Origin of the sequence: Cytobacillus sp. IB215316 (assembly GCF_033963865.1) — a bacterium.
Lineage (GTDB): Bacteria > Bacillota > Bacilli > Bacillales > SM2101 > Nanhaiella > Nanhaiella sioensis.
The window spans coordinates 346,029-461,371 of sequence record NZ_JAXBMC010000002.1; the positions used below are offsets into that span (position 1 = coordinate 346,029).

Consider the following 115,343-nt stretch of genomic DNA (forward strand, 5'->3'; position numbering starts at 1 on the left):
TTTTTATTTTTTTTCTAGGGTTTTATTTAGAATATGGAAAAGGTAAACAGCTTACAACGACCTCTTATATTGAATTTTCTGAACAAGAACATATTCAAAACATTATGATTAACGAGAAAAAACATGGCTTTGAACAAACTGTTACAAAAGAACAGGTTTATTTGAACAGTAAAGATACAATTTATACTTATAAGATACTTACTAATCCAAATTCTTTTCTTAAAATTACAAAAAGAACTTTGGATAATGGAGATTTTTTTATCTTTACCTCACTCGAAAATAATAGTACAAATCCAATAGATGTGACTGTCACATTTCCCATACCAGAAGTATCACACTATACTTTACAGCCATTTGACCAATTTTTGGCAGGACGTAGATACAATGAAGATATTGGTTTTGATCTAACCACTAACCCACTAGGTTTACTAACCACATACAATGGGAGTGAATATTACTCAAATGTTATGATTAGTAAAATATATCATTCAAAAGAATTATCTCAAACCTACGAAGATGAAAGAGAAAGTATCGTCAGAGAACTTATATCTGAGAATCGGGATGTTGATGTGATTGTAAAAAAAGACCAACTACAAATAAAATTAGATATGGAGTCTTTAGGAGAAGACATTGTAGATCATTGGTCTCTTTTTTCTGAAAAAGAATTATTTACTTCTGATAATTCTTTTGACGAATGGATAAAAAAATCAAATTACCATAAATGGAAAACTAATAGCTGGTATACTGCTAAAGGACCATATAAAAAACTAGTAACTACTGTTGAGCCTCTACCAGAGTCTAAGCTGAATTACGGAAGGAATTTGTTGCTCGTAAAGGATTTTTCTGCATTAGAGGAATATAAAGAAACAAAAGAAAGGTACTTTTACGATTTGGTTCTAAATTCAATAGCAAACTTAACAGTTTTTAAAGGAAATAAGGAGTTTTGGGAGACTGAAATTACAAGCACTTGGCTTAAAAGGGAATACGGTATAGAAGCTCCTTATATTGATACACGTCATAATGAAGGGATAGCTCTTTTCCTAGAAGAAACAGGAGATTTACTAGAAATTCCAGAATTAAAAATTGTCTTACTAAATTATGCTGACCTCTTAGTGGACCAAATTGAATCTAGAAAAGTTCTTAAAATTGCATCAGATGCATTTTTAATTAGCGATTATTTTTCATTTTATCAAGATACACTACCTACACACAGTTCACTTAATCATGTGTTAGGGGGGTTAAACCTGTTATTAAAAAGTTATATTGAAACAAAAAATGAAGAATATTTAAAATCTGCATACTATATTCAAAATGCAATAGACATTATTGGAGAGAAATGGTTAACTGACGAAGGTGATACATGGTATCAAATTGGACCCGATATGACTTTTCAAGGTGAAGATTATACTTTACTTACACTTAAGGACCTTTTACACACTTACGAACTTTGGAAGGAAATTGACTCTAAAAAGATAAATACTATAGAAGTTCTTGTGACTTCAAAAGCTTCTTATTTGATTAATAAAGAGATAGGGTTATCACAAGAAATAGTAAAATTATTAATAAACAATGGATTCGATGAAGTTATTAAGAACTATAATAATATCCTTCCATACTAAGTAAAATATTTTTTAGTAATATAACATTTGCGAAGAGTTGTTGACACTTCCACCTCTATATAAAAGAGCCGATAGCCTTACAACGATATTTGGATTTTTGAGCTCATAATCCAAAGTGCATGCTATTGAGATGTGAGCTTAAGTTTACGTTATGTCATTCTTATTAAGTCAGTGCACATAGTAATATTACAAAACCCTGGCAAAACTAATGACATATTTCATTGAGAACAGCTCTACAAGAGTTACCTTAACCAAAAATTTGAGCCGCAATGCCGAATAATGTATTGTTCCTAGGTGGCAAATTTTCAGAGTTAATGACCATTATTGGTGGTTCACTAACTTTGTTAAAATCACTTTGCTCTAGAAACAACATAAATTGATCATTACTCTTTGGAACATCAATTCTTAATGTCCCTTGATGTCCAAATGCTAGCTTGTCTAGTATTAAAGCAGCTGTTTCATGATCCGGAGCTAGTATAAAAGCCCACTTTTGTGGTACTAATTTGATAAAAAACAGCACCTTCATTATTAAACTATCCTATTCTTTCACTTACGCTATTTTGTAAATGTTGTTGCTATATGTGATTAAGGAACTTCTAACTCCTCGAAGTTCCCTTTCTTACAAGTTTTATATTTCTATTGTTCCCAAGATTGTTTTAATACGTTCTTGCTCTTCATTCTTATCTAAATATTCAAAAAATCCAATTCGGTTTCCCCACGGGTCAGTGAATGTTCCCCATTTAACTGGAACTTCTGGTCTTGAATGTATTTCAAAGCTATCAATTTTAAGCTCTTCTACAAGTCTATCTCTTTCAGCTACAATATTAGTAACTCCTAAACGTAATGGTCCGTTACCCTCAGTAAGATTTCCTTCTGCGACCTGCAACCAACAACCAGGAATTAGTTCCCATTCTGCAAATCCCTCGTGTGGAGTAAAATCAGGCTTCTTATTTAGCAATGTTTCATACCACTTTTGCCCTTCTTTAATGCTAGAAACTCGAACCTGAGTAGTTATTTCTAGGATCATTTGTAAACCTCCTATATATGTATAATCGAAAATTATTATACCTTAATTTAGCAATTAATACTGTATAAATTTTCAAGTAGCTCTCAACATCTGAACTATTGTATCATTTGATTGTTGGTAGGCAGAAATAATTGTTAAATAATATGACGCAATGTGGTGATTAATTGAAAAGATATATATGGTTATTATTCTATATGGTAATAAGTTTGACATTATTGTCAGGATGCGGAAGTACTAATTCTGATTGGGAACCTACATTATATGAAACTGTCAACAACTTCGATGGTGTAACTATGATTGCACTAGAAGAAACAGTCTCCTCTACTGGCTTGATTGTGGCATTTGAGAATACCTCCGACGAGGAATACACCTATGGTGAATATTTTTTGTTGGAAAAGAATATAAACGGAAGCTGGTATCAAGTCCCTGTTGGCTTTGATGGTAACTATGGATTCAATGATATTGGCTATGGCTTGCCTTCTTCCGATGTTAAGGAATGGACTGTTGATTGGAGTTGGCTGTACGGAAATTTGAATACTGGTAAATACCGTATAGTGAAAGATATACTGGATGCTAGAAAAGCAGGAGATTATGATAAGTACCATTTGACAGCAGAATTTACAGTGGATTAACCATCAAATTAGAATAAATATTAGATTGTGAAAGGTTGTCATAGAGCAAAGGTGAGCTTTATGAAATTACAAACAAAGAAAAAGCCTATCATCATGATAAGCTTTTTCTTTTGGCATCTATTTACTTTACAGCTTCCTTTAATTCTTTTCCTGGTTTAAATGCCGGTGCTTTACTTGCAGCGATTTCAATTTCTTCACCAGTTTGTGGATTACGTCCTTTACGCGCTGCTCTTTCACGTACTTCAAACGTTCCAAAACCAAGTAGAGAAACTTTATTACCATCCTTTAATGAGTCACTAATTGCACTGAATACAGACTCTAGTGCTTTACCGGCGTCTTTTTTACTAAGCTCTGCTTTTTCAGCTATTGAATTAATGAATTCTGTCTTATTCATTTCACTACCACCTTTCTATGTAACAATCTATATTTTACCAAATACAATATATAAAGGTAAATAGCTACAACTAATCTTTTTATACATTTAGTTAAATCGATATAAATTTAATACTTATATAAATAAATCTATTTGTGTACAAAGCTTCTAATTCATGGTATTACTGTGTTTAACCCTTTTTCAAACTTTGAGGCACTTTTTTAATGATGACAAGGGACGGTTAGATACCAATGAATAAAGTTGCTAGTCAGTTCATTATCTATGGCACAAATTAAGATTTTCACTAAAATAGATATTTTGAGATTTTCGTTTTTTAATGTTAGCAACGATGCCACAATATCAAGTTATGCAATAGCAGCCTCATCTAATTACAAAACTCTTTTATTACCTCATTCTTAATTTTTTCTAAAGGATAAAGGTTAGGGTATGTCGAATACATGAGCATGATTCCTTGAAGGGTAGATGAAAAATGTAAAGATTTCATCTTGGCATTTGATACGCCAAGCTTTTCAAAGATCTCAGTTTGTACCTCAAATTGCTTCTCATACTCCTTTTGTAATTTCATAGTATATTTTGAAAGTACTTTATCTCCTTTAGCTTGAGTAAGTAAATTTATATAAAACCGAAAAATCATCGGCTGTTCACGAACATTTTCCAAAGAACCTTCAATGATAAATAACAATTGTTCCACAGGCGTCTCCTGTAACACTGCAGTCTCCATAACCTTGATAAGTTCTCCCACTCGCATTACAACCATTGCATCAATTAGATTCTCTTTCCCCTTATAATAATGATAAAGAAGACCTTTAGAAATATCTGCTTGCTTTGCTATTTCGTCAATTGAAGCAGAATGAAAGCCTTTTGATATAAAAAGCTCCATTGCTGCTTGTAAAATTTTTTCACTTGTCATCCGACGGATTTCTTCATTTGTTTCTCTTGTACGTGGCATCCTTACTTAATCCTTTCTGTAAAAACAACATAATTTCATAAGCTATTTCTTTTGGATGAGTTAAGGTTAACATATGATCAGCACCTTTAATCATAAAAAAATGAACTAACTTCACTTTTTTGAAGTGATCAGCGATTCGAGATAGGTCACTCCATTCTTTATCTCCTTGAATAAAGAGCAAAGGTACCTTTATCTCATGTAATCTATCAATAGCATGTGGAACAGGCCAAATAATTTCAAAGTTCTCCCATTCTGAAAATACTTTGGTCATATAGTGGATAGTCATTTCATAGAGAAAATCCTTTTGCTTACTTGACATCGTTACACTGTAATTAGGACCACTTAGGGACAAATTAGCAAGCTTTTTAATATTTGGGGCAGCTGCGTTTACCTGCTCCATCCACTCAGTAAATTCACGTGAATATTGAAATCCTGTTAATGAAGGAGCAATTAACACGAGTTGTTTAACTCTTGATGGAAAGGTAAGCGTAAAATCGGTTGCAATTTGTCCTCCCATTGAATGACCAACAAGAGTAGCTGTATTTATGCCTAGGTGATCCAGTAATTTCCTTAAATCATCTACAAAATTAGATGGTGAAATTGGTGCGGGTGAATTCCCAGCACCCCGCACGTCGAAAATAACGACCTGATTAGTCTGAGATAAATATGGAACAATATACGTCCATTCACGCATGTCTACACCAGGGCTATGAATCATCACAATGGGATCTCCGACACCATGAACTTCATAATTCAAATCCATCTGTCACCCTCCTTGTAAATAAGCCTCAATCAAAATATTTAATACGGAGCTTTTCATTCTAAAGACACTGTTGTTATTAACATTATATTTTTGACTGAATATACAGTCAATAAAAAAGATAAGCTATTTTTCGACAAACTAATACTTTATACGTGCTCAGTTAGGACAACAAGCCGTTTACGAAATGAATTCCTATTGCAAGCAATATTTACTACACATTAATAATTCACATATTATTCAATTTATTACCATTTTTCTTAAGCTATCTCATTTTATAATTACTATATAGACTATTTTTCATTCCATTCATAGTTTTTTTTCAAAAAATGAATAAACACATATTTAATAATGCTCGTTACACCTTGTCTTCAATTACGACAGGAGCTTAAATATTCACACGAAAGAGAGGTGAGTACTTTGGAGCAAGTAGACTACAGTATCCCGCAGTTTTTCTCGGATTACTTGTACAGCTATAATAAAACTACGCGTGATTTTGATCTACGGACAGTCGACTCTAGTGAACTGTATAGTACAAAATTCATTAATAAATATACAAAATTTTCATGCCATGATGAATTTTTTAATAGCTCTCCTTTTGCTAAAAAACCAAGTGTTAACATCAATAATCTAACTGAAGCATTTATAAAAAAGCTTGATAAATTCACACAAGAAAACACGTCCTTTAACTCATTTGAAGACATGCACGATACTGCCGTAAAATATTGGGAAGAACGAATTTATTTGGGTGACTAATTTAAGGTCACCTTTTTATTATTGCACTTCGACTGGAGTGAGAGAAGTATACTTTTCGATAAAAGGTAATTGAAATCCTACTGTTAGAGGTTAAATATCTAGACCACTCACAATGCTAACTGGATTAAGAAATGCTGTTAAGATAACTAGCAGTATGAAAAACAACACTAAGAATGTATATATGATTCTCTTTCTCAAAAAAATATCCTCCACAATAATTATGTTGTTCTATCTATGGTAGCATGAACTTAGCATTGTTAATTCGGATTTTCTGTCGGTACCCCTAACTTAAACACTACTATGCTATGAGTTAAGAGAACTGGGTTATAAAGTTTTACTAAACACAAAGATTATTGAGATCACTAAGGACTAAAATGGAGTCCTTTTTTGTTGCTGTTTAAAAAAGAAAAGGTGTCACGAAAGTTAGTCGTATATTTTCAGCAAGCTCCATACATAGGGCATCTATGGCATAATTGGAATACAATAGCGCGAATATCTAAGGGTGGTCATCTTCATTCTCCATGAGAGGGGGTGAGGCGTATGGCAGTATTTGAATCATTAATGTTTGCTTTAGCATTAGCTAGGCTAATCAAACCGATACTGTCCTTCAACAAAAACGACAAAAAAAGCATAATTAGTAGCTTACTTATTGTACTTTTATTCGTTATACTATTTGCAACATATATAATTTATCAGAATCAATTAAACGGACTTAAATGAGAACAGTCGTATAGGAACGAAAGCACTTGAACAAATTTTAGTATATCAGTGGTCGGCCAATTAGCTATAAAGATTTGAGCCTTTGCCAAGTGTTTATCTATACCTTACTGGCTCTTTTATATATGAAAACTTAGTTACATAAATTGAGATTTTATTATTGACTTCTAGGATAAAACACCTAATAATGTTTAAGTTGGAAAATTTACCTAAACTAAAGGGGATGCATAGTTTGGAAAATCAAAACTCATTTTGGAAAATGATTGTTATTTCTATGTTTGTCGGTTTAGTACTGCAAACCAATCCTACTATCGGTCATTCAGCAAATGACGACTTAAAGGCTAAAGGTTCATTCACTGATGTAACACACGATTATTGGGCAGTCGAAGAAATTGCATATCTAACTTTAGAAGGTATAATTAAAGGCTACAATAATGGGGAATTTGGTCCAAAAGATAATGTTACCAGAGGACAGGCTGCAGTAATGGTTACACGTGCCTTGGAAATAAATACAGAAAATATTACAAATCCGAAATTGCCTGACGTAAAAGAGGACCATAGCGCTTATAGAGAAATTGCTGCTGTAATTGACCAAGGTATTTTTGATATAGTAGACAGTTTTCACCCAAACGAGCCACTTACAAGAGGAGAAATGGCAAAAATTCTAGTTCGAAGCTATGACTTAAAAGGTGACTATGGAGAATACTTTACAGATGTTTCACTAGATAATGAATATTACCCATACATAAACAAATTATTTGCAAATGGAATAACTACTGGATTTCCAAACAAAACATTCAAACCGAATCAACCAATTACAAGAGATCAATTTGCTGTATTTTTTGCTAGAGTATTAGATAGTAAGTTTAAACCATCTTTAATTAACAATAATTTTTTAGAATTAGCGAAGAGTGGGATATTAAACGGATGTAATTATTCGTTAAATGGTTATGTAACGTCAAAAGACATTCTTGGTGACAATGGTAAACCTGAAGAGGAAGGTTATATGTTTGGTCTCAAAAGAAAACTCTTTGGTAATTGTTATTACTATACAGTGGATTATAAAGATGATTCAGACGAATTAATTACTGCAATTGATTATTATACAGATGAAAGCAATTTAACAATACAAGATATTAAGAAGTTTCTTGGTGAACCCCATGATGGTGGTTACGATGAACATAATGGTTTAAGTACCATGATATATAGAGATGAAGCATATTTTCTCACCTTTATGATTAGTGATGAAAGTTCAAAGCCATCAGTTATTTTCTTTACATATAAAATGTCTGAAGAAAAAGCACGCTATCACCTCTTGAATGAGCTAGGGTTGTTAAACAACCCTAACGTATTTGTAAGGCATGAGGCTACACAAGATGAAAGTTCAGATGAATATTATTTTGAAGTCTGCCAAGATGAGCAACAGACTGAAGAAGAGGCTCAATGTGTACCGATAGGGTTTTATTATGTAGATAAATTTATTGGGGATATACGACAGGAACTTACTATCATTCCATAGTATTAGCAGTGCTTACAATTATAAACTATATCTGTGTGATACAGCATGAAGGTGTAGCTACCCTACACCTTTTTCTCACTTCGTTCAATAATTTCTGCCACATTATTCTTAATCTTTCCAGACTCAATTTTTTTACGAATATGTTTAAGAAGTACTCTCTGTTTCTTATTTTCTACAAACTTATCACCTAATTACGTTACTTCATATTATAAATTCCATTATATGTAATTTATTATATTCAATGACTATTCCTTCTGAAACACGTCAATGAAAATCCAAAGTTTTCATGTTTTAGATTAATAAAATGATCCGAAATAAACGTATAAAGTGTTAAGCAAGTAGCCTAATTCATAATTTCATACAAATAAATAATCTAGGAAGTCGAAAATAGCTTTGACTCCCTGTAATAATATGAAGAGCTATACTCTATACTGGCAATAGTAAGATGGTAAGCCTCTCCTAATACAATTTACGCAATGTTTCTAAAATTTCACAGATGACTAGAAATAATATGATCCATTAATAAGTGTATTTTTTCATTAACAGTTAAACTATTCCATACTTTTGGACAAATTTTCATGTTGTCAGCCCCCTTTTATCATGATTTTTACTTTGTGACCAAGCAAATGTACCATTAGTGAGCCTCTTAGTTGTTTTTCAATCAATATATATCCCCATTTTCAAAAATTATGCAAACTAAACCAAACTTTTTTAAGTTTAAGCACCTTAACATTATGGACAACCTAATATTAACCGTTAATTACCTTTTACAGATGATTAGTGAATGACAAAGTAGACAAACAAAGGAGCTCGAAGTATGAAGATTTTAATGATAACCATTGCTGTTGTAGGGATACTTTATTATGCTGGTTTATTAAATGATAAAGGTGAAAAGCTATTTGAGGATTCACGAGAAAAAGTGTTTGAAGTTGCAAAAAACGTTAAGATTGATGATCAACGCATCATTGATATGTCTTTAATGGATATTTATCATTCACTAAGTACAAAATTTAAAGATGGCAACATAGAAAGACATAATGATGGGTCCGTACAAATACAGCTTAACGGAAACGAAGTCATTTATAACAGCACTACAGGAATAGTTGAAATCTTACAAACGGGAGATGAAGAATCTTTACAAGAAATTCTTCATATTTTCGAAAACAATTGAGTTTAAAAAAAGTGAAAAAAGCCTATCGTGTTAGATAGGCTTTTTTTATGCTCGAAAATTTCTTTAGTTTTTGACAGCGTCTTTTAATTCTTTTCCTGGTTTAAATGCCGGTACTTTACTTGCGGCAATTTCAATTTCTTCACCAGTTTGTGGGTTACGCCCCTTACGCGCTGCTCTTTCACGTACTTCAAATGTTCCAAAGCCGAGAAGAGAAACTTTGTCACCATCTTTTAGTGTTTCACTAATCGAGTTGGTTACTGCTTCTAATACTTTGCTTGCGTCCTTTTTGCTAAGTTCTGCTTTTTCAGCTACTGCGTTAATAAATTCTGTTTTATTCATTTTTTTTACCACCTTTCTATGTAACGAACTATATCTTATCAGATTTCCTATCAAAAGGTAAATACTATCCTGCAATAAAAAGAAAATAAAGGCTCTTTTCGTAAATTTTGTTGCTAATGTTACTAAGATCGAACCGCAAGAAATAATTTCAAATGGTAGCCTTCCGTACATATTCAACGCCCTCTCGTTATGTACGATGGAAATACTAAGTGTGAGAAACTACAAACCATATGAAAGGATCTAAAAAAATCAATATTTAACTATACCTCTCCAAAAAACTTCCCACGTATTATTGAGTCTTTTTTCATACTCTTCATAAGAAAAATTTGCTAAGTAAAAGAGCATCCCATCCAACATACAAAGAAAAGAGTTAACAATCTTCTCATCATCAATAAATTGACTGTTGTCTGAATGATTTTTTAGTATAGTATATAGTAATTTCCTTATTTCCTTTTCGCATTCATTATATTTTCGGTTTAGTAGGTCTTTAAACTTATCTGGCGGAACAATACCATACCTTTTAATAAAAAGACCTAAGCTATTATTATTAAAATATTCATTTAGTTCATGTAACAAAAAATACAGCCGTTCTTTCGTAGGAAATTTTGCTGTAACTACCTCTTGCTCTTTAATAAAATCGATATACTCTGACATAACATATTCAATTACACTTATAAATAATTCTTCTTTACCAGAAAAATATGCATAAATTGAGGGTGCTTTAATGTGAATACTAGTCGCTATATCTTTTAAAGATGTCTCTTCATAGCCCTTTGCGGAAAACAAAATTAAAGCTTGATTTAATATTTTTAATTTTGTCTCTTCTCCCTTACTCAATTGACCACCCCGCGATTAAGATACTAGTTTTAGCCCTATAATACTTATGATGATACCACTAACCAGTGCCAGCTTTCTGTAATCTTTAGGATCATTAAACGCAAACATACCAATTAATACACTTCCAGCTGCACCTATTCCTGTCCATATACCATAGCCAATACTAATAGGAATTTCTTTTAATGACATTGAAAGGAATATAAAACTTAAACTCATGAAAAGTACAAAGAACAATGAGGGTTTTAGCCTTGTAAACCCTTCAGATAATTTAAGAAAAGTTACTCCTCCTATTTCCATGAATCCAGCGAGTACTAGTAGAATCCAACTCATATTATGCACTTTCTCCTTTTGCTTGTTCTGGTATTAATTTCAACCCAATAATACAGCTAATTAAGGTTATTAATAAAATGATTTTTAGTACACTAACTGCGTCATTAAAATACAGGATCCCAACGATGGATGTACCAAACGCACCAATTCCAGTAAACACTGCGTATGCTGTTGAAACAGGTAAATATTTAAGTGATTTTGAGAAAGCCCAAAAGCTAAAAATCATAAGTAAAACCGTCGGTATAACGAAAGGGATATTTGTAAAGCCTTCCGAAAATTTCAGACCAAACGCCCACCCTACCTCTGATATACCACCGAGAATAAGATATAACCATGCCATGATTTATATCCTCCTTATTAACATCTTTAAGCATCTCTAGGATAATTAGTGTTTCCTACCTAACAATACTTATATCAATTCCAAAACGTAAGTCTATAAAAATAAAAACATAATCTAACTAACGTTAGTTAGATTTTAGGACAAATCAATTAAATATGCAACTATTTCGTAGTTTTATTAATATGATTAATGTGTGTATCCTCTCTTACTTATAAATAATAAATTTCAACAGATTTTTCTTAAGAAGATCCAAAAAAAACATATTTCAACTCCGTTCTACACTATAACCAATTAACAATTAATAAAATGAAAACTATACAAAGTAAATCATATGCTATGTAACAGATAGCCTTATTGGGGCTATCTTTCGTTAATCGTTCACAACGTGAACGTTGCAGTAACAGGAAAATGGTCAGAAAATCCATCAGAGTTATCTACTGTAGCTGCTGTAACTGATGTCCCAGAAAGAGTAAGAACCCAATCAATCGCTGCTCCACGTTCAGTTGTTGATGGTTTTGGATCACCTTGATTTGCTATATCCCATGTGTCTACTATATTCATTGGATTTGGTGTACCGTCTATCGGAATTTGATCTAACAAATATTCCATAATAGCATTATTTCTTGTTGCATTAAAATCTCCTACAACAATAGCATGACGGTTGTTATTTCCTACTTGATGTTGATTAATTAGGGACACTAATTCAATTGCATGATCCTCTTTACTCGAAGTAGGGCTTACACAATAATGATTATTATAAAAATAAAACTCTTCACCCGAATCAACTTCTCTTAGCAAAAACCAAGTTATATATCGGGTGTTGCCACATTGCGCAGCTTCAACAAAACCAGAGTCTAAAATAGTAAATCGATTACTCCTTATTAATATAGGATTGCCGTAATTAACTGGAATATTAAATCGTATTAAATCATACATGCCAGATAACCCTGCTTCTAAATCTCTTCTTTGTGTTGACATAGCTTCTTGAAGCCCTACTATATCAGGATTAATGTCTAATATTTTATTAATTATACCATCCCTGCGATTTCTCCAAGTTCTCCTATCAGCTAGTATATTGAAGCTCATTGTTAACATATTTTCCCCCCTCTCCTACATAATTGCTATATTATATGTAATAACAGAGAAGATGCTTGTACAGGTAACATGTATTTGATCTTTTTTAAAGGCTGATTTTGTCTAAATAGTTGCTGTTCGTAATAGGTTGTTCTTAAATTAATTGGTGCTATTCGTAATAATAGCAAAACTCGTATGTATCTAACTTTCGGGGCATCTTTTTTTCAATAAAACTATAATCACAGTACATATCAGTTACTCAAATGCAAGTGAAAAAAGCAACAAAGTTTCAGAAAGAGACTTTTCGAATGCACTGACACACTTTTTCTATGCTCTAAATGTAATAACCTATTCATGTTTACTTTTATTACTAATTCAATATCATTCACTATTTCTCAGTTTTTCTATAAATTTACCATTAATGATAAATTATATTCTCATCTTCATTTTTATTTTTGGTAGTCCCGTAGATATATTTTACTTTCTTATTCGTACCCATTTATGATTCAATACCTCAAACTCTCCTTTTTCTTTATGCGCACAATGTTGACAAGAATATGTGTATCACTCTTTAAAATGCCCAATTTTAATAATATTAATGCTTTATTAGGCATTTGCCGTTGAGCAAAGACATATGCCTCATATAGTGTTCTTGAAAGTATTAAATTAGAGGAGTGTTTAAATGTATAATTTTGACCCTCACAGACTTTATTATAGAGATCACCATAACCCACATAATGGTTACAATAACAATTTAAAGCACATGGTATTAGGTACCGTTGAGCCGATCGTTCAATATGGTTTAAAAGAGGCACAACATACTTCATACATTCACGCAATGCGCGAAATCGCAGCCATTGCCTACCTTATGGGAAAGGGCTACGATCAAAAGACTGCATGGCAAACTGTTGAATCTTGGGAAACAAATGAATCATTTTATCCTAGATATCCATGCAAGCACTGTTAAAACAGTGCTTTTTTCCCTATATATTAACTTCGCATCTCCTCTACGACCCAGAAATGCTAGAAGTACATTTATGAAAATAGCTTCCATGAAATTCCTTTGTTGATTATCTCTTTTCCATATATTTTGTAAAATGTTACTGAACTCAGAGCATTGGGTGGATATTTATGTAACTATAATTTCAGCAAACAATTTTAAGATTACTATACTTGTTTCTCTCAAAATTACATAAAGCAAAACTATTCTAAAACTAGTTTTATAGGTAACAGCCTATAGTATCGTTCCTTCAACTAAATAATGAATTTTAAGATTATCTATTTAAACACTACTTCTACAATTTTTCTACAAACAAATAAAAGTAATCACAATACAAAAAAATGTAACCGTTTCCAAAATAACATACCTACCTAGTTGAAATTAGTATTATTAAAATAAATAATGTAAAAAACTAATTTAGGAGGTTTCAAATGAAAAAATTACTAACTTTTTTATTATGCTTACTAATTAGTATCCCAACTCTAACTTCTGCAAGTAGAGCAGAAAGTCAAATTAATGTACAAGCAGCAAACAGCTCTGAATGGAATCTTGTGTGGAGCGACGAATTTAATGGAAATGAGATTGACAGGACAAAATGGACTTATGATTTCGGAAACTATCTTGTTGATGAAAATGGTAATGTAAATACTGACGCACCAGGCTGGGGAAATAATGAAGAGCAATATTATACAGATGCTCCCGGGAATTCATATATTAATAATGGCAATCTAGTTATTGAAGCAAAGCAAGAGCAAATATCTGATGAATATGGTACATATGACTATACATCTGCCAAGCTTAAAACAAAGGGATTATTTGGGCAAAAATATGGAAAATTTGAAGCGAGAATAAAATCCCCAAGAGGTAATGGATTGTGGCCAGCATTTTGGCTTCTTCCAACTGATAATGTCTATGGACCATGGCCTGCTTCTGGTGAAATTGATATAATGGAAGCTTCTGGAGGTAAACCCAATGAAGCTTCAGGTACGATACATTATGGTGGTTTATGGCCAATAAGAGAATACACAGGTAAAGCATATCATTTCCCTGAAGGTGGAGCGATTACAGACTTCCATACTTATTCAGTAGAATGGGAACCTGGAGAAATTCGTTGGTATGTTGACGGAAATTTATATCAAACTTTAAACAACTGGTTTAGCCTTAATTCGGCTGAAGAACTGAATCCATTTCCAGCACCGTTTGACCAAGAATTCTATATCATTCTAAATCTAGCAGTAGGAGGCCAATTTACAGAAAATCCTGATGATCCAACTGCGTTTCCAGGAAAAATGGAAATTGACTATGTGCGCGTATATGAAGCAAATGACGAAAATGGTTGCATTCCAACAGTAGATAGGAACTTTGACTTTTCTTGTGGCTTAAGCGATTGGTCACCATATGTGCATCATGATACAGTAGCTCAAATATTAGCAGAAAATGAAGAAGCTAAAGTTATTATTTCTGAACAAGGTAACGAAGAATGGAGCGTTATATTAGAGAAAAAAGGGTTAAATTTACAACAAGACCAGGATTATCTCGTATCCTTCGATGCAAGATCAACAATTGATAGGGATATGGTCGTTTCTATAGAGAACTCACAATATAATAGATACTTGAGTGAAACAATTAATTTATCAAGCAATATGAATAATTACAGCTTTCAAATGACAATGCCACAGTCTGATGCAGTCAGTCTAAAATTATTAATGGGCAAATATGGCGCAGGTGCACATAATATTGTCATAGATAATGTAGTCATCGAACCCGTAGGAGAAAACCTTTTAAAAAATGGCGACTTTGCTACAAATGATCATTTTTGGACAGCATGGTGGGGAGATCAATGGACGGGTGTTGCAGAAGGAACTAAATCAGTTGTAAATGGTGAATTAGCAATTGAAATGCAAACAGTTGGTAATGTAGCTTATTCTCCACAAGTGTACCAAAACGGTATTGAATTTAACAACGGTAAATTGTATACGGTTACATTTGATGCTAGAAGTGATACACCACGAAAGATGAATGTTAATATCGGTAAAGAACTTACAACAGATCCATGGTTTATACCGTATGCCAATACAGAAATTATTGATTTAACAACCGACATGCAGACATTTACCTACTCTTTCCAAATGACAGAGCAAACATATACTAACGGAAAGATAGTATTTGAACTAGGAAATATCGAGGGGGGAAATGCTGCTACAACAGTTTATATCGATAACGTATCTATCGTACAGCATTAACAACGGTTATGAAATGATTAACAATGTAGAGAAAGGATAACTCGACAGTTATCCTTTCTTTAGCTTAATTTGGCGTTTTCACATAAAATTGCTGCTTTTTAACTACTAGAAATCAAGAATACAATTATTGTTCGTGGTTCTTTTTTTCGGCAAAAACTTCAACAAAATATACTTTCTTTAACGGTTCAAATTTCTTGTATTAACTGTTTACAAAAGGAGCTTTCAACTTATCTAGTAAGATATAGCATATTATGTTGAACAAAATTAGACAATCGCTTCTCCCTTTGCATATATTATTATGACGTCTTTCGAGATTTTTATCTTGGCTATCATTTGTACTTTAAGTTAGCTTAAAACAAAAGAGCATTCATCGATCTAGTATTTACAAAAGCGCCTTCTACACCCCCTTGGGTTTCAACAACAGAAGCCATAAGCACAAGATCTCCTGCTAGGCAAGGTATTGAAATTGTAAAGTTTGGGTTTGTGTTATGCTCTACATCAAACTGGGCTGGCTGCTGTACTCCACTTACTGTGTCTAATAATAACGGAGAAGCCATTGTTAAATTAGCTTCTGCTGATTCAACCATTACTTGATAAGCTAACTCATATTTATATGGAAAACTAGTAAGTTCAACATCATTCTCAAAGCCCGCTACAGCAAAATTCGACTGAAGAAATCCATCAAGCTTCACCTGTCTTCCATATAAATGTTTTGGTATTCTTAACCTTAGCAGCTCTACTCTTGTTCCATCTAATGGTAGTATAGTAGGCTTATCTTCTTGTGTAGAAAGAAATGCGATATCATGGTTTTTAGTCAATTATTCTCCCCCCTATCTATTCTAGAATGTCATAAGTTCTGTGAGAATCTGAGTCCTATTCATTAGACTACAGAATATATTATTCAACTTAAAGCAGCAGTGCTTGGATAAATTTCTTATGCAAGACAGAAATGCTATAAAAAACCAAAAAACCTTCATACTGTTTCAGAGCATTACTAAATGAATTTTAGATTTATACCGTACAATACTACTTAGATTCTTAATTAATTTGTATGATAGTTTCATTAGAGAGAGTAAAAAAGTATTTAGCCTTCTATAAAAGAGACTTGGTTTTTGTGTAACAATCATGTATATAAGTAGTTTAGGAATAATAGCTTAATCTCCATCATTTTCCTATTCTTTTTATGAGCCACTAAAGGACGTTTTCTCCACTCATCTAATTCAAACACCTTATTTGGCAATTCAGCTTGACTTAGATATACACTCTTCTATTAAGCCTATTTAACTTTTTTATCTGAGGTACACTGTTTTACTAATTTCATAATTGATTATGTCCCTGTGATCAGGAATTTCATCTACATAACGATAATGTATCTATTGTAATTCTTCTTCCCTTCTCAATTACGTCGCACAACTATAAGTGAAAAAGAAATAAAACGTTACAAATAGTAACGTTTTATCTACAAAATTAATGCTATATAAGTGCATTAGGGGGAAATTGATTTCTATAATTATTGTATCAAATTTCGCAAAAGTATGATTTTGATCTGAGGAGGGATTTATTGATATTTGATTATATATCCTTTTAAAATGCTACGAATTTTAACATTTTATATAAATATATTTATTTTTATAAAAATCATTGTATTTAACACGTTACCTAGAATATCCATAAAATGGGTATTGATTTCAATACACATTTTATTCGTAAATTACCGCTTTCCAAGTAGGAAATTTAATATTTAAGACATCTTCTTTGTTATTTTAATAGATCAAAGCTTAATCACACAAAATCACATAAACATCCCATAGAATCCACACACAATTTTAGTTTAATATTAATACAGTGTTAATGAACTTTTTCATAACCCACCTCTTTTCTTTTAGGCACACTTACTCTCTAGTGTGTCTTTTTTTTTCGGTTTTGAATTGAACAATCTTCAAGGAATAGTAAAGGCAGATTATGATTTAAATCTCATAGTGCAGAAGTTTTTTCAAAACTAGGTGATTATTTATATGTTGGTTTATCAACAGGTTGTCCTGTTATTTAGTAACCTAAAAAATGATTTCCTATCCCTACTATATAGTTTTATTGTTTTACACTTATTCTGATACGAACAAGCAAAGAGGAGTAATTCAGTTTTTCTAATCCTAATCCTTTAAAAGTTTCTCACTCTCAAATGATATTTACCTCCTATATTACCATTAGGAGTATACACCTTTATTTTATACTCACCTGACCCATATTCATTCAAATCTACAGAATATAATCTTTCCTGTGAGCCAGCAGTTATTGATTCCCCAATTAAACTTCCATCGGGAGCATATACTTTGTACTTATAATTGTAACTATTATGTAAATTATTTAGCCAAAAATTACATTCTGATCCTTCATTTATGTCTAAATTCACGTAATATTCTACAGAGTCATCATTAAGTAATTCTTCAACACTTAGTACAGCATCAGCTATTTTTTCGACAGGTGCTGAAGCATTTCCCGCTTCATTAATATCGTTTTCCAACACATATGGAATTAACAGAATACCCATCATGCACATTGCAGTAACAACACCGATTATTGGGAGTAACCTTATTTTGAATACTTTTCTGTTATTTTTTTTATTAATGTTATACTCTAACTTTTGTCTTAACTCAAATTGTTTTTCTGGATTCCATTGTATGCTTTCATCCAACGTTTTTATATGGTTAAATGAATTTTCTTTAGGAAAATTGCTCATATACATATCCACCTGCTTCTAGTTTCTGTTGAAGTTCCTTTAGCGCTCTAGATAATGTAGTTGTCACTTTACTTTCTTTCCATCCTAAAATTTCACTAGTTTCTTTAATCGATAATTCTTCTATCTTTCTAAGAATAATAACTTCTCGGTATGAAGGTTTCAGCTTTATAAGAGCTTGGTACAATTCTTTAAAATGTTCATTCATAATGATTGTATTCTCTATTGAGGGTGCAACTTCCTTCTCTTTTGAAGATGACCTCATACGCTCAACTACATTTAATTTCTTCCTTGTAAAATAATCAATAGAAATATTATGAGCAATTTGAAATAACCAGGTTTCTACTTTTTCTTGTTTTTTTAACTGATAATATAAATTATCAACTTGCATAAAAGTATCATGAGTTAAGTCTTGTGCAATATGGTAGTCATTAGTAAGTACAAAAATAAATTTAAAGATCCGACCACTATATAGATCATAAAGATGAAGTATATCTTTTGCGATTTTATCTCTCTTCATATTCCCTCCTCCTATATTTATTTCACAAAATATTAACATAAATATTTCAAATATTCATTTGCCTTCTATCAGCATTACAAGACTTTAATATAGATAAACCTTTAAAATACTAATGAAATCAATCAAAACCATTAATATTTTGATATTCACATATAGATCCCTGCTTTATCAATTATTTGTGAAAAAGTGACAACCATCCAACACATATACATTTATGACTAATAATTTATGTATAACAAAGATCAACTGTGATTTGCGAATAAGCTTGAAATGAATTTTTTTGGAGAGGTTTACAGCTAGGTAAAATGTAGAACACCATTATCATAATGTCTCATAAAAAATAGTTGTTATCTTTTTTGAGTAGTTATTAGTTCTGAAATCCATTAACTCACATTCTGAATTTAACTCTTTCAGTATAGTTACAGTTTCAAATTATTAAAGAGATATACAGCAGTTTTTAACCTTCTGTTTACCACTAACCTCCTTAAACATTTCATTTCTCGTTGAAGAAACAATGCGTAAAAATCTATCTTAATGTTAGTACGGAAAATAATTTTCGACGAAGCAAAGTTATAAAACTAGTATTTACAGTTGTTTAAGTTCTAGCAGGTTTGTATAACTATAAATACTATTTGAGAATATAGTTATTATATGAAGAGTAGGGAAATCTAAGCTGTATATTCTTCAAACAGTTTGTTTTGATATGTACATAATAATATTAATGAAAAATTGTTATTTACAACAAACGTGTTAGTTAGCTAACTTCAGCAAAGCTCTGTTAACAATTATAGTGATCATAAGATCCACAAATACCCAATATGGTTGCATAGCGTTATCATTGATTCTTAATATAATATAAAAAAGCCCCTGCTCCAAAAGTAGGGGCTAATGTGAAGTGAAGCAATCCCATCCATTTTAAATTATGTTCCCCTATCCTTTTTGGTGTGGGCCAGACAAAAAAATAAAAATAGCTATGATCAAATCAGCAATAATTTCCTAATAATATTGTTCTTGTTGCTAAGCGTGTTTTTAATAAGGTTCTTTTCGTAAACTTAATTGCAATTGAGACTAAGTTAGAACAGCAATAGATAATTTTATGAAATTGACCTACGAGATAAGGTACCACGAATCCTTGGCTTATACGTAGTTATTTCTTTGTTTAAAAGCAACACATAAACAACCTTTAGTAGACATCACAAGGGTTTTCTGTTTTCCCACCGCAATTACCTGATGCTTCGACATTACCTGCACTGAAAGGTGCTAATAATCCGAATATCATAACAAGCGTAATTAGTTTTTTCAACAGTCACACCTCCTAATTAAAATATCCTGACAATGCGAATTATAGTCATCTTCATATTAATCAGTCTCATTATATAGGGCATTTTAAAGCATCACAATAGAAATTCTCCAAAATAAGGAAATTATACTAACAAGAAGTATTATGGCAATTTATCTTACTGTGACAAATGATCTATTAAATAAAATCGTATGTAAAATGATTTGAAAAATTAAACAATCTAAACTTTAGATAGTTATCAAATTACTCAACTTGTGATCCCCACAGTACCATCAATGTTAACCGGTCTCCTAATTTATCCTTTACATAATCCATGAGTAGTAAGCTCTTTTATGTCTATATCCACTTATTGAAACAAAAGAGGTTATATGTTCTCTCATGTAGAATGAGCTACTTGTAAGAAGATACATCCAAGTTAGTACTTATACTTAAAGAATTCAAAATCGATGCATATGTTTAATAACAGAATTCACAAAATAAGAATTTCAGCTGATATTTACAATCATCTCTTTTGAATTCACCTCCTTTATTTAGAGGCTGGGACATAAGTGGAAAACTAACTGATTTTTATACATTAAGCAAAAATAAAACCGCACGAAATCAAGGTTTATAAATATGATTTCGTGCGGTTTCTTCATTTTAATTGGGTTTTGTCCCAGCCTCTTTGTTAAATCGACAATGAAAAATTACTAAGGCTATTATGAAACAGAGCCATATCATACTGTGCCCTTCATGCTGTTTGAGGAATTTAGTCAATATTAATTAATCAATAAGGCATTCATTGATCTAGTATTAACAAATGCTCCAGCCACCCCCCCTTGAGTTTCAACGACAGATGCCATCAGCAAAAGGTCTCCTGAAACACAAGGTAAGGAAACCGTAAAGTTTGGATTTGTGTTATGCTCTACATCGAATCGAACAGGCTGCTGTACTCCACTCACAGTATCTAATAATATGGAAGAGGCAGGAGAGTAGTTAGCTTCAGCTGATTCAAGCATTATTTGATAAGCGATTTCATATTTGTAGGATAATTGTACGGGCTCGATATTATCTTCCATACCAACCACAAAAAAATTTGACTGAAAGAACCCATCAAGTTTCGTCTGTCTTCCATATAAATGTTCTGGTATTCTTAATCTTAGTAACTCTACCCTACTTCCGTCTAATGGGAGTTCTACAGGTCTTTCTTCTTGGGTAGAGAGAAAAACTGGAGAATTGTTTTTAGTCATTTATTCACCCCCTACATCATGTCAATTGACACACCCTATTAGAAAATAATAGTTCTCATATAAAAGAATGTCTCAAAATAGTTTATTCAATAAAAAATACAATGTTTGGATACATCACATAGGTTGTATATGGAAATAGAGATCTATGACAGAAGAAAACGTACTGAAAAGGAGATGTTTTTAATAAATGTTCTAGTTAAGTTGAATACGAATTAGTCCTTCGTCACTGCCATTGATATTTGGTAATCATTCAAAAGCTTATCTAACTCTTGACTACATCGAATAACCTTATCACTTGTAAGTCCCTCTCTTTCAGCTATTTCTTTCATTTCTTCTCTTTTGTTTTCAATCATTTGTAGTAAGTTAGTCATCAAACTGACTCCTTCATACCCAAAATCTACTTAATACTATAGGAGTAGTGTAAAGTATAAAAAGATTCAGAATAGTGATATGAGTCACTTAGGTAACTTAACCTACTAGAGGAATATTGACATCCATATAAATTCTTTGGTCCTTGAAATAAGGTTTGATCTAAACGTTTAATCTATTAGTAAAAAAATTTTCAAAGAGCACTTTTCAACTTACCTTATTATCCGCTAAACTACTTTTCGTTCATAAATGTTAAAACAAACATTTCACATAGTATTAATATACAACCAATTATCTTTTAGAGTGAATAAACTGTAAGTATCCTTTAATCTAGGAGGTGTACAGAATATGTCTATAAGCTTTTATACAACCTTAGATAACACAATTATTGTTGATGAGCAACAAGGCTTTTTTTCGTGCTTTCAAGCAACTGTTGATCAAGTCCCTAGTGAAGTGACAGTGTTTTCTACATTAGCAGACCCTAACCAAGGAAAGGATATAGAGACCTTTTCTTATGATTCTGAAAGTGGACAATTTTTCCCTCTTAACTTTGATGAAAATGGAACAATAATCTTTAACTCTACCATTAATGAAGAATTATCATGTGGATTTCTTCTTATAACTTTTAAAAAAGTAGGTATTTATACGATTGAAACACAAATTGCTGAAAACAATACATTCATACCGTTATTTTCTTCCACAGACGTTTATACAGTATTAGATGCTTAAGAGTTCCCTCTTTTACGTAACCTACATTGTTCATGACGGTGCTTTCTATAATAATTTTTTGTTGTGAGAATAACGAGTTTAATTATATATGGTTTCATTAACAATTGATTTATACAAGGCTGTTTTCATAATAATTGTTGTTTTTCTATGTAGGAAATAAGCATATCATTTACACAACTAGAGTTTTTTGCATTTGCTCTTCTTCTGAAACAAAATGCCTAACACATAAATCCATTTCTAAAATACAAATTTGATGAAAATAGCAACAAAATATATAAAAAGAGCCTTATGCAAAGATATAAATTTGAAGCTTAGCTAATAGCGATAACTTTTTTATTATCTTAAAATTGGAAAATAAAAATTTGACTTCTTAACTTCTTTAGTAGGTCTGGTTAATATGATAAGCTAGGCCTCTTTTTTTATTTTGGCTGTCATCTTATTCATCTAGACATCCTGATTTATCATATGTATTCAAACATCTTTGTAAATAAAAAGGTATTTATTGTAAAGAATAGAATAAATAATACAAGGAGGTGTATACATGTCTGATATAAATTCACTTGAAATCCATTGCCAAGAATGTTCATTTTGGTTTCCTTCACCAGTAAAAATTTATGATAGAAGAACATATGATTTTGCTATCATAATAGGTACTACAGTCACATGCCCCAAATGCAAAGGGTTAATAACTTGCAATAAAGAAAATCTTCGTTTTGATAATGGTGAGACTCTCAATATAAATATCCATTGACCAGCGTGCCTTGGTTTTTAACCACGATACTCCCATTGTGAATACTGATTTTCGAGACAACCTGTTCAAAAAGGGCTGATATAATTGGATTTTGGTTATTCAATTGATTTTATATTTATTACTTTTTTTCTTATGTTTTGGGTTGTCAATCTACTTGCAATGTATTGGGTTATTACAAGGGCTGTTAAAAATGGCGTTGATAAATCTATGACAAAGAAAATGATTGAAAAATTACTAGCAGAACGAGATAAGATTTAACTATTTTTAACACCTATGCTTAAACAGTGAAGGAACTTTTTGTTAGTAAGTTTTTAACCTAGTAAATAATTACTATTTGTTAGGAGTGAATCCGTTGGAGTTTTTATTTTTGATTTTATTTGCTATCCCTATCCTCTTAATCGCCTTATATGAAATAATAAAACGTGCTGTAAAAAATGGAATCGATGAATCCATGACGAGTAAACTGGTTAGACATGATATTAAAAAAAGGCACAAGTCAAATTAACCCTTAACGTAAATGTGAAACTTCTTCATGTACCCTATCCTATATCAAACACATATGTGACTATCAAAGCTGTGAATTTCATTAGTGAACATTAGAAACTATGACTCCTCTCCTACTCCTAAACGTAAATAATTAATATAAGGTTATTAATTAAGAAGGAGATGTTATAAAAAGACTAAGTAACATACTGATCTATTTAGTGATGATTTTTATGCTTGCGCTACATTTGGTAAGCTTTTGAACATTCTTTCGGAAGGCTTTAATTGGTTCTACCTCGCAAGTGTAGGCGTTGTTCTTATTTGTTCAGGAGCAATTTATAACGGAATGTATGCTACTTTAACCTTAAATTCGAGGATGATCATTCAGAAAGAGTAATGGGAATTTATCACTTATTCTTTATAATCAGAGTAAATGTACATAATTAGCCCGACTAAAGCCAAACCAATAGAGAATTGAATTAATAAATCTACCTGTTCATCCGATAGATAAAAGAATATCAAATATGCATTATTAACTGGTTGATGATTCGATAATGATAGAGCATTTAGAGTAAATATGGTTATTAGAGATATGCCACTCAACCTAAGATAATCTTTATTTTCACTCTTTACAATACCAACAATAATGAAAATTAATACAAATAACAGAAAGAAAGCTTTCATTTTATTTCACCCTCCTATATACAAAAACACAATAGAAAACTCCTTGGCATTTTTTATTTGTATAACAATCATTAGTCTGTGTAATTCTTAACAACATCCTCTTCAAATCCAATATAGTCAGTCCAAAAACCTTAGGCCTTATTGTCCTTAAACTCTTCACATTTATTAAGGCTGTTTTTTCGCATTGATGGTTGCTTTTCGTATTAACAAGTAAACCTAGCATCTTCTCTCCTGTACAACGATGACTAACAATTAAAACTACCTTTTATAGTACTAAATTGATAACAATAGGAACAATGTTTACGAAAAGAGCCTTTATTAAAGACTTTCTTTTATTTAAAGTCGTATTTCGATTTATCATGATTACAGAAAAGCCAGCATATTTGCTGGCGCTCATTGTGGTGTAATTGCTATTGCTTGAGGATTAGTACCAACGCTAACAGTTGAGATTACAGAATGCGTTTTTACATCAATTACTGTTACTGTAGCACCGAGGTTATTCGCAACATATGCTCGTTTTCCGTCGGGTGTGAAGGTGACATCAGCTGGAAAACGACCTACTTGAACTGTCGCAATGATTGATTGCATTTTTGTATCAATAACTGTTACTTCGTCTCCGAATAAAGTAGTTACGTACACTAATTTCCCATCTGATGTTATTGCAATATCATTTGGTAGGTCTTCGGTGTTCCCTACTGGAATTGTAGTGATTACAGAATGAGTTTTAACATCGATTACAGATACTGAACCTATGGCATTTTGGTTTCCATTTAATAAATATGCCATTTTCCCATTTGGTGTAAATACGATATCGCTTGGCATATTCTCAACTGTCACAGTAGCAATGATCGAGTGAGTATTCGTATCTATGACGGAAATATTTCCTGAAGAATTATTTGAAACATAGAGTAGTTTCCCACCCGGTACAATAGCTATAATCCTCGGAAAATCTCCAACAGGAACAGTAGCAATCACATTGTGAGTCTTTGTATCAATAACTGACACACTCCGAGATTTAGAAACAAAGACCAACTTACCATCTGGTGAAATAGCAATACTTCTTGGCCCTATTTCAACATCAACAGTAGCAATGACCGAGTGCGTCTTAGTGTCAATAACTGATACGTTACTAGAGCCAAGGTTCGTGACATACGCTAATTTACCACTGGGAGTAAAGGCGATATTATTTTGGGAGTTAGCATTATTATTTATCGGTATTGTAGCAATGATTGAATGTGTTTTGATATCTATTACAGATACAGTGCCCATAAAATTTCTATCGGTTTTCAGAACATAAGCAAATTTGCCGTCAGGAGTGATTGCTATATTATTTGGTTGATTTCCAACAAATATTGTAGCGATCACGGAATTCTTCTTAGTATCGATAGCCGACACGGTGCCATCTCCATTTGCAACATAAGCCAGTACCATTGTACCGACCTCCTTTAGTTGTTATAGTTCAGTGTATGCTCGACAGGTTTATAAATGAATTTACGATAAAGGAAAATTTGCGAATAAGGTCACCCCTTTTGTACTAATTTTTTTCATTTAACTATTTGATTCAATGATCAACAAAATAGCGACAACTTTCTATAATAATAAACATGTCAACAACTGCAAATAAAAAAAGGCTTATAAATATAGAAAAGTGTATAAGAAATTCAAGAGATTAATTAAGCCACGGGGGCTATTAATGTATTGACTATTACTTAATTTTGAACGAGGAATATTTTTAGCATATAAGGGTAATAGAAGTGTAGGTAAGTACGGATTTGAATCATTAGATACTCATTGATAATCTACGAGATTGAATATGCATTTTCTCAAAAGAAGTTAAATCCCTGTACGCTGTAGTATTTACCAATCCTATTTTTCTAGTATGCACCCTATATAAGGTTTATAATGATGTAGGATCGAGGTGTGTTTATGATGTTACATAATCCAGCAGGATTTTTTCAGCGTTTAGGTGCTTTAATACTAGATATTATATGTGTATACTTGCCACTTGCTCTTTTCAGTCATTATCTTATTGGGATAGATCTATTACATATTGATTTTATTTTCGTCCTATATATATTTTTAGCTCCAGTACTTTGGTACGGTTACAATGTTGGAAAAAGACTATCAGGTATTAGAATTATAAAAAAGAATGGTGCTGATGTTACTTTACTCACCATGTTCATTAGAACATTCCTTGCACAATATGTATATATTTTAACGATAGGAATTGGTTTGCTAATTAGCATATTAATGGTGTTAATTCGTAAAGATTGTCGTTCTCTTCATGACTTTATCGCGGGTACATATGTAACTAATGATAAACCAGAAAAAGTATAAAAATACCCGGGTACATGAACTTGTGCCCTCACCAAAAAAAACCATCCTATTATTGTAATTCTGTTTCTTTCTTGTCACCACGATCCCTTAGGCAGAATTTATTACTAATCAAGGTAACAATCACATAGTAATTTTGCTTACATTACTATGTGATTGTTTCCACACCACACTCTTTGTTAGTGATGTAAAACTCACCGAACTTTGATGATTTGATAGCTACCTCTCTGTTATTAATACGATGAAACAATATCAATGAGGGAACTGCAACAAATTTCCAGGTACACATCGGAAAATGAGTTTAAACTAAGTAATATTTTTTCGTCCACGGTATGATTTTCATAGGTTCTAAAGACATGATAGTTAGAGCAAATATTCGTTAATATTGCTCTATTAGGTCTATTGGAGATTTCTAAGTGTCATTAAGTGATCTGGATAATGATTAACAGGTGTAATTCCCTCTACATCTGCATTCTCCCCGATAATAAATACTTGATCGTTACTTAACCCAATATTTAAATATGCTTCTATATCTGTTAACGCATTTCCGTAAGCAAAGTCTACCGAGCCTTCTCTATTCAATACACTTAGTAAATAGTCTTCTTTATAGCCTGCTGCGTCATTAGCAAAAGACCCTTCCGGATACGTATGTAGCAACCCAAACGGAAAGTCATTATCAATCAGCCATTTTTGTGAAACACTTGATAACCAATATGGTCTAGCAGTTAAGTAAATAATATTGTAACCTTGTTCAACATAAAATTTTACAACCTCATTAGCACCTTCATACATTTCTGCCCGATATGTCTCTGAAAAATATTCATCAGCATACTCTTTTACCGACTCAAGGTCATCAGTTGTCAACGTACCATCAATATCAAAAACAACATATTTGTCATTTTGGTCAATGACTTTAATAAACATATTTGTAAAGGTTGCATCACCTTCAACATGTAATCTAACTAGGTGCAACCCCCTATCTAACTTTTGATCTTCAGGGATATTATATAATATTCGACCATCTGAATTAGTTTTTTCCCTACCTATCTTTCTCCAAATAGCATCGTCCTCAGCAAATGACCATAAATAAATTGAAACCCATTCGCCTTCAAGGTCTTTTCTTATATCACCATATTGGAATTTTCCTTCTATTACTTGTGGTTCAGTTGTGTTATAGATTTTGTCATAGCCATTATGATGTGGAGTATGAGTTGTTATGAAATATTGATTAAAAAAACCGGTAAACCCCTCCGGTTCAATGCTAGGAAAAGCATCTGTAGATAAGTCAAAATATAGCTCACTAGAATTCTCTGAAGCGTATACTTGACCTTTTAGTGTAATAATGAATGGTACTAGGACGATTAATGAAAAAATGATTTTTTTCACTCTACCATATCCTTTCTATATGTTTTTTATTTACTATTAAACTACTCAATCGTATCATAGAATACACTACACAAACTACAGATTATTGTTAATTTTTTGTATTTTCAAAATTTAAGTAATGTGCTAATACTTGTTTACAGTTTTTTTCCTTACTCTACGAATAAGTGAGAAGAGTTTACCTATTATTCATGAATCCCTAAAGAAATAAACTTGCATACTTACAAAAAAAGACTACTTTAAGGCTTTAGTATACAAGTGAATCATTTAGTTTACTAAGTTAAACTAGGGCTGTTTCCAACCCTAGTCTCGTTTTGATTATTTTCATTTATCCTTCTAAAACTCCGGTAATAATTGAATACGAAAATGGTAATTTCTTTTCTATTATGACAACTCGATCACCTATTATAATTACTTTCTCAATGTCAATAAACCCCGTAATTGCTGTTTCAGTTAGTCCTACTCCGACATCTGATTGTGTTACATCTGTTACAATTTCAATAGTTGGTTGTCCTAATTCAACAGACATAAACTCACCTCCTTTTGTTTGATAATTTCATAGTATTCATTTATAAAAAAATAGCTTGGATCCTAGTTTACGAAAACAAAAAAACCCTGCATTCAAATATACAAATGCAAAGTTTTACTATACTTTTTAGTTTTAAAGCTCATTCTAAGGTACATTTTTCAAATGTAAAACGTTAACACACGTATTAAACAGATTCGTATGAATGTAATTTAATAGCAACAGCAACAAACTTTTCAAAAAAATTCTAAATAAAAAACGTTATGTTTTATGATAGTGCTTTTTATTGGTGACTTTTGTTATATTTATTAAAAATTATATATAAACATAGACAAGAAAATAAGAGCCCCACGAAAAACATTACTCCACCTAGTGTAATATAAGAATATAAGTATCCCTCTTTAATGATTAAGAATTCTTCAGAATTCATACTTCCTCCCATTTTCTCTCTCAAGTATTTATTTGCAGTAACTGAACCATAATTAACACTATTCATTAAAAGAAGCAAACCCAACAATGTAAGGGATAAAGTAAAAAGCAAAAAACCGTACAAGTTCATAAACCTCTTCATATCCTCTCTCCTTATCATCGTGTTAACAAATCAAAAAGAAACATCATAAAAGGCTGCTCTCGCATTACTTGTTGCTTTTAGTAATACGAGCTAAACACCGGTATTTTTTCTTCTCTAAAGGCTATAAATATTAATACACATCAGTTACTAAAATGTGACTAAAAAAAACAAAGTATACGAAAGGAGCCACATAAAAGAAATTTACAACCTGTCATTAGAGTTTGTTTTTCAATTATTCCTACCAGCTTAAGTAAGAGTTGTTGTTTCAGTTAATCATTCAAACTAATCTTGTCATATCTTTATAGTAATAATTATATAACAGAGAAGTTCGAATATGACGACAACAGTGATTGATGTGAAAACTGTGACCACTACTTTACCTGTTGTAGATCATGTTTATCTGCGCAACCTATCTTTCAATGGAAAACTCCCTAACTAAGCTAGCAATGACGAAAGAACTGTGTCGGTCATTGATGTAAAAATTACCACTATTCTGATGAGGATATTTCAATTATTTGCCACCTTTACTCCAGATGCCAAACTGCTTATGTAGTTGAGGGTTCCTCTTGGCTGGACAGTCATGATTATTGGATAATTATCATTGTTATTGTCTATCAAAAACGCCCAACTCTACTCATAGAGTTGGGCTGTTTTCATATCATCCAGTCAGTATAATACATTGTATGTTTTTTTAGGTTAACAGTATATTTCAACGGCTTATTTTTTGTCCACCTTTTGTCCATCTTAACCGGTTTAAACTCCAAGATTCTCCTTCAAAGTCATCTTCAGCTTTAAGAGGCGATAGATATTGTGTAAAATTAATAGAATTTTAAGATATTGTTCGTCCTCTTCTTGAGTTTCCATTTTCCAGTTAATCACTTTTATACCCTCATGGAGTGGGATACTCGGAACATTTCTGTAAATCCCGTTTCATTACTAAATGAGTTCTCTTTGATACAACTTCAAGCTCATCAACTGCTATGGAATAAGTTAATGAGAAAAAGCAGATACAGACGTGAAGGAGATTAAGAAAATTCCGTTTAAGTGCAAATATCTTATCAGTAAGTTATTTATAACGTCTAATAGAAATACAAACGATCTCCCTTGAAGAATAATAATTCGTTTGAGGGTGATTTATTAAGTCACAACTGCAGATTAGGGTGGAGGAGGACTAGGTAACGAAGGGCTAATACATCTATCGATCAGTTTATAAGAATAATTACCAATACAATCTCCTCCCCCGTCACTCATGCAGGCAACAGTGATATTAGATACATTTGTATATGCAATACTTAAATTATTGCTATTTTCCGGATCATTTGGAAGAGGGATATCTAGTACAACATCTACACCGTTTGCCGTGATAGTAACACGAAGGCCACAGGCAGAATCCTCTCCTACAGAAATTGACCCGGACAATAGTCCTCTAAAGTTCCCACCAAATATCGGCATAGATTGACCACAAGTAAGGTTGATATTTCCGCTTCGCGAATCAATTTCAATCGGACAATCGCAGCAAGCTATCTTTTCCGTACTGAGCGTCTTGGTACTTCCGCAACAGGAGGATTTTGAAACATAGGCACCCATAAAAGAACCTCTTTTCATCATTTGTTTGGAGTATTGTATGCAAAGTTATATATTTTTGTTTAGACGTGTAAGTAAAAATTCTTCGGTGAACTGACGTCAACAAGTAAACTGCAACGTACAGCGATCACCGTTATTTTATCTGTAACCATGTTGCCAACACAACTGAGTTTTATAAATAAGATTTAACTGACATTACACAGCTGGGGATTAATAGACACAACATCCATTTTGTTGATTAACTCAAAAAAATCCCTAGATAATTCAAGGGATTAGAAAAATGAAAAAGAGAAATATGGTTATGCATAACAATATTCTAATTTATCACATAATTGTAAATATATAGTATTATATTTTTGGATTTATTGTGAACTTTTTTAATTTTAGGTAATTGTTATTTTAGCATTAGTGCTAAAGACTCTCAGACATAATTATTTTTGTTTTCACACTTCAATAATCGCTCTGCTTCATAGGTATAAATACATTTCTTATATTATGTACTAGTATCTACACATAAGAGCTTTATGAGACATACTATAAATTTGATATTTATATTAATTAATTGAGAGGATGAGGAATAACATGGCTCATAATTGTACTTTTTTAAGTTTATTCACTTTAGCATTCTGTGATTCTTGTAAGGAGGATTATGATATTGCTGGTAAAGTTGAAGGTGCCATTGATAGTTTAACTAACGTTGATATTGCTAAGCAATTTGAGAGAATGCTTGAGATTAGTGATGCAACAGACGATGCAGATTGCAGATTTCTGAGTTTATTCACTTTAGTATTCTGCGACTGTAAAGAAGAAGACCCTAAACCTAAACCACCTTGGGTTAAGTAAATATATATCTATTGTTATTCTTTACAACTGAAAGAGTACTCGAATTTGGGTATTCTTTCAGTTTGTCTAAGATTTTTATAATGATTTGAGACAAAATTTACTTTTCTTTATCGAACTATATGATAGATAAATGTAAAACTTTAACTCCTCTATTCACATAAATACAGGTAATTAAGTTGGAAATTCCTATCCGACTACAAAATATATTATTCCCAATTATTTGTGAGGATAGATAACTAGATTTTTTATAACTTATTTCTTTACTAAACGAACATATTTTCGTATATAATAAGTACAGAGGTGATACGTTTGAAAGATCGAGGAATTATGAAATGGATGCCCGCATTTATACAACCGGAACATATGAAGATGATGAAAGAAGCAAAGGCTGATTATTATAAGGTGCAAAAGCCTGTCTTAGATGAGCATGAGATAGAGGAAATTAATAGTACAGTCCTGGAAGCTTTGGAGTTTACACAGGAAGTGACTGTGACATATTTTGAGAACGGGGCTTTTAAGCCATGTATGGGATATATTCATTCTATAGATCAATTCCACAGGCATATTAGAGTAACCGATAAATTCGATGAAATACATATAATTAAATTTGAAGACATTATTAATGTACAAATAATATAACAGCCCTACATACTCTGCAGGGCTCTTTTTGTCGTGGTAGTCAATCGTGTTGTTTTGTTAATATATGTTAATTCATAGTTATTAATGTATCCATTCATAATAAAAATGGTCTTTTTATTTATAAACCTTATAAACGCAACAATATAATACTCTTTTCTGTTGTAACTAAAGGTGATAATTTCCATCTTTCTCTTAATAATTTCTTGCTCTTGGTATTATCTCCAAGCTTCAGTCCTACAAATATTGAAGCTTCAAACCACCCTAATGTCTCTTCATTGTGTTGATGTAACAGAAAAAAGCCTATCTTATGATAGGCTTTTCAAGGAAGTGACTAGATTTTCACAGCATCCTTTAACTCTTTACCTGGTTTAAATGCAGGTGCTTTACTTGCTGCGATTTCAATTTCTTCACCTGTTTGTGGATTACGTCCTTTGCGAGCTGCTCTTTCACGTACTTCAAATGTTCCAAAGCCGAGAAGAGAAACTTTGTCACCATCTTTTAGTGTTTCACTAATCGAGTTGGTTACTGCTTCTAATACTTTGCTTGCGTCCTTTTTGCTAAGTTCTGCTTTTTCAGCTACTGCGTTAATAAATTCTGTTTTATTCATTATATTTCCACCTTTCTATGTAACAGACTTATATCTTATCAGATACATAGTTATAAGGTAAATACCCTTTTCGATCATGCTAACTAGCTTTCGCAAGCCCAGCCATCTTTGTCACGATCATGTTTAGATGCATATGCAGGATGGTCGGAACCAACTCCGTTTGGATATATCTTTTTAAGTTCTGTACAATTTTTAAATGATTCTACGCCTACTTCGTTTGATGAACTATCATAATCTTGTTCAGTAGATGTTGAATTTATTTTTGAAGCTTCCTTTTTTCCATCTAGATCGCCTTTGGTAGTTCCGTTTTCTCCGAAAGCCCACAGTCCGGTATTATTTTCACGCGCTTCCCTTGCAAACTTGATAAAATAATCACTATATTTTACATCTGGAGTATATGTAGAAGGCTCTGCAAAACCATTAATGACCAAATCAGCATTAAACATTTTTTCTCTTATTTCTGATTCATCCATATCATCTGTAGGAATATCGACCCAAATAATACGTAATAAACGATCATACCTGTCAGTATCAGATACGTCTTTTTGTAACCACACTTGTCTTCCTTCTAATTGTGATTGTGTGTATTTACTTGCTTCTTTTCCATACTCTTCAATTCTAGACGTCGATTCTGGAGTATTTACCCCAACCAAACGTATTTTCCTATTGTCAGTCAATTCAACTGTATCACCATCTACAATTCTACTAACAATAGCTACTTCTAAATGAAAACGTTGAGCTAATTCTTCTTGCTCTTTTTCTTTTTCAAGTTCCTCTAATTGTTTTTTAGCTTGGTCATCCTGTTCAGCTAATATTTCTTTCTCATTATCTTTATTTTCTATTGTTGTTTCGATCTTTTCTTCTGATATATTGTCCAATGGTGCTGAACTTGACGTATTAGTACAACCAGCCATGAATATAGATAGCAACAAGCCTGTAATAATTAGCAACCAATTTTTCTTCACGATATCCCCCACCACATCCGTAAATCATAAATAATCATCTTTATTTTTTAGTAGACTTAACTACACGGCTTTGTCATTTCCTTTACACCAACACTGCCTACACATGTATCCCCCACACATTTCACTTCTATTTCGTTACATTTTCAAATGAATACATTACGTTATCATTAGCTGAATCAACTATGATCGTTTGTTCAATTCTGTTTGAAGAATTGCATATTTTCTATTTATTAATTTTTGATTCATTGATGGCATTCTTAACAGCGAGTTTAATCACCCAATATAAAATAGTTATTCCGATTACGTAAAAAAGAAGTTGAAGATATAAGCCTGCATACAACATTGTATAGTCCACTCCTGTTAATAAGATTTATGTGATAGAAAAATAAACATATTGTTTATTATAACAAACAGGCACTTGAAAAAATTAAGGAAATTGAATTAGCATTCTGTGTCCTAATAATAATTGACGATGTAGACAGTTATCAGTTGCACATTAAAGTAAACATGCATTCACTAGTTAGAAGAGTCTCTCTTTAGAACACGAAGGGAATGAACATAATGACAAATTGTCAGTGCAAAGGTAAAGACAACGAAATATTCTGTAAGTGCGAAAATACTCCTTTCACATTATTAGACGGTAGTCCGACTCCTTTTATGCCTATTATTTTGACAACGAACAAGATAACAGTCACAGAAAAGGATTGGGTTGCAAAGGTTGATACGATGGTAGACTTACAAGCATCTGTGGGAAATGGTGAAGTTGTTGATGTAAACTATGTAGTTGAGCGAATTACTGGTGGGGTTACTACAACATTGTGTAGTTATAATATATTAGATGAAAGGGATAATCAGTCTTATACATTAACCCCAAACAATACAGTTTGTGATCACCCACCACTCGGCTGTCATATGTATCGTCTATCAATATTAGATAATGGAACTGGTGCATCCGTGGTAACTCTTGACAATAGTTGTAGATGTATAAACGTCACTACCTTTCAAAAAGGTGAGCAAAGTAAATAAGTATTCTGTATAAAATACTATGTCTTCTTCACTCTTGGTGTGTGCAAAATTAAATTAATTTGATAATCACAAATGTTCATTGGTGTTAAAAAAAATAGAAAATGAGAATATACTGCCTTCAGTATGATGGGTTTTAATAAGAGTTAAAATAATTTAATAAAGTGGATATTTTAATGTGTTTACGTTAGTGCATAAACTTTCTGTAAATACACCTTACTAATTTATACTAAAAATGGTATAGTTAAATCAATTATTGTTGTTCTTATTATTATCGTTAGAGAAAAGACAGGATATATGATTACATCTTTAGTAATAGTTTTGAGCAAGAATAGTAATAGAATGTGGAAGATATCCACACAGGAGGAAACAAAATGGCTCAAGGTAAGGTAAAATGGTTTAATGCAGAAAAAGGTTTTGGATTTATCGAAGTTGAAGGTGGAGATGATGTATTTGTACACTTCTCAGCTATTCAAGGTGACGGATTCAAATCTCTTGAAGAAGGTCAAGAAGTTTCATTTGACATTGAAGATGGAAACCGTGGCCCTCAAGCAACAAATGTTCAAAAATTTTAATTTAACATTAAACCGTTCATGAAAATGGACGGTTTTTTATATTAAAAAATACCAACAAAAGACTACTTCAACAGTCATCTAATATTTTCATCTACAGTAAACATAAATCCACCACTAATTATTATTAATTTTCAAACTGTTCACATACTTATCGGCAACTTGATAACATTACCTAAAAATAAAAACACCCTCAAATAGGTGTTTGCACATGTATTATTTATAAGAACGTTTATTAACCATATCTATTAAATAATGAATAAGAGCAATTAGATATGATAGCAATAATAAAATTATTATGCTAAATGTGACATTAATTTCTCCAAGTATGGATACAAAAATAAGAAAAAGAACAAAACTACTAAAAATTGATGCAAAGAATATCGCGATGTACCTTGACATATATGCGCTCCTTTCTAAGAACGGAATGTATATTACTACTGAAAACAAATTTGATTATTAATGCCGCCTTCAGGATCTTATTAATAGCTCCTTCTATCTTATTTAATCACATTTTTAAAATTATTTAGTTATCTGCGTCTTTGAATATAAAATTGTCATTATATTCTGATTTACTAAAACAATAACCGAAAATTAAGTTCCACGCCCTTTTGTTGGAAAAAATTCATATAATAGACATATATTATATTAGGGGTGAAAATCTATGAAAGAAAATTTAATAGCAAGATCACTATTTACTTTAGCTATTTGTATAGTAATAGGCAGTTGGTTGATATCTAGTTCAATTTCCAGAGGTAATGAGAAAATAGCTGACTACATCTCTGATAGTAATTGGGGAATTTCAAATCAAATATTAGATCTACAGGAAGAACTAATTGCTGCAAATTCAATAAGTAGTACACAAAAACAATTGTTAAACTCGGACGAATTAGGTGAGTATTTAGGTATAAGAGATTTCCAGGTAAAACTGTTGCTCCCTGATTCTAATAACGATAGCCCGATGCCGTATGTGAAAATAGGAAAAGAATATTACTTTCCTAAGTCGGGTATCGATAAATGGTTAACTGATCTTGATGCTTTCATTATTTCTAATGACCAATAATTTGGTCTTTTTTTATATTTAGATTACAAGCAAAATACTCCTTTTATGTAAATGCAATACCCCTTGGAGCTCTTGTAGAAACTGTTGTAATGACTGAATGAGATTTTACATCGATCACTGATATAGAATTATCGTTAATATTTCCTACGTAGGCAAGTTTTCCATCTGGTGTGAAGGCTATTGAACGATTTAAACTACCAACTTGTACTGTTGCAATAATTGATTGTGTATTAATATCAATAACAGTCACGATTCTACCGTTAACAGTCGTCACATATGCAAAATTTCCACATGGAGTTATTACAACTCTATTTGGACGATCATTATTATTACCTATTGGTACAGTTCCAATAAGGGTATGAGTTTTTACGTCTATTACTGAAATTGAACCCGTAGATCCATTATTTAAATTTGTGATGTATGCAAACTTCCCATCTGGAGTAAAAGCAATACCCCGTGGATTATTTCTTACTCCTACAGTTGAGATAACAGAATGGGTGCAAGTATCAATTACCGACACGTTATTAGAATTTTCATTTGTTATATATACAAGCTTTCCATCTGGAGTAAATGCAGGGATTCGTGGATTCAATCCGACAGTAACAGTTGCAATAACCGAGAGAGTCTTTACATCAATTACTGATACCGTGTTCCCTTGTAAATTGCTTCCAACATTTGTGACATATGCGAGTTTCCCATTAGGAGCTGTAGCTATTCGATTCGGGCTAGTTCCAACAGGAACTGTAGCTATAACCGAGTGAGTTTTCGTGTCTATTACTGACACGCTGCTACTTGTAAGTGCACTGTTTATAACAAATGTTGTTTTACCATCTGGTGCTATTACGACATTGACTGGAAAATCTCCGACAAACACTGTAGCTATGACTGAATGTGTCTTTGTATCTATTACTGATACTGTGTCTCCAGGATCTGAATCCGTGCCTGTGTTCGTAACATATGCATGTTTCCCATCTGGTGTGATTGCAATATTCCTTGGAAGCCTACCCACAATCACAGTGCCAATTATTAAATGCGTTTTTGTATCAATGACTGTTACTGTACCGATATCTTGACGGTTTACAACATATGCAAGTACCATATCGTATCGGCCTCCTTTTATCGTTTTAAACAGTCTATGCATCGCACTATTCATAAATGTTTTCACGGTAAAAGTCTTGCTTTACCTTAAATCTATAAACATATTTCCTTAAGGTTGATATTTACTCTATTACCCTTTCAATCCTCCACTCACTCACCAGAGTACGTACTGTTCCTCATTACCTTAATTAACTGTCGAGAGATTCAAACGGTACTGAATGAGGGATACCTCTGTATCGTTCAGGTGTATTCCAATCAGTTGGAACCCAGCATAATTTATTCATTAAACATCCTCCCTCCTGTAAGTATTTCATATAGTTGTGCAGATTTTTCTTTATTTAACTGAACATATTTATTTACAGCTTCTATTACGAGTTCAACTTTATCTTTATTCGGACTTATCCAAAGTTCATATAATATCACTTTGGCTTCTATATCAGAATTTTTAAATTGAAATACAAATTTGTAATCAGCAGGGTGTTGCATATTTACTTGTGCAATTTCCCAATTAATATCGTTTAATATATCTTTTACCTTTTGAACTTGCTCATTATTAGTAATTTCTTTGAAGTTTTCATTTTCGTTTTCATCAACGATACGTTTTTGAACTTCTATATATTGTTCTTCATTTTCTACTAAGTTTGAACAACCTACTAAAAAAATTGAAACTACCCCAATAATAGCAAATATATATTTTAAACACTTCAAGATAACCTCACCCTTTATATAATTAGACGTTGGTTACTAGAAAATGTCTCATATTTTTCCTTTTTAAATAAAACACCACTTTTATTGCAACTATCCAGCAATAAATTACGGTAGTGTTATATAGAAATTACCCTTTAAACTCCTCCATTAATACTCATGATTAATGGTCAAATAAACTATCGATCTGTACTACATTAGATACATTAGAATACTTCAAAAACAGCTTACTTATAGTCTTCTATTACCGTACTTAATTTATATATTTTAAATGCAACTGAAATAAAAAGACCTCTCATTATTAATAGAGGTTTGATTCAAAAAATAATAAAGAAATGTGACCAAATTGAGGTCACATTTCCAATTTTAGTAGTCATATTTCAGTCAAAAATTTTAGCCACATTGGTCACATTTTACTTGATGGTCACACATTTACACACAAAACCGTAACTATTTAAAGGACATTTTTGGTTAAGATTTAAATTATCTGTTATCAATTTTCTCTGGATATAGGTCATGGTTCATTAATCTGTAGTTAGCCATTTCTTCATATTTAGTGCCAGGAATGCCGTAATTACAGTATGGATCAATGCTGATACCACCTCTTGGAGTGAATTTACCCCATACCTCGATGTATCTTGGTTGCATCAGTTTAATTAAATCATTCATAATAATATTCATGCAATCTTCATGGAAATCTCCGTGGTTTCTAAAACTAAACAAATATAGTTTAAGAGATTTACTTTCCACCATTTTTACATCTGGGATATAGCTAATGTAAATCGTTGCAAAGTCTGGTTGACCGGTTTTTGGACACAAGCTTGTAAATTCAGGAAAATTCATTTTTACGAAGTAATCTCTATTCGTATGTTTATTATCGAAAGCCTCTAAAATATCAGGTGAATATTCAAATATATAGTTTGTTCCTTGGTTTCCTAACAGAGTTATATCTTTAAGTTCTTCATCTTTTCTTCCTTGCATTTTACATCTCTCCTATTGATCATTATTCGTTCAAATTATTGTGTCATAGACAATCATTTATTTGTCCACATACATGGGGTTAAGTAAAATGAGTTTATACACCCCGTTTATTGCCCCATACGAGTGTATGTAGCTGTGGCAATACTTTTACATTATTCAATTCAGCAGAATCTATTGTTTTTTGAATTAACCATTCATATTTGTGAAGTAGTTTATTAATAATTGCTGGATCCTCCGACAGAACGTCCTCATTACCTACCTGTAAATAAAATTTAATATGCTCATAACGCTTGTGTACCATTTTTGCATATGCTAGGTCCTTATCATCAAATACTACCACTTTTAGACTTACATGCTGTTGTCTACCTCTACTTACTAACCCGTCAATAATAAAGTCTAGTTTCTCAAAATTCGTCTTCATTTCAGAACTAGGTGGTTTCGGTGATATGGTTAAATCATCGATTAGTAGAAACCAATCCTGCCAAACACTTCCCTGTGTTTCTACCCCTACTCTAACTCCCTTTTCTTTAAACAAGATTAGTAGGTGTTCAAGATTCTGAAGTAGTGCTGGATTTCCTCCAGAAATCGTAACATGGTTAAACCGATTTCCTCCAAGTTCAACAAGTCTCTGCCATATTTCCTGCGAAGTTAGTTGCTCTATTTCATTTTTTGCAGACCCGTCCCACGTAAAAGCAGAATCACACCAACTACATGCGTAATCACATCCTGCTGTACGAACAAACATCGTTTTCTGACCGATAACCATGCCTTCACCTTGGATTGTAGGACCAAAAATTTCTAATACTGGAATTGTTTTTTTCATCATCGTTCACCGGCTTTTGGACGATATACAACATAGCTCGTAGGTGTTTCACGAACAAATACTTGAAGGCATTTCGGGCTATTTGATAACGTATTTAAATGTTCTTGAATAATTTCCCATATCTTTTTTGCAACAACTTCTGTAGTAGGAAAATCATTAGGATTTTGATCATTAAATATTTCGTTATGGTCGTTCATTACAGTATGATCAAATTTGCCGTGAATTAGTTTTTTCACTTGCTGAAAATTAACAAGGAAACCAGTATGATCAAGATCATCACCCGCAATTGTTATATTCACAAAGTACGTATGTCCATGTAATTCCCTACATTTTCCTGCTTCATCATGCGGAACGAAATGCGCAGCTGCAAATTGCATATCCTTATTTAATTCAAATTGATAAGGGTGTTGTACTTGAGGATAGATTTGTTGAATCATTACTTGTTTTCACCCCTATTTTTCGTAGAAACGTATTGATCAAGGCCTCTTTTACGTAATTTACATGCAGGGCACTCCCCACAACCTTCGGCAATAATGCCGTTATAACATGTTAGAGTTTTCTTTTGTACGAAATCAAAAGCACCTAATTCGTCTGCCAATTCCCACGTTTCTGCTTTATCAAGCCACATGAGTGGTGTGTGAATAACGAATTGATAGTCCATTGCGAGATTCAGCGTAACATTTAATGATTTTATAAACACATCTCGACAATCTGGATACCCACTAAAATCTGTTTCACATACACCAGTAATAATATGTTTAGCTCCAGTTTGTTTTGCTAGCACAGCAGCGAAAGACAGGAATAATAAATTCCTGCCATCAACAAAAGTAGAAGGCAATTCACCTTCCTTTTCTTCAATAGCAATATCATCACGTGTTAATGCATTTGGAGCCAATTGGCTGAGAAGGCTCATATCAAGAACTGTATGTTTTATACCCACTTCATTGGCAATATTTTTTGCCACTTCAATTTCATTGTCATGTCGCTGATTATATTGAAACGTAACTGCCTCAACAGTCTTATATCTTTTCATTGCCCAGAAAAGGCAAGTAGTACTATCTTGACCTCCGCTAAAAACTACAACAGCTTTTTCATTCTTCATTATGCGTGACCCCTCTCTTCTGTTAAATTCTGTCCATATTCAATTTGTCAAAGAGTTTTATATCAATCCATTATTAGGTGATTTTTTTAGCAATGTTATATTTACTATTTGAATTCCTTTTAAGTTAGTAAAACAACTGGCTTTTTTCGTTTATTTTTTTTGCTATTTATCTGATGTGAGCAGAAAATAGCCAAATAAAAAAAGCATTTGTCAAACACGATGTAGTTTTTAAATTTGATTGCTATAAAATCAAATAAAAAAACTCCACCCTAAGGACGCAGCTATTTCCTTAGTTTTTTATAGAGGGTGTTCTAGAACCTCTCCCGTAGATTATGGATAATTACATGAGTGCTTACGGTATTCTTTTCAATTTTTACTAGGTTAATATATCACAACTGCAAGAAAAACTCCATAGAAATTATTTGCATGTGAGTTGATTCGCTCTAATATTTCTAACAGGATTGTTTTATTATCCCTAATATAACGTATTCACAAACTATTCTTCTCATACTGATATTTCGATATTGATTCCTTACTATATATAAATTAAGGCTGTCTTCGCATGGACTGTTACTTTTCATTCTAAAAGTTAAGCATAAACCTAGCGTTCGTGGCATCTCTTCTACTTTTACAATATTGAGGTTTCATGTAAACCCTTCATACTGTCCTTTTAATAAAAATAACAACAAAGTTTACGAAGAAGCTAAAACAAAAGCTCTTGTAATAAATTTTGCAACAGCAGGATGGAACTTATGTCTGGTTGCTATTATGCTATAGAGGAAAAGATGCATTTAACATATACTCCAGAGTATGATAATCAGCAAACATCCAAAACAGCCTAAAAAAGGGTAACTTAGGATAAGGTAACAATCATATCAACCTTTAACTTAATATCACCAGTCACCCTTTGTTAATTTATTTATACATTTTGTTCACTTCATGTTTAAACGAGAGCAAATTCACCTTGCTTCTTCATTTTCACAACTCTCTTCACATAAACGTATGCATATGCCCCATTAGCTACTAAACTAATTACAGCTACTGACAGCATTAAAAAATCGTTGCGCGGTACGAGTAATTCCACTGATTCTGTAAATCTTGGGAATGTAAAATAATACATAAACCAAGCTGCCAATGTGAACGCACGCGCTTGTAACCATGTCCCTTTCTTAATGAACATTGCAGGTAATGTACAAGATAGTAGCACCATAAATTGAGCAGACGCCGATCCTGGGAAATTTAAATAAACAAATACCCAATTCCAAATATCATAAGCTATTATCCATAAAAGAGGCATTTTGGGCCATAGCATATCCTTCTCTTTACTATTATCAATATATATTCCTTTAAAACCATAAAATAGCGTTGCAATTGACAACACACCTGCTATACCATTTAAAATGTTAGGTAAATAGCCCATAGTAAAATCTTGTGTTACTGCCTCTCCAATGTTTAATGCTAAAAACAATGCAGCTACTAGTTTTGCAGATGTAAGTCCTCCAAGCTTCGAATATCTCATTAAAATAAACCATACACTTGCACCTACAACAGAATATACTTTTACCCATTTGAACCAATAAGTAACACCGTAACTTGTCCATATAGGCAATAAGGCTATCGGTAAAACGAAAAAAAAGACAATTCCAGCCCATTTTGATTTTCTAAACAACTCGTTTAAGCCCATTAAAACAATTAGAATCATTACCCAATGAAAAATTGATAAGGGACTATTATACTCTTTGGCAACGCCTTCATAAAAACCATTTTTGTATGATAAATCTCCGTCCTTATTAACTATAAGCGGTATATTATCAAACTCAGTAATCAGTGCACCTGTTTCACTAGTCATACTTAAAAAAGTTTCGTTTAATGTCCATGACATTTCTTCTTCTACATTATGACCACCATATTGCTTAATTACAGTCACTTTATTGTTATCCTTAAATTCAAAGCGATAAAAAAATGCCCCCTCTCCAGATTCTCCATCTACTATCATTTGCCATGTTCCTAACATTTCATCTGCATTAGCTTCACTTGCGAATACAACATCAGTAGTTGAAAAACTAAAAAATAACATAAAAATTAGTCCAGAAATAAAACTTAGTTTCAAACGTGTCAGTTTACACATGGTGTACCCCTCCTATACTTTATTAGGATAATATATGATATACTATTCAGACTTTTTACTGAACAGGTATGTCTGGAGTTTTAATCATGCTTCATCTTCACATTTTATCTATTGTATATACTGTATATTTTTATTTTACTATAATGTGTTCATCGGGTAGATCTTTCCCCATAAAGTTCATAAATTCCTCAATAATACATATTAAATAACCACAATGAAAGGATTATTATATATAACCCTTTCATTGTGGCTAACTTAAATCAGTTCATAGATTTCTTCTCATAAGGTTTTTTTCTTAAACTTTGATGTTATTGTTACTAATAATGGGCCATATGATGAGTTTTATGAGAATCAAATAAAAGTAATATTGGAAAAGATGCCACGAAAGCTAGAGGTATACTTGCTTAAAACTTTGAACGATAAGAAACAATTATTACGAAGGTAGTCTGCTAAGGCTCTTTTCCTTAAATTATTCTTTTTTCACTTACATTTGAGCTGGTATGTATTATTATAGTTTTAGAGAAGAAAAGCGCCCCGAAAAGCACCGATTATTTCGAGAACGGCCCATTCAAAAAGCAACAATTAATTCAATTCGAATATAGCCTTTCATAACTATATTACTCTTTAATGACAATCCCTCTAGAAGAACATCTACTTTCCTATAAGTTTGAATATAAGGTTTTGATTAATTAGAACTTAGCTCTTAACGATTGGCATTTTAATTTTAATATATAAAGATGGTGTATCATACGTGTAAGTTATTTTACCGTGATACTCATTAATAATATCATTTATAATTGTCGTACCGAATCCTCGATGTTTTCCTTTTGAAGACTGACCATATGATGTAAATAATGAATCAATAATATGTTTTGGAATAGGCTCGGTATGATTTACTGACTCAAGTATGTAAAAGCCACTTACCATTGATGACTTTAATACGACAGAACCTTCTTTATGAAATCTTGAATATCCAGCGGCAGCTTCGACACTATTTTCTAGTAAATTACTAACTAACTTACTTTGATCTAAGTTACTCATTGGTAATAGTGTTAGTGGAACTTGTAACTGATAAGTTACATCTACCCCTTCTTTCATAGCCTCGACATAATAATGATGTAAGTGAGCTGTGATATGTCCTTTTTCACCTTTAATGGTTAAATTGACATTTTCGTATTCACCGATCAGTGATTCAACGTATGATCTCGCCTCTATTAACCTTTCTTCTTCCAGCATGTATTGAAAAACATTCATATGCTTCAACACGTCATGCCTTTGACTCCGTATTTCTCGAAAAGCATCTTGTATACCCATCTGCTCTTCTTGCAAAACTGACTCATTCAATAATAAAAGCTGTATTTTACCCAATGATGACCATCTGAAACATTCAACTAGCATATTAACGACCCATAAACTAGTAACTACGATAGGCTTATCACTATACAATTGAAGAAACACTATGATAATTTGAACGAGCCAAAGTATGCTACTTAACAATAAAATACCCTCTACTTGGAAGAATATTTTTTGAACCTTCTTCCATAGAAACAACCACACAGCAGCATAGATAATTGAGAATGTTATTATCGCGTTAATAGATAGAAATAATTTATGTATGACTGTTAATGAAGATAATAAAAGGACAATAAAGATCACACTCGTATGAAAAATCCTTAAATTCACAATTGTACCCCTTTAAAAATAATTTTCTTGCACGTATTCAAGTTTACTTTTGGTAATAATCGCTGTTTGATTCGTATGCTGAAAAGAGATAGAAAAAGAATTTTTAGCATATATTGAGAAATTTTTTACATAATGTAGGTTAATAATAAAAGATCGGTGAGATCGAATGAAATTTCGGTTATTCAACTGATCTTCTAAATCGCTTAATGATTGGTACGTTTCAAACTCTCCATCTATAGTAACTAACTTTGATGATCGACCTGTTCTTTCAATAAAGAGAATGCTTTTTTTATCTATAAAGTTCATTTCAGATTTTTGTTTTAACACTAACTTCCCTTCATCTTTTGTAGGTGCCATTTGCCTTTTATATCTATTCATACCTTTTATTAATCTATCTTTAGAATATGGCTTTAAAATATAGTCAAGAACGTCCAATTCGAATGCATGAACAGCGTATCCACTATGACCAGTTAAAAAAATTACTTTTATGTCCAAGGCATAAGTTTGAATAAAATCAGCTAATTCATAACCCGAAAGCTTTGGCATTTCAATATCGGTGATCAGGAGATCAATCTCATTCTTCTTTATAAACTCATAAGCTTCTTCAGAATCAGTTGTTGAAAAATGAATCGATAACATCTCTTCATTTCTTAATAATGCTTCAAGTTTCTCCAAATCGTACTTATGATCGTCAACTAGACCAACCTTCACCATATCCTCACTCCGAAACTAATCTGTTTTTTTATATCCTAACATAAATAAAATACCATAAATGGAATTTTCACGACAGGAAAAGAATGTTTCACGACAACATGGTTGGTAAAATACATAAGGTTTTGTAAAGTGAAGACAGTTACAAATGAAGGGAGCGAACGATAAAATGATCGAAGTGAAAAACGTATCCAAACTATTTAAGGAAAATAAGAAGACGATTACGGCTGTAAAGGATGTTTCTTTTTCAATTTCAAAGGGTGAAATCGTTGGTCTATTAGGAGAAAATGGTGCTGGGAAAACAACTTTGTTAAGAATGATATCAACAATTATGGAGCCTACAGATGGATCTATTAAGATTAACGGTATTGATATATCCAAGAAAACAATGGGTATAAAGCAGCAAATAGGCGTTTTATTCGGCAGTGAAACTGGATTGTATGATCGCCTTTCAGCAAGAGAAAATTTAGCTTATTTCGCTTCACTTTACGGTATTAGTAAGCACGAAACGAATGTCCGTATAGATCAATTAGCTGTGCGTTTTGGTATGAAGGATTATATCGACCGAAAAGTTGGAGGATACTCTAAAGGAATGCGCCAAAAGGTAGCAATTGCTAGAACACTCATTCATGATCCTGACATTATTTTATTTGATGAACCTACTACAGGCCTTGATATTACGTCAGCAAATATGTTTCGTGAATTAGTTCATCAGCTACGTAAAGAAGGTAAAACAATTATTTTCTCTAGCCACATTATGGAAGAGGTTAAAATGTTATGTCAGTCAATTATTATGATTCATAAAGGTGAGCTCGTATATCAAGGTGCTATTGATGAACTTTATAAACAAGAAGAAAGTGATGATTTAAATTATATATTCATGTCAAGATTAGTGAGAGGTGCTTAAAGTGATTTGGACAATTTTTAAAAAAGAATTAATTGACTCGCTTCGTGATCGTAAGACAATCATGCTTAGTATTCTCATTCCAATGTTATTTAGCTTAGGAATAGTGTTTTTCTACGAGGCATTCTTCTTTCAAGACTCAACTGAAAATTATACAGTAGCTGTAGAAAACACGATAGATGATAAAACATATGAATGGTTTTCTAATTTAGAAAGTATAACTGTTTCAAAGGAGACTGATCCCATCCAAACTGTGAAAGAAGGAGAAGCAACAATTGCCTTATATGCAGAACAAGAATTTCTTGACAAGATTGAACAAGGTGGATCACCAACTATAGAGATATACGTAGATCAATTTAGTCAAAAAGGCGAGCTAGCTACCAGTACATTAAACAACCATTTAAATACTTTAAAAGAAACCATCCAACAAAAGAGATATGAAGACTATAATTTAGAAGCTGGAGCATTTCAACCATTTCAATTCTCCATTAATAGCATTTCTGAATCTGAGGAGGATAAATCAATTTTTCTCCTAAGCATTCTTGCTCCGATACTTATTATACAATCTATAATTATGGGTGGAATTCCTACAAGTAATGATTTATTTGCTGGGGAAAAAGAACGTAACACGATGGAAGCATTATTGATGACTCCAGTAAAGCGCACAAGCATTCTTTTAGGAAAATGGCTAACCGTTTCAACCCTAAGTACGTTTAGTGGGATATTGGCAACAGTGATGTTTGTTTTCACGACGAAATTTTTCACCGAAGGACTAACGAATGTTATACCAGACGACAAAGTAGTGTCATTCATTGGGGTTATGAGTATAGGGATTTTAGCTTTTGGTCCTTTAATTTCTAGTATTATGATGATGCTAAGTCTACTAGCAAATACCGTTAAGGAAGCTGGAAATTACATCTCGCCTTTGTCTATGTTAGCGATGATTCCATTCTTTTTACTAATGGGCTTATCTGTAAATGAATTAACTACAATCCATTTCCTCATTCCTTTTTTCAATATTTTCGCCTTAATTAAACAATTAATTTTCGGCGTGTATTCCATTGAAAGCATAGGAATGGTAGTAGGAAGCTCAGTTCTTGTCATCGCTATCTTGTTCTTACTTGGCGCACTTATGTTTAAAAAAGATCGATGGGTATTAGGAAAAGGAGCCTGACATACTAGCTTCACCTATATGTGATCATTTAACATCAAGTCAGTGAACTCGTTCTAATAAACATAAAGATCAGTAAATCAGGTGGAGACTGCTCCGCCTGATTTAAAAAGATTAGGGTGAAATGATGTCAAACCTTTTAGAAATTCAATATCTGAGGATTTCCTGTGCTAAAGTTGAGTGATATTTTTGTAGTGTTTTAGTAAAACCGAGTAACTTGATTTAATAGACTCTGTAGGTTGGGTAATTTCATTGAACCAACAGATGCTTGAAGGAAAGAAAAATTATAGAACATAAGAAAAGAAGGGGTAAAATGTCAGGTGCAAAAAAAACATATAATACTAACCTAGCAAAGCGCTGGATGATAACCATTGGGATATTTTTAATTGTTCAATTGATCTTTATCGCCATTGATGGCACTTTCCTAGAGCCAAATATTAATGATAGTGATAATTTAATTGCCAAGTTTGGGAGATGGATTCTGGATTCGAAACTATTTACACAATGGATTACTCCATATTCCTTTCCATTTTTTAATATGTTCATGACCATTTATGTTATTGCTTTGCTGGTTCATGCAGTACGGGACATGTTGTCACTTTTGTTATCAAAAAAATAAAGAACCAGATACAGATACCTATTATTAAGTGAACATATATTGGATTTTTATTAGCAGACAAATACAAGTTTTTCATTTCAGGAAGAAGCTAATCTATTGATGATGGGAATCAACTTTTCAGTAAAACTATTTAAAAAGTGGGATCCTACGTTACAAATGGTTTATGCAGATGTTAGTGGTGAGCAATTAAAAAACGATTGTTCTGTTATAGAAAAGGTCTTGATGTAACTCTATTGCTTGCATCACTACTATGCTGTTAAGAAGGAGAGTATATATGGCAAATGTTTTAGAAGTAGAAAGATTGTGCAAACGTTATGTAGATAAAAATTTTATGTTAAAAAATGTATCTTTTAGCATTCCTTATGGTACTATTATCGGGTTTATCGGAGAAAATGGGGCAGGAAAATCTACAACAATGGGATTGATTTTAGGTACATTACATAAGGATGAAGGGTTCATCAGGATTTTCGGAGAAGAACTTGAGTCAAATAAGTTCTATTTAAAAGAAGATATAGGTGTTGTTTTTGATGAAATGTACTTGCCTGGGCAATTAAATATCGAAAAATTAGGAAAAGTATTTCGGCATATTTATCAGAATTGGGATCAAAAAACATTTAATCAATATATTGACCTTTTTTCTTTACCGAAAAATAAGAAGATTAGTAACTTTTCAAGAGGGATGTCTATGAAGCTATCTACAGCAGTGTCCTTGTCTCATGATGCGAAGTTACTCATTTTAGATGAAGCAACAGCGGGTCTTGATCCATCGAGTAGAGAGAATTTATTACAAGTGTTAAAGGAGTATGTGAAAGATGGACAGCGTAGTATTTTGTTATCGTCGCATATAACAAGCGATATTGAAAAAATAGCAGATGCTTTAATTTTTATTAGAGACGGCGAAATTCTGCTACAAGTTAATAAAGAGACGTTGCTATCACAATATGCAATCTTGCAATGTAAATATAGGGAGTTTGAGCAAATTGAGTCAGATGTGATTGTTGCTTATGAAAAGAATGATGATACAGTTGATGTGCTTATTAGTGATCTAGAGCGAGTTTCTCCGTCAATAACGAGAAAAAATTTTTCCATTGACGATGTGACACTTTTATTAATGCGAGGTAAAAAAACATGAAAGCTTTGTTGTTAAAACAGTATTATTCTGTTGAAAGAAGTTTTAAGTTCTATTTGGTGTTGAGTGTTGTAATAACTGCAATTTTGCTCTTTATACAAAATCAGCTAACTTTACGTTTTGCTGGAATTCTTCCAGTTCTCCTCATAGCCCAAGCTGCATTTGAGGGAGTCAAGCATGATGCGATTTCTGGATGGAATAAATTTATGAATACGCTACCGTTGAGAAGAAGTCATATTGTGCAAAGCCAATATCTTTTTTATTCCATTATGGTGTTTATCGGTTCATTAGTTGTGGTTATCGTATTCGTGTTGAGCGAACTATTTATTGGGGATATATTAAATGTCTATTCAATTACCTGGTTACTTAAAGGTGTTGGATTGGCTCTTTTATTAGGTGGTTGTTCATTTCCACTTACGTACCATTTAGGAGTAGAAAAATCCGATATGATACAAATAATTAGTGTAACTGCAGGAATTGCGGTGTTTTTTCTTAGTAGTGGTTTGTTTGAATTCTTTTGGAAAAATGTATCATCTGACACTATGCTAAGCGTAAATGTGGAGTTGTTATTTTCGGCTCTTTTTTGGATAGTTGCACTAGTACTCTACATTGTATCCTATACGATAGCGCTTCATATTTATAAAAGAAAAGAGTTTTGAGTGGCATAACTTGTGTATATCTAAAATGAGAAAGATAGGACATCAAAGTCCCAAGCGTCAAAGCGTGTCCTAATTGTTGTAGACAAAATCCCTACAGGGGGTGTTCTATTAGAATAACCCATCTGTAGGGTTTATTGTGTTTACAAGCAATTATTCTAGACTTCTCTGTAAAATAGCTTCCTGATAAAAAAGCAGGTTAAATAGAGTAAATCTATTTGTTGTAATGGATACATTGAACAATTGTATTAAACTTTAGATTTTTTAAAATAAAATATGATGGGGTAATAGGTAATGAAAGAAGGTTGTGTCCAGATTTTTTTTCTTTCATTTGTTGTTGCTTTATTTATAAATCGTATGAAAAATTTTTTAGTTTAACACTTAAAATATTTTTCTATTGAAATTGTATTTGTATTAAGTATTGCTAAGTGGAATAACTATACTAATAGTGATTAAAAAATTTTTAAGGACTGTTATATTTTACTTGATATGGAGGACTAAAAGAAAATCAATGAGTATTTTAGTAGATGTTCTCCTAGCTTGTCTTCGAAAATTACATCGCCATCATTAAAACAAGGAGAAATTTACTTAGTAGCAAAATAAAAAAAGTGAATAAAGTCATCTGAATTCACTTCATTCACTTTTAAAATTGAACTCTTAAATCTACTCTTTGGTCACCCCCTGCTTTTTGACAACAGAAAACCGAAGCGGATTGCATGTTCGATTTCGTCTGTGAATGCTCGAAAGAATGTATCACGAACTCTTAAATCTTTTGTTAACAAGTAGCTATTACGGTATGATTCATAAGCTTTTAGTTCATCTTCATAAGCAAGCTTTAACCCTTCACGATATGTTCTAAAAACGACCTTATCAATTTTGTATTTAGGTTCATTACCAGTTAAAACGGTGTATAAGTCTGCAAATAATTTGAGGTGCTCTCGTTCATCTTCTAAAGCATGTGCAAGGTCGTTCTTATGTTGCTCATTCGGTGCAGCCTTTAATAATCTTTCATAAAAATCAATTGCTGTTGCTTCACCTATTACAGCTTCATTTAAAGCTTCAACAACTTGCTGTGTATTGACTTCATGATCAGATCGATTATTTACTTGTGTATTTAAATGTCGTTGTTGAGGGTGGACAAGAGCTTGTTGATTCGGGTACTGTGGAGTGTAATAATACATACAATCATCCTTCCTTCATTTTCATATATGTATCATACGAAAAAAAAACTAGGCATGTGCCTGTCAATGGATAAGATGTTGATAATTAATATTGAGCTAATGTTTGAGGAAGTACAAAGACTATTTACGTAGTGACCTTTGCTTCTCGTCCAACTTTACATACTAATCTCATTAACAATCTATGAGCAACCGGGAACAACAAAAACATAATATCTATCGTTCTTCGCATTGGCAGTGGACAAATTATCGGTTTATTTTTGTGCACACCGTCTATAGCTACTGTTGCTAGTTTCTCTGGAGACATCATTTTTTGTTTTTTAAGTTGATTAGTCATCATTCGTTTGTCCATTTTAATTGCTTTTGCATTGTCAAACGCTGATGTTCGAACGAATGTAGGACATAGTGTGCTTACGTTAATTCCGTAATTTTCAGCCTCATAAGGAAGAGATGTAGTTAAACCAATTACTGCATGTTTGCTGCACTTAATGGAGAAGGACCCAGTCCAGCAGCAGATGCAGTGTTAACTATATAACCCCAGCCTTGTTTCTTCATTAATTGATAACCAAATTGCGTTCCATAAATAACCCCCCACACATTTACGTCCACAATGTCTTCCCAATGTTCAATGGACATATCATATAGTTCACCATACATTGCAAAACCCGCATTATTAAAAATATAATCTATCCTGTTAAACTCACTATATATTTCTGAATAAACGCTCCTTACCATTTTCTCATTTGTTACATCTAAACATATAAATTTAGCATTTACACCATCTTTGTTTAGTTCATCTTCAGTACACTTTTCGTTTCTCTCATTAATATCTGTTATGACTACAAACACGTTCCTTGAGGCTAATTCATTGCAAATTGCCTTCCCTATTCCTGATGCACCACCAGTTACAATCGCTACCTTTCTACCGCTCATCATGTAAAACCCTCCGATTTAATGAGATTTATAGCTACTGTAAAAACAGATCTACATGAGAAACCATTTTTTATTATGACTATACACTTTGTAGAAAATTGGCTTTCATACAAAACTAATCAGCAGTCTAAATTGTTATTCGTAACAGGATTTCTAATATATACACCCATTGAAAGGAACAACAATTAATAACAGTACTAATTAATAATATCAGCCTTTTGTATATCATTTTGTATTGACGTGTAGACCATTTTCTCATATTGCTCAGTGACAAATGTAGCTCCTACAGAATTTAAGTGAACGCCATCAAGAGTTAGGTATAACCCCCTTTTTGATGAAATATGATCAATTCGTACAGCTTTTTTATAAAGGAGAACATCAAATAAAATTCTAATAGCACTAGTTGATATATAATTTGAAGTATTAAGGCCATCGAGTTCGTTTTTGAAGAGGGAATGTAAATCTAAACATGCTACATTATCGTATTGTATAGAGATCGTATGAATCAAAGAAGATAGTTGCTTCAATGTGTTGTTAGCATCATTGTCCAATTTCTCCCCTATAACTGAAGGTGTGACAGTGACAATCTTAGTTGATGATTCAGACAAGATACGAAGAATCTGATGATAGTATTGATTAAATTCTTGATGGTTCTTTGCAAAAGGCTGTGGTTTGACACCTAATAATTGTGAATATACATCATTGATTCCTATCCATAAAAACGTTAAATCGTATTCGTAAGGAAAAGTTGTATTTGCTAAACGTTTGTTTAAGCTGATTACCGTATCCCCTGCTTTTCCATAGTTATCTATTAAGATATCTTTATTTCTCTTTTGTAGAATTGATGAAAAAGAAACACCTGGTTTTCCTTCAGTTAAACTATCTCCTATTAAAGAAATACGCATTAATTGCTCCTCCTTTAAATTGTTTTAAAAACACAGTTTCGTTCATCTCATTAAAGTTTACGTCAGAAATAGCTGGAGCCCAACTCAATTATTCTTTCATGCATCAAGTAGACGACAAGAAAGGGCTAAGAAGGAATGATGATTTCACATGTATATTATTTGAACGTTCGTTCAATTTCTATTAAAAAAATATCGTTGTTGTTAAGGTTTAATTGATTCCAAAAATATAGTCACGGCTTCAATAAAAAGTTTTTCTAAAGTTTCAAATTCAAGAATACCAATTGATGCACATAAACCGCCCATCCAGGAGCTAAATAACATTGTTGTCTCTTGGATGTTTTTTATAAAAAATTCTCCAGCCTCAAGACCTTCTTGAAATATTTCAAGATAAGTTTCAAAGGGAACAGCAGCAAGGTCTGTATATAAGTTTTGAACAGTATTAGGATCCACTTGATCGTTAGTAGCCATTTCTCTTCCTGCTTGTAGCAATGGGGTTTCAAAATTATATAACACATGTCTAGCTATTCCATACAGTTTCTCAGTTGCATTTTCAAATGAAATTGATGTGCGTTGCCATTTCTCCCTCCATTCGGTCATTGATTTTTTAGCTAAGAATATAAATAGCATCTCCTTATTTTCAAAGTAATAATAAATATGGCTTTTGCTTAAACCAGTTGCTTTGGATATATCGCTTATCGAAGTAGCCGCATAGCCTTTTTGAGAAAATATTGAAGTTGCATGCGAGATAATTTTCGACTTAGCATCTTCTTTTGGCAAGTTTTTCTTATCCAAATAATCACTCCATAATGAAATTTACATACATTTGAACGATTGTTCAAAAAAATAGTACCATATCATTAGGTACTATTCAAGAATTTTCAAACAATTAAGCATAGGATCATACTATTTATATTTTTTAATGAAGAATATTTTTTAAATGCTGAACATGACTCCTATCTTCATCAATGATTTTCTCAACTATTTTTAAGCTTTCATCATCCAAATCTCCTCTTACGATATCCTCTGACATTTTAATTGAATAGGTATTTTCACCATCAATAAGCCCTTGAACAATTCCTTCTTTTGTATCAGGAAATCCCTTGATTTCACTTACAAGTTCTTTTACATTACCTACAATACCAGGATTATCTACAGGCTTACCTCCTAATTTTTGAATCCTTTCAGCTAATAGATTTGCATGTTCTTTATGATTTTGTTGTATTTGTTGTAGATCCTTTCTCAATTCATCATCTTTTACATTTTGCATATAGCTTTCATAAGCATGTATACCCATATATCTTCCTTTCAATAATGCATTTAATTCTTTAATAACTACGTTGTTCTCCATCATATATCCCTCCTTATATGTGCATAGTATGATCAAATCAATATTTATCATATACATAAGTTGTATAGGACGTGCTATACATACCTCATCTCTTTTTCTCGCACAATTATTAACTACAGGTTTAAATTAAGAGATAAATATTCAATTCTTCACAAAAAAAAAAAAAATAATTGATATTAAAAACCCAAAAATTAAATGATTGTTTGTAATTTATATTGTTCCTATTTTAATATAGAAATGACAGTTCTATAATAATCACGAAAACCGAAGCTGGATCGATGCATGTAAATTAAGAGTCATTGTGCGAAATGGAGACGATTTAAGGGTTAGAGCTGAGTTACATATTCTATTTTTTCTAGATTGGGGTACAATGGTCATTCCCTACTTAACATTCACTGTGTTCACATAATTTCAGTTTGAAGTGACTGCCTTTTGACCGATAAATGATAAAAACACGCACTAACAAGAGAGTGCGTGTAGAAATTTTACTTACTGTTTTTCATTCCTATTTTTATTTGTTGTAGCTTCATTCACTAGTTCATCATACGATTTTACTTTGCCGTGTGGATTTTGAGATTGCTTCCTAACAGACCATTGTCTTTCTTGTTGCCCTTTTGACTGTGTCATAAAAAACCTCCTATGAATACTTATCCTTTGTTATGATGTCAATGTAAGTACATTATTATTCTTTGTTACTAATTTAAGTCAGAGATTCATCGTCTTAAAGAAGAAAAACATCATGATTCGAACTGATTATATCGTTATTAATTAGTATGAAATACAATAATCAATGGGAGCATTCTTTATAAAAATCTGTCTGATTGATCAGGATAATTGATTATTCAGGAGACTTTGTTCTTCTAACCATTTTGTAAGCACCATTCATTTAAAAGTGAGGGTACCGATATGAAAGATCGAAAATTATTATACATCATCCTTTTGGCACACTTATTATTATTTATTGCCTTTCGTTTTCTACCATTTTTTTGGTACACACTTCCAATATCGCTGTTCGTATTATCTTACATATCGATAAATATTGAAAGAATGCACTTTGAAGGTAGTTGGATAAGGAGTTTGATAATAGGTTGCTTCTCAGGAGTAGCGTTGTACTTGATATTTGTAGTTGGAAAGGTAGTTATAATAATTTTACAATTACCATTCATTAATCAAATTCAAGCCCTTTATGAAACAGTAAATCCAACCCTTTGGTGGCACTATATTGTATTGTTTTGCGTTATTATCCCTGGAGAAGAACTTTTTTGGCGTGGCTTGATTCAACAACGTCTTTCATATTTAATTAAGCCAGAACAAGCCATATTTGCAGGAGCTATTTTATACGCATCTGCACACATTTATGCAGGTAATATTGTTTTAGTTCTTGCAGCTTTAATCGGAGGTATAATATGGGGTAGTTTATATGTTTGGAAAAGGAATATGGTTTTACTTATCAGTTCTCATATAATTTTTGATTTGTTTTTAGTCATACTTTTCCCACTTTCATAAAGTTTTTTCGAAAAGGATTTTTAGCAACTAGATGGTGGTTTGAGCCAAAGTCGCTGTAATAGAAGGAAAGGATGTTAAATAACTACGTGCTTTTCTTGCTCGTAAAGACATTGTCTCCTATGTTCTATGACAACAGATAGTATTAAACTTGCTCAAATCGCCCATCTAATTGCATATCTTTAAATTAGTGACCTTTCAATGAAAATCACTCGGCATCTTAGGTATTGTATGGATAAAACATATTCCAAAGAAGCCAATTGATATCCACGAAAAATGATGGTTAGACAAATCAGCCACCTTTTTCTTATATTAAACCCAATGTTTAACATTACTATACTACTGATTAGTCATAGTACGTTTATTTGAACTATCCCCAATTCAATACTCCTTCTATTTATAAATTCATTTTAATGTTATGTAAGACTATTTTTACTTTGTTTCTTTAAATGTTCGTATTCCCTTCTATGTAGAAGAAGACATACTCTCCCCTGCTCTTATCTGTTATTCTTCTTCTTTCAACTTTATGCGCTTAAGGATTGCCCTCTTTCGATACATCATGGTTCCTGCTTCAGCTATATCATTTACTGCAGAGCGATTTATAAAAGCACCAAACAGGAGTCCAGCAATCGGGATCATTTGAAAAAGCTTCTTCCAGCCAATCTGATCACGATATGAAAATACAACCTCTCTCCATCCTTGAAGTTCTGAAACAACTTCTCTGCTTTGTTCATTTTGATTAGAGTCGAACATCGACAACTGCTGTAAAATAGCTTTTTTGCCAACAATATCAGCAGAAATAAATTGCAAAACCTTCACGATGAAAATTCTTTCATTTTTATCAGTAGGATCAAAACCATAACAGATCGCTATGTCTTGAAGAGTTTTTAATTGGATGCCGAGCAACATAGGTATATCTATAGTTAGAGTGAATATACCTCCAACTCCAGTGCTTGCCCCCTGCAATGTGGCTGCTCTTTTTCGATTTATTGACAGCCTTGCAGCAGCTTCATCCATACTCGCAATAGGCAGGTTTTCTACATCCTCTAAAGTTAGAATATTTTGATTGGGATAATAATTTTTCAAAGCAGCTATCGAGCTTAAATACGTGCCTCCTGATTGGATATATGAGCCTAGCTCATCAAGAATCAATCCAACCTTCTTTTGGATGAATTTAGGTGTGAATCTGTCAATCAGTTTGAAAGGTAGCCGTCCGAGCTTATCCCAAAACCATAAATCACTCTGATCTTTTTCCCAGTCTTCACAAGTCTTTAGCTCGTTTCTTAAATATGCTATCGTTTCGATCATTTATGTGCATCCTTTCAAAGATGGAATTATTGTTTATTTACTAACATACGTACTAAAATAATAAAGGTTTAAAGTGTGTTATACAATCCCTTTATACTGTCACACTATCAATCAGACAAAACCAATTAATTCAAACTCTTAACTCTATGTAATTCTACAATTTGTCCTATAAGACAGAACAACGAAAAAACTATACTTCTCCATCAATCGCCTTTATTATTTTAGTGAAAATTTTTAACAGTTGGTATCGTAATTTTGTAAAAATAAATAAAAAAGATTTACGTTGGGAGATTGTTCCACTAAAATACTCTCTAGGGGGGATTGTATTGTCACAAAAGGACCTTTCAAAGATTATTATTATTGTTGCAGGAACTGGTTTAATATTATTTGGTATCATAATTATATTTAAAAGCTATAGTTTTGCAGATTATCTCATGCGTAATAAATTTTTTAGTCGTTCATCCGTAAGAAGCCCTGAGCCGAGTGAAATGTTATTGGCTACTAAATTATATTTTGCTAGTTGCTTATCTGTTGGGATCTTAACTACTTTAGGAGGGATGTTCACAACAACTATTGGTCTAGTTAAAAAATATTGAGCTAGACCTCATTTTTTGCTTTCACATTAATTGTAGCTTTTCCTATTTAGAGCCTAACAAGTATATAACTAACATTTGGGGCATTTTGCCTTCTCCAAAGACTATAAACATTATTTAACACACATCAGTTAAACATATATATATGTAAAAAAAGCAACACTGTTTACGAAAAGAGCCTTAGTAAAGACTATCTTCGCATTAGTTGTTGCTTTTCGGTCAATGTTTTAAGCACATATACCTCTTGCCTTCGGGGCATCTTTTCTTCTCGAAAGATATAAAAACCACTTAACACACATCAGTTAAATATATATAGCTAAAAAAGAAACACTATTTACGAAAGAGCCATAGTAAAGACTATCTTCGCATTAGTTGTTGCTTTTCGTAATTAGAGCTGAGAAATAACTCCAAAACTTTCATATTGGGACGTCTAAATTTTCAGATCCACAATTAACAAACAATATGAAAATCTCCGTAAAAAAACATGATGACTTCATGTAAGAATATGTATTTTCCATTCAAAGGCTTATTCCTTCACTATTGTAAAAAATAGTCTCTTTTACGGTTGAGGCTGTTCCTTATGAATATCACTCAAATCAACATTGTACAGCTTCTCCCATTCATCACGTAGAACACCCATCTTAATAGAATCATAGTAAATACCGTTATGGTAACGACATTTTCTCAAACGCCCTTCAAGCTTCATTCCAAGCTTTTCTGCTGATTTCATCATTCGTTCGTTACCAGACCAAGTTGTTAAACCAACCCGTTCGATAGGAAAACGTTTAAACATTTCTGTCACCCACAATACTAAAGCATCCGTTCCATAACCATCGCTCCAATAATTTGGGTCATAAATAATTATGCCAACCTCAAGCCATCGAGTTGGCTTATATTCCCAATAATAAGTTGTTGTACCTACTAGCTTGCCATTCACCTCGATTGCAAACAAACTCGCTTCTTGCATTTTCTTTGACGTACTTACTTTAAACTCTTCTAAACTTTCTTTTGCTAAAGGAAAATAAGGTCCATCCCATTTTTTCCATTCTGGTTCATCTTCACCGTAGATAAAATCCCATAACGTTGGTAAATCCTGCTGTTCAATTGATCTTAATATTACTTTATTTCCGACTAGTTTCATTTGCAAATTCCTTTCAAAGACTGTTCAACTTAGGAGTAATCTTCTGTTGTTGAACATACGCAATACATTAGACGTCCATATTTTTATTCTTTTTGGTACTAAATAACATACCAAGTCCAATTATAATCAGCACTACAGGCCAAAACTCAAAAATTGATATTGGTAATAAGTTATCGATAAAAAAGAAGATACCTAGAAATGATAATATAGAGACTGGGATTAGTAAACCGTTTTCCCGACCTCCAAATAGCCATAATTCAAATAACCCTAAAGCAACTGCCAGCAAATATATAGGCCAAGTATTTACAGCATAACCCCAGCCGAATGTTGTGTGAAAGAGCATTACTGAGCCAATAACGAGTAAGATACCCCCAGGAACGAGAACCCCAGCAGAGCTCCTTTTAGCTCCCCCTGCGAAAAATCCAATATGAAATCCAAGACCTACAATAACTAATGTCAAAGGCCAAAGAGTTACCCAAAAATTATTGATCACATCAAATGTATCTAGCAAAAAAAAGATACCAATTATTATTAATAACAAGCCGCTAGTTATTCTACTCATTACTACCTCCCCCTCTTGATCTTACTACAATGGTATGCTTAAATATTTATTATAATTCATATTCTTGGGAATTGTTAGTCTACAACCCATAATCATCCAAGTAAGCTATGTCATTAGGGAGCTCTATACAACGATTAAGGCTTTGCAACTTCATATGTTAATAGTAAGTCTTTTCCACTTTTTTCTTTATGATATACTAAATTTAATTAGTAATGATCGTTTTATATAAACCTTGCACTCCTGACTCCGTTTCTTCTCACTGATTGTTGTTTTATGGACTAAGAAAACTAAGCGGGTTACACCTTGAATTTCGGGACATCATTTCTTCTAGATACCTTGAAAATGCACCCTCCTAACAGGGCTCAAATGAAGTGAAAAAAGCAAAAATGTTTACGAAAAGAACCTAATGAAAAAAGGTTATTTACTTATTATTTACATAAAAGGAGGTTTTGGTTATGAAAATCGGATTGGCTCAAACAAGGTTTCCAAAATCAGCAAACGAAGGGTTAGAAACAGTTAAGCAAATGATACATCAGACCTCTCATCATCATTGTGACCTTATTTGCTTTCCTGAATCTATCATTCCTGGGTTAAGAGGAGTAGGTTATAAAGTTGATGAATATAATCACAGTTTTCAAATCTCTGCATTAGAAAAAATTTGTTCATTAGCTAAGCAAACAAAAACTGCCGTAATTATCCCCATGGAGTGGCAAGATGAACTTGGATTCCATATCGTTGCATTTGTAATAAATAATAATGGTGAAATACTAGGTTATCAAACTAAAAACCAAATTGCTCCAGACGAAGACTTTTTCGGTTATGTCCCTGGAGATGGGCGTTATATATTCGAAATTAATAATGTGAAATTTGGCATTGTCATTTGCCATGAAGGTTTTAGATATCCAGAAACTGTTAGATGGGCAGCTATGCGTGGTGCAAGCATTGTGTTTCATCCACAATATACAGGTTGTGTTGATAATCCCGAATTTTTTAATCAAGCAATGGTGTGTAGAAGTTTAGAAAATGACATTTATTTTGCAAGTGTAAATTATGCTTTAGAAAATCAAAAAAGCACCTCTTCTTTAATCTCTCCATCAGGAGAACGATTAATAGTTGGACAACAAAATGCACAGGAATTATTAGTTTATGATATTGACACAAAGCTAGCGACTAGGTTGCTAGCAAATCGTTTCAAACCCGATTTATTATCATAAGCTCCATATTAAATCAAAACGCTTTGATTGTATTTTTACTAAAGTAGCTTAGTTAGCTATGATTTAATAGCATTATCCTTGTTACAAATGTATATCGTTTATTTCTATGTATGAAAATCAACAGTCTATGTGTATAAAGTAGAAAATAAGGTTTTATTTTTAACCATTCAATAATAGTCCTTTACCTTTGTTTGGGACTATTATTACCTTAATTGTGGAATGATAATCTTTACTTCTGTGCCTACACCAGGTTGACTTTCAAAGCTAATTCTCCCATCCATTGATTGTATTATTCTAATCGAAACCATCGTACCTAATCCAGTACCTTTATCTTTCGTTGTATAAAATAATGTTCCTAATCTATTAAGCTGTTCTTTAGTCATCCCTTTTCCAGTATCCTTGATTATTATATAGAAGTACATACCATCACTCGTTACAGTAATATTTACACTTTCTCCGTTTTCCGAGGCCTCAATAGCGTTTTTTATGATATTGACGAAGGCTTGTTTGATTTGATTTCGGTCGGTTAATACATGATCACTAGAGTTCAACGAAATTTTCAATTGTATATCTTCTTTAGAAGCAAATGGCTCTAGTAATTTACAAACATCAATAATAACCTCATTTAAAGGGAAACTCTCAACTTTTTCAAACTGTGGTTCCGCAAAATTCAAATAATCACTAATAGTAGATTCTGCCCTTCCAAGTTCACTAAGGACGATTCTGAGATATTCCTGATTTTCACTCTTTTGTTGTTTTTCCATTAACTGAAGAAACCCCTTAACCACTGTCAATGGATTTCTAATTTCATGGGCAATGGAAGCAGCTAACTCTCCTATTGTGTTTAATTTCTCAGCATTTTGAATTTCTTGTTTCATCCTTTCTCTTTCTATCACTACTTCATACAGCTTAGCTGCAAATCCAATGCCTATGTTAAGGATGATTCCAAAAATAATAATATAAAAAAGTAACTGTTTAACATCCCCATCTATACTTCCATCAAATATAAGCCAACTAACTAAGATCCCAAGCTGAATAAACGCAGGCCAAAAGCTTACTATGACTGCAATAACAATACGTTTACGCTTCTCAAAGTTCCAAAAGCGCATAGAAAAGAGCATTGGAATGGTAGCTGCCAACAGCACGCTAATATATCCGTAAAATAAAGCTTCTCCACCCATATATGTTCTAGTCATAATAATAAAAAATACTACAATGCCCCCGCTAATTGGTCCTCCGTATAGAAATGATAATACGAGAGGGACATATCTTAAATCCCAATACAAACCAAAATTATATGTTGAAAATAACATACAAAGCGCTGCTGCTGTACCTTGCATCAAACCATATATATAAGGATTAAAGATATTTAGTTTTTTGTTTTCGAAAATAACAAAATAAAATAACACTGGTGCAAAAATAATTAATACATGTAAAAATAACGTTTCTGCTAACATTAAAATTTTCTCCACATCATTTTTTTTACTTTCTTCAAAGGGATTTTGTCCATGGTACTTGTGCTGTTTACATATTAATTATTTTTGCACATTATTTTGTTTTTATGGAATTAGGCCATTATAGCCCCATGTTTTTTGCTATAATTTGCTTCATTATCTCGTTTGTACCAGCGTATATTGAACCCACTTGTACATCTCTAAACCTTCTAGCAATCTCATATTCTTCCATAAAACCATAGCCACCATGTAACTGCATACATTCAGTCGCTACCTTTTTAGCGAGGTCAGTTATCCACCATTTTGCCATTGAAACTTCAGTAACGACATGTTCACCATTCATATGCTTGCTAATCAAATCATTTACAAATGTTCTACCAATCTGTATTTCAGTAGCCATCTCTGCCAATTTAAAACGCGTGTTTTGAAATTTACCGATAGGTCTACCAAATGCCTCACGCTGTTTCACATAGTTTATTGTTATTTCGAGCATCCTTTCGCATGAAGCCTGAGTTGCGATTGCTAAAACGAGTCGTTCCTGCTGAAGTTTTTCCATAAGATAATAAAAGCCATTTCCTTCTTCACCTAATAAATTTGTAACTGGCACACGACAATCCTCGAATATTAACTCTGAAGTATCATTGGAATGTAGCCCAACCTTCTTTAGTTGCTTTCCTTTTTTGAATCCTGATGTGCCATCTTCAACAACGATTAAACTAACACCTTTATATGCGGGTTCTGCTTGTGGATCTGTTTTACACACGACGATGACGAGGTCAGAGTGTATCCCATTTGTTATGAATGTTTTTTCACCATTCAGAATGTAAGAGTCCCCATCGCGAATAGCTGTTGTTTTTACAGCCTGTAAATCTGACCCAGTGCCAGGCTCAGTCATTGCGACTGCTGAAATAAGATCACCTGTTAAAGCTGGTGGAAACCACCTTTTCTTCTGTTCTTCTGTCCCATAGGAGTCGATATAAGGCATAACAACATCATTATGTAAGCCTATTCCTCCTAGGCCTCCCCCTATTTTGTCAAGCTCTTCTCCAATGATAACCGAGTAACCAAAGTCTGCATTGATTCCACCATATTTCTCGTCAACCCATGGGCATAAATACCCTTGTTCACCCATCTTCTTCCAAAATTTTCGAGGAATACATTTCTCTTCTTCCCATTGTTCAAAATAAGGCAAAGCTTCTTTCTCCAAAAATTTTCGTAATGAACGGCGAAATATGTGGTGTTCCTTGTTAAACAATTTATGATCTTGCATAACTGTAGTACTCACTAACATTCCCCCTTATAATGATTATCTTATACAATAACAATGGTTCACTTAGCCATGTTATCGTTTGCATTAATCTCTATGGCTACAATTCTACACATCTAGAAGGTGTGTATAGTTATACTCGTTCAATAATCATTGCTGACCCTACACCTGCTCCACCGCTTATCCCTACTGCGCCAAGCTCATAATCTACTCTCTCCATTTCGTCCAATATAGTAGAAAGGAGCATTCCCCCGGTTGCACCTAATGCATGCCCCATTGATATGACGCCGCCATTGCTGTTTACTCTCTCATGATCAAGATTATATTCATTAATGAAGTGTAAGACAGTAGCGCCGAAAGCTTCATTATACTCATAAATATCTATGTCTTTGGCAGTTAGGTTTGCATTATCAAGTGCTTTGGCAAGTGCATGTTGTCCCCCTGTAAGAAGAAGAGGATGCACCGACGTAGTTGCAGTCATGCGTATTCGGGCTCTCGGGTGTAGCCCTAGTTCTTCACCTTTTTCTTTTGAACCTATTAAAATGACAGAAGCTCCATCAGCTAATGCAGGGGAACTTCCCCAGTGGTGTGTAGGAGTGAACTCAGTCAGCGATGGTATAGAAGATAATATGGTTTTGTCTGTTTCACCTCCTTTAAAGCTCGGTTCTATGGAAGAAAAAGTTGTATCGTTAACATGCTCTAAAAAACATTCATCTTGTGTTAATAATAAACTACCATCTTGTGCGTAAACAGGTATGAGAGATTTAATAAAATATCCTTCTCTCGTAGCTCTACTCGCTCTTCGATGCGATTCGATGCTATATAAATCAACGTCTCTTCTTGAAATTGAATACAATGATGCCATAATATCCGCAGCAACACCCATATGAACGAACTGAGTAGTTTGCATTACTTCTTTATCCGTGAACCAGGCTCCTTCATCAGAAAACATTGGCACGCGAGAAACTGATTCTACACCTCCTGCAATGATTAAATGATCAGTTTTTGTTGCAATTTTTTGTGTTGCAATACTGATCGCATCTAACCCAGAAGTACAAAATCGATTTACCGTCATTCCTCCAACAGAATGATGTAGCCCAGCATGAAGTGCAGCTACTCTAGCAATATTTGCACCTTGTTCCTTCGTTTGGGTAACACAGCCTAGAATTATATCATCGATTGTCTTAGCATCGAAGTCGTTTCGTCGGACAATTTCTTTTAACAACAGACCTATTAAATTGATGGGTTTGAACGAACGTAAAGAGCCATTTTTTCGGGCTGAACCTCTCGGTGTTCTAATTGCATCAAAAATATATACTTCCATTATCTCCCCACCTTCATATACAAATAATTGATGGTGTATTACATAGGGAAGTAGGCTACACCCCTACTACGAAGCTTGCACTTGTAGTTGTGCTACCACCTATGTTCAGCGTAGCAACATTTTTTGAGCCCTCTATCTGATAATCTCCTGCCGTGTTCGTCACCTGCTTATAAGCATCTAAAAGCATTCTAACCCCTGTTGCTCCAACCGGATGACCTGCCCCTATTAACCCTCCACTAGGATTAATTGGGAGCTTTCCATCTTTTGCTATCATGCCAGATTCAATTGCTTCATAACTTCTCCCTGGAGCTGTTAAACCAAAATGATCAATAGCCAAATATTCTGAGATCGTAAAACAATCATGTGTTTCTATTACATCTAGTTCATCAATGCTCTTAATATTCGATCTAAACAAAGCATCTAAAATTGTTCTTCTTACATGAGGAAATACATACGGTGAATCGCTACTTTCTTGCATTTTATCCTTTAACAGCATAGTAGCAGTCCGATGTCCCCACCCTTTAATTTTAGGTATTGTTGATAATCTAATGTCTTTACGCTTTGCATATTCAATTGCATAAGCTTCTGAAGCTAGAATAATACATGCTGCACCATCGGTAATTCTTCCGCAGTCTATTTGGCGTAGCCTTCCCTCAATTACCGGGTTTTGTTGTTCATCTTCTAGGAAATTCTCTTTATCTAGTTTCCAGTTTCTTGTTTGTGCATTTGGGTTACTTTGCGCATTATACAAATTTTTCTTAGCAAGTTCAGCTAAGTGCACATTAGACAACCCGTACCTTTTATCATATTCTTCAGCAATTTCACTAAAGAGATATGGCCATGGATATGTTGCATTGACCGCCTCTTTGCCTAGCCAACATGCAGACCCTAAGTATTCTGCTGCCTTCCTTGCTGGAACATTTTTCATCTCTTCTATTCCAATAATACAAGCTATATCGTAACGTCCTGCCTCAATTTCAGCAGAAGCTGCAAGTACCGCCATACTACCTGAAGCACACGCAGCTTCATGGCGTGATGTTGGGATTCCAGCAAAATCTGGATGGATAGCTGCAAATAAACCTCCTAATTGTGCTTGTTTATTAAATAGTTCCCCCGCAAAATTTCCTATATGTGCAGTATCGATTTCAAGGGGGGAAATATCTGCATTCGCCAATGCTCCTTCTACTGCTTCCTTCAGCATGTCAAATACAGCTAAATCAAGCCGATTCCAATTTTTCGCAAAATCTGTTTGGTAACCTCCTAATATATACAATAAATTGCCTCTTATATTTTCATCTAGGCAGTAGTCATCGTGTATACAATTAACCTTTGTGGGGCCCATAATTTTTAGTAACATTAGCATCAAAGTTCACGAAAAAACTTAGTCAAAAATTGTTTTATCTATAGCACCCTATTTAAACGAAATTCAAACAAGCATATCTTTTTACTGCTAACTAACTATTCAGTATCTTAATCAATCTTTTCACCCGGGACCCAGCATGCATGAAACCCTATCGGAATGTTTACTGGAATTTTCACCCTTGCGATTGCCCCATTAGCAAAATTAAGGGCATCAATGATTAATAACTCAGATTGATTTTCTACTTCGTCGTGAACAAACGTAACTAAGTAACCGTCATCCTCTGAATTTGAATACTGCCGTGGAGCAAAAGCTGCTTCATTTCCGTATCGTCCTTTCCCAAACATGAGCGTTTCAGAGTTCTGTTTTTCGGTATCATATTTTACAAGGCCATCAAACGATAACGTTTGTTCGTTAGAAATATGAACATTGTACGTATAACGTGATTTTCTGCCTACGAAGTTCAAATTCACAGTAGGAAATTCTGTATTATTATCATCAAGTAATCCTTCCTTAACCACACCTGTCGTTAAATTAAAACGCCAATAGTATAACCTAGCATTTAACTGTAAATAGGCTAACATTCTTGCAAGCGGACTAGCATTTTTTGTTACTTCAGGCATTGGTTCCTCAACCCTGCAACCGAGTAAGACAATTTCATCTCCCTCTTCCCAAGAATTGATCGTGTGATATATATAGCAAGGCTCGGCTTCGAACCATCGAATATTTTCATTTGACCCAAAACGAGGAAGAATACCAAACCTACTAGGAACGTCTCGATGAAATTCGACTTTGTATCGGCCTTTGCTAATTGCGTTTGAGTCCGCAAATAACGGTAAGTCCATTAATATCGAGTAATTTTCTGTAATTGCCATATCATGAGGAAGGCGTGGACCAGGTAAATCAACATCTACGCAATGCGTTAAAATCCCCGAAGCAGATACAACTCCATATGTCAACGATGACCTTAATGGTCCATAATCAAAAAACATTAAGTCACCTGTTTGTTCATCTACCTTCGTATGCGCTGATATATTATTTTTGTATTTTCCTCCAAAATCCTCAATCCCTAACGTTTCAAGCGTTTGAGGATCAACTTTGTATGGTTTACCTGACATATACCACAAGGTCATCAGTTGTTTATTATGGAAAACAACATCGGTATTTGATGTGTCCTTCAGTGGCATATCCTTTGGGTTTTTCACCATAGATTCCATACGCCCGAACCATATCGATTCTCCTACAGCAGCTTCTCTTTCAAAAGCAGCTGTTTTAATCCATCTGTTTCGATAGCTTACCTTTCCATCACGAAGTTGAACTGAGTGAAGCATTCCATCACCGTCAAACCAATGGTATCTTCCTCTCGTTTCATATTTGGGATTAGGACCATTCCTCACATAAATTCCATTTATATCTTTAGGAATCTCCCCTTCAATGACTTCTAAATTTTCAACAAAAACTTCATCATGTATAGGTTCATATTTTCCTAATAAATACGGATTCACATTTGTTTCTAGTGCGAAATCAATCATATCATTTTTCATCTTCATCCTTTTTCCCCCTTTACATAAATAATTTCCTTGTCAATACGTGTCGTTAATCGGAATTATCAGTTATATAAGAAATTTTCTGAAAAAGCGACAAAAACCACACAAACTAATTAGTAGTCATCATAAGCGTTTAGAAGATTCATCTGGTAAGTCCTACTTAAATCCAGTCTGTTTTCATATCGGTTGTTGTTACAGATTTCTTAGATAAAAGTACACATATATCTAGTGTTCGGGGCATCTTTTCTACTTTTACAATTATTAAGCTCTAATAATACTCATCATATTGTCCATTTAAAAAAATAGTAACAACGGTTACGAAAAGAGCGTAAATCAAAGTTGGAGAATAGATGTTATAATGGTTGAAGTTAATAAATTTGTAGGTAACGAGATAGGTGATTTTTAATAATTAGAAACAACCCTACTTACTCTTGAGTAAATAACTTATTATTCATAATAATGACATAATAACGAAGCTATATCTAGTAAAAAAATTCGAGTTTTTTAGACAAATAAGCTCATTTAATAAATGTTGATTTATGATTATGAGACTTTTTTATCATGCTTTACTTTCAATATTTAAACCTTGATTAATCATTTTGAAATTTAAACCCCCAATATAATACAATAAAATACGAGGAGAAACGGAAAATAAAACTTTGATATCAATAAAATTTAACAAAGCATAAAAAACGCTTTTCCATCAAGAAAAGCGACATAATATTATTCCTATTACTTCCCTGATTTACAAATCCGTTTATGTAAAAAGCATAAAAAGGGCTTTTGATTAACAGATGAATCTTAAATCATTCAATATTTTCCTCAATTCTAGTTCTCAATGTACTCACTTTTTTGATACGACTTTAAAAATGATAAAGTGAGGATTTTTCATTAAATACTTAAATGCATCATGATAATCTTTTTTCATTATTTCCAACGGTTGAGGTTCTACCACTTCTTCTATGTTAAAAAATTATACCGTATCAGCTATAATTTGCTGTAAAGGTCTACCGCGATATTGTACCTCAATTGCAATCTTTTGTTTTCTCCATATATCAGATATCACCCGCTGCTCAAAATAGTCCTCACATTTGAAATGAGTAAATTCCATAAAAGGGTGGTGTACTGAAAATAACAAAGTTCCATGAGGCTTTAATACTCTATTAAACTCACTAAATGTGAATTCCCAGTCTTTAATATAATGAAGTGTTAATGAAGAAACAATAACATCAAATTCATCATGTTCAAATGGCAAGCTCTTTTCGAGATCTTGACACAATATATTTGCTTTATTATTTAGCCTTTGCTTAGCTACTTCAACCATACGAGGACTTATATCTATTCCTGTTACACTAGCTCCTCGTTTAACTAATGCCTCTGAATACCAGCCAGCAGCACAGCCAGCATCAAGAACATTGTTATGATGTAAGTGTTTTGGCAACAATTCCATCATTGCTGGTCGCTCATAAAAAGCGTTATAAGGACTGTCATTATCAACATTCTCTGCGTATGTGTTAGCTAAAAGATTGAACGTTTCAGCAGTTTTATTGGGCATGCTCATTCCTCCTCCTAAAGACATCAAAACTCATATTAAAATTATAATTGAGTATTGCTCCTAAACAAAAAAATACAATTCTATTATTCTTATTTAACAATTGAACAACGATACTATTTTCTCATTCCTATAGGGTTAAAAAGAAGAGGTTAAAAGCTAACTTCAACTAGAAAAAACCAAATAATAAAAGGGCTCGTTTTTAGCCCTTTTATTTTCTAACAATTATACAAATAGTAGCTTAGATTATGAAACAATTGGAAGCGAATATCGTACATACCCATCTACATCATAGTCGTATTTTTCACAAATTCGATACTCTCGACCGTTAGAGCTTAACTCTAGGTTATTTTTTTCTACAAAAGAATAAAGTGCTTCTCCCGCAGCATTAAAATCATGATCGTTGTTTGCTACTACAACACAGCTTTGCTTAGGTAGAGTGATTTTCGTAAACCACTCAGGTATGCCATCATAAGATTTTACTTCAACACAGAGAATATATGCATGTGTTTCAGGATGATCCTGTAATTCTGTTATTGGCCATATTCCGTAATGAATCCGCTCGTTCACAACTTGTGGCAAATGCTGAGATATAGCAAACAAGCTTTCCTTTGCATTTTCATATTTACTCTTCATGTCCTTTAAGCTTATACACGGAATTCCTATAAGCTTTATTTCTTCATGTTCAATAAGTACGGGCTTCATATGGTCTTTGTTTTGCATATTCCACCTCCAAAAAATTGTTAATTTATACAAGTTTTAGTCTAATTGATTCATGAAGTATTGTAAATAATTTTCTGAATATTAAATTGTTATAGCATGATACTTTGATCTGCAATACCAATGCTCCCCACTTGTTTTATTTCTGTTCCAAAGTATGATGAATTAATCTTCATAGATTTGCATAAATTTTTCCTCAGCTTAATTAGCCACTGTGGTTCATGATTCCAATGTTCATCTAGTGATCGTAAGACACGTACATACCCATATAAGTTAGCAAAACGTTTACATGCAGGGATGATTGACATCATATCTTCAGAGATTTCATATTCAGTAAGATACCCTGCCAAAAATTGTTTCTTCTTCACCTGATAGTTGTCACGAGACATACATTCTTTTAAACTATCAAGAGCTTGAACTATATCCATCACATACCAGTGATACATAGCATCGTCAAAATCGATGATTTGACAAGATTCTGAAGGCCCATCGTAGAAAACATTATCGTATTCAAAGTCATAATGAACTAAACCAAAGTTGTGTTTTGTTAAAGGAGTCGTTTTAAAATATTGCTTAAGCATAGCTGTTTCCACCTTAGCTGCAGTTTCGTTTGGAAAATGACTCAACGTATAATCTATCCAATTTAACACATCACTATACGACCTGCGCCTGTTCCTTATTGGCTTATAATCACAAGCTAACTGATGAAGCTTCCCTAATGCTTTACCATAACTAAATAAGACATGATCACTAAAATCAGTTTTATTTATAGGTACACCTGCAACTCGTTTAAATACAGAAGCATAATAAACACCCCAAGGAGTTTGTGCCTCAATAAGATCCTCACCATTTTTTGCATTTACGACCTCTAATGCATCGTATCGCTTACTACGTAAGTAATTAATAAATTCAAGCTCTGCAAGAGTGTTCTCTCTACACTTTTCGGTTTTTGGTGAAAATCTTAAGAACCTTGTCTCACCTTTGTATTTAAACGTGTAAATAGCATTAGAGGATATTCTGAAAGCAGCTATTGAACCTATATCATTTTTCCAGTATTGCACTAACATCTCTGCCAAATCTACATTAATAAAAAGATATTTAACTTTCATCATAATAAAAGGCTCCTTATTTTCTTTTGTTATTTATTTTCTTATCAAAGTTTCTTCTCTTTATAGCTAGTCTTTGTAACTCTAGTAGTTGCTTTTCGTAACTATCCACTCTTTTTCGACTTAAACTTCCCTTCTCAATCGCTGTTAGAATGGCACATCCAGGTTCTTTGCTATGTTGACAATTTCTATACTTGCAATAGGCACTTAATTCCCTTACATCCTTAAAACTTTGTTCAAGAATATCTTCATCTCCCCAAAGCTGTACTTCTCTAACACCAGGAGTATCAACAATCATCCCACCTGCCGGCAGAGGGATAAGCTCTACACTAGTTGTTGTATGCTTTCCTTTGCCTGATGTTGAACTTATAGCTTGTTTTTGTTGCTTTTCTTCCCCCACCAAGAAGTTCGTTATTGTCGACTTTCCAACTCCTGAAGATCCAAGTAAAATAACTGTTTTTCCGAACTTAACATATTCAAAAAAAACATCCATATTAATATCTTTTTCAGCACTAACATAATGAACTGGGACTTCGTTATCTATTTCATTTAATTGTTCTTTAATTTGATGAATGTCTGTACACAAATCTATTTTATTTAAGATAATTACTGGTTGTATTCCGCTCTGATAAATGAGCGATAAAAACCGTTCCACTTTACGAATGTCAAAATTTTCGTCTAGCCCCATCACAATAAATGCAGTATCTATATTTGACGCAATAACTTGTTCTTCAGTTCTTCCACCTTCAATCAAACCATTATTTATCTTTCTTCCACCTGAGATGGGGAGTTTTCTTTCGTATGCATTCTCTCTTGTTAAAACTCGATGAATGAAAGCATGGTTGTCATTATCAATTTTCATTTCATACATAACCCAATCTCCAACAACAGGAAAATCTTTTGTGAGTTTAGCATTATATCTAAACTTACCAGTAATTTTTGCTGTAAGAGGATGCCCGTTAACTGCAATTAAATAATGATCTTTATTTTTCTTTACGATTCTCGCTACTTGATGACCTTCTTGTTTAAAATGTTTAAGCTGCTTCTCAAAATAAGGATTCCACCCATGTGAATATAACTCCATTCTTTTTTCCTCCATTTAAAAATTTGTTTGACTAATATTATTGAGGAATAACTGGAAATGAAGCTAAAGTATTTACTGTTTTATGAGTGCATAAAAAAAACCACAGGGCTATATCAAATAACCTTGTGGCTTCAAAACTCATTCTTCTCATAGTCACTGTTACTACTCTTTGGTACTAATCTTCTTCGTACGAACACCAAATCGTTTCATAACAGCTTTCTTACAAATCCATACTCACACCATACTCATTTCTGACACATATTAAAAAACAAGCTATTTATTCCGCATGAGTGAGAGCTAATACAAGTAATTCCCAAGGTTATCCTCATTAAATTAGTCATCGTTAACTCTCACTCCCTTCTATAATAATAAGAAAATTATAACAATTACAATAGAATAAATCAACCGTTAAAGTCTCCATATTAGTTTAGAAACAAGAACAGAAAACTTGCTATTGTTTGTCCTCTTCTGTTATATAGGACCTTTCTAAGCATATAAGTTATTTTTTTGGAAGCCTCTTCTAGTAATTTTCGAGCAGCTAATATGTATATATGATTGTTATATTTGTAGAGAAGAAAAATGCCCTGAATGTTAGATATATTCGTGTTTAGCTATTATTACAAAGTAAGTTTTTCATACAAAAATTTCTCGCTATTATCATCATGATACATCATTTGCTTTTACAACTATTTAGTAACCAATTAAACTAAGTAAAATAGTATGAAGTTAATGCTTATATAAATTGTTGCATTACAAACAAACTACTTGATAAAGTTTGTTAGCTTATTAATTACACTAATTATTATGCAAATTAAAAAACATGTCACATATTAAGCCACAAGATTGTGGTAATTAGTAGAACATCAAAAAGGAGGGAAGAAAGTGGAAGTATTCAAGGATACTAAAGATAGTATTGCCACAACACAGGAGAACGATTTTACGGAATATATTGTAAAATACCACCAGAAAATACATAAATATTGCTATCATTTACTGAGAAACCGACAAGATGCAGAGGATGCTACACAAGAAGTATTTCTAAAAGCTTACAAAAGTTTCCACAAGGTTCATTCTCAATCTACTTTATCACCCTGGTTTTATACTATTGCTTATCGGCATTGTTTAAATGTATTAAAAAGAAAAAAATTAATTCGTTCTATCCCTTATCAGACAGATATTAAGTTATTGCCAGAAGAAGAGTATATCAATAGCGAACTTGAATTTAATGAAGAAATATCGTATTTGCTACGGAAACTAACATCAAAAGAGCGTGCAATAGTAACAATGAAGGTTATAAACGAATTTCCATATTCTGAAATATCAACAATAGTTAATAGTAGCCAGTCAGCAGTAAGAAAATGTTATGAACGTGCGATAAAAAAATTAAAAAAGCATACAACTACAAATGAAATGGGGTGTGTTAAAGATGAAAAAATTTCAATCAATTGAGCATTTTAAGCAAGCATATAAAAGCGAACATGTCCCTGAAATGGACGAACAAAAAATACATGATGCCATATCTGAACAATTTCAAAGCTCTAAGAAAATTTCATCTGTCAATAAACAACTTATATTTTTGACAACAGCCATATTCTTAATATTAACTGGATCAGTTAGTGTTGCAGCTAAACTGTCTGGTTGGACATTTGTTAATTCAAACAACGAAGAATTGATGGAAGTTTCTGGGTATAGTGACCAAAAAAGTTTTACGTATGATGATGTGATTGAAGAGCTAACAGAGACAATTGAACCAGGTGAATTCCAATATTTTGTTGCAGTAGATGAATATGAACAACATGGAGTGACAGCGATCACTCCTATCTATAAACCATCGGAGTATACAGACTTCCAAGACCTAAAAGAGGCAACAGGAGATGAGATGATCCTACCAACAATTTTTCCTGAGACATACCAATTTGTTCAAGCAACTGTAACATATGGTGGAGCATGGGAAGGAAACATAGCTGAGCTTGCAGAGAATATGTATTTAGAGGCAAAAGAACAAGGGTTACAATATATCACTAGACAAGTACATCACAATTCTTTAGTAAGCGAGATAAGTATAAAATATAAAAAAACTAGTAATTCTGATGAGATCAATGTAATAATTAGTACTGCACCATCATCATATACTCCTACCTTATCTATACCTCAAGAAGATTTGGAGCGTTCAGAGAAAAGGGAACATGACGGTATTGAGTACTTATATGATCCCCAATATGCTAACGTAGATTTTGTGAGAGAGCACAATGGATCAAATTGGATGTACCATATTGTCAATGGTGGAGGTTTAGAAAATGAAGTTTATATAATTGAATTAACTGAGAACTTGATCCAGCAATAAAGTAATTCAGCAAAATGAGAAGTGTACAATGATATTATGATTCGATATTTGTAGCCTGTCTATCCTTTATATTTTAAGCATGCAAATGAAAATGTGAGTAGCATGATTCAGTAGTAAGAACAAATTACCAATGTGTACGAAAACAGTTTATTTATCTATGATATAGATAAAACTAATAGCCTGTCATTTGGTAGACAGGCTATTATACATATATGAAGTTCTCCATATACTAAAATCCTCTTTCTTTCACGAAATTAATTTATATCCACTTAACCATAAACATACCTACACTTTTTAAAATGATTTTTTAGCTTATTCTTCTTGACTTAGAGTATACTCTAATATTTATAATCAGCTTGATTAGCAATGCTTCTTTATAATAGAAGGCTCTTTTAGTAAGCTATCTTGTTATAAATACAAATTGACAAACCAAGAGTTTCTGAAATTCTCATCATTTTATAAGAGAAGACGCGAATATCGTTAAAAACATGATTATTTATTAACAAGAAAAACAGCCTTAGCAAAAGAATATGCGTATGTCTAATGTGGAAAGGACAATATGCCTTGATAAATTATATAAGTATTTTATTATGTACAGAATAAATGGATGTAATTAAAATATCCACGTCAGTATAAGCTAAGCATTGATGTCCAATATCTGAATGTATTGCTAATCCCTCATTTACATTACTAGGACAGTACAAGTTAGTTAATAAATTAGAAAGAAGGATGAATAATGGAAAAACAAATTGCAGTAATAACAGGAACCTCGACTGGTCTTGGCCTTTCATTAACAGAAAAGTTAGCAAATGAAGGCTGGAAGGTCTACGCAACAATGAGAAATTTAGAGAAGGGTCAACCTATTAGAGAATTACAACAATCAGGTTTAGCTGTTGAGTTATTGCAGTTAGATGTCCAGTCACAAGATTCAGTAGATCAAGCTATTCAAACTGTCATTAATCAAGAAGGACATATTGACTTATTAGTAAATAATGCAGGAATTGGATATATCAAAACGACTGAACAATCTTCTGAAGAAGAATATATCAATGTATTTGATATTAATACATTTGGTGCAATTCGTTGTACAAAAGCTGTACTTCCTTATATGCGTGAGAAGAAAAAAGGAAGAATTGTAGCAATTTCATCGGTTGGTGGTTTAGTTGGACAACCACTAAATGAAATATACTGTGCGACAAAGTTTGCTCTTGAAGGCTACTATGAGAGCCTTGCTACTTATGTAACTCCTTATTTTGGAGTCGAGTTCATGATTGTTGAGCCAGGCGGTATTTCATCTGAATTTGCTAACAGTGTTCTTGCTGGTGTCTCTAGTGGAGGTGGCTTCCCTAAGGATGATTTTGAACAAGTTGTTAATGACTATATGGGCTCAAGGACAAATCGATCAGATAATATTTATCAAACCCCATCAGAAGTTGCAGATGTGATCCTATCTCAACTAAGTACGAATCCGCTACCTTTAAGGGTAAGAACATCAGACTGGTCTGAAAAATTTTGCCAGTATAAAACAAAAGAAGATCCAACTGGCCTACTTCAAACAAAAGATGTTGTAAAACAAATGTTAGGAAAATAACGAGATGTAAGGTGAAAAAACAACCATCAAAATAGGTTCAGCTTGTTATAATTAAAATAATTCATTAATGAAGGCTTTTTCGCATTTGAAGTAAAAAAACTTACACAACTATGGTCCGTGGTATCTTTTTTCTCTAAAATAAAAATCATATAATACACCTCAGCTATTTCAAATGTAAGTGAAAAAAGCAACAAAAATTCAGAAATGAGCCATAATCATAGACAGGTGGAAGCTCAACTCTACCTGTCCAAAAAGGTCAACCTTGATAAAGCTAAAGCTTAATATACCTAAACTCACAGACTCCGCAACAATAAACATCTAAGCTATAATTAAAACACTTCTCCATGCTTGACCTTGTATAGTTACTTCTGCGCATCCATTTTTTCATTCATGACTGTGTTATTTTTAAAATAGACTATAATAGTAATTATTTATAGAAAAGGTGAAGATGCGATGAATCTGTTAAAATTTATCGATAAATTACCATTACCGAGAGTATTACAACCAGTTCGAGTGAAGGATGGGATAAAATATTATGAGGTAACAATGACAGAATTTCACCAGTCCCTCCATAGTTCAATGCCAAAAACACGTGTGTGGGGTTATGAACACATTTACCCTGGACCAGTGATCGAAGTGTCAAAAGGTGAGAGAATTAGAGTAAAATGGATTAATGATTTACCATCTAAGCATTTTTTGCCTATCGATAAAACCGTACATGGCGCAGGAAAAGATACTCCAGAAGTTCGAACAGTTGTCCATCTACATGGAGGAATAACCCCTGCAGATAGCGATGGTTACCCAGATGCTTGGTTTACAAATGGATTTAAACAAGTGGGGCCTTTCTTTGAACAAGAAGTGTATGAATATGAAAATCTACAAGATGCCACAACGCTATGGTACCATGATCATGCTATCGGTATAACGAGACTCAATATATACGCGGGATTAGCCGGCTACTATCTGATCCGTAGTAAACATGAGCAGTCATTAAACCTGCCAAAAGATAAATATGAAATACCATTATTGCTCCAAGACCGTACATTTAATAAAGACGGATCTTTATATTATCCAAAAAAAGAAGCAGATGACCCTACAAATATTTACCCCTCAATTGTTGCAAAATTCATGGGGGAAAATATTCTTGTCAATGGAAAAGTATGGCCATATTTAGAAGTTGAACCACGAAAATATCGCTTCCGACTTATTAACGGCTCGAACGCCCGTTATTATAAAATAAGACTTGACTCTAATCAACCTTTTTATCAAATCGGTACCGATGGAGGGTTATTAGAAGAGCCTGTTACTATAAAAAGCATTATCCTCGGCCCTGCAGAAAGAGCTGATGTCATTATCGATTTCTCTTCACAAAAGCACAACAAAATTGTCTTAATAAATGACGCGAAAGATGAATTCCCAGAAGATCCCGAAATTAATCGGTCAAATACGAGGTTTATAATGCAATTTCGTGTAACCTTACCTTTATTAAGCAATGACACTAGTACCATTCCACCAAAATTAACAGACATCAATTTTTATAAAGAGCAAGAAGCAATTAGAACAAGACATTTAGAGCTTATTGCCCAAGATGACCAATATGGCCGCAGAATTCGGTTATTAGATTATAAAACTTGGGATGATCCAATCACAGAAAAACCAGCATTAAACGATATTGAGATTTGGAGCTTGAGTAACCCAACAACTGGGGGCCATCCGATTCACTTACACCTTGTGAAATTTCAAATACTAGATAAACAATTATTTGATGTTGAGCATTACGAGAAAACAAAACAAATTAAATATATTAGTGAAAGAATGCCCCCAGCAGCTAATGATCACGGGTGGAAGGACGTTATTAACGTTTTCCATGGTGAGACCGCTCGCATTATTGCTAAGTTTGCACCTTACACGGGTAGATTCGTTTGGCACTGTCACATTTTAGAGCATGAAGATTATGAAATGATGAGGCCATTTGATGTAGTTATTAGAAAAGATAGTAGAAAAAGATGGAAAGAGATGATCTATAAGATTTTTAGGAAAAAACTTCATAACAGAGATTAGTACTTTCTTTTTCGTATAATCATTTATTTTGCCCTCTTATTAGTTGTATGAAACTTATATTCATAGATTGAATAATATTAATGCCATATTCAGCACCTCTAATATTATCCGTTTATCACTTCAAGGCTTTGTCTATACTGTTTAAAAACTTATAACATTGAGGTGTTGAACAAATGGCTAGGATAAATATCGCTATCGACGTTCATGAAGGCATGGGTGAATTACAAACTATAAAGCAAGAATTAACAAAGCGTTTAAATAATGAGGATATTAACTATGTAACAATCGTTGAGGATGAACACGAACAATTAATATTAAGTTTTTCACCAGTGTTGTATACTTCACAAATTGAACTGTTAGAAAGTTTTCAGAAAGAGGTTCTAGATCCGTTATTTAATAAGCGTTGAGGAGTCTTTTTTTATTGGCTTAACAATAACTCTTTTAAAAGTAAAGTATGTTCTTCGTCAATTGTTCCAAGAGAACTTTCAGCCTCCTCAATAACAATAGCTGTTTGATTCAATTCATCAAACCAAATATAATAGTCGGTTAACAATTCAGGCATATTTTCATCATAAGTATAGAAAAAGGTAGCTTTCACATCTTCATGTCTAGATATTTTAGTATCCACATTTCTCTCCCATTTAATATTTTTAAAGACATTTCTTATTACTTGAATTGACTCGTTGTTTGTAACCATCATAACTTCATCTTCATAGCTCCCATGCGATGTTGGCCTTTGTACATCCACCCTTGTTAGAAGATTAATATTTAAATCATTATGCTGCCCTTTCGGAATTGGGTTTGTACAACCAAATAATAAAACTAAGGTACAATAAATTGATAAGTTCATTATTTTTTTCATCGGTAATCAACTCCTTAACAATTGTTGTAATCAAGTACTAAAATACTAATCCTCCTCAATATTCACTCGATTATAAAACTCGTCTACAATTGGAAACATATCAGGCTCTGTATGATCATATACTCCGTCGACCTTTGTTAAACTAAAGTTAAAAGTTACATCTTCCATCTCATATAAAGTAATCGCATACCTAAAGCCATCTCTTAGTTCTTGGTTTTCATCTGGAATAAATTTTACATACTGTATATTTTCTAAAAAAGCATCAATCACTTGTTGATCAATGACTGTCTTCTTATAGCCTGTACTACCATCGACAATTGTTACTGTTGATACTTTACTAAGTTGATGCTCATACAATTGCATTAAAGTCTTTGTTTGATGGGTTTGTCGATGATAGACAACAATAGATATTGTTAAAAATCTGGTAACTACCATTGTTAAAAGGACAAATTTTTTCATAATCTCCTCCAAGGATATATAATATATTTACTGTAAACTGATTTGTAATTTCAACTTAAAGTAGTTTTACTCGTTGGTTCCTTTTTTTCAATTAGACAGTTTTCATCTTTTCTCATATAAAATGAGGGCAATTGCATAACATTAATTGCTGTTCTAAATTAGTCTCAATAGCAACAAAGTTTACGAAAAGACCCTTGAATTAAAACACAAAAACAACATCCCCATAAATTCCAAGCATGCTATAATTATACTATTCATTTTTTAACGAGGAGAACATATATGGAAACAAATCTGATAATTGAACATAAAAATGGTCTGTTGTTAAATAGGACAACTAAGTTAGGAGAAAGAAGCTGGCGGAATGATCCTGTTTACAAATTCATTTTTTCAATAAATGGAAAGAGTCATTATCAAATGAAACAAACAGATGTAACACTACATGAAAATAGTTTTCTATTAATTAATCCAATGGAAGATCATAAACAATTATCTATAGAAAAAGAAAAATTGCTAATTGAATTAGATGTTAAAGAACTTCAAGCTGCATCCGAGTCTCTATTACAATATGGTGGGAATGATATTTACTTTGCACAAATGCCCCACTACAATCCGCAATTGACAAAGTGGGTACAATTTGTGAAAGATTTCGTGAGCCTTGAAAATGATAGTCTAGATTCATTACAGAGTTTTATAGATCATAGTACGTCACAGCTCGCAATAATGCTGATGAAATATTCCATTAATAGCCACTCACCGAATTGGCCAAGTCAACTATTTGAATCTCCGAATGAACAAATCCAAAAGACGATTAAGGCCATGAAGGAAAGCTATAACCATAAATGGACGTTAGATGATATGGCATCTATCGCTCATCTAAGTAAATACCAATTGTCTCATATTTTCAAAGAAAAAATCGGCATATCGCCTTATTCATGGCTTCAATTATATCGCTTATATAAAAGTCAACATTTACTCGTGCATTCCAAAAAAACAATTATCGAAATCGCATTAGCTTGTGGTTTTTCATCAATTCACACTTATAATCAATTATTTAAGAAAGTGTACAATATTACCCCAACTATGTTTAGAAAAAAGTATGCGCGATAGAGAATATAATGAAGTTAATATAATTATCAATCCTGATAGCAAAAAGATTGTTTGGATGTTAATGAATAACGTTAAGATTCCGAATAAGCTTAACGATAAAACATTTGCTAAATATAATAGTACAGCATTAAAGCTAAAGCCCCTTCCATGCATGTGTTCTGGAACTAACTTTTGAATGAGAAATACTCGAGAAAGCCCAGACATTGGCATACCTATACCAATAATGATGATAGCAATAAATATCGTATATAACTGTGTAGTCCATGTTAAAATTACAATACCTATTCCCCATACAAGTGACCCATATAAATACGTTTTCAAATTCATTTGTTTAAAGATAAGGGGAATAAGTAAATTTACACTTACGACTACTAACCCAAAAACCCCTTGCAGTGTAGAATAGATCGTTTCACTCTTATCACTGAGTTCCACTATCATTAATAGTATCCCTACATCCCAAACCCACGTATTAAAAAAAACAACGATAAAAGTAATAGTGAACAAATTCCTCACTTGTACATTTTTCTGTACCCACATAAAAAACTCTTTAATTGATCCATATGCTGCAACCAAACTTTTCTTAATAACTATCGATTTTGTTTCATTTATTTGTATTTTAAAAATGAAGAAAGCACTAATGAGATATGAAAATACATCAAATGTAAAAAAGTGTATTACACCAACCGTATTTATGAACAAGATAGCTATAAACGGGCCTAATACAGAAATCCCTCTAGACACTGTATCAATCAAGCTGTTTGCAACTGTTCTCTCCTCAATTGATGTAATCGCTGGGAGCATCGCTCGATGACACGGATTAAAAAAACAGCCAAAACTTTGGATGATAAACGCGAAAACAAGTAATACAGGGTATGTTAATAAATTCATGTATTCTATAATAACCAAAGATAAAATAATCGGTGCTCTTAACATGTCAATTAAAATTAACAGCTTCTTTTTATTTACCTGGTCAGCTACCACACCGCCAATTAAACCGAATAAAACGTATGGAATTGTTTCTGCAATGACCATCCCCGTAGTATGAAGAGCAGAACCTGTCATTTCTATAGTCAAAAATAAAAATGCCCATCCAGTTAACCGATCTCCTAATTGTGATACAGCTCCTCCTAAAAAAAAGCGAAGGAAATTACGATTTTGAAATATTTTTTTATACATGATCATCACCTCAAAATTAATGATAGCAATCACCATGTTTTATTCCTTCATAAATATTGCTGTATATTTCCACAATATTTATATATATTTTTAGTTATAACTAAAAATATATAAGTTAACGAATAGTTAGATGCCCTTTGCTTAACCAATCGCATGACAAGAATGTTAATCCCTTCTACAACATATCCATTATTCTTCCTGACGTAAATATAACAACTGTTTGCATATATGTAAGTGCTGAGTCAATGCAAACTTAACACAGGCAGTTAGCAACCTGATTAACAATGTTCGTCTAATCGTAACATTAAGGCTAAAGTTTGCATTCACTATAGAGTGTAGAAAATGTGTTATTTCATTATGCAAACGGGGAGTGAATTAATTGGGGGATATTAATGCACCTGAATATAAAAATTCAAAAGCACTCTTTGACTTTATTGTATCGGTAAAAAAAGCAGAATCAATGTTCATTGAAACAAATGTTACACTCAATAAAGAAGGCCAACTTTTACTCGACTATAATTCTTTTAAACAAATGTATTCACTAAACTATGCTATTATAAAACACCTAAAATCAAAGGAATGGAAAGTAAATGGGAAAGAGGTTTTTATGTATACAGATGAGAGAAAAAAGAGAACCATACTTACTCCGTACGATATTATGCCTTATGTAGAAAGCAAAAAATAGGTCAATGTATCGACCTAAATAAAATTAGTCTTCTAGTGAGGTTCGATTTAAAATAGTCAACCTCACTTTCACATGACAAATATAGATTTTTATGTAGAAATGGACATCTGCTATCTTTTCCTTTTTTTATGTATATCTATTTGTCTAAAATTGTAATATGATAGCATTAGGTGATTATATGTTTACAATAATTTCTATTATTATTTTTTTTACTATTGTTATCCATAGTGTTGAAACATTATCTTATAGCATACGTTTAGGAGGGGTTCGACTTAGAAAACTTGCAGTTTCATTATCGTTAACAGGTGTTGTTTTATTAGTTGCAAGGACATCGAATATGTTTCATGTAGTTTTACTCGGTGGAATTGTTGATCAAGCTAAAGTGAATACAAGTGTTGATATCGTACCAATTTTACGATTAGTACTTTTAAGCGCAACTATTGGAACATTTATTGCGATATTGTTATTTCCTACTATGACAAGATTATCAGTTAAGGTCATAAAACGTTTTGAAATAGAGGGATCTGTTATCAGGCTTTTTAGTACGACAAATATTCAAAAACTAAAACATACGGATAAATACGTAAAATACCCTAGATTTCAAATGATACATAGACTCCGGATTGGCGGAATACCGAAAAGAATATTACTTACTAATATGATAGTAACTGCTATTTATACTTCAGGGGTTCTCGCATCGTTATATGCTTCTTTACTAAATGATGAAACATCAACAGCTTCGTTAATGACTACAGGGGTTATAAATGGCTTTGCCACAATTTTACTTACTATCTTTTTAGATCCCCAGGTTGCATTGTTAACAGAAAAATCAATGAATCATCCTAAAGGTGCTGATAAGATGGCTGAAACATATGGCTGGTTAATGATATCAAGGCTCTTTGGCACAATATTAGCGCAATTATTTTTAATTCCATCTGCGTATATAATTGTATGGATAACTAAATTAACTAATCTATTAATATATTAATGTTAACTTGGGTAGTAATTTATACAGCTGGTAAGATGATTAAATTACTTGAGAAAGAAACAAAAGGGTCAAGCTCCACTGTAATTTAGTGGGGCTGACCCTCTTTTGTAAAACTCTTACAATTTAAATGAGCTTTTTAATGAAACAATTAAGTTAAAAACAGTATGTTCATCAGAAGTATGCTTAGGATCTACATTAAAATATCCGTGTCTAAAAAACTGAAATTTATCTTGTGGTTTTACATTTTTCATATTAGGTTCAATAAACCCATTTAAGATTTGCAAAGAATTAGGATTTACACGATCAATAAATGTTTTTTCTTCCTGAATTTCTTCTTCTTGCTCTTCCTCATCTAAAATCAAAGGCTCATACAAGCGGAATTCTGCAGGAATAGCTTCGTTTGCATCAACCCAATGAATGGTTCCTTTCACTTTACGTCCAGTAAAACCTGAGCCACTTTTCGTTTCAGGATCATACGTACAATGTATTTCAACAACATTACCGTCATCATCCTTGATTACCTCTTCACATTTTATGAAATAAGCATGCTTCAATCGCACTTCATTACCAGGGAATAGTCGGAAATATTTTTTTGGCGGATTCTCCATAAAATCCTCTTGTTCAATGTATATCTCTCGTGAAAATGGAATTTGTCTTGAGCCCATCTCAGGATTTTCAGGATTAATTTCAGCATCTAACATCTCTACTTGTCCTTCAGGATAATTGGTAATGACAACCTTCAATGGACGAAGTACCCCCATCGTACGTGGTGAAGTTAACTTTAAATCTGCTCTAATAAAATGTTCAAGCATTCTAGAATCTACTTCACCTGTTCCTTTAGTTACACCTAATTCACGAATAAAAGCACGGATAGATTCAGGTGTATACCCTCTTCTTCGCAATGCAGAAATAGTTGGTAAACGTGGGTCATCCCACCCATCAACATATCCTTCTTCAACTAATTGCTTTAGTTTTCGCTTACTCATTACAGTATTGGTTAAGTTCAGACGCCCAAACTCAATTTGCTGTGGCTTACTGTCCATTTCACTTTCTTCAACGACCCAATTATATAAAGGCCTTTGATCTTCAAATTCTAATGAGCAAAGTGAGTGAGTTACATCTTCTATCGCGTCTTCTATCGGATGTGCAAAACTATATACAGGATAAATACACCACTTATCTCCAGTATTATGGTGTGTCGTATGTGAAATACGATATAGAACTGGATCTCTTAAATTTATATTAGGAGAACTCATATCAATCTTGGCTCTTAACACGCGTTCGCCATTAGCAAATTCACCATCACGCATGCGTTTGAACAAATCAAGATTTTCTTCCACAGATCGGTTCCGGTATGGACTATCTTTACCTGGTTCAGTTAAAGTACCACGGTATTCACGGATTTCATCTGGGGAAAGGTCATCTACATATGCCTTACCTTTGTTAATTAATAAAATAGCACGGTTATACATTTCTTCAAAATAATCTGAAGCAAAAAATAACCCATCCCAATCAAAGCCAAGCCATTCTATATCTTGTTTTATTGAATTGACAAATTCAATATCTTCCTTCAATGGGTTTGTATCATCAAAGCGTAAATTGGTTTTCCCATTAAATTCATCAGCTAAATCAAAATTCGTAATAATAGCTAAAGCATGACCTATATGTAAGTAACCATTTGGCTCTGGTGGAAAACGAGTAGTAACATGATCACGCTTTCCAGTTTCTAAATCCTTCTTTATCATTGGTCTAATAAAATTAGATGAGTTATTGTCCACAATTTTTCAACCTCTCGTATGAAATAAATATTTATGTACCATTTTAGATTTATTAATATTTATATCATATATATTTATATTTTGCCAATAAGGTTTTCTACAAGAATTATTACAACCTTATAAGAAAGAAAGGTTGTCTCACTTTAATATTACATGTGAGCCATATAGCTTATTTAGAAAATACAAAAGCTACACGGAAAAGGCTGTTTTCGCATTAATTGTTGTTTTCTAAAATTTAGTAATAAACAAGCACAGAACTATCGTTCGTTGCGTCTTTATTTTAAAATATGTCAAACGTTCTAAATCCCTTTTTACTATACTAATTTAGTGACAATAATAACCATCGAAAATAGCCTAATAAAAAGAGCCTGAAGCTTAAGCTCAATTTAGTGTAATAATAAAATCTTATTACACATATTGCGAAGCTTAACAACAGACTCTGTTCATGTATTAAATTTATTAGCAATGATACTTTATTACAACATTTGATCTGTTGGACGAACGATGATTTCATTTACATCAACATGATCAGGCTGTTGAACTGCATACGCAATCGCATTTGCAATGTCTATACCTTGTAATGTCTTTAAATCAACATATCTTTCTTGGAAATTACGGATAACATCCTCATCTGTAATTGTATGAGTGAGTTCTGTTGCAACTGCTCCAGGGCAAATAATTGTTGTACGAATATTTTGTCCTGATTTCATTTCTTGTCGCAGCCCTTCGGTAATAGCTCTTACAGCATATTTTGTACCACTATAAACAGAGCTTCCAGGCCCAACTCGATGCCCTGCTACAGAAGAAATATTGATGATGTGCCCTGATTTTTGTTCTTCCATATACGGTAGAACCGCTCCGATCCCATAAAGTACTCCTTTTATATTCACATCAATCATTTTATCCCATTCATCCACTTTTCTTTTGTTCAAAAATGACAACGGCATAATCCCTGCATTGTTTACTAGTACGTCTATTTTACCAAAAACATTGATCGTTTCTTTCGCTAAAGTTTCCATTTCCTCAAACGATGTTACATCTGTCACATGATATGAAGCCTGACCACCAATTTCCTTAACTTGTGCTTGTAATTCCTTTAATCTTTCCTCCCGTCTTGCAGCTAACATCACTTGATATCCTTGCTCTGCTAACTTTAAAGCTGTTGCCTGACCAATCCCACTACTCGCTCCTGTTATGATTGCCACTTTGTTTATCATTATAAAACAACTCCTTTAATATTCAACTTTTTATACTAATAATGTTTTTTTAGTCTAAAATGTATTACATATGTAAATATAACACCATTATTCAACATTGTAAACCAAAAAAACTTATTTTGTCTAAAATGTTTATTATAAGGCTATATTAGTATATGTTATAATTAAGTTTTTAAGGGGGATTTTCTATGCGTAAGATTGATCCTAAGTTAAGGGAACAAATGAGAAAAACATATGCACAAAAATTAATGAGCATCATTCGAGTTCAAGGATTTAATTCACTTAAAATTCAAGATATAGCTGAGCATATGCAAATTAGCAAAGCGACACTTTACAATTATTTCTCTTCAAAAGAAGAAATATTAAATGAAATAACGGTTAACTATATTGAATATTTTAAGCAAGGCGAACAAACCATTGAAAATAATCAATTTACTTATATAGAACGTTTCCAAAAAGTTTTTGAGCAAGAAGTACTAACGGCTATATATATTTCTGAATTGTTTTTAGAAGAATTGAAAATTGGTTTTCCAAATTTATATGAAGAAATTATTTTTGCAAGAAGAAAAAGAAAAACGACCATTAAATATTTTTATGTACAAGGGATGAAAGAAGGGGTTTTTCATTCATTAAATCCTCAAATTCTGCTTATGCAAGATGAGGTTGCATTAAGAAAATTACTAGAACCAACCTATTTATTAGAAGAAGGCTTAACGACTAAACAGGCTTTATTAGATTATTACGAAGCAAAAAAAATACAAATCATAAAAAGTGAAACACTGCTATCTGCAAACGATGAAGCAATGACAGAGATCATTGAACATCTTTCTCGCAAATTAGCAACGTCATATTTATAAATTTTCAGGGTGAGATTAATATTAATCTCACCCTTTCCCATCATCATAACTTATCCATCAAGTAATAATGATTCAGGGTCCTCTACCAGTTCTTTTACATGGACAAGGAATTGCACTGCTTCTCTGCCATCAATGATTCTATGGTCATAAGAAAGAGCAATATACATCATTGGTCGAACTGCAATCGTATCATCTTCATCAATAACAATCGGTTTTTTTTGAATTTTATGCATCCCTAATATCCCTACTTGGGGTGCATTTAAAATTGGAGTTGAAAACAATGAACCGAATACACCACCATTAGTAATCGTAAATGTACCTCCTTGTAAATCCTGAAGTGATAATTTTTTTTCTCTAGCTTTAGAAGCCAAATTCCTAATTCCCTTTTCAATGTCTGCAAAACTTAATTGGTTAGCATCACGGAGAACTGGAACAACTAAGCCCTCTTCTGCTGACACAGCAATCCCGATATCATAATATCGTTTTAGTATAATTTCGTTGTCTTGAATTTCAGCATTTAACATTGGAAAGGCTTTTAATGCACCTACAACTGCTTTCGTAAAAAAAGACATATAGCCAAGGCGAACATCATATTTTTCTTCAAACCTTTGCTTTTTCCTATTACGCAAATTTATAATTGCTGTCATATCTACTTCATTAAAAGTAGTCAACATCGCTGCTTGTTGTTGCGCTTGAACTAAATGGTGTGCAATTGTTTGACGGCGCCGTGACATTGGAATCCGTTCAATTTGTTTAGGTTGAGTAAGGTCAGTGAAAGGTGGTTGAGCATTGTCAGTTATCGTTGATTTATCTTGCTTTTCTTGGATTGAAGTAGCATAGTTTATGACATTTTCAGGTCTAATACGACCGAGCAAATCACTTGAATCAACTTTTTTTAGATCAATCCCTAATTCTCTAGCTTTTTTCCTAGCGGCTGGTGTTGCTATCGGACGCTCATTTTGTGATGACATTTTGTTCGTTTGCTCTCCCTCACGTACATCTATTTTCGGTTGATCATCATGAACTGTTTCTTCGGTAGCAACATTAGAAAATGACTCGTTTGAAGTAAGAACTTCTCTCTTATCATTTACTTTCGCAATTACTTGATCTACAAAAACAACTTCACCTGGCTCAGCTAAAATATCCTCTAATACTCCATCATACTCTGCATAAATTTCTATATTAATTTTGTCAGTTTCTAACTCTACTATCGCTTCACCTTTGGAAATGGAATCACCCTTATGCTTGAACCACTCAGAAATCGTACCTTCTGTAACAGATTCTGCGAGTTCCGGTACTTTAATTTCTTTCATTATGCCCACTCCTCTGTTATTTTCAGTGCTTGTTGTATAATTTGCTCCTGTTCCAACTTATGAATTACATGCTCTCCTGTTGCAGGACTTGAGTGATATGGTCGTCCTATATAATCAAATTTCACACGCTGTAAGGAAGGGTGTAACAACTTATAGATGAATTCCCAAGCCCCCATATTCTTAGGTTCTTCCTGTACCCAAAAGACCTCAGCTAAATTTGGAAAGCGTTGTATTTTTTGAATAATTTCCTCTTTTGGAAAAGGATATAATTGTTCTATACGTAATATATGAATATTACGTGATGCTATTGTGGATCTCGTCTCCAACTCAGAAACTATATCTACGGCAATTTTTCCTGTACAAAGAATAAGCCGTGTCACAGCCTCATAATCTTCTCCAACAAGCGGGTGTTCAATAACTTCTTGAAATTGCTGATTAGTGAATTCCTCAATATATGACATTGCCTTTGTATGACGTAGTAAACTTTTCGGTGTCATTATAATTAGTGGACGAACCCCCTCATCACTTAACATAGCTGCTTGCCTTTTGAGAATGAGAAAATATTGCGCAGAGGAAGTTACATTAGCCACTGTCCAATTATTTTCCGCAGACAAGGTTAAAAAACGTTCTAACCGAGCGCTCGAATGTTCTGGTCCTTGTCCCTCGTACCCATGTGGAAGTAGCATGACTAACCCTGACTTCTGTCCCCATTTAGCCCTCCCAGCTGATATAAACTGGTCAATGATTACTTGCGCAGCATTCACGAAATCTCCAAATTGTGCCTCCCAAATAACCAATGCATCTGGAGCATAAACGCTGTATCCATACTCAAAGCCTAGTACGGCCGCTTCAGACAATGGACTATTATATACCGCAAAAGATGCTTTGCTATGGTCCATGTTGTGTAAAGCAGAAAATTTTCTATCAGTTTGATAATCATTTATAACAATATGGCGGTGGGCAAATGTGCCCCTTTCAATATCTTGGCCTGTCATTCTTATCGGTGTACCATCAGAAATAATTGATGCAAGCGCTAACACTTCAGCTAACCCCCAATCAACTTTTCCTTGTTCGTTCAACGTTTCCTTTCGTCTCATCAGTATTTTTTTTAATTTCGGGTATACATATAAGTCTTCTGGCCATTCGACTAATGAAGTATTAATATCGAGTAGTTTTTTCTCAGTTATTGAAGTTTTTTTCTCTGAAAAGTTAGATGATAACCTTTCATTTAAGCTGGTCTTATCGTTCGTATTTTCTTGTGCAGTTATTTGTTTATTACTATCGGATAATTGGTTATTCATAAATTGTCTATAATTATTGAAGCGCTCAACACTGAACTGTCCCTTCTCATATAGTTGCTCAGCATACTTTTCAGCTACTCGAGTGTGCTTATGAATCAAGTTATACGTTAAAGGCTGTGTTGCCATTGGATCATCTGTCTCATTATGGCCATAACGACGATAACCTACCAAATCTATGAGAAAATCTTTCTTAAATTTCTCCCTATATTGTGAAGCGAGGCGTACAGCTACTAAGCAAGCTTCCGGATCATCAGCATTTACATGTATGATAGGAATTTCAAAACCTTTGACTATATCGCTTGCATACAATGTAGAACGAGAGTCAACAGGGCTTGTAGTAAATCCAATTTGATTATTTGCAATAATGTGTATCGTACCGCCTGTTTGATATCCTCTTAATCGGCTTAAATTTAATGATTCTGCTACGATACCTTCTCCTGGAAAGGCAGCATCACCATGAATGAGAATACTTAATGCACTACTTTGATTTTGTATCGGGTATCCTCGCTTCTGTCGATTTTCTTGGGCTGCACGGGTAAACCCTTGAACAACAGGATTAACAAATTCTAAATGGCTAGGATTATTCGCGAGGTGTATTTTTGTGTGAATACTTTCTTGTTCGTGAATATTAAGATCTGCACCTAAATGGTATTTAACATCACCCGTCCAACCGTAATTTATCCCTGTTGATCCTTCAGATGGGACAAGATGTTTATTCGGTGCATGATGAAACTCAGAAAAGATTTTTTCATATGGTTTTCTTAAAACATGAGCCAGCACATTTAACCTACCTCTATGTGCCATCCCTATCAGAATGTCTTTAGTCCCTGTTTTTGCATTTGCATAAATAATTTCATCTAACATTGGAACTAACATATCAAGCCCTTCAATTGAAAACCGTTTTTGAGCTGCGAATGTTTTGTGTAAAAACATTTCAAAGCTCTCAACTTCAATTAAGCGCTCAAGAAGACTTACCTTTTGCTCTTGTGGCAACTCTTCATACAAAGACTCAGTTTCAACTACTTTATATAGCCATGCCCTTTCTTCTAAGTCTTGTACGTGATTAAATTCGAATGACAAGGAACTTGTATAGAGCTCTTTTAATTTTTCGATAGCAGAAAGTCCGGTACGTATTGAGTGAGGTGCATGCTCCCATATAATATCGGCAGTCATATTGTTCAGATCATTTTTCGTTAAATGATACGTCTCTAAGTTTAGAAAGTTAGGTGAAGAAGCATTTTCATTAAAATGCTGATGGAGCGGATTAATTTTTGCATACAAATGTCCCTTTGTTCGGATCATTGTAACAAGCTGAATTGCCGAAGCAACTTTTGATAATTGGTCTGATTGGTTGTTTTGAGATTCACAATGCTTATTAGTTGAAAAAGTAGGCGGTCCCCACTTAACAAATAATTGTTTAATACTATCATCCACTTGATTCGGGTTATTACAAAATAACTCATATTGCTCTTGAACATACGCCATGTTTGGTCCAGAAAACGATTGCCATTGAAAGCCATGTTTTCTGTTTGTCATGTTAGTTACCCTCCCATTTATATGAATGAATATGATGTAACTATAAGAAGTGTTTTAGTATATTTAATTGAATTTAATTCTCAATTAAAAAATAACAGAAACGCACACATATTACAAAAATAATGCTTCAAATAATAAATAAAGTTGACAATCTTCTTCTCCTAAGCTTCAATATTATTTTTACTATTATCGTACACGGTTATGCCTAACTTTAAGCGACAACCATTTTGACATAACCATATTGTTATCATTAAATTTAAATAGTATTAGTTATTAATAAAGGCTTTTTCCGCATTATTTGTTGCTTACCTAATACTAAAGACGAATTTAACTAACGTTCATGGCATCTTTTTCCCCTAAAGACTTAAAAATCAAATTCAAGAGAAAAAACGGTAAAATTCACGAAAAGAGCTTTAATAAGACAGTAAAAGATACCTCATTATAGTCAGATGATTGGCTGTCGAGGTATCTTTCTTTTAGGCTTTTTATTGTACTTTTTTGTTAATATTACTCAGTAAAACGAGGTCACGTACCGAGGAATAGTTATTTATTTACCTGCCAGTTGTTGTGCCTTCTTTTGTGTTGCGATAACCGCTTGCTCAATAATATTTGTAAATTGATTTTGATCTAACACTTCTATTCCTGCTGCTGTAGAACCTCCAGGTGATGTCACTTGATCACGTAGTTCGTCGGGAGCATGTCCTTCCTTCAACATAGCAGCTGATCCATATATCATCTGCGTAACGAGCTTGCGTGCTTGGGCTTTTGTAACACCGTATTCTAACGCTGACTGTTCTAACGCCTCAGCAAAACGATATAAAAACGCTGGTGCACTTCCAGTAATAGCAGTTAAATCATGTATTTGTTGCTCTGTACATAGTTCTGCATCACCTATTCCAGTTAATACTAGCTCTAACTCTTGACGATGCTTCTCCTTAACAGCTTTGCCAAAAGTGTATAAAGACATAGATTGAGAAATGTTTGCAGCAGTGTTTGGCATAATCCAAGCAACTGGCGTCTCCTCAGGCAGAATATTTTCTAGTAGCTGTATGCCTATTCCACCTGCTATAGTGACAACTAATTGTCCTTTAATCCATAAAGACAAATCTTCTAGTATCTCTTTGTGCGCTTCAGGAGGCATAGCCAAAATAATGATATCTACATGGGCGACCTCATCCTGCCATTTTGCTGATGTTGTGACACCATATTTTTCCTTCAAATCAAATAATCTTTGTTCATCCGTTCGATTCGTAACAATAATTTCATCAATATACTCTTGTTTGTATGTTAGTAAACCAGAAAAAATGGCCTCGGCCATTCTGCCTGCACCAATAAATAAGATCTTTTTTTTCATTAGATGTTCCACTCCATTAATAGACATATTTGTTGATCTAATCAATATTTCTTAAATTCAAATTTGTTTCTTGATCTTTAACTACCACAATAAACGATTATAACGTAGTCACTATTAATAATGAAGTATTTAATTATACTCACGATAAATCTTGATGGATTTTACTTGCTTTAGATCAGTAATAGTATTTATTTTCAGCCTAAAAACTATTTCATTCCTCAAAACAAAATAAAGGAGTACTCTTCTTTTTATAAGAGTACTACCTTAAAAGCCATATAGGTGATCAACCTATTTATAGATCCAAAGCATTCATTATACAAGTTTTACGCTATTGAACATCTAATTTCATGAATGAAAGATGCTGTTAACTTGTATTCTCTAATAAGGGCGTACCACTACTCCAAGTACAATGATTAACAGTATGAATAATACTACAATAAACGCAAATCCACCAAAAGGTCCATGTCCACCATATCCATAACCACCATAACCATACATATTACCATTCCTCCTTTCTAGTTATATGGTCAGTTTATGTGTATAAAAACAAACTGACTGTACGAATGCACATGATGAAAACACCCAATTTATGATAATCTTTATTATTTTTCATATAGCTTGTGTGTTTCGTACTTAGAAACAATGACAAATTTAAATTTGATTTAAGGGATCTTTACTACTTTAATACAGTTGCAATCGATAAAAATATTGCATAGCTGTTTTTATTTAATAACAATAAAATTCCTTTAACTTATTGTGCAAACTCGTGGTTTTTCTTAACAAAAGCCTGTTATCCAATTAATTGTTCATTATGGTAATAATATCCAAATACAAATGTATCTAATGCTCGGGGCATCTTTCTTCTCTATAGACTATGAAAGTCATATAAAACCATTCAGTCTCTCAAATGTGAGGGAAAAAAAGCAACATAGTTTTTGAAAAGAACCTTACTTATATGAACCTTAATGAGCGCAAATGCTAATACAAAATAAGACTTTTTACTTAGCCCATAACTTACATTACTTGTGAAAATATTATCAATCTTGATAATTATACTGAATATTTGTAATATTACAATTAGCTATATGCATTTACTATATAGTAGTAAATATGAATAAAAGGAGTTGGAAAAATGAAAATCCGTACTTATCTATTAATCGTGCTATTAACTACGATGCTAGTATTTCCATCAAGTATTGTAAAAGGTGCTATTGTAACAGATGCAATTCCAAAACCAATTAATGTAACCAATACGCCTGGAACTTGGTATTTAGGGGCTTTACCCGACAATGTGAATATGAACAAATCTCCTCTCGTATTCGTCCAAGGTTTACACGGAAACGCTAAGGATTGGTGGGAAGAGACAGTTTATTACGGTGAAAACGATATGTACAATTATGCATATACTAATGGCTATCGAACAGCTTTTGTACAACTTGAGGATGCAACTGGTGGAGATGCTGCGGATATGTGGCATAATGGTCAAATGCTAGCATCGATGTTAGAGGAAATTTACAACTATTTTGGAGAGCAAGTTACTATTATCGCTCATAGTAAAGGAGGGGTCGATTCACAAACAGCGCTCGTCCATTTTGGAGCATGGCCATACGTAAACGACGTCATAACATTATCTTCTCCACACTATGGTTCTCCTTTAGCTGATTTGGCATATAGTTCTTGGGCAAATTGGTTAGCAGACTTGATTGGCAGAACTGATGAAGGAACATATGTAATGCAAACAGGGGAAATGGAAAAATTCCGTCTAATTACCGACGAAAATGAAAGCGCATACAAAAATAACTATTATACTGCTTCTGGCACTGGATGGGGGCCTTTCTTTTCTGCTCTTTGGTTTGGTGGTGCGTATATAGGCGGTGATAACGATGGTCTTGTTCCTGTATGGAGTTCTAAGCTTCCGTATGGCACTCACTTTTTTAGTGGAGGAGACGACATAGATCACGATAATATTCGTATGGGCAACAGCTCCTTTGATAGAATCGCAACTTTGTTAAATGATACATCTGCTCACACATCGGCAAATTGGTTCACAGCTGCTTCATCTGACTCACAATATGTACCTGAACAATTATTAAGAGGCGGTAGTTTATCTACTAATCAACTAGTAGAAGAACTTATCCCTGTAGAATCTGATAATAATAGAGTTGTATTTCAAATATTAACAGCTAGCGAAGATGTGAATGTAAAGCTTATTTCTCCGAAAGGAAAAGAGTATACAAAAAAATCAAAGCAATATATCCAATCTGAGGGGGAGAATTACTTTAAAAACACTTACATTCAAACATTTACTATAGACCAACCTGGTGCCGGAGAATGGCAAATAGATTTAAATAGTAGCAACGATGATGCCTACTTTATAGTTACAAACTTTCAAGGGTCAAATGCACTTAACTTAGGTTGGGGAGAGCTTGAAAAAGAAGTTAAAAATAAAGATAAAAAAGATAAAAAAGATAAAAAATTAAAGATTGATAAGAAAGTGAAGAAAAATAAATCTAAGCAAAAAAAACCTAGAGATATTTCTAATGAAATTCTTGATATAATCCAAGCTGATACGTACAATGTCACCTATGAAATTGTTGGAACGACTGAGAATGGTGAAACATTTTACCGAACTGCTGTGAAATCTTATTATCAATATGATGAAAATTAAAGTCAATTTGTTTTGTTGAATTAGGTTCGTAGATAATTAATTCAAGAGGATTTAGAATATAATAATTTGCGACTTTATCCTTCATTACAAAATAAGTAAAATTAGGTTATTCTCGTATTTAACATTAATCTTTTATCTATTAAACTAATCTGTTGCGTAAAAGAGCTTGAAACAATATTCAAGCTCTTTTTTCTTCTATATATTTTACGTACCCATTAAATTTCTACTCATATATCATTCAAGGACAGTACCAGTATCATTTACGTATAAAATATATGTTTGCCGATCCTCATCTGCCTCTACCGACGACCTTTTATACTCTTTTCCTTCTATATATATAAATGAATTACCTATATATCCTAAAACATCCATATGGTCACGACAATCATATATTTTAAGAAGCTTTTGCTCTCCAATCCTCCTATACTCCCTTACTTCCACACATAAGTTTTCTCTCACACGTGCATTGGGATCGATCGTATCATCTCCAATTTTGTTCACATATAAAACAAAACGGTCCTCTTCTAATGCTGATGATACTTGTTCATATACAATGCCGTCCTTCACATAATACTCACATTCACGTCTGACAAATATTTGTTCTCGATCGATATCTTTATAATGATATAATGCAGGATAGTCTTTATAACGATCATTTAGCCGAATTTCTAACACTCTAATTTTTTGATTCATGTGCCCTCTCCTATGTAAATGTTATTACATCCATTATATAGAAAATACCTATAGCTATAAAATGATAATACTTAATAAAAGGTTTTATATTTTGCCCTATTACGAAGTCATTGTTAAGGCTCTTTTTGTATATATTACACGACTATCATAAAAATAAGAATAAAAATAGCACAAAGGCTGAATGTATGTGTGGTTATTCTTTAGCATTAATAAACAACCTATACGATATCATCATTACTCAGCTATACATTCTCGTTTTTCACATTAATGAATCGATGCTATAATTTATTCTTTTCCTTAGTAAGATTCACAAGAAGCTTCAAAACCAAAAAATGCTATAAATTAGAGATAAACAACTGATTTATTTATCCTCTAACAATACTTTTACATGTTAGGTGGATCCCACAATCAATATATATATTGAACGAAAAATGCTATCTTGACTGTGGGATTAATCCCCTCTAACATTAATTTTATTAGGCTCTTTTCGTAACTTTGTTGCTATTGTTATCAAAATAGTACCAAATAAGTGGTTTACATTGTTAGTTAACGATGTAGAACAAAGATGCCTATCGTACTTATTTCTTAATACAAAAAACAACAATCAATGGGAATATAGCCTTTTAGTATGTGGAAATTAGAAACGGCGACGACGGAATAATGCACTCAACAAAAAGATCGTTGCGACAGCACGAAATGGAAAGAACCTTCTTCCACCACGACCACGAACAAATAAACCCGTTCCAGTCCTACCTTCGATGACTCCATCATAACTCCAGCCGCCAACTCCCATCACTCTAACGGGTTGATAATAGTACCTATTTGTTAAATTACTGATGTGTTCTTCATGTAGCATATTTATTCCTCCTTTCTAACTAAATCTTGCGAGAAGGATAAATAGCGATACTAGAAAAGGTTTATCAATACTCAATTACTGTGATTTTATATTGATGTTTATTACCCATTCTAAAAAATAGCCTAATACCGATGCAAAGAGCTACTTTTTAATATAGGGTAACTGTCTGAACATATTTAACAGCATCCTTCCGCTTCTATCTATTATATGTATGTAGTAAATAATCGGTATGGACATCCCCCTATGCCTATCAAAAATTTTCTTTGCCTATGTTTAGGTGTTTGTTATAGGAAGTTTTCACATTAATAGTTGCTTTCCGTAAAAAGAGGTAAACACAAATATAACTATCGTTCGGAGCTTCTTTACTTCTCAAAGGTTATAAAGTTATCTAAAACACATCAGTTACTTAAATGTAAGTGAAAAAATAACAACAAAGTTTACGAAAAGTGCCTATAACAATGAGCAGCATAGTTCTAGACTTCTCATATAATACTTCTCTAAATACACGTTTCACCTATATTGTTTCGATCCTACATCGTATTTGTTCTTTGAATAGTTAAAGCTCAATTGCTAATACTAATCAAAGCTCCATAAAACATGTAACAAAATAAGGAGATACAACATGCAAGAAAAACTTCATCCTTATCAAGTCACTATCGTTGTTTATATGATACAAATTGGAATTACCATCATTACTTTACCTCGTATCAGTGCTGAGACTTTTGGGACGAATGGATGGATTGGGGTAATAATTGTATCTCTACTAGTAGCAGTGAACATATTAGCAATTGGTTTAGTCTTCTTTTATAGCAATGGAAAATCAATTTTTAAGATTTTGGATGAAGGACTCCCACAATTTTTATTGCGGCCATTTTATCTTTTTTTAGCGTTACTATGGAGTACTCTTGGAGTATTAATAGCAAAAGATTTCGAATTGCAATTGAATTTATTTTTCTATCCAACACGTACAGCATACATATATGTATTAATGTCTCTTTTTTTTACATATTGGCTCGTTCGAAGAGGAATTTATCACATCGCCAAAGCTTCAGTTGTTTTCTTCGCTGTCATCTTAATGACATTATTATTAGGATTTCTTCTACCCGAGTTTAGATTTACAAGATTAACGCCATTTGTTTTTAAAGGTGATAAAGAGCTATTCAAAGGTGGGATACAAGTTGTATCGGCTTTTTTAGGGTATGAGCTAACCCTTCTTTTTATACCTTATATGCTGAAACCGAAAACAGCTGTAAAATCAGTATTGCTCGGACATGCTATTGTCACTTTTGTCTATGTTAGTACTTGTTTTGTTGCTTTTGGCTTATTTAGCTATCGACAATTGTTAAATGATAAATTCCCAATCCTAACTATGCTTGAATATTTGGAGTTTCCATTCATCGAAAGGGTTGAAGGCTTTGTTTTTCACTTTTTTATACTAGAAGTGATTATCACTGTTATCTTTTTTTATTGGGGTGCTGATCAAGTTCTTAGACAAGCTATTCCAAAGATTTCTCCTAGAAAATCGATTTTAAGTTTAATCATCGTCTCATTTTGTATATCACTATTTGTTAATGGCTCTCTTGAAGTTGATAAGTGGTTACTCAGTCTCGGTTTTGCTGAAGCAATCATTGCTGTAATACTTCCTACACTACTCTTATTAACATTAGGAATATCTCATTTACGTCATAAACAAAATGTTTAATTAATCCCAATCTTCTAGTCAAGATTTTAAAATGACATATTGGTATATCCTATCTTGGAATAGAGTATCTATAGAAGTCCATACTAAGGACAAAACATTTATTAAGACTAATTTATTCACATAGTTAGAAATTACTATAAATTCGGGGTGATAAAGTGTTTACATTTTTTAAAAAGCGGATGAAAAATGATACAGCTAAAAAGAAGACATCCGACAATGAATTAGAAAAGCATGATAGTAACCCTGAACCTACCTATTCACATATTGAACAGCAATTTACAGACTGTACTGACATATCTAAGAAATATTGTCAACGAGTCGATGTAAGACTAATCTATTTCGAGTATATGGTTGACAAACAAACATTAAACAGCGATGTAATTGATAAATTGGAAGATCTTGACCCTGAAGAAGTGCACTCGTTTCTACAGCAAAGCCAATTCCAGCCTAGCCATGAAAATAAAGAAGTAGTAAAAGCGATCTTAGATGGTAATGCTGCAATTTTTCACGAAAATAATACGTATATATTCGAAGCTACAAAGTTAGAAACACGCGCGATACAAACAGCTGAATCTGAGACAATTATAACAGGGCCACATGATGCATTAAATGAACTAATAGATACAAATCTATCTCTAATTAGGCGTAGAGTGAAAAGCTCTCATTTAAAAGTACTAAAATTGTCGGTAGGTGAAATAGGAAAAAGTAACGTGTATTTATTATATATTGATGGCATTGCTGATCAACAAATTGTTCAAGATGCTAAGACAAGGATCGAAAACATAGAGATTGATGCAATTTATGATGTTAACATGCTTGTTCAATTAATCGATGAGTCTCCAAACTCACCTTTTCCACAATTTCATACGACAGAACGTCCAGATGTCATTTCGTCTAAACTAACTGAAGGAAAAGTTGTCGGCATGATGGAGAACAGCCCTTATGCGTTTAGTGCTCCAACGAGCTTTTTTGATTTCTTTCAGTCAACAGATGATTATAACCAGCGGTGGCTCGTGGGATCTGCCACAAGGTTGTTACGCCTATTTGCTTTATTTGTAACTGTTTCTTTTACAGCTCTGTATGTGTCAATAACTACATATCATTATGAAATGGTACCCGATTTACTATTAATTAGCTTAATTACATCAAGAAGTAATGTTCCCTTCCCACCAATAATGGAAGCATTGTTGATGGAATTTACCATTGAACTATTAAGAGAGGCTGGAGCACGTCTACCGACTAAGATTGGTCAAACAATCGGCATTGTTGGTGGAATTGTCATTGGATCAGCATCAGTAGACGCTGGTATTACAAGTAATATCTTAATTATAGCTGTTTCAATTTCTGCTATCTCTTCTTTTGTCATACCTAGTTATGTCATGAGTAATTCTATTAGAATTATTCGGTTTGGTTTTATTTTATTAGCTGGTTTGTTAGGTAACTTAGGTATTGTATTTGGCATAGCTTGTTTAGTTATTCACCTTACTGGATTAACTAACTTAAAAGCACCTTATTTTTGGCCTATTTCACCAACAAATCCTAGTGGTTGGAAAGATACAATCATTAGAGGGCCTCTTAGTATTTTTAATACCCGCCCTAACATAAGTAGCCCTACAAATGATACAAGAAAAAAATTAAAATAACGACAAAATCCTACCCTTAAAGAGCTAGTTGAGAGTAGCTTAAACAACAAGATTTTGTAAGAAAAGGGGACTTATGAATGCAAGAAAAACTCCAACCTTTTCCAACAGCTATACTTATCCATATGGTTCAATCAGGGATTATTTTATTCAGCTTACCTCGTGTAGCAGCTGATGCTTTTGGAACTAATGGGTGGATTGGAGTTTTACTTATCTCCTTAATTGTCATGTTAAATATAGTACTCATTAGTCTCGTTTTTCACTTCGGTAAAGGGAGATCGATATTTAACATATTTGAGGATGCTTTACCAATATCATTGTTGCGACCTTTTTATCTCCTTTTAGCTCTGCAATGGGGTACATTGGCTGTTGTTATCGCAAAGGATTTTGAAATGTTGTTAAGAATGCTATATTATCCTACGATGCCATTTACAGGATATGTCTTTTTATCAATATTATTAACGTATTGGCTCGTTACGAGTGGCATTTATCATATTAGTAAAGCAACCGTTATATTCTTTTATTTATCGATATGGACTGTACCTTTATTATTATTCCACCTTTCTGAATTTAAGTTCTTTCGATTTACACCATTTGTTTTTGAAGGCAGCAAAAAAATAATTGAAGGTGGTAGCGGAGTGTTTACTGCTTTTTTAGGGTATGAAATTATCTTGCTATTATTTCCTTATTTAGCAGTAAAAAAATCTACAGTTAAAGCATTTTTCTATGCAAATGTTATTACAACGATGGTCTACTTCTTCGTTTGCATTGTATCTTTTGGTTATTTTAGCTTTGATTATTTAAGAAATGAATCATTTCCTTCGTTGACATTGCTTGATTATATTAGATTTCCATTTGTGGAACGAATTGAAGGCTTTCTGTATAATTTAGCTTCTTTATCTGTTTTAGTTACTGTCGTGATGTATTATTGGTCAGCAAACGAAGCTATTAAACACGCATTGCCAAAAATAAAGCCAAATCGTTCATTTGCATTATTGTTAATCGTTACGTTTATAATTTCTTTGAACCTGACATTGATAAGAGAGGTTGAATTAGTCTTAACAATTCTTGCACGAATTGAAATCGCAATAGCTATTTTATTACCAATTATCCTTATAGTACTTATAAGCATCACACATATGAGGAGGAAAACAAATGCGTAACATATTCTTTGTAACAATATGCATTGTCCTATTAAGTGGCTGTTATACTAGTTATGGAATCGATGACTTAGCTATGATCAATGCAATAGGTTATGACCTTTCTGAAGAGGAGGATGCTTATCTTGATGTTACAGCCTTATATCCACGCGCTACAGAAACTGGTAACGTTTTTGAAACACTGCAAGCTTCTGGGAATTCAACGAAAGATATTGAGATTGATACGATGGCGCAATCAAGCTTTGAGATCGTAAATGGTCAGCTTGAAATTATGTTATTTGGGGAGGAACTCGCAAAAGAAGGTATCTTACCGATTATTCATACAGCATTACGAGATCCTAGCATTGGCTCTAGAGTTAAGCTAGCTGTAACAAAAGGAAAAGCAGATCAAATCATTACAAAGAAATTAGAAAAAGAACCTAACTTAGGTTTATATTTAGATACAATGTTAAATAAGTTCGAAAAGACATTTGTTTTTCCATCTGTTAATTTATATCAATTTTCCAGATCTTACTTTGATGATGGCATTGACCCCTTTTTACCAGTATTTACAGCAACTTCAAATAATATTGAGTTTGACAGCTTTGCCTTGTTTAATGAAGATAAACTTATTACGACGATCTCAAGAAAACAAGCTGTCTACTTATTTTTTTTAAGAGAAAACTTTCGTAAAGGATTACTTGATATCGATTTAATGAAGGGAGATATTGCAGATCATATTCACCTTTCATATGTTCGTAACAAACATAAAATACATATTACCAAAAAAGAAGATGATCACTTTTCAGTAGAAATTGATATCCATGTTACTGGTTCTTTAGAAGAGTATACCGGTGACTTGAATATTGAAGAACCTAAAGAACAAAAGAAACTAGAAAAAATAATAAAAGAGCTTGTTGATAAAGAAACTATGGCTGTAATGAAGTTTCTACAAAAGAATAATGTTGACGTGATAGGCTTAGGCCAAAAAATTAGAAATAGTCTTACATATGAAGAGTGGAAAAGCCTTGATTGGGATAAAGTGTACCCAGAAATTGACGTCACAATTAAATCAGATGTAAAAATACGAAACATAGGTAAATTTAATCAGGATGACGTGAGCAACTAGTTGAGGACTGATCCACGCTGACTTATAGTGTTACAATAACGAATGGCAGACCTATCTAAGATCTGCCATTCGTTATTTTTCGTTAAGGTGTTTTCTCATTCACACTATAAATTTATTGATAAATAAACAGCAAAGTTTACGAAAAGAGCCTGCACTATTTAAGTTAGCTTACAATTATACATTACATGGTGAAAGACGGTCCTCACAATTTTCATATAGATGTTGTACATCAATATTGAATAACTCTGTAAAAGAGTTAATAGGGTACCCCATTACATATGACATAACAGTATTATAAGCAAATGCCTGTCCAGTATATGTAGGTATATCATCGTCATAATACCCAAAATAAAATTTCCTATTTAATTGTACATCTGTTGACTGTAACAACCCTTTCACACTAGCCCAGTATCTTCCTTCATCTATTGTGTAGTCAGCCCACCAACGCTTATCTTCAAAGAAGGATAGACTAAAATACTGGGCTGCCCCCTCCAGTTTAAACCAATCAGCTAAAGTAAAATTGTCGTTCAACTGATTAACTGGGCTTTGTGGAGAAGAGTAAAAAGCTTGGTGTGCTAAAACGTATTTTAAGTAATCGAGATCTGGGTTTGGTGGAACGGAAATGAGTATATTACCATGAAGATTTATATAGGTAAAAATACAAAGTGACTGAGGTATATGATGAGGTTTTGCAAGAGCTGGGACTATTGTTATTTCTACGTCTTCGACATAAATATATTTTGACACTAGGCTCATGACATTTTGGATAACAGCTTCAATTAACCCTTCATTCCATTGTAATGCAACAAGCTCTTCACGTGTTAATGTTTGCAACTTATGATGGTTTATATCATCAATTAAAGAGCTACTACCTTTACTGCTCTCTTCTTTGAATTCGAAATTAAAGCCATGATCGCGAACTAAATGTGCTAAGTAATCCTTTTTTTCTATTAAGCTGTAGGGGGCGAATTGAGTAATAGATACCATAATGAAATAAGCTCCTTCCATTATTATCTTTAATTTTCCAATGCCATTCTAACTGTTAGAAGCACCTTTAATCCAAGCCAAGCACCTACTGTATTTAACAAAATGTCATCAATATCAAAACTACCTAAGCTAAAAACAAATTGAAGTAATTCCAGACTGCTAATCAACCATATGAATACTAAAATTAATAAACTGCTTTTTCGTAGCTTAGGGATCAATAAAGACAAAAATAATCCGAAAGGTATAAAAACAATGATATTCCCAATTAGGTTTATCATTATTACACGTGCACTATAGTGTCCAATATTGTTCACATAATTACCTATTGTTTTAAATGGAATAAGGTTGTACGAAGATTCTTCAAAACTACTTCTAGAAAATCCAAAGAACATCATGTAAATGAGCATCAAAAAATAAATGCCAAATAACAACCATGCATATATGATTTTCTTATCCTTTGCCAAATTTGTCGTATCCAACATACCTATTCCCCTACTTTTTTGTAACTAACAAAGCAGCTAAATTAATAAATGAATCTCTTCATATCATACCATATATCCTTTGGTAAAATTAGTATAATCAAAAAAACACACAAAATTCAAAAATAATCTGTATAATTTTTAATTATTCAAAAATATTAGAATACAAGACAGGATTTCTATATTAAATATTGAAATATTATATTAATCATTAAATAACACGAATTCTAACACATATATAATATTAAATTAATTAAGGAGGTTCTAGCATTTATAGTCTAAAACGAAGCATTTATCTTATGTTTTCGTGCATACATTATTTAATAAGTAAAGAAATTTAAAATTTCTTTATCACACAACAGCTTAAAAGCGTTTGTGTGATATAATAATAACCGTCACCATTTTGACACAAATAACTAATCTCAACTTTTTATTTGTAAGGGAGGAAATAACAATGAATATAGTAAAAAAAAGCGAGATTCCAGCTCATTTAAGAGAGTATGTTATTGATCAGCAGTACGATGCGTACACTCCTATTAATCACGCTGTTTGGCGTTATGTGATGAGACAAAATGTAAATTTCTTTAAAGATGTCGCTCACGAAGCTTATACAAATGGTGTTACAGCCTCAGGCATGAACATTGAACGTATACCTAGAGTGGAAGAAATGCATAATAGCCTTCAGCCATTTAATTGGGGTGCGGTTGCAATAGATGGATATATTCCAGGAGTAATTTTCTTTGACTTCCAAGCCCATGGGTTACTCCCGATCGGAACTGATATTCGGAAATTAGAAAACATCGAATATACACCTGCTCCTGATATTATTCATGAAGCTGCAGGGCATGCACCAATTCTTTGTGATAAAAAATATGCTGAATACGTCAAAACATTTGGTGAAATTGGACGAAAAGCTATCGCAACAAAGGAAGAACATGATGTTTTTGAAGCTGTTCGTACATTATCTAATTTATTAGAAAAAGGAAGCACAACTGAAGAAGAGATTGCTGAAGCTGAAAGAATTCTTGCAGAAAAACAGAAAGCTGTTACACAAATCTCTGAAGCTGAAGAAATATCACGACTTTACTGGTGGACAGTAGAATATGGACTAATAGGAAGCATCAACGATCCTAAAATATATGGTGCAGGCCTATTATCATCTGTTGGAGAAAGTAGCAGTTGTTTAACAGATGAAGTTAAAAAAATTCCATTTGATCTAGATCATGTTATTTCAACTGGTTTCGATATTACAACAAAACAGCCTCAACTTTTTGTTTGCGAAGATTTTGATCAATTAATTGATGCTGTCAAAGAATATTCAAAGCGGATGGCATTTTATGTCGGTGGCACAGAGAGTCTAGAAAAAGCTGTGCAATCTGGTGCAACTGCAACAGTTGAGTATAGTTCAGGCTTACAGTTGACTGGGACTGTTTCAAAACTAATAAAGGGTGAAAAACAAGAAGCAGTTTATTTAAATACGTCAGGCGAATCCATCTTATCATTTGATGACAAACAACTTGCTAATCATGGGAAAGATGTTCATGCTGATGGCTTCGGATCACCAATTGGAAAGCTAAAAGGAGAAGATAAACCTTTAGAAGACCTAACTGATGTTGAATTAGAGCAGCATGGAATTATTATTGGTGACAAAGCAACACTACAGTTTGAAAGCGGTGTCATCGTTGCTGGAATTGTTCATGAAGTGATAAGAAAGAACAGTAAAGTAATTCTCATTCGTTTCAAAGAAGCTTCAGTCACATATGGCGATCAAACACTTTTCCAACCAGATTGGGGTATGTATGATATGGCTGTTGGGTCACACGTTACATCTGTTTATGCTGGTGCAGCAGATCCTGAAGCTTATTTTTCATCAGAAAGCATAGTAGAGGACGAAGAGGTTAATTCTAACGTAACTAACTCCTTAAGCCCACTAGATCATTTATATACAAAAGTACGTGAAATTAGAGAAGATATTAGTATTCATTCAAATTCATCTGAAGCTTTACTAGAAGTGATAAATCAACTAGATAAAGACTTCCATAATGATTGGTTATTACGCTTAGAAATTTTAGAGCTTCTAGCTGAAAATGATCTGAATCCTGAAGGTCAAGAAAAACTTCATAATGACTTAAACCGCTTAAAAAGTGAAGAAAAGGCATTATCTCAACTCATCGAAAACGGTTTGAAATTAATCTAGTTGACGGTATGAAAACGAGCGCTATGAAATTAAATAGCTGCTCGTTTTTTCTATTGATCATTGAACATGTGTTTTATGACACACCTTTTCTTTTCTTTATTACATGAGAAATACTAAGTAACAATAATAAAAAGACAGGCAGAGCAATCGATACCACCCCTTCTATTAATCCTAACCAAATATCCCATTCATCTAACTCTCTTGAGAGATTTGGTATGAAGGACAAACAAAAAGTTAAAATTATTAAAAACAAGAGGGTATAACGAGGCTTAATTGATGGCACAGCATGTCTAAGTACTAAATCGGCAGACCAGTAATAAACAACGATAGTTATCAATACTCTTAGGAAATATAAGCTAACAATAAATCCATCTAAGCGTTGAAAAAAAGGCAATTGAAAATATTCAATCATAGTAATGAATGGATACGTGTCATTTACCAATTGGTCATAACTGAAATATCCGTAAGCAACAAAGCTATTTACAAGAAAAATGAATGTTGTAATGATATTCCCGAACATCAATGCTTTAAAAGCTGATTTCTTTTTCATCATAAATGGGATGATTAAAATAACTAGCTCATAACCTAAAAAAGCATCTAACACACCAAAACCGCCATCAATAATCTTTTTCTCCCCTTCAAAAATAAAGGGTGTAAATCTTAAAATCCTAAATTCAGGTGTTAAATAGAAAAACAACAACACAATCCATATAGTAAGCCCAAAAAATACAACCGTTGTTTTCCCGATATGGTATATTCCACTTCTAACTAGCCAATATGTAATCACTAAAGTAAAGATAATAAATAAAAGTGAAGGCATAGTTGGATAATATAAGGTACGTAACAATAAGTCATAATACTTTAAAACTAAGACCCCAGTTGTACTCCACAACAAAGCTAAAAAAACATATAGTGGCTTTACAAGAATTGGTGATATTACGTCTTCTAATATTTCAAATATGGTTTTATCTTTTCCAAAACGAAATACTAACGCTATAAGTATTAAATTCAAAATGACAAGCACAGAAAATATTAAGATTCCAATCCACCCATTTGTCCCAAACGCTTCTGCGGTATAACGTGGTAAGCTTAATTGATCAATGCCTGTTTGTATCATAAAGACCATTATTGCAACCTGAAATGTACTGAGTCCCTCTTTCATCATGTGCCTCATTTGCTTATTGATTTTGTTGGCCGTTTTTTAGCTTTCATTGTTGCTCTCCCCAATTGGAACTAAACACGATAGGCGACTTTTTTCTTTAAAGACTGCCAAAATCATATACTACACAACAGTTGCCCTAATGTAAGTTAAAAAAGCAACAGAGTTTTCGAAAAGAACCTTTTCTATTGAAGTACTAAAACTGAAAAGAATAAATGAGCTTGAATTAAATAATTACATATTTATTCCTTTGATGTTAGTATGATGATAATTACCTAAATTATTCCTACTTCTCTCCATAATCTACATTTAATGCATGACTATCACTTCTTATATAGCCTTTACACTTCCATTTTTTTAGCTAAAATCTTCATATTCGTTTCGCATCGATTGTTGTTTTTTTAATTAGGTATAGACACGGGAATACCAATTGCTCATGATCTTTTCTACTCTTAAATTAATGGAGTTGTAAAACTTATCATACTGTCCATTCTTAGTAAAAAAAAGCAACAAAGTTTACGAGAAGAGCCTTTATATAGGCAATCAATTTTACCGTAGTTCATGCTAATGGAAGAAGTTCACCATGTTTTCTAGTACGACATTCCAATAACATTTATGGCCCTTAAGTAAATTATTAGAAATCAAGACAAAATAGTTGAATGTCAAAAAAGGTCAGAGTATAATAAAGTCAAAGTTAGTCAAACACCTACCGATTCAATCGGTCTATTTTTCATATTAAAAGTCAAAGTTAGTCAAAGTCTAAACTAAATTGTATTTCAACTGATATCAGAGTTTATTAATAACAATAAATTTTAAATATGGAGGTTTTATGTTATGGAATGTCAAGTTTGTAAAAATAAAGAAGCTGCTATTGTAGTTAAACTGAACATAAACGGTAACCAGGAACAATTACCTTTATGCCAAGAATGCTTTATCAATGAACGTAATAAATTAAATACACCCTCTGGCTTCCAAGGGTTTTCGCAATTTCCTTTTGAGCACATGTTTCAAGGTTCTCAATCATCATCCGAGTCCAAAGAACATAGCAAACAAACTCAACATGGAGGCAGAGGAGGATTATTAGATCAATTTGGACGCAACATCACACATGCTGCCAAAGCAGGCTTAATTGACCCTGTTATCGGTAGAGACAAAGAAATAAATAGAGTAATTGAAATTCTAAATCGACGCAACAAAAATAACCCCGTACTCATAGGTGAACCGGGTGTTGGTAAGACAGCAATAGCAGAAGGTTTAGCGTTAAAAATAGCTGACAATAATGTCCCGACTAAACTGTTAAATAAAGAGGTATATTTACTTGATGTTGCATCTTTAGTAGCAAATACTGGTGTGCGTGGTCAATTCGAAGACCGTATAAAAAGAATCATTGGAGAGCTTCAAAGAAGAAAAAATATTATTCTTTTCATTGATGAAATCCATTTATTAGTTGGAGCTGGTTCAGCCGAAGGCTCTATGGACGCAGGTAACATCCTAAAACCAGCACTTGCTCGGGGCGAGTTGCAAGTGGTTGGAGCAACAACGCTTAATGAATATCGCAAAATTGAGAAGGATGCTGCTTTGGAACGACGCTTTCAACCGGTTACTGTAGCAGAACCAACAACTGATGAAGCGGAACAAATATTACATGGTATTAAAGAAAAATACGAAAACTACCATCATGTAAAATATACTGACGAAGCAATCACACAATGTGTCACTTTATCACACCGTTACATCCAAGATCGCTTCTTACCTGATAAAGCTATTGATCTACTTGACGAGGCTGGATCGAAAATTAATTTAGAGTTTGGTCACACCGATGAACAAGCTATACAAGATCGCCTATCTCAAATAACAAAAGAAAAGGAGATTGCAGCAAATCAAGAAAATTACGAAGAAGCTGCAAATTTACGACACGAAGAAATCAAGCTAGAAAAACAATTAAAAGATCAAAATAATGTAGAGAAAGCATTGGTAAATACGGAAGTTATTCAAAAAATTATTGAAGAAAAAACAGGTATCCCAGTTGGGAAGTTACAACAAGATGAACATAATAGAATGAAAAACTTGGAGAAAAACTTATCATCAAAAGTAATAGGACAAGAGGAAGCTGTTAAGAAGGTTGCAAAAGCCATTCGTCGAAGCAGAGCTGGACTAAAAGCAAAACATCGTCCAATTGGATCATTTCTATTTGTAGGTCCAACAGGTGTCGGAAAAACGGAACTAACAAAAACTTTAGCAGAAGAATTGTTTGGCTCTAAGGACATGATGATACGCTTCGATATGAGTGAATTTATGGAGAAACATTCGGTATCAAAATTAATAGGTTCACCTCCTGGATATGTTGGGCACGAAGATGCAGGTCAATTAACAGAAAAAGTCCGCAGAAATCCTTATAGTATCATTTTATTAGATGAAATTGAAAAAGCACACCCTGATGTGCAACATATGTTTCTTCAAATTTTAGAAGATGGCCGTCTTACTGATAGCCAAGGTAGAACAGTTAGCTTCAAAGATACAGTAATTATAATGACCAGTAATGCTGGAACATCACATAAAACAATTACAGTAGGCTTTGAACATAGCGGAACCGATGCTATTAAAGAAAGTAATATTCTAAATACGTTAGGTTCATTCTTTAAACCAGAATTTTTGAACAGATTTGATAGCATTATCGAATTCAATCAATTGGAAAAAGCACAGTTACAGAAAATAGTAGAGCTATTAATTTCAGAACTAGAACAAACATTAAAAGATCAAAATTTAATATTAACTGTTTCATCAGAAGCGATTGAAAAAATTGCTGAATTAGGCTATCACCCTCAATTTGGAGCTAGACCACTACGTAGAGTCATCCAAGAACAGCTTGAGGATCAAATCGCTGATTTACTGCTCGAAAACCAAGATGTTACAGAGTTCCACACAGATATAAGAGCAGAAAAAATAACAGTTAAGGTAGTTGAAAAGCAAATTGTATAAGTCTAAAGGCTAAAATCAGCTTTTTAGAAATATCTCACAACGACAAATGCTGCTTCGAACTATAAAAAAACAATCTATACAACTACTATACGTGTCACCTCTTTTCTATCATAAGACGATGACAGTCGTATATAACACCAGCTTGCTTTGCTAATTTTAGCAACAAAGTTTCACTAAAGCCTTTCCTTAATAGAATCGAAGATTAAATGTTAAATTTGTACCGTATAGAAGAGACAATTCTCTCTATACGGTATTTTTTTGTTGTTTACCTTTTTCCTATCATATGAAAACTAGCTCTCTTGTTGCATGTGTTAACCGCTCACTACCTTTATCTGTTATGACAATGTCATCTTCAATTCTTACACCGCCAAAACGAGGGATATAAATCCCAGGTTCTACTGTTATAACCATGTTTGGTTGTAAGACATGGTCAGCTACAGCTGATAAAAAAGGAAGTTCATGTAAATCTAGACCAAGGCCATGACCAGTCCCATGACCAAAATATTCTCCATAACCTCTTTCAGTAATGTAATCTCTAACAATTTTATCACCAGCTTTACATGATAAACCTGGTTTCATTCCTTTTACACCTAACGATAGTGCTTCTTTAACAATAGAATAAATTTCTTTTAATTGTTCATCAGGCTCACCTATAGCAATCGTACGAGTAATATCTGATCGGTATCCCTTATAAAGAGCACCAAAATCTAGCGTTACCATCTCTCCATACTCAATAATCTTTGGAGTAGCAACACCGTGTGGAAATGCAGACCGATAGCCCGATGCTACTATCGTATCAAATGATGACGAGTCTGCCCCTTGCTTTCTCATAAATAATTCTAATTCATTAGCTATCTCTTTCTCGCTAATACCTGGGCGTATAAATTCTAGTATATGATTAAATGCCCCATCAGCAATTTTTGCTGCTGTTTTAATCGTATCAATTTCTTCATCTGTTTTTATCATCCTTAACTTTTCAATAATCCCTGATGTTGGAACTAGCTGAGAGGAAAGAGTTTCTTCATACGTTTTATATGCACCAAATGATAGATGCTCTTGTTCGAAACCTAACTTCTTAATACCGATAAGTTCCGACTGCACCGACACACTATTGGCGATCTCATTTATCGTGTTGCTTTTGTGTTTAACAATGTCAAACCCAATTGCCTGTTTGGTCGCTTGCTCTACATAACGAAAATCCACATGTAACTTAGCTTCATTTGCTGAAATAAGTACAACTCCAGCAGAACCAGTAAAGCCTGTTATATACCGCCTGTTTTGAGCACTAGTGATAAGAATTCCATCTAAGTTTAGTTCTAGAAGTAGTTTCCTAAGTTCTTTAACTTTATCCATCATATCTCCCCCTCTTTTTTTAGCTCTTTTCGTAAGGATCTTCTCATAAACTTAGTTTATTTTTTTAACTTACATTTGAGAAACTGATGTGTACGACATGACTTTTATCATTTAGAGAAGAAAATATGCCCTTAACGGTAGTTATATTTGTGTACAACTCTTATTACGAAAAGCAATAATTAATGCGTAAAACAGCCTTTCGTAAATTTTATTGAATTTTACATCCTATATCTAAGTCACTAAGTCAATGAAATGATTTTTATCATTTTTAGAAAAGAAAAGGTTCAACGAATGCTAGTTGTTTGTGTGTTTTTTCTAAGTATGATAAACAAAAATCAATGTGAAAAAAAGCCTTTACTAAAACTATATATGCAGTTATTATGCCAAGCAGCTAATATTTGCCTAAATCACTTGAATTCCTTTACTACTAAAAAATCACGAGAGGAACTATCAACGCTCATGACTACCGAGTCTCTCTTAAGACTCAAAATTGAATCATAAAGGCACCTTCGTTAACAAGAAAAACTTATGAAAAGCGCCAATGTAAAAAAATCTTTACAACACTTACTACTCACTGTATAAATTAGTGCATACATTTTTCCTTTCTTAATTATTAGAAATTTTAGATTTTTCATATCATTATACTTCATAATTATGGTAATATTAAGATACTTATATAAATAGGACTGATGACGAGTGAATGTACAAGAATTTATCCATAATAGGAACAAGTTTTTAAGTAAAATGCTATCCATTGTTTACGCAATAGAATTAGCTATCTCCATTTATATAAATGAGTTTCACACTATCATGCTGATTGGAATAGCCCTACTTTTTTTAATATATAGCTTTATATTTCTAGCTGCCAATCCAACTTTGACGATGTATGTAATCATCATTTCATTGTTCACATATTTTTTTGTTCTAAACTTCTTCTCACCTAACAGTGGGAACTATTTTCTAATCATATTTGGGATCATAGTTACCACCCTTTATCATCAAGTTCTACCTATCATTTTTTCTGGGGCAATTGCTACCTGCATGCTAATATTTTTCTTTGTAACAAATTACGAAGAAAATTTTGCAACTCCTTCGACAACAACAGATATCTATTTCGGTTACTTCACCGTATTAACTACGATATTTTTTATTTTTTTGGCAATTAATACGAGACAGCTCTGGTTAAGCGCTCAACATAGCGAACAAATAATGAAGCAACAATTGATATCTATTCAAGAATACTTCCAATCTTTTTTTGAAAATTCAAACGATGCTATTCTGTTATTAGATATAAATGGGACTATAATTATGATGAACGATGCATTTGAACGAATTTACGGTTGGACCTACGAAGAAGCTGTAGGATTTCACATTGAAAAAATCAACTTCAAACGTGAAGAAAGAAATGAATTATTACAACGAGTCTTATCTGGAGAAAGGATTGTTGCATTACCATTCAGTGATAAAGGTAAACATGGGAAAGAAGTAGATGCTGAAATCACATTATCACCCATTTACAATGACCAACAAGTAATCATCGCTATTTCAGTCATAGCCAGAGATATTAGTAGTAAAAAAGAAACAGAAGCAAGGCTTATTCAGTCTGAAAAACTTGCAGTAGTGGGTGAAATGGCTGCAGGAGTTGCACATGAAATCCGTAACCCATTAACAGTCATATCAGGATTCATGAAAATTATAGATAGTGATAAAAATAATCCGTATAAATATTATTCCAAATTAATATTAGATGAACTAAAACGTATAAACTTAATTATTAGTGAGTTTTTAATCTTAGCCAAGCCACAAGCAGTAAAATACGAACAAGTAAAGATCAATACAATTATTGAAGACGTCATTCTACTGTTTCAATCAGAATGTAATTTACGTGACGTCAATATCCATTACGAGAATTCAAATAAATCTACTCTCCTTACATGTGAGGCGAACCAGTTAAAGCAAGTGTTTATAAATTTGTTAAAAAACTCCATTGAAGCAATGCCAACAGGTGGAACCATTCACTTACTCTGTACGAGCACAAGTAATAACCTGCTAATTGAGGTACAAGATGATGGACAAGGTATACCAAGTTCAATTATTGAGAACATAGGCAACCCGTTCTTCACTACGAAAGAAAGTGGGACAGGTCTTGGGATGATGATAAGCCAAAAGATTATTCAAGACCACAAAGGAGAACTATCTATTACTAGCAAAGAGAATGAAGGAACAACTGTAGCGATCCTGCTTCCACTACAATAGACGTATTTTTTTGTTTGTGAACAATATTATTAATAGTTTCATCTAATCATTTCTCTTTTAACATCTGTTGTCTTAGTTAACCATTACATACTTCAATAATATAAAATCACTAAAAAAAGACCTCATAAAAGATGAGGTCTTTTTTATCTTATTCAACCTTTAAAAGTTGTATAGCCTTACCGCTTCATCACTTGGTTATAATTTTTTGGAATAAACTTAAAATAAATATGATTTACCTTTTCAATTCGTGCTTTTTTCTGTTCTAGATGTTTTTAATTGTTCATAAGATTATGGGTGAGGTGTTTACATGAAGAACATACATATATGTTTGTTATTTACTTCCTACATTATCCTATTCTTAAATGGTTCAACACTCGGTTATTTCCTATTAAAATTATTAGATGCAAAGAATGGTCACTTATTCTTCAGTACACTTTCTTACTTTGGATCGTTACTTGCACTGATTGCTTACCATATTTATAAGAAGAATGCATTTTACTGCACAATGTCTTACCTCGTTAATATTATTATAGGCTTGTATCCTGCTCTATTTTTAATTAGTGCAAAATATTTTTTTCACAACTTACTCAAATGAATTTTATAATTGAAGTTACAGCCACTACAATTGACTCTTAAATATGTTTAATCAAATAGACTGTTATTCTTTGGAATATATCTTGTTAACAGCTCTTTCAGGTTGTAACAAACCATTGTAGGCACCCTTAAGTTATAATGTATCTATACATTAGTTCTTTCTTGTTGGTCAGTTAATATTTGAGGTCCATCTTTAGTAATTGCAATAGTATGCTCATATTGTGCTGATAGACTCCCATCAATCGTACGGGCAGTCCAATGATTATCATCCATTTTTGATTGCCAGGCACCAACATTCACCATAGGTTCTATGGTGATTACCATACCTTCCTTTAACCTCAATCCTTTATGTGGTAAACCAAAGTGAGGCACTTGAGGCTCCTCGTGAATAGTTGGTCCAATTCCGTGTCCAACAAATTCTCGTACGACTGAAAACCCCTCATTTTCGACAAATGTTT

104 protein-coding genes, 2 pseudogenes and 1 riboswitch (2 of these 107 cut by a window edge) are annotated in these 115,343 nt (G+C 33.0%); of the genes and pseudogenes, 41 read left to right on the top strand and 65 right to left on the bottom strand.

All coding sequences use genetic code 11. The features are described 5' to 3' along the window. Window positions 1-1,619: the 3' portion of a hypothetical protein gene (locus SLH48_RS05940; protein ID WP_320257385.1), read on the top strand. It extends 25 nt beyond the left edge of the window; 1,619 of the gene's 1,644 nt are visible here — the last part of the coding sequence; its start codon lies beyond the left edge, outside the window; the stop codon is at window positions 1,617-1,619. A 247-nt stretch (window positions 1,620-1,866) separates the two neighbouring features. Here the strand turns inward: SLH48_RS05940 and SLH48_RS05945 are convergent, their stop codons facing one another. Both SLH48_RS05945 and SLH48_RS05950 read right to left on the bottom strand, forming a co-directional pair. After that, entirely contained in the window at window positions 1,867-2,145 is a 279-nt protein-coding gene (locus SLH48_RS05945) for a hypothetical protein (RefSeq protein ID WP_320257386.1), read from the bottom strand. 102 nt (window positions 2,146-2,247) lie between these two features. Further along, a complete protein-coding gene (locus SLH48_RS05950) occupies window positions 2,248-2,646 on the bottom strand; it encodes a VOC family protein (protein WP_320257387.1) in 399 nt (132 codons plus the stop codon). 164 nt (window positions 2,647-2,810) lie between these two features. Between SLH48_RS05950 and SLH48_RS05955 the strand changes: the two genes are divergently transcribed. After that, the gene (locus SLH48_RS05955; RefSeq protein ID WP_320257388.1) at window positions 2,811-3,278 is read left to right on the top strand and encodes an immunoglobulin-like domain-containing protein; all 468 of its coding nucleotides are present in this window, start codon (window positions 2,811-2,813) and stop codon (window positions 3,276-3,278) included. A gap of 121 nt (window positions 3,279-3,399) precedes the next feature. Here SLH48_RS05955 and SLH48_RS05960 read toward each other — a convergent pair whose 3' ends face one another. The 3 genes from SLH48_RS05960 to SLH48_RS05970 form a co-directional block, all read right to left on the bottom strand. Beyond that, window positions 3,400-3,672 carry an HU family DNA-binding protein gene (locus SLH48_RS05960; protein WP_214482222.1) on the bottom strand — a complete coding sequence of 91 codons (273 nt, stop codon included), beginning with the start codon at window positions 3,670-3,672 and terminating at the stop codon, window positions 3,400-3,402. A 364-nt stretch (window positions 3,673-4,036) separates the two neighbouring features. Beyond that, on the bottom strand, window positions 4,037-4,621 hold the full coding sequence (locus SLH48_RS05965; protein ID WP_320257389.1) for a TetR/AcrR family transcriptional regulator: 585 nt from the start codon (window positions 4,619-4,621) through the stop codon (window positions 4,037-4,039). Continuing rightward, window positions 4,596-5,384 carry an alpha/beta hydrolase gene (locus SLH48_RS05970; RefSeq protein WP_320257390.1) on the bottom strand — a complete coding sequence of 263 codons (789 nt, stop codon included), beginning with the start codon at window positions 5,382-5,384 and terminating at the stop codon, window positions 4,596-4,598. The genes SLH48_RS05965 and SLH48_RS05970 overlap by 26 nt, the downstream gene beginning before the upstream one ends. Before the next feature lie 417 nt (window positions 5,385-5,801). On the opposite strand from SLH48_RS05970, the gene SLH48_RS05975 reads away from it, so the two are divergent. The 3 genes from SLH48_RS05975 (at window position 5,802) to SLH48_RS05985 (ending at window position 9,544) form a co-directional block, all read left to right on the top strand. After that, window positions 5,802-6,137: a hypothetical protein gene (locus SLH48_RS05975; RefSeq protein WP_320257391.1), complete on the top strand. Its 336-nt coding sequence runs from the start codon at window positions 5,802-5,804 to the stop codon at window positions 6,135-6,137. A gap of 949 nt (window positions 6,138-7,086) precedes the next feature. Then, a complete protein-coding gene (locus SLH48_RS05980; protein WP_320257392.1) occupies window positions 7,087-8,373 on the top strand; it encodes an S-layer homology domain-containing protein in 1,287 nt (428 codons plus the stop codon). A gap of 817 nt (window positions 8,374-9,190) precedes the next feature. Beyond that, window positions 9,191-9,544: a hypothetical protein gene (locus SLH48_RS05985; RefSeq protein WP_320257393.1), complete on the top strand. Its 354-nt coding sequence runs from the start codon at window positions 9,191-9,193 to the stop codon at window positions 9,542-9,544. Window positions 9,545-9,607: 63 nt separating this feature from the next. Here the strand turns inward: SLH48_RS05985 and SLH48_RS05990 are convergent, their stop codons facing one another. From SLH48_RS05990 to SLH48_RS06010, 5 genes are all read right to left on the bottom strand, one after another. Next, complete coding sequence (locus SLH48_RS05990) at window positions 9,608-9,883, bottom strand: HU family DNA-binding protein (protein ID WP_320209665.1); 276 nt, start codon at window positions 9,881-9,883, stop codon at window positions 9,608-9,610. 249 nt (window positions 9,884-10,132) lie between these two features. After that, window positions 10,133-10,720, bottom strand: coding sequence for a TetR/AcrR family transcriptional regulator (locus SLH48_RS05995; protein WP_320257394.1), 588 nt, complete (start codon window positions 10,718-10,720; stop codon window positions 10,133-10,135). A 15-nt stretch (window positions 10,721-10,735) separates the two neighbouring features. After that, complete coding sequence (locus SLH48_RS06000) at window positions 10,736-11,050, bottom strand: DMT family transporter (protein WP_214482214.1); 315 nt, start codon at window positions 11,048-11,050, stop codon at window positions 10,736-10,738. A gap of 1 nt (window position 11,051) precedes the next feature. Further along, window positions 11,052-11,390: a multidrug efflux SMR transporter gene (locus tag SLH48_RS06005; protein WP_320257395.1), complete on the bottom strand. Its 339-nt coding sequence runs from the start codon at window positions 11,388-11,390 to the stop codon at window positions 11,052-11,054. Window positions 11,391-11,768: 378 nt separating this feature from the next. Then, entirely contained in the window at window positions 11,769-12,485 is a 717-nt protein-coding gene (locus SLH48_RS06010; protein ID WP_320257396.1) for an endonuclease/exonuclease/phosphatase family protein, read from the bottom strand. A gap of 742 nt (window positions 12,486-13,227) precedes the next feature. Here SLH48_RS06010 and SLH48_RS06015 point away from each other — a divergent pair. Together SLH48_RS06015 and SLH48_RS06020 are read left to right on the top strand one after the other, a co-directional pair. Next, window positions 13,228-13,431, top strand: a complete 204-nt coding sequence (locus tag SLH48_RS06015; RefSeq protein ID WP_320257581.1) for a hypothetical protein — start codon at window positions 13,228-13,230, stop codon at window positions 13,429-13,431. Between the two features lie 464 nt (window positions 13,432-13,895). Continuing rightward, entirely contained in the window at window positions 13,896-15,707 is a 1,812-nt protein-coding gene (locus tag SLH48_RS06020; RefSeq protein WP_320257397.1) for a glycoside hydrolase family 16 protein, read from the top strand. Window positions 15,708-16,057: 350 nt separating this feature from the next. On the opposite strand, the gene SLH48_RS06025 is transcribed toward SLH48_RS06020, so the two are convergent. The 5 genes from SLH48_RS06025 to SLH48_RS06045 form a co-directional block, all read right to left on the bottom strand. Further along, window positions 16,058-16,525 carry a hypothetical protein gene (locus SLH48_RS06025; protein ID WP_320257398.1) on the bottom strand — a complete coding sequence of 156 codons (468 nt, stop codon included), beginning with the start codon at window positions 16,523-16,525 and terminating at the stop codon, window positions 16,058-16,060. 1,340 nt (window positions 16,526-17,865) lie between these two features. Beyond that, the gene (locus tag SLH48_RS06030) at window positions 17,866-18,444 is read right to left on the bottom strand and encodes a hypothetical protein (protein WP_320257399.1); all 579 of its coding nucleotides are present in this window, start codon (window positions 18,442-18,444) and stop codon (window positions 17,866-17,868) included. Continuing rightward, entirely contained in the window at window positions 18,428-18,961 is a 534-nt protein-coding gene (locus SLH48_RS06035) for an RNA polymerase sigma factor (RefSeq protein WP_320257400.1), read from the bottom strand. The genes SLH48_RS06030 and SLH48_RS06035 overlap by 17 nt, the downstream gene beginning before the upstream one ends. A gap of 2,058 nt (window positions 18,962-21,019) precedes the next feature. Next, window positions 21,020-21,490: a hypothetical protein gene (locus SLH48_RS06040; RefSeq protein WP_320257401.1), complete on the bottom strand. Its 471-nt coding sequence runs from the start codon at window positions 21,488-21,490 to the stop codon at window positions 21,020-21,022. A gap of 212 nt (window positions 21,491-21,702) precedes the next feature. After that, the gene (locus SLH48_RS06045; protein ID WP_250886837.1) at window positions 21,703-21,861 is read right to left on the bottom strand and encodes an aspartyl-phosphate phosphatase Spo0E family protein; all 159 of its coding nucleotides are present in this window, start codon (window positions 21,859-21,861) and stop codon (window positions 21,703-21,705) included. Between the two features lie 346 nt (window positions 21,862-22,207). Here SLH48_RS06045 and SLH48_RS06050 point away from each other — a divergent pair, with 346 nt between their 5' ends. The 3 genes from SLH48_RS06050 to SLH48_RS22460 all read left to right on the top strand — a co-directional run bounded on the left by SLH48_RS06050 (window position 22,208) and on the right by SLH48_RS22460 (window position 23,844). Continuing rightward, window positions 22,208-22,588 carry a hypothetical protein gene (locus SLH48_RS06050; protein ID WP_320257402.1) on the top strand — a complete coding sequence of 127 codons (381 nt, stop codon included), beginning with the start codon at window positions 22,208-22,210 and terminating at the stop codon, window positions 22,586-22,588. A gap of 835 nt (window positions 22,589-23,423) precedes the next feature. Continuing rightward, on the top strand, window positions 23,424-23,597 hold the full coding sequence (locus tag SLH48_RS06055; protein WP_320257403.1) for a hypothetical protein: 174 nt from the start codon (window positions 23,424-23,426) through the stop codon (window positions 23,595-23,597). Between the two features lie 85 nt (window positions 23,598-23,682). Further along, a complete protein-coding gene (locus tag SLH48_RS22460) occupies window positions 23,683-23,844 on the top strand; it encodes a DUF6019 family protein (RefSeq protein WP_413785400.1) in 162 nt (53 codons plus the stop codon). A 389-nt stretch (window positions 23,845-24,233) separates the two neighbouring features. On the opposite strand, the gene SLH48_RS06060 is transcribed toward SLH48_RS22460, so the two are convergent. Together SLH48_RS06060 and SLH48_RS06065 are read right to left on the bottom strand one after the other, a co-directional pair. After that, the gene (locus tag SLH48_RS06060) at window positions 24,234-24,506 is read right to left on the bottom strand and encodes a hypothetical protein (protein ID WP_320257404.1); all 273 of its coding nucleotides are present in this window, start codon (window positions 24,504-24,506) and stop codon (window positions 24,234-24,236) included. A 393-nt stretch (window positions 24,507-24,899) separates the two neighbouring features. Continuing rightward, window positions 24,900-25,937: a beta-propeller fold lactonase family protein gene (locus tag SLH48_RS06065; protein ID WP_320257405.1), complete on the bottom strand. Its 1,038-nt coding sequence runs from the start codon at window positions 25,935-25,937 to the stop codon at window positions 24,900-24,902. A 498-nt stretch (window positions 25,938-26,435) separates the two neighbouring features. Here SLH48_RS06065 and SLH48_RS06070 point away from each other — a divergent pair, with 498 nt between their 5' ends. Beyond that, a complete protein-coding gene (locus SLH48_RS06070; protein ID WP_320257406.1) occupies window positions 26,436-26,843 on the top strand; it encodes an RDD family protein in 408 nt (135 codons plus the stop codon). A gap of 396 nt (window positions 26,844-27,239) precedes the next feature. On the opposite strand, the gene SLH48_RS06075 is transcribed toward SLH48_RS06070, so the two are convergent. The 3 genes from SLH48_RS06075 to SLH48_RS06085 form a co-directional block, all read right to left on the bottom strand. After that, window positions 27,240-28,226, bottom strand: a complete 987-nt coding sequence (locus SLH48_RS06075) for a hypothetical protein (protein ID WP_320257407.1) — start codon at window positions 28,224-28,226, stop codon at window positions 27,240-27,242. A gap of 325 nt (window positions 28,227-28,551) precedes the next feature. After that, entirely contained in the window at window positions 28,552-28,752 is a 201-nt protein-coding gene (locus tag SLH48_RS06080) for a hypothetical protein (protein ID WP_320257408.1), read from the bottom strand. 1,723 nt (window positions 28,753-30,475) lie between these two features. Further along, window positions 30,476-30,772 carry a hypothetical protein gene (locus SLH48_RS06085; protein ID WP_413785398.1) on the bottom strand — a complete coding sequence of 99 codons (297 nt, stop codon included), beginning with the start codon at window positions 30,770-30,772 and terminating at the stop codon, window positions 30,476-30,478. 714 nt (window positions 30,773-31,486) lie between these two features. Here SLH48_RS06085 and SLH48_RS06090 point away from each other — a divergent pair. Together SLH48_RS06090 and SLH48_RS06095 are read left to right on the top strand one after the other, a co-directional pair. After that, window positions 31,487-31,747, top strand: a complete 261-nt coding sequence (locus SLH48_RS06090; RefSeq protein WP_214484525.1) for a hypothetical protein — start codon at window positions 31,487-31,489, stop codon at window positions 31,745-31,747. A gap of 309 nt (window positions 31,748-32,056) precedes the next feature. Then, the gene (locus tag SLH48_RS06095; protein ID WP_320257410.1) at window positions 32,057-32,386 is read left to right on the top strand and encodes a YolD-like family protein; all 330 of its coding nucleotides are present in this window, start codon (window positions 32,057-32,059) and stop codon (window positions 32,384-32,386) included. Window positions 32,387-32,717: 331 nt separating this feature from the next. Here SLH48_RS06095 and SLH48_RS06100 read toward each other — a convergent pair whose 3' ends face one another. Together SLH48_RS06100 and SLH48_RS06105 are read right to left on the bottom strand one after the other, a co-directional pair. After that, window positions 32,718-32,993: an HU family DNA-binding protein gene (locus SLH48_RS06100; protein ID WP_320257411.1), complete on the bottom strand. Its 276-nt coding sequence runs from the start codon at window positions 32,991-32,993 to the stop codon at window positions 32,718-32,720. 83 nt (window positions 32,994-33,076) lie between these two features. Continuing rightward, the gene (locus SLH48_RS06105) at window positions 33,077-33,958 is read right to left on the bottom strand and encodes a thermonuclease family protein (RefSeq protein WP_320257412.1); all 882 of its coding nucleotides are present in this window, start codon (window positions 33,956-33,958) and stop codon (window positions 33,077-33,079) included. Window positions 33,959-34,519: 561 nt separating this feature from the next. On the opposite strand from SLH48_RS06105, the gene SLH48_RS06110 reads away from it, so the two are divergent. From SLH48_RS06110 to SLH48_RS06120, 3 genes are all read left to right on the top strand, one after another. After that, window positions 34,520-34,984: a hypothetical protein gene (locus SLH48_RS06110; RefSeq protein WP_320257413.1), complete on the top strand. Its 465-nt coding sequence runs from the start codon at window positions 34,520-34,522 to the stop codon at window positions 34,982-34,984. 371 nt (window positions 34,985-35,355) lie between these two features. Further along, window positions 35,356-35,556 carry a cold-shock protein CspD gene (gene cspD / locus SLH48_RS06115; protein WP_320257414.1) on the top strand — a complete coding sequence of 67 codons (201 nt, stop codon included), beginning with the start codon at window positions 35,356-35,358 and terminating at the stop codon, window positions 35,554-35,556. A 661-nt stretch (window positions 35,557-36,217) separates the two neighbouring features. Next, window positions 36,218-36,616, top strand: a complete 399-nt coding sequence (locus SLH48_RS06120) for a hypothetical protein (RefSeq protein WP_214484639.1) — start codon at window positions 36,218-36,220, stop codon at window positions 36,614-36,616. A 43-nt stretch (window positions 36,617-36,659) separates the two neighbouring features. Here SLH48_RS06120 and SLH48_RS06125 read toward each other — a convergent pair whose 3' ends face one another. The 9 genes from SLH48_RS06125 to SLH48_RS06165 all read right to left on the bottom strand — a co-directional run bounded on the left by SLH48_RS06125 (window position 36,660) and on the right by SLH48_RS06165 (window position 45,850). Then, window positions 36,660-37,715 (bottom strand): cytochrome D1 domain-containing protein, encoded by a 1,056-nt coding sequence (locus SLH48_RS06125; RefSeq protein WP_320257415.1) that lies wholly within the window; start codon window positions 37,713-37,715, stop codon window positions 36,660-36,662. Between the two features lie 275 nt (window positions 37,716-37,990). Continuing rightward, complete coding sequence (locus SLH48_RS06130; RefSeq protein ID WP_320257416.1) at window positions 37,991-38,422, bottom strand: hypothetical protein; 432 nt, start codon at window positions 38,420-38,422, stop codon at window positions 37,991-37,993. 480 nt (window positions 38,423-38,902) lie between these two features. Continuing rightward, window positions 38,903-39,400: a preQ(1) synthase gene (gene queF / locus SLH48_RS06135; RefSeq protein ID WP_214482190.1), complete on the bottom strand. Its 498-nt coding sequence runs from the start codon at window positions 39,398-39,400 to the stop codon at window positions 38,903-38,905. A 94-nt stretch (window positions 39,401-39,494) separates the two neighbouring features. Further along, window positions 39,495-40,223, bottom strand: a complete 729-nt coding sequence (gene queE / locus SLH48_RS06140) for a 7-carboxy-7-deazaguanine synthase QueE (RefSeq protein ID WP_320257417.1) — start codon at window positions 40,221-40,223, stop codon at window positions 39,495-39,497. Then, complete coding sequence (gene queD / locus SLH48_RS06145; protein WP_320257418.1) at window positions 40,223-40,660, bottom strand: 6-carboxytetrahydropterin synthase QueD; 438 nt, start codon at window positions 40,658-40,660, stop codon at window positions 40,223-40,225. The genes queE and queD overlap by 1 nt, the downstream gene beginning before the upstream one ends. Continuing rightward, complete coding sequence (gene queC / locus SLH48_RS06150) at window positions 40,660-41,325, bottom strand: 7-cyano-7-deazaguanine synthase QueC (RefSeq protein ID WP_320257419.1); 666 nt, start codon at window positions 41,323-41,325, stop codon at window positions 40,660-40,662. Before queC ends, queD begins: the two co-directional genes overlap by 1 nt. A gap of 283 nt (window positions 41,326-41,608) precedes the next feature. Then, a riboswitch (PreQ1 riboswitch) is annotated at window positions 41,609-41,652 on the bottom strand. Window positions 41,653-42,268: 616 nt separating this feature from the next. After that, window positions 42,269-43,453 carry a DUF5692 family protein gene (locus SLH48_RS06155; protein WP_320257420.1) on the bottom strand — a complete coding sequence of 395 codons (1,185 nt, stop codon included), beginning with the start codon at window positions 43,451-43,453 and terminating at the stop codon, window positions 42,269-42,271. A gap of 696 nt (window positions 43,454-44,149) precedes the next feature. Beyond that, window positions 44,150-45,136: a sensor histidine kinase gene (locus SLH48_RS06160; RefSeq protein ID WP_320257421.1), complete on the bottom strand. Its 987-nt coding sequence runs from the start codon at window positions 45,134-45,136 to the stop codon at window positions 44,150-44,152. A 12-nt stretch (window positions 45,137-45,148) separates the two neighbouring features. Beyond that, a complete protein-coding gene (locus SLH48_RS06165) occupies window positions 45,149-45,850 on the bottom strand; it encodes a LytTR family DNA-binding domain-containing protein (protein WP_320257422.1) in 702 nt (233 codons plus the stop codon). A gap of 166 nt (window positions 45,851-46,016) precedes the next feature. On the opposite strand from SLH48_RS06165, the gene SLH48_RS06170 reads away from it, so the two are divergent. From SLH48_RS06170 to SLH48_RS06190, 5 genes are all read left to right on the top strand, one after another. Then, window positions 46,017-46,754, top strand: coding sequence for an ATP-binding cassette domain-containing protein (locus SLH48_RS06170; protein ID WP_214482183.1), 738 nt, complete (start codon window positions 46,017-46,019; stop codon window positions 46,752-46,754). 1 nt (window position 46,755) lies between these two features. Next, window positions 46,756-47,925 carry an ABC transporter permease gene (locus SLH48_RS06175; RefSeq protein ID WP_320257423.1) on the top strand — a complete coding sequence of 390 codons (1,170 nt, stop codon included), beginning with the start codon at window positions 46,756-46,758 and terminating at the stop codon, window positions 47,923-47,925. Window positions 47,926-48,235: 310 nt separating this feature from the next. Continuing rightward, window positions 48,236-48,541, top strand: a complete 306-nt coding sequence (locus SLH48_RS06180) for a YfzA family protein (protein ID WP_320257424.1) — start codon at window positions 48,236-48,238, stop codon at window positions 48,539-48,541. 274 nt (window positions 48,542-48,815) lie between these two features. Then, on the top strand, window positions 48,816-49,673 hold the full coding sequence (locus tag SLH48_RS06185) for an ABC transporter ATP-binding protein (RefSeq protein WP_320257425.1): 858 nt from the start codon (window positions 48,816-48,818) through the stop codon (window positions 49,671-49,673). Beyond that, a complete protein-coding gene (locus SLH48_RS06190; protein WP_320257426.1) occupies window positions 49,670-50,329 on the top strand; it encodes an ABC-2 transporter permease in 660 nt (219 codons plus the stop codon). The genes SLH48_RS06185 and SLH48_RS06190 overlap by 4 nt, the downstream gene beginning before the upstream one ends. Window positions 50,330-51,000: 671 nt before the next feature. On the opposite strand, the gene SLH48_RS06195 is transcribed toward SLH48_RS06190, so the two are convergent. The 6 genes and pseudogenes from SLH48_RS06195 to SLH48_RS06220 form a co-directional block, all read right to left on the bottom strand. Beyond that, window positions 51,001-51,507 (bottom strand): ferritin family protein, encoded by a 507-nt coding sequence (locus tag SLH48_RS06195; RefSeq protein WP_214482179.1) that lies wholly within the window; start codon window positions 51,505-51,507, stop codon window positions 51,001-51,003. A 124-nt stretch (window positions 51,508-51,631) separates the two neighbouring features. After that, window positions 51,632-52,437 (bottom strand): annotated as a pseudogene (locus SLH48_RS06200) (SDR family NAD(P)-dependent oxidoreductase). A gap of 197 nt (window positions 52,438-52,634) precedes the next feature. Continuing rightward, window positions 52,635-53,342, bottom strand: coding sequence for an SGNH/GDSL hydrolase family protein (locus SLH48_RS06205; RefSeq protein ID WP_320257427.1), 708 nt, complete (start codon window positions 53,340-53,342; stop codon window positions 52,635-52,637). 201 nt (window positions 53,343-53,543) lie between these two features. Next, window positions 53,544-54,134, bottom strand: coding sequence for a TetR/AcrR family transcriptional regulator (locus tag SLH48_RS06210; RefSeq protein ID WP_320257428.1), 591 nt, complete (start codon window positions 54,132-54,134; stop codon window positions 53,544-53,546). 124 nt (window positions 54,135-54,258) lie between these two features. After that, complete coding sequence (locus tag SLH48_RS06215; protein ID WP_320257429.1) at window positions 54,259-54,690, bottom strand: DUF2383 domain-containing protein; 432 nt, start codon at window positions 54,688-54,690, stop codon at window positions 54,259-54,261. Window positions 54,691-55,179: 489 nt separating this feature from the next. Continuing rightward, on the bottom strand, window positions 55,180-55,317 hold the full coding sequence (locus SLH48_RS06220; RefSeq protein WP_214482174.1) for a DUF6254 family protein: 138 nt from the start codon (window positions 55,315-55,317) through the stop codon (window positions 55,180-55,182). 486 nt (window positions 55,318-55,803) lie between these two features. Here SLH48_RS06220 and SLH48_RS06225 point away from each other — a divergent pair, with 486 nt between their 5' ends. Further along, window positions 55,804-56,196 carry a CPBP family intramembrane glutamic endopeptidase gene (locus tag SLH48_RS06225; protein WP_320257430.1) on the top strand — a complete coding sequence of 131 codons (393 nt, stop codon included), beginning with the start codon at window positions 55,804-55,806 and terminating at the stop codon, window positions 56,194-56,196. A 501-nt stretch (window positions 56,197-56,697) separates the two neighbouring features. Here the strand turns inward: SLH48_RS06225 and SLH48_RS06230 are convergent. Further along, window positions 56,698-57,501, bottom strand: coding sequence for an EcsC family protein (locus SLH48_RS06230; protein ID WP_320257431.1), 804 nt, complete (start codon window positions 57,499-57,501; stop codon window positions 56,698-56,700). 326 nt (window positions 57,502-57,827) lie between these two features. Here SLH48_RS06230 and SLH48_RS06235 point away from each other — a divergent pair, with 326 nt between their 5' ends. After that, entirely contained in the window at window positions 57,828-58,097 is a 270-nt protein-coding gene (locus tag SLH48_RS06235) for a hypothetical protein (RefSeq protein ID WP_214482171.1), read from the top strand. Between the two features lie 556 nt (window positions 58,098-58,653). Here SLH48_RS06235 and SLH48_RS06240 read toward each other — a convergent pair. Beyond that, complete coding sequence (locus SLH48_RS06240; RefSeq protein ID WP_320257432.1) at window positions 58,654-59,235, bottom strand: GNAT family protein; 582 nt, start codon at window positions 59,233-59,235, stop codon at window positions 58,654-58,656. A 67-nt stretch (window positions 59,236-59,302) separates the two neighbouring features. Beyond that, window positions 59,303-59,797 carry a LiaI-LiaF-like domain-containing protein gene (locus SLH48_RS06245; protein WP_320257433.1) on the bottom strand — a complete coding sequence of 165 codons (495 nt, stop codon included), beginning with the start codon at window positions 59,795-59,797 and terminating at the stop codon, window positions 59,303-59,305. Between the two features lie 455 nt (window positions 59,798-60,252). On the opposite strand from SLH48_RS06245, the gene SLH48_RS06250 reads away from it, so the two are divergent. Beyond that, window positions 60,253-61,011: a carbon-nitrogen hydrolase family protein gene (locus SLH48_RS06250; RefSeq protein ID WP_214482168.1), complete on the top strand. Its 759-nt coding sequence runs from the start codon at window positions 60,253-60,255 to the stop codon at window positions 61,009-61,011. A gap of 203 nt (window positions 61,012-61,214) precedes the next feature. Here SLH48_RS06250 and SLH48_RS06255 read toward each other — a convergent pair whose 3' ends face one another. From SLH48_RS06255 to rsgA, 9 genes and pseudogenes are all read right to left on the bottom strand, one after another. After that, the gene (locus SLH48_RS06255; protein ID WP_320257434.1) at window positions 61,215-62,468 is read right to left on the bottom strand and encodes an ATP-binding protein; all 1,254 of its coding nucleotides are present in this window, start codon (window positions 62,466-62,468) and stop codon (window positions 61,215-61,217) included. Between the two features lie 118 nt (window positions 62,469-62,586). Beyond that, the gene (locus tag SLH48_RS06260) at window positions 62,587-63,735 is read right to left on the bottom strand and encodes an acyl-CoA dehydrogenase family protein (RefSeq protein WP_320257582.1); all 1,149 of its coding nucleotides are present in this window, start codon (window positions 63,733-63,735) and stop codon (window positions 62,587-62,589) included. Between the two features lie 130 nt (window positions 63,736-63,865). Continuing rightward, entirely contained in the window at window positions 63,866-65,056 is a 1,191-nt protein-coding gene (locus tag SLH48_RS06265) for an acetyl-CoA C-acyltransferase (RefSeq protein ID WP_320257435.1), read from the bottom strand. 55 nt (window positions 65,057-65,111) lie between these two features. Next, on the bottom strand, window positions 65,112-66,329 hold the full coding sequence (locus SLH48_RS06270) for an acetyl-CoA acetyltransferase (protein WP_320257436.1): 1,218 nt from the start codon (window positions 66,327-66,329) through the stop codon (window positions 65,112-65,114). A gap of 197 nt (window positions 66,330-66,526) precedes the next feature. Continuing rightward, a complete protein-coding gene (locus SLH48_RS06275) occupies window positions 66,527-67,966 on the bottom strand; it encodes a carotenoid oxygenase family protein (RefSeq protein WP_320257437.1) in 1,440 nt (479 codons plus the stop codon). 841 nt (window positions 67,967-68,807) lie between these two features. Next, window positions 68,808-69,518 (bottom strand): annotated as a pseudogene (locus SLH48_RS06280) (class I SAM-dependent methyltransferase). A 243-nt stretch (window positions 69,519-69,761) separates the two neighbouring features. After that, complete coding sequence (locus SLH48_RS06285) at window positions 69,762-70,238, bottom strand: GyrI-like domain-containing protein (protein ID WP_320257438.1); 477 nt, start codon at window positions 70,236-70,238, stop codon at window positions 69,762-69,764. 89 nt (window positions 70,239-70,327) lie between these two features. Continuing rightward, entirely contained in the window at window positions 70,328-71,347 is a 1,020-nt protein-coding gene (locus SLH48_RS06290) for a phosphotransferase enzyme family protein (RefSeq protein ID WP_320257439.1), read from the bottom strand. Between the two features lie 13 nt (window positions 71,348-71,360). Further along, complete coding sequence (gene rsgA / locus SLH48_RS06295; RefSeq protein WP_320257440.1) at window positions 71,361-72,425, bottom strand: ribosome small subunit-dependent GTPase A; 1,065 nt, start codon at window positions 72,423-72,425, stop codon at window positions 71,361-71,363. An 882-nt stretch (window positions 72,426-73,307) separates the two neighbouring features. Here rsgA and SLH48_RS06300 point away from each other — a divergent pair. From SLH48_RS06300 to SLH48_RS06320, 5 genes are all read left to right on the top strand, one after another. After that, a complete protein-coding gene (locus SLH48_RS06300; protein ID WP_320257441.1) occupies window positions 73,308-73,874 on the top strand; it encodes an RNA polymerase sigma factor in 567 nt (188 codons plus the stop codon). Next, the gene (locus tag SLH48_RS06305) at window positions 73,852-74,769 is read left to right on the top strand and encodes a hypothetical protein (RefSeq protein ID WP_320257442.1); all 918 of its coding nucleotides are present in this window, start codon (window positions 73,852-73,854) and stop codon (window positions 74,767-74,769) included. The genes SLH48_RS06300 and SLH48_RS06305 overlap by 23 nt, the downstream gene beginning before the upstream one ends. A gap of 736 nt (window positions 74,770-75,505) precedes the next feature. Further along, complete coding sequence (locus SLH48_RS06310; protein WP_320257443.1) at window positions 75,506-76,360, top strand: SDR family oxidoreductase; 855 nt, start codon at window positions 75,506-75,508, stop codon at window positions 76,358-76,360. Window positions 76,361-76,813: 453 nt separating this feature from the next. Further along, on the top strand, window positions 76,814-78,421 hold the full coding sequence (locus tag SLH48_RS06315; RefSeq protein WP_320257444.1) for a multicopper oxidase: 1,608 nt from the start codon (window positions 76,814-76,816) through the stop codon (window positions 78,419-78,421). Between the two features lie 173 nt (window positions 78,422-78,594). Continuing rightward, the gene (locus SLH48_RS06320) at window positions 78,595-78,828 is read left to right on the top strand and encodes a hypothetical protein (protein ID WP_320257445.1); all 234 of its coding nucleotides are present in this window, start codon (window positions 78,595-78,597) and stop codon (window positions 78,826-78,828) included. A gap of 11 nt (window positions 78,829-78,839) precedes the next feature. On the opposite strand, the gene SLH48_RS06325 is transcribed toward SLH48_RS06320, so the two are convergent. Further along, the gene (locus SLH48_RS06325; RefSeq protein ID WP_320257446.1) at window positions 78,840-79,283 is read right to left on the bottom strand and encodes a hypothetical protein; all 444 of its coding nucleotides are present in this window, start codon (window positions 79,281-79,283) and stop codon (window positions 78,840-78,842) included. Between the two features lie 45 nt (window positions 79,284-79,328). Beyond that, entirely contained in the window at window positions 79,329-79,742 is a 414-nt protein-coding gene (locus tag SLH48_RS06330) for a hypothetical protein (protein WP_320257447.1), read from the bottom strand. A gap of 279 nt (window positions 79,743-80,021) precedes the next feature. Here SLH48_RS06330 and SLH48_RS06335 point away from each other — a divergent pair, with 279 nt between their 5' ends. Next, entirely contained in the window at window positions 80,022-80,849 is an 828-nt protein-coding gene (locus SLH48_RS06335) for an AraC family transcriptional regulator (protein ID WP_320257448.1), read from the top strand. Here SLH48_RS06335 and SLH48_RS06340 read toward each other — a convergent pair. Beyond that, window positions 80,790-82,061, bottom strand: coding sequence for an MFS transporter (locus tag SLH48_RS06340; RefSeq protein WP_320257449.1), 1,272 nt, complete (start codon window positions 82,059-82,061; stop codon window positions 80,790-80,792). The two genes, SLH48_RS06335 and SLH48_RS06340, sit on opposite strands and share 60 nt — an antisense overlap. Before the next feature lie 343 nt (window positions 82,062-82,404). Here SLH48_RS06340 and SLH48_RS06345 point away from each other — a divergent pair, with 343 nt between their 5' ends. Further along, the gene (locus tag SLH48_RS06345) at window positions 82,405-82,710 is read left to right on the top strand and encodes a hypothetical protein (protein ID WP_320257450.1); all 306 of its coding nucleotides are present in this window, start codon (window positions 82,405-82,407) and stop codon (window positions 82,708-82,710) included. A gap of 178 nt (window positions 82,711-82,888) precedes the next feature. Beyond that, window positions 82,889-83,698, top strand: a complete 810-nt coding sequence (locus SLH48_RS06350; protein WP_320257451.1) for a lipid II flippase family protein — start codon at window positions 82,889-82,891, stop codon at window positions 83,696-83,698. Window positions 83,699-83,814: 116 nt separating this feature from the next. Here the strand turns inward: SLH48_RS06350 and SLH48_RS06355 are convergent, their stop codons facing one another. Then, window positions 83,815-85,476: a glutamine--tRNA ligase/YqeY domain fusion protein gene (locus SLH48_RS06355; RefSeq protein ID WP_320257452.1), complete on the bottom strand. Its 1,662-nt coding sequence runs from the start codon at window positions 85,474-85,476 to the stop codon at window positions 83,815-83,817. Between the two features lie 476 nt (window positions 85,477-85,952). Further along, the gene (locus SLH48_RS06360; protein WP_320257453.1) at window positions 85,953-86,693 is read right to left on the bottom strand and encodes an SDR family oxidoreductase; all 741 of its coding nucleotides are present in this window, start codon (window positions 86,691-86,693) and stop codon (window positions 85,953-85,955) included. 188 nt (window positions 86,694-86,881) lie between these two features. On the opposite strand from SLH48_RS06360, the gene SLH48_RS06365 reads away from it, so the two are divergent. Continuing rightward, window positions 86,882-87,550: a TetR/AcrR family transcriptional regulator gene (locus tag SLH48_RS06365; protein WP_320257454.1), complete on the top strand. Its 669-nt coding sequence runs from the start codon at window positions 86,882-86,884 to the stop codon at window positions 87,548-87,550. 50 nt (window positions 87,551-87,600) lie between these two features. Here SLH48_RS06365 and odhB read toward each other — a convergent pair whose 3' ends face one another. The 4 genes from odhB to SLH48_RS06385 all read right to left on the bottom strand — a co-directional run bounded on the left by odhB (window position 87,601) and on the right by SLH48_RS06385 (window position 93,552). Beyond that, window positions 87,601-88,863 carry a 2-oxoglutarate dehydrogenase complex dihydrolipoyllysine-residue succinyltransferase gene (gene odhB / locus SLH48_RS06370; protein ID WP_320257455.1) on the bottom strand — a complete coding sequence of 421 codons (1,263 nt, stop codon included), beginning with the start codon at window positions 88,861-88,863 and terminating at the stop codon, window positions 87,601-87,603. Beyond that, window positions 88,863-91,700 (bottom strand): 2-oxoglutarate dehydrogenase E1 component, encoded by a 2,838-nt coding sequence (locus SLH48_RS06375; protein WP_320257456.1) that lies wholly within the window; start codon window positions 91,698-91,700, stop codon window positions 88,863-88,865. Before SLH48_RS06375 ends, odhB begins: the two co-directional genes overlap by 1 nt. Before the next feature lie 547 nt (window positions 91,701-92,247). Further along, the gene (gene proC / locus SLH48_RS06380; RefSeq protein WP_320257457.1) at window positions 92,248-93,054 is read right to left on the bottom strand and encodes a pyrroline-5-carboxylate reductase; all 807 of its coding nucleotides are present in this window, start codon (window positions 93,052-93,054) and stop codon (window positions 92,248-92,250) included. 378 nt (window positions 93,055-93,432) lie between these two features. Next, on the bottom strand, window positions 93,433-93,552 hold the full coding sequence (locus SLH48_RS06385; RefSeq protein ID WP_214482142.1) for a sporulation protein YjcZ: 120 nt from the start codon (window positions 93,550-93,552) through the stop codon (window positions 93,433-93,435). Between the two features lie 634 nt (window positions 93,553-94,186). Here SLH48_RS06385 and SLH48_RS06390 point away from each other — a divergent pair. Next, window positions 94,187-95,722: an esterase/lipase family protein gene (locus SLH48_RS06390; RefSeq protein ID WP_320257458.1), complete on the top strand. Its 1,536-nt coding sequence runs from the start codon at window positions 94,187-94,189 to the stop codon at window positions 95,720-95,722. 234 nt (window positions 95,723-95,956) lie between these two features. Here SLH48_RS06390 and SLH48_RS06395 read toward each other — a convergent pair whose 3' ends face one another. Next, window positions 95,957-96,415, bottom strand: coding sequence for a hypothetical protein (locus SLH48_RS06395; RefSeq protein WP_214482140.1), 459 nt, complete (start codon window positions 96,413-96,415; stop codon window positions 95,957-95,959). 637 nt (window positions 96,416-97,052) lie between these two features. Beyond that, window positions 97,053-97,271 carry a hypothetical protein gene (locus SLH48_RS06400; RefSeq protein ID WP_214482139.1) on the bottom strand — a complete coding sequence of 73 codons (219 nt, stop codon included), beginning with the start codon at window positions 97,269-97,271 and terminating at the stop codon, window positions 97,053-97,055. A gap of 622 nt (window positions 97,272-97,893) precedes the next feature. Here SLH48_RS06400 and SLH48_RS06405 point away from each other — a divergent pair. From SLH48_RS06405 to SLH48_RS06420, 4 genes are all read left to right on the top strand, one after another. Continuing rightward, window positions 97,894-98,973 (top strand): GerAB/ArcD/ProY family transporter, encoded by a 1,080-nt coding sequence (locus tag SLH48_RS06405; RefSeq protein ID WP_320257459.1) that lies wholly within the window; start codon window positions 97,894-97,896, stop codon window positions 98,971-98,973. Between the two features lie 155 nt (window positions 98,974-99,128). Further along, a complete protein-coding gene (locus tag SLH48_RS06410) occupies window positions 99,129-100,616 on the top strand; it encodes a spore germination protein (protein ID WP_320257460.1) in 1,488 nt (495 codons plus the stop codon). A gap of 77 nt (window positions 100,617-100,693) precedes the next feature. Continuing rightward, entirely contained in the window at window positions 100,694-101,776 is a 1,083-nt protein-coding gene (locus SLH48_RS06415; RefSeq protein WP_320257461.1) for a GerAB/ArcD/ProY family transporter, read from the top strand. Continuing rightward, entirely contained in the window at window positions 101,769-102,881 is a 1,113-nt protein-coding gene (locus SLH48_RS06420; protein WP_214482135.1) for a Ger(x)C family spore germination protein, read from the top strand. Before SLH48_RS06415 ends, SLH48_RS06420 begins: the two co-directional genes overlap by 8 nt. A 174-nt stretch (window positions 102,882-103,055) precedes the next feature. On the opposite strand, the gene SLH48_RS06425 is transcribed toward SLH48_RS06420, so the two are convergent. Together SLH48_RS06425 and SLH48_RS06430 are read right to left on the bottom strand one after the other, a co-directional pair. After that, window positions 103,056-103,868, bottom strand: coding sequence for a DUF2268 domain-containing putative Zn-dependent protease (locus tag SLH48_RS06425; protein WP_320257462.1), 813 nt, complete (start codon window positions 103,866-103,868; stop codon window positions 103,056-103,058). 29 nt (window positions 103,869-103,897) lie between these two features. Next, window positions 103,898-104,347, bottom strand: a complete 450-nt coding sequence (locus SLH48_RS06430) for a VanZ family protein (RefSeq protein ID WP_320257463.1) — start codon at window positions 104,345-104,347, stop codon at window positions 103,898-103,900. A gap of 460 nt (window positions 104,348-104,807) precedes the next feature. Here SLH48_RS06430 and SLH48_RS06435 point away from each other — a divergent pair, with 460 nt between their 5' ends. Continuing rightward, window positions 104,808-106,544 carry an aromatic amino acid hydroxylase gene (locus SLH48_RS06435; RefSeq protein WP_320257583.1) on the top strand — a complete coding sequence of 579 codons (1,737 nt, stop codon included), beginning with the start codon at window positions 104,808-104,810 and terminating at the stop codon, window positions 106,542-106,544. Between the two features lie 73 nt (window positions 106,545-106,617). Here SLH48_RS06435 and SLH48_RS06440 read toward each other — a convergent pair whose 3' ends face one another. Next, entirely contained in the window at window positions 106,618-107,706 is a 1,089-nt protein-coding gene (locus SLH48_RS06440; RefSeq protein WP_214482132.1) for a GerAB/ArcD/ProY family transporter, read from the bottom strand. Between the two features lie 831 nt (window positions 107,707-108,537). On the opposite strand from SLH48_RS06440, the gene SLH48_RS06445 reads away from it, so the two are divergent. After that, window positions 108,538-110,682, top strand: a complete 2,145-nt coding sequence (locus SLH48_RS06445; RefSeq protein WP_320257464.1) for an ATP-dependent Clp protease ATP-binding subunit — start codon at window positions 108,538-108,540, stop codon at window positions 110,680-110,682. A 279-nt stretch (window positions 110,683-110,961) separates the two neighbouring features. On the opposite strand, the gene SLH48_RS06450 is transcribed toward SLH48_RS06445, so the two are convergent. Then, on the bottom strand, window positions 110,962-112,035 hold the full coding sequence (locus SLH48_RS06450) for a Xaa-Pro peptidase family protein (RefSeq protein ID WP_320257466.1): 1,074 nt from the start codon (window positions 112,033-112,035) through the stop codon (window positions 110,962-110,964). A gap of 696 nt (window positions 112,036-112,731) precedes the next feature. Between SLH48_RS06450 and SLH48_RS06455 the strand changes: the two genes are divergently transcribed. Continuing rightward, window positions 112,732-114,291: an ATP-binding protein gene (locus SLH48_RS06455; RefSeq protein WP_320257467.1), complete on the top strand. Its 1,560-nt coding sequence runs from the start codon at window positions 112,732-112,734 to the stop codon at window positions 114,289-114,291. A gap of 738 nt (window positions 114,292-115,029) precedes the next feature. Here the strand turns inward: SLH48_RS06455 and map are convergent. Continuing rightward, window positions 115,030-115,343: the end of a type I methionyl aminopeptidase gene (gene map / locus SLH48_RS06460; RefSeq protein ID WP_214482128.1), read on the bottom strand. It continues 451 nt past the right edge of the window; the window shows 314 of its 765 coding nt (coding positions 452-765); its start codon lies off the right edge, out of view; the stop codon is at window positions 115,030-115,032.

Excerpts from the sequence above, each read along its gene's own strand:
- SLH48_RS05945 (WP_320257386.1), bottom strand. The coding sequence starts at position 2,145 with ATGAAGGTGCTGTTTTTTATCAAATTAGTACCACAAAAGTGGGCTTTT.
- SLH48_RS05950 (WP_320257387.1), bottom strand. The coding sequence starts at position 2,646 with ATGATCCTAGAAATAACTACTCAGGTTCGAGTTTCTAGCATTAAAGAA.
- SLH48_RS05960 (WP_214482222.1), bottom strand. The coding sequence starts at position 3,672 with ATGAATAAGACAGAATTCATTAATTCAATAGCTGAAAAAGCAGAGCTT.
- SLH48_RS05965 (WP_320257389.1), bottom strand. The coding sequence starts at position 4,621 with ATGCCACGTACAAGAGAAACAAATGAAGAAATCCGTCGGATGACAAGT.
- SLH48_RS05970 (WP_320257390.1), bottom strand. The coding sequence starts at position 5,384 with ATGGATTTGAATTATGAAGTTCATGGTGTCGGAGATCCCATTGTGATG.
- SLH48_RS05985 (WP_320257393.1), top strand. The coding sequence starts at position 9,191 with ATGAAGATTTTAATGATAACCATTGCTGTTGTAGGGATACTTTATTAT.
- SLH48_RS05990 (WP_320209665.1), bottom strand. The coding sequence starts at position 9,883 with ATGAATAAAACAGAATTTATTAACGCAGTAGCTGAAAAAGCAGAACTT.
- SLH48_RS06000 (WP_214482214.1), bottom strand. The coding sequence starts at position 11,050 with ATGAGTTGGATTCTACTAGTACTCGCTGGATTCATGGAAATAGGAGGA.
- SLH48_RS06005 (WP_320257395.1), bottom strand. The coding sequence starts at position 11,390 with ATGGCATGGTTATATCTTATTCTCGGTGGTATATCAGAGGTAGGGTGG.
- SLH48_RS06010 (WP_320257396.1), bottom strand. The coding sequence starts at position 12,485 with ATGTTAACAATGAGCTTCAATATACTAGCTGATAGGAGAACTTGGAGA.
- SLH48_RS06015 (WP_320257581.1), top strand. The coding sequence starts at position 13,228 with ATGGTATTAGGTACCGTTGAGCCGATCGTTCAATATGGTTTAAAAGAG.
- SLH48_RS06020 (WP_320257397.1), top strand. The coding sequence starts at position 13,896 with ATGAAAAAATTACTAACTTTTTTATTATGCTTACTAATTAGTATCCCA.
- SLH48_RS06030 (WP_320257399.1), bottom strand. The coding sequence starts at position 18,444 with ATGAGCAATTTTCCTAAAGAAAATTCATTTAACCATATAAAAACGTTG.
- SLH48_RS06035 (WP_320257400.1), bottom strand. The coding sequence starts at position 18,961 with ATGAAGAGAGATAAAATCGCAAAAGATATACTTCATCTTTATGATCTA.
- SLH48_RS06040 (WP_320257401.1), bottom strand. The coding sequence starts at position 21,490 with ATGACTAAAAACAATTCTCCAGTTTTTCTCTCTACCCAAGAAGAAAGA.
- SLH48_RS06045 (WP_250886837.1), bottom strand. The coding sequence starts at position 21,861 with ATGACTAACTTACTACAAATGATTGAAAACAAAAGAGAAGAAATGAAA.
- SLH48_RS06050 (WP_320257402.1), top strand. The coding sequence starts at position 22,208 with ATGTCTATAAGCTTTTATACAACCTTAGATAACACAATTATTGTTGAT.
- SLH48_RS06060 (WP_320257404.1), bottom strand. The coding sequence starts at position 24,506 with ATGAAAGCTTTCTTTCTGTTATTTGTATTAATTTTCATTATTGTTGGT.
- SLH48_RS06065 (WP_320257405.1), bottom strand. The coding sequence starts at position 25,937 with ATGGTACTGGCTTATGTTGCAAATGGAGATGGCACCGTGTCGGCTATC.
- SLH48_RS06070 (WP_320257406.1), top strand. The coding sequence starts at position 26,436 with ATGTTACATAATCCAGCAGGATTTTTTCAGCGTTTAGGTGCTTTAATA.
- SLH48_RS06080 (WP_320257408.1), bottom strand. The coding sequence starts at position 28,752 with ATGTCTGTTGAATTAGGACAACCAACTATTGAAATTGTAACAGATGTA.
- SLH48_RS06085 (WP_413785398.1), bottom strand. The coding sequence starts at position 30,772 with ATGCCGATATTTGGTGGGAACTTTAGAGGACTATTGTCCGGGTCAATT.
- SLH48_RS06090 (WP_214484525.1), top strand. The coding sequence starts at position 31,487 with ATGGCTCATAATTGTACTTTTTTAAGTTTATTCACTTTAGCATTCTGT.
- SLH48_RS06100 (WP_320257411.1), bottom strand. The coding sequence starts at position 32,993 with ATGAATAAAACAGAATTTATTAACGCAGTAGCTGAAAAAGCAGAACTT.
- SLH48_RS06110 (WP_320257413.1), top strand. The coding sequence starts at position 34,520 with ATGACAAATTGTCAGTGCAAAGGTAAAGACAACGAAATATTCTGTAAG.
- cspD (WP_320257414.1), top strand. The coding sequence starts at position 35,356 with ATGGCTCAAGGTAAGGTAAAATGGTTTAATGCAGAAAAAGGTTTTGGA.
- SLH48_RS06120 (WP_214484639.1), top strand. The coding sequence starts at position 36,218 with ATGAAAGAAAATTTAATAGCAAGATCACTATTTACTTTAGCTATTTGT.
- SLH48_RS06125 (WP_320257415.1), bottom strand. The coding sequence starts at position 37,715 with ATGGTACTTGCATATGTTGTAAACCGTCAAGATATCGGTACAGTAACA.
- queF (WP_214482190.1), bottom strand. The coding sequence starts at position 39,400 with ATGCAAGGAAGAAAAGATGAAGAACTTAAAGATATAACTCTGTTAGGA.
- queE (WP_320257417.1), bottom strand. The coding sequence starts at position 40,223 with ATGAAAAAAACAATTCCAGTATTAGAAATTTTTGGTCCTACAATCCAA.
- queD (WP_320257418.1), bottom strand. The coding sequence starts at position 40,660 with ATGATTCAACAAATCTATCCTCAAGTACAACACCCTTATCAATTTGAA.
- queC (WP_320257419.1), bottom strand. The coding sequence starts at position 41,325 with ATGAAGAATGAAAAAGCTGTTGTAGTTTTTAGCGGAGGTCAAGATAGT.
- SLH48_RS06155 (WP_320257420.1), bottom strand. The coding sequence starts at position 43,453 with ATGTGTAAACTGACACGTTTGAAACTAAGTTTTATTTCTGGACTAATT.
- SLH48_RS06165 (WP_320257422.1), bottom strand. The coding sequence starts at position 45,850 with ATGGTGAAGGTTGGTCTAGTTGACGATCATAAGTACGATTTGGAGAAA.
- SLH48_RS06170 (WP_214482183.1), top strand. The coding sequence starts at position 46,017 with ATGATCGAAGTGAAAAACGTATCCAAACTATTTAAGGAAAATAAGAAG.
- SLH48_RS06180 (WP_320257424.1), top strand. The coding sequence starts at position 48,236 with ATGTCAGGTGCAAAAAAAACATATAATACTAACCTAGCAAAGCGCTGG.
- SLH48_RS06185 (WP_320257425.1), top strand. The coding sequence starts at position 48,816 with ATGGCAAATGTTTTAGAAGTAGAAAGATTGTGCAAACGTTATGTAGAT.
- SLH48_RS06190 (WP_320257426.1), top strand. The coding sequence starts at position 49,670 with ATGAAAGCTTTGTTGTTAAAACAGTATTATTCTGTTGAAAGAAGTTTT.
- SLH48_RS06195 (WP_214482179.1), bottom strand. The coding sequence starts at position 51,507 with ATGTATTATTACACTCCACAGTACCCGAATCAACAAGCTCTTGTCCAC.
- SLH48_RS06205 (WP_320257427.1), bottom strand. The coding sequence starts at position 53,342 with ATGCGTATTTCTTTAATAGGAGATAGTTTAACTGAAGGAAAACCAGGT.
- SLH48_RS06215 (WP_320257429.1), bottom strand. The coding sequence starts at position 54,690 with ATGGAGAACAACGTAGTTATTAAAGAATTAAATGCATTATTGAAAGGA.
- SLH48_RS06220 (WP_214482174.1), bottom strand. The coding sequence starts at position 55,317 with ATGACACAGTCAAAAGGGCAACAAGAAAGACAATGGTCTGTTAGGAAG.
- SLH48_RS06230 (WP_320257431.1), bottom strand. The coding sequence starts at position 57,501 with ATGATCGAAACGATAGCATATTTAAGAAACGAGCTAAAGACTTGTGAA.
- SLH48_RS06240 (WP_320257432.1), bottom strand. The coding sequence starts at position 59,235 with ATGAAACTAGTCGGAAATAAAGTAATATTAAGATCAATTGAACAGCAG.
- SLH48_RS06245 (WP_320257433.1), bottom strand. The coding sequence starts at position 59,797 with ATGAGTAGAATAACTAGCGGCTTGTTATTAATAATAATTGGTATCTTT.
- SLH48_RS06250 (WP_214482168.1), top strand. The coding sequence starts at position 60,253 with ATGAAAATCGGATTGGCTCAAACAAGGTTTCCAAAATCAGCAAACGAA.
- SLH48_RS06255 (WP_320257434.1), bottom strand. The coding sequence starts at position 62,468 with ATGTTAGCAGAAACGTTATTTTTACATGTATTAATTATTTTTGCACCA.
- SLH48_RS06260 (WP_320257582.1), bottom strand. The coding sequence starts at position 63,735 with ATGCAAGATCATAAATTGTTTAACAAGGAACACCACATATTTCGCCGT.
- SLH48_RS06265 (WP_320257435.1), bottom strand. The coding sequence starts at position 65,056 with ATGGAAGTATATATTTTTGATGCAATTAGAACACCGAGAGGTTCAGCC.
- SLH48_RS06275 (WP_320257437.1), bottom strand. The coding sequence starts at position 67,966 with ATGAAGATGAAAAATGATATGATTGATTTCGCACTAGAAACAAATGTG.
- SLH48_RS06285 (WP_320257438.1), bottom strand. The coding sequence starts at position 70,238 with ATGCAAAACAAAGACCATATGAAGCCCGTACTTATTGAACATGAAGAA.
- SLH48_RS06290 (WP_320257439.1), bottom strand. The coding sequence starts at position 71,347 with ATGATGAAAGTTAAATATCTTTTTATTAATGTAGATTTGGCAGAGATG.
- rsgA (WP_320257440.1), bottom strand. The coding sequence starts at position 72,425 with ATGGAGTTATATTCACATGGGTGGAATCCTTATTTTGAGAAGCAGCTT.
- SLH48_RS06305 (WP_320257442.1), top strand. The coding sequence starts at position 73,852 with ATGAAAAAATTTCAATCAATTGAGCATTTTAAGCAAGCATATAAAAGC.
- SLH48_RS06310 (WP_320257443.1), top strand. The coding sequence starts at position 75,506 with ATGGAAAAACAAATTGCAGTAATAACAGGAACCTCGACTGGTCTTGGC.
- SLH48_RS06315 (WP_320257444.1), top strand. The coding sequence starts at position 76,814 with ATGAATCTGTTAAAATTTATCGATAAATTACCATTACCGAGAGTATTA.
- SLH48_RS06320 (WP_320257445.1), top strand. The coding sequence starts at position 78,595 with ATGGCTAGGATAAATATCGCTATCGACGTTCATGAAGGCATGGGTGAA.
- SLH48_RS06325 (WP_320257446.1), bottom strand. The coding sequence starts at position 79,283 with ATGAAAAAAATAATGAACTTATCAATTTATTGTACCTTAGTTTTATTA.
- SLH48_RS06330 (WP_320257447.1), bottom strand. The coding sequence starts at position 79,742 with ATGAAAAAATTTGTCCTTTTAACAATGGTAGTTACCAGATTTTTAACA.
- SLH48_RS06335 (WP_320257448.1), top strand. The coding sequence starts at position 80,022 with ATGGAAACAAATCTGATAATTGAACATAAAAATGGTCTGTTGTTAAAT.
- SLH48_RS06340 (WP_320257449.1), bottom strand. The coding sequence starts at position 82,061 with ATGGTGATTGCTATCATTAATTTTGAGGTGATGATCATGTATAAAAAA.
- SLH48_RS06350 (WP_320257451.1), top strand. The coding sequence starts at position 82,889 with ATGTTTACAATAATTTCTATTATTATTTTTTTTACTATTGTTATCCAT.
- SLH48_RS06360 (WP_320257453.1), bottom strand. The coding sequence starts at position 86,693 with ATGATAAACAAAGTGGCAATCATAACAGGAGCGAGTAGTGGGATTGGT.
- SLH48_RS06365 (WP_320257454.1), top strand. The coding sequence starts at position 86,882 with ATGCGTAAGATTGATCCTAAGTTAAGGGAACAAATGAGAAAAACATAT.
- odhB (WP_320257455.1), bottom strand. The coding sequence starts at position 88,863 with ATGAAAGAAATTAAAGTACCGGAACTCGCAGAATCTGTTACAGAAGGT.
- SLH48_RS06375 (WP_320257456.1), bottom strand. The coding sequence starts at position 91,700 with ATGACAAACAGAAAACATGGCTTTCAATGGCAATCGTTTTCTGGACCA.
- proC (WP_320257457.1), bottom strand. The coding sequence starts at position 93,054 with ATGAAAAAAAAGATCTTATTTATTGGTGCAGGCAGAATGGCCGAGGCC.
- SLH48_RS06385 (WP_214482142.1), bottom strand. The coding sequence starts at position 93,552 with ATGTATGGTTATGGTGGTTATGGATATGGTGGACATGGACCTTTTGGT.
- SLH48_RS06390 (WP_320257458.1), top strand. The coding sequence starts at position 94,187 with ATGAAAATCCGTACTTATCTATTAATCGTGCTATTAACTACGATGCTA.
- SLH48_RS06395 (WP_214482140.1), bottom strand. The coding sequence starts at position 96,415 with ATGAATCAAAAAATTAGAGTGTTAGAAATTCGGCTAAATGATCGTTAT.
- SLH48_RS06400 (WP_214482139.1), bottom strand. The coding sequence starts at position 97,271 with ATGCTACATGAAGAACACATCAGTAATTTAACAAATAGGTACTATTAT.
- SLH48_RS06405 (WP_320257459.1), top strand. The coding sequence starts at position 97,894 with ATGCAAGAAAAACTTCATCCTTATCAAGTCACTATCGTTGTTTATATG.
- SLH48_RS06415 (WP_320257461.1), top strand. The coding sequence starts at position 100,694 with ATGCAAGAAAAACTCCAACCTTTTCCAACAGCTATACTTATCCATATG.
- SLH48_RS06420 (WP_214482135.1), top strand. The coding sequence starts at position 101,769 with ATGCGTAACATATTCTTTGTAACAATATGCATTGTCCTATTAAGTGGC.
- SLH48_RS06425 (WP_320257462.1), bottom strand. The coding sequence starts at position 103,868 with ATGGTATCTATTACTCAATTCGCCCCCTACAGCTTAATAGAAAAAAAG.
- SLH48_RS06440 (WP_214482132.1), bottom strand. The coding sequence starts at position 107,706 with ATGAAAGAGGGACTCAGTACATTTCAGGTTGCAATAATGGTCTTTATG.
- SLH48_RS06445 (WP_320257464.1), top strand. The coding sequence starts at position 108,538 with ATGGAATGTCAAGTTTGTAAAAATAAAGAAGCTGCTATTGTAGTTAAA.
- SLH48_RS06450 (WP_320257466.1), bottom strand. The coding sequence starts at position 112,035 with ATGGATAAAGTTAAAGAACTTAGGAAACTACTTCTAGAACTAAACTTA.